Here is a 115,343-nt window from a genome sequence, read left to right on the forward strand (position 1 = left end):
AAAGCCTCGAAATGACGGATCGGCGAGGCGCTGCCCGTTCCCTCACCCCGACCCCTCTCCCGCGGGGAGAGGGGCTCGGTTCCTCCCTTCTCCCGCCAGGACCACGACCCCCTTTGCGGGGGAAGCGGCCCCGCAGGGGCGTCACCGAACTCTTGCAAAGACTTTTTGGGGTCTTTTATGTCGTGCGTCTCATCGATGTCGCGCGTCTTCCACAGGCGCGCTTGACTGATGAAGCAATCGCTGCCCGCACGCCATCGGCGAAGTACATCCAGGTTCAGCTGAACACGTGCGCCAGTCCACAACTGGCCACTTCGACAGCGGGTTTTGAGCGAGCGCATCGTACCGTTCCATGGAGCGATGCGTGCCTTTCATGCCATGGCGCTTAGACTTTTTTCCGATTCCGGCGATCGCGAGGGCATTCGCTGCCTGCTTCACGCGTCGCTCTCGGCCCCCTTTCACCCACCACGAGGCCTTCCCCATGAGCCAAGCCACTGGATACGCCGCCCAGGCATCCGATCAGCCGCTGACCCCCTTCACCTTCGAGCGCCGTGCGCTCGGTGCCAAGGATGTCAGCATCGAGATCCTCTACTGCGGCGTCTGCCACTCCGATCTGCATACCGCCCGCAACGAGTGGCACAACACTCAGTACCCATCGGTACCAGGCCATGAAATCGTCGGCCGCGTCACCGCGGTGGGCGACCAGGTCGGTAGCTTCAAGGTCGGCGACCTGGCCGGCGTCGGCTGCATGGTCGACAGCTGCCGGCACTGCTCCTCCTGCGCCGATGGCGAAGAGCAGTACTGCGAAAACGGCTTCGTCGGTACCTACAACGGCCCGATGTTCGGCGGCGAGAACACTTATGGCGGCTACTCCGACCATATCGTGGTCGACGAGAAGTACGTGCTGCACATCCGCCACGATGCCGACAAGCTGGCCGCGGTGGCGCCGCTGCTGTGCGCCGGCATCACCACCTATTCGCCGCTGAACCACTGGAAGGTGGGTCCTGGCAAGAAGGTCGGCATCGTCGGTCTGGGCGGCCTCGGCCACATGGGCGTGAAGATCGCCCACGCCATGGGCGCGCACGTGGTGCTGTTCACGACGTCGGCCGGCAAGCGCGAGGATGCGCTGCGTCTGGGCGCGAACGAGGTGGTGGTGTCGAAGAACGCCGAGGAGATGGCGGCGCATACCAACAGCTTCGATTTCATCCTCAACACCGTGGCGGCGCCGCACGATCTGGATGCCTTCCTGACCCTGCTCAAGCGCGATGGCACCATGACCCTGGTCGGCGCACCGGCCGAACCGCATCCGTCGCCGACGGTGTTCAACCTGATCATGAAGCGGCGCCAGCTGGCCGGCTCGCTGATCGGCGGCATCCGTGAGACTCAGGAAATGCTGGATTTCTGCGCCAAGCACGGCATCGTGTCCGACATCGAGACGATCGAGATGGCGCAGATCAACGAGGCCTACGAGCGCATGCTCAAGGGCGACGTGAAGTACCGCTTCGTCATCGACATGGCCAGCCTGGCACAGACCAAGCGAGCGGCCTGAGGCGGCGTCCGCGGTGGCGTTTCGCTACCGCGGCCACGTCACGCATCATGGCGAGACCTCGGAAGCCCGGGCAAGCATGCCCGGGCTTTTCTATTGGGGAGGGCGGGGCCGATATCGTCGTATGCGCCAGGGGCGGTGGATCCTCGTTTCCGGGGAACAGGTCGCAGGCATCCTTGGGCGCGGGAACGAAGCGCTGCAGGATCGAGACAGCCGACAGGCAGCGCAGCGGATGGCCGCAAGGCGAGCCACGCGCTCTGCAGGGTGGTGATGCTCCGCGAGGCGCGCGAATCCATCTTGTCGTGATTGAATACATCGTAAGAACGTCAGCCTGATTCGCCCCGCGCTGACGAAAGCCAGACAGACCGCGACTGCGTGTCGTGTCGCGCCAAGGCCGTCGGTATCCAGGCGACTGATGCGCGATCCACCGCTGTAGGAGCGGCTTCAGCCGCGACGGGCATTCCCGGTAACTCCTGTCGCGGCTGAAGCCGCTCCTACAGTTGCCAGGTGTCGTGATTCGAGGCGCCTCGAAGAGGCCCCCACAACAGCGCACCCGCAACGCGCTGTTGAACATGATCGGATGGAAGCCGGCACAGCGATGATGGCAACGCATGCCGTCGTGTTCCGCGCGCCCTATGCCGCCCGTCGCACGACCGACGCCCACAAACGACAACGGCGCCGAAGCGCCGTTGCCATGAAACTGGAGGGCGCAGCCGCCTACTTGGCGGCGGCAGGCGCCGCTGCCGGCAGCGACGTGGGCCGGCCCATCATCTTGTCGCGTGCGGCCTTGAACGGGTTGTCCGGATACCAGTTCGGCCAGCTGTCGCCGGCGGCCAGTTCCTTGCCGACCCCGTATACCGCCTGCAGGTCGTCCATCACGCCATCGAGCTTCCAGGTCGCCGGGTCGTACTCGTCGGCCGCCGTGTGATAACGCTTGGCGTAGTCCGCCGCGGCACGGCGTCCGGCCTCGATGCCGCCGTCGACCAAGTCCTCGCCGCCGTCGATGTACAGCGCGGGCACGCCGGCCTTGGCGAAGTTGAAGTGATCGGAGCGGAAGTAGAAGCCGCTCTGCGGCGCGTCTTCAGAGTGCAGCACGCGGCCTTGCGCGGCGGCGATGGGCTTGAGCAGGTCTTCCAGCTGCGAGTTGCCGAACCCGTTGACCACCAAATCCCTGGCGCGCCCGGCCACCGGCATCGCATCCAGGTTGATGACGCCGGCGATCTTGTTCAGCGGGAAGGTCGGATGCGCCACGTAGTACTTGGAACCGAGCAGTCCCGACTCTTCCAGGGTCACCGCCAGGAACACCACCGAGCGCTCGGGCTTGGGCTGCTGGTGCGCGAACGCCTCGGCGATTTCCAGGATGCCGGCCACGCCGGTGGCGTTGTCGACCGCGCCGTTGTAGATGTTGTCGCCCGGTTCGCCCTCGTGCTTGCCCAGGTGATCCCAGTGCGCCATGTACACCACCGCTTCGTCGGCGCGGCTGCTGCCGGGCAGCACGCCGACCACGTTGCGCGAGGTCTTCTCGGCGATGGTGCTCTTCAGGTCCACCGAGAGCTTGGCCTTCAGCGGGACCGGCTTGAAGCCGCGCTTGCTGGCGTCCTTGTAGGCCTGTGCCAGATCCAGGCCGGCGTCGGCGAACAGCTTCTTGGCCGCCTCGGCGGTGAGCCAGCCCTGCACCGGAATGCGCGGCTCCGGATCGTCCTTCGCCGGCAGGTCGTACTGCGCGCCGGACCAGGAGTTCTTGACCACGTCCCAGCCGTAGCTGGCGCCGGGCGTGTCGTGCACGATCAACGCGGCGGCGGCACCCTTGCTCGCGGCTTCCTCGAACTTGTAGGTCCAGCGCCCGTAGTAGGTCATGCGCTTGCCTTCGAACAGGCTGCCGTCGCCGGTGTGGAAGCCGGGGTCGTTGACGAACATCACCACCGTCTTGCCCTTCCAGTCCTGGCCGGCATAGTCGTTCCACTTCTGCTCCGGCGCGTCCACGCCGTAGCCGACGAAGACCATGTCGCTGCCATCGAGCTTGACCTCGGGCTGGCCGGTGCGCGTGCCCACCACCATGTCGGTGCCGAAGGCGAGCTGCCGTGCCGCGCCGTCGTGCGCGATGGTGAGCGTGGTGCCGGGCGCCGCGGTGGTCTCAGTCATCGCCACGTCCTGGAACCAGCTGTCGCCGTTGCCCGGCTGCAAGCCGATGCGTTGCATCTGGTCGCGGATGTAGGCCACGGTCTTGTCCTCGCCCGGCGTGCCGGGGCCGCGGCCTTCGAAAGCGTCGGAGGACAGCGTCTTGACCAGTTCGGCGAAGTCCGCCGGCGCGATCCCGGTGGAAAACGCATGCGCGGGCGCCGCAGCAGGCGCGGGCGCTGCGGTCGGTGGCGCGGCGTCGGCGGCCGGGGCGGGGGCTTCGCGCTTGCACGCGGTCAGCGCCGCCGCTGCGGCCAGGCACAGCACGAGCTTGCGGGACATGGGGGCTCCTGGTGGCGAGGGAACCCTGGATTCTATAGGCAAGCCGCGCGCACCCGGGTGCGCACGGCAACGCGGCTCAGTTGTTCGGCGCGGTGTCGCCGTCGAAGGGCAACGCGGTGGCCCCGGTGATCGGCCCGGTCTTGGCACTGCGGTGCACGTACAGGGTGACTTCGCGCTCGAAGCGCAGCGGGCCGTCGATCACCGCACGCGGGCCGACGATGACCCGCGGCTTGCGCGCCGGCTTGAACGACATGCTGAAGCTGGGCTTGTTGATCGAGATGCCGCCGCCGACATGCGAATCGTGGCCGACGGTGATGTCGCCGTTGACCGTCTCGATGCCCTTGTCCAGTTGCGTGGCGACCAGGCCGATGCTGCCGTTGACGCTCTCGATGCCGCCGCCGACGCGGCCGCCGCGGTCGACGAAGATGCCGCCGTTGACGGTTTCGATGGAACCGGCGACCTGCGCGCGCTCGCCGAGGGTGATGCCGCCGTTGACCGTGGACAGACCCTTGGTCTGCGCGCCGTCGGCGACCTTGACGCTGCCGTTGACCGTTTCCACGCTGCCTACCTGGGCGCCGGACTGGACGTTGATACTGCCGTTGACGGTTTCCAGATCCCCGTACTGCTTGCCGGCGTCGGCGGTGATGCTGCCGTTGACCTTGCTGATGCTCTCGCTCGCGAACGCCGGGCCGGCCAGGGCCAAGGCCAGCACAACCGCCAGATGCATGCGTTTCATCCCTCACCTCCCGGGCGCCGACGATGCGGCGGCAATCAATCGTGAGGCGATCACAACACGCTTCGCTACAATCCACACCTGCCTGAAGTCACTGGACCCCCGCTTGCCCGCAGCCGCGCCTGTCCCATCGCATTCCGCCGCGCCCTGCGCGGCCGAGCGGCGTGCGCCCGGCGACTGGCGCGGGCCGTTGCGCAGCCTGCTGGCGGCGGCGTGGCTGCTGACCGCGGGGATGGCCGCGGCGCAGAATCCGCGCGAGGCCGAGAAGCGCCTGGAGAAGGTGCGCGGCGAGCTGAAGAGCGTGGCCGAGGAACGGCGGCAACTGGAGGGCAAGCGCGGCGACGCCGCACGCCAGTTGCGCGAGGCCGACGAAAAAGTCGCCGCCACCGGCCGCAGCCTGGCGCAGACGCAGCAGGCGCTGCAGCGGCACCAGCAGACCCTGGCCGAGCTCGAACGCAAGCGCGATGGCCTGCGCAGCGGCCTGACCCGCCAGCGCGCCGAATTGGCGCAACTGTTGCGCGCGGCCTACGCCATCGGCGGCAATGCGCCGCTGAAGCTGTTGCTGGCGCAGGACCGCGTGGCCGACGCCAACCGCCTGCTGGCCTATCACCGCTACCTGCAGCGCGAGCGCGCGCAGCGCATCGCCACCTTGACCCACGAGTTGCAGGCGCTGGAACAGGTGCAGCGCGAGGTCGTCGAACAGAAGCAGCAACTGAGCGAAGCCCAGCGCCGCCAGCAGGAACAGGCGCAGGCCCTGCAGCGCGACCGCAAGCAGCGCGCCAGCGTGGTCTCGGAACTGGACCAGCGCTATCAGGACCGCAGCGAACGCGAGAAGGCGCTGGGCCAGGACGCCAAGGCGCTGGAAACCCTGCTCGCCAACCTGCGCGCCGCGGCGGCCCGTGCCGAAGCCGAGCGCCGTGCCGCGGCCAGGCGCGAAGCCGCCGAGCAGGCGGCGCAGGCCAAGGCCGCGGCGAAGGCCGGGCGTGGTGGTGGCAAGGTGCCACCCAAGGTGGTCGCTTCGGCGCCGCCGTTGAAGGTCGGCGGCCTGGGCTGGCCGCTGTCGGGCGACCTGATCGCGCGTTACGGCGGCCGGCTGCCCGACGGGCGCACCAGCAGCGGCGTGCTGATCGCCGCCCCCGCCGGCAGCACCGTCACCGCAGTCGCCGACGGCACCGTGGTGTTCTCCGACTGGATGACCGGCTACGGCATGATCCTGATCGTGGACCACGGCAACGGCTACATGAGCCTGTACGCGCACAACGACACCTTGCTGCGCGACGCCGGCGCCAAGGTCAAGCGCGGCGATGCGGTGGCCAAGGTCGGCAATTCCGGCGGCCAGGGCCGTCCGGCGCTGTACTTCGAACTGCGCCGCAATGGTCAGCCGGTGGATCCATCGTCGTGGCTGCAGCGCCGCTGAGCCACGCCAACGCGGTGCGTTCAACGCGAATTTAGCTCCGCTTCGCGCATAATCCGGACAACCGCGCCGTGCACGGTGCGGGTCTTCCCCAATCGGAGTGCTTCATGCGCGTAGTCCTGTCCGCAGCCCTGTTGCTCGCCCTGGCGCCGCTGCCGTCGATGGCGCAACGCGCCGAGACGCAGACGCCCACGGCCCCGGCGGCCAGCGCCGACGATCCCGATGCCACCGAATCGGCCAGCACCAAGGTGCCGCTGGACGAGATCCGCCGCTACGTCGCGGTCTACAACGCGGTGAAGGAAGCCTACGTCGATCCGGTCGACGACAAGAAGCTGATGCAGTCCGCGATCCGCGGTCTGCTGCTGGACCTGGATCCGCACAGCACCTATTTCAGCAAGGAAGACGCCGAGGCCTTCGACGAGCAGACCAGCGGCGCCTACGACGGCATCGGCGTGGAGCTGCTGCAGTTGCCGGACAATACCCTCAAGGTGGTGTCGCCGATCGACGACACGCCTGCCGCGCGCGCCGGCCTGCGCTCGGGCGACATCATCATCGCCATCGACGGCAAGCCGATCAGCGCGGTCAAGGCGATGGAGCCGCTGCGCGGCGAGTCGGGCAGCAAGGTCGTGCTGACCATCGCCCGCGACAAGGTCGACAAGCCGTTCGACGTGACCCTGACCCGGCAGACCATCCGCGTGGCCAGCGTGCGCAGCCGCATGCTCGAGCCGGGCTACGGCTACATCCGCATCAGCACCTTCCAGGCCGACACCGGCGCCGATTTCCACAAGCAGCTGCAGCAGTTGCAGGCGCAGGCCGGCGGCAAGCTGCGCGGGTTGGTGCTGGATCTGCGCAGCAACCCGGGCGGCCTGCTGACCGCCGCGGTGCAGGTGGCCGACGACGTGCTCGACAAGGGCACCATCGTCAGCACGCGTGGGCGCATCTCGGTCAGCGATTCCAAGTTCGACGCCACGCCCGGCGATCTGCTCAACGGCGCGCCGATGGTGGTGTTGGTGGACGCCGGTTCGGCCAGCGCCTCGGAAGTGCTGGCCGGCGCGCTGCGCGACAACAAGCGCGCGCGCATCGTCGGCAGCCGTACCTTCGGCAAGGGCTCGGTGCAGACCGTGCTGCCGCTGGACAACGGCGATTCGGTCAAGCTGACCACGGCGCGCTACTACACGCCGAGCGGCAAGTCGATCCAGGCCAGCGGCATCGTGCCCGACGTGGTGCTGCACCCGGAGGCGAGTGCGGACGACGCCGACAAGCCGGCCGCGATCGCCGACTACAGCGAAGCGACCCTGCCGGGCCATCTGCATGGCGACGACGAGGGCGCCGAGGGCTACACCGCCGGCGACGTGCTGCCGGGCGATGGCCCGATCGCGCAGGCGCTGGCCGAACTGAAGCAGCCCGGCGCCGTGGCGCGGGCCGCTGCGGCGGCCCCGGCCGGCAAGGGCAAGGCCAAGCCGGCGCACAAGCCGGCGGGCGCGGCGCCGAAGCAGGCCCCGGCAAAGCCGCCGGCAGCGGAACCGGCCAAGCCCGACGCGGCCAAGCCGGCAACGAATACGCCCGAACCGGCCCCGGCGTCCGGTTCCTGAGCCGGTCGCGGCGCGCCGTCGCCTAGCGCGCGGCGCGCCCGCTGGACGAAGGCGGTCTGCCGCTCAGCCGCGGGCGCTCAGCACCTCGGGATTGGCCAGCCGCTGCGGCGTGCCGGCGGCGAAGGCCAGCACGTTGTCGAAAGCCGTGCCGAAATACAGGTCGTAGCTGGCCTGCTCGACGTAGCCGATGTGCGGCGTCGCCAGCACGCGCGGATGCCGCAGCAGCGGATGCTGCGGGTCCAGCACCGGCTCCTGTTCGAAGACGTCCAGCGCTGCCTGTCCCGGGCGACCGGCGTCCAGCGCGGCCAGCAGCGCGCCCGGCGCAAGCAGTTCGGCGCGGCTGGTATTGACCAGCAACGCATCGGGTTTCATCCGCAGCAGGTCGTCCAGCCCGATCTGGTGCCGGGTGGCCGCGACCAGGCGGCGATGCAAGCTGAGGACATCGCTCTCGGCGAACAGCGCCTCGCGGCTGGCAGCGACCGCGAAGCCGTCGGCGCGCGCCTGCGCACAACTGTCCTCGCTGCCCCACACTTGCACCTGCATGCCGAAGGCACGGCCGTAGGCGGCGACGCGACGGCCGATCTTGCCGTAGCTCCAGATGCCCAGCGTCAGACCATCCAGGCTGCGGCCCAGCTGCGCATCGCCGGTGACCTGCCAGTGTCCGGCCAGCAGCGCATGGCGGTAGGCGGGCAAGCGCCGGCTGGCGGCCATCAGCAGCGCCCAGGTCAGCTCCGCCGGCGCCACCGGCGAACCGACACCTTCGGCCACGGCCACGCCGCGCGCGGTGCAGGCGGCTAGATCGATGTGCTCGCCGATCCGCCCGGTCTGGCTGATCAGGCGCAGCGTCGGCAGTTGCGCCAGCAGCGCGGCGTCGATGCGGGTGCGCTCGCGGATCAGCACCAGCGCCTCGGCCTCGGCGGCGCGTCGGAGGAAGGTCGCGCGGTCGGGCGCCAACGCGGTCAGCACCTGCACGCTGTGCGCCTGCAGGCGCGCGAAGCAGGGCAGGTGACGCACCGCATCCTGATAGTCGTCGGCGATCAGGATGCGCATGCGCTCAGCGCGGCTTGCCGGGCATCGGGAACGGCGTGACCACCTTTTCGCCGGTGGTCGCATCGCGGATCGCCGACGGCCCTTTCTTCTCCACCTCTTCGATGCGCACGATGCTCTGCATCGGCAGGTGCAGCGTCTTGGTGGCGCCGAACTCCTCGCGCAGGCGTTCCTCGGTGGGATCGATCACCAGCCCGTCGTGCACGTCGAACACCAGGGTGCCGATCTCGGTGAAGCCCCACAGGTGGCTGCTGCCGACGTGCTGGCAGTACAGCTCGTAGACCTTGCCGTGGTTGAGGAAGGTCACTTTGTACAGGTGCTTGAACATGCCCGCAGTATAAGGCGCGGCCGTCGCCGCACGCGGCTCAGAACCCCTTGCGCTTGCGCAGCCGCCGCGCGATCGCCGCGCGCACGTACAGCCCGTAGACCATGCCGAAGGCGAAGCCGGCCAGGTGCGCCGACCACGCCACCATGCCGAACGCCGGGCCGATGTAGGCGAACACCACCTGCAGCGCCGCCCAGGTGCCGATCAGCAGCGAGGCCGGGGCGCGCACGAACTCCAGGAACAGCCCCAGCGGCAGCACCACGCCGAGCTTGGCCCGCGGGAACAGCGCCAGATAGGTGCCGATCAGTGCCGAGACCGCGCCGCTGGCGCCGATGATGACCCGGTCCGGGGTGCCGATCGCGAACACCGCGGCTAGGTTGGAGATCGCCCCGCCGCCCAGGAACAGCAGCAGGAACCGCCACGGCCCCAGCACGCGCTCGGCCGGCAGGCCGAAGATCAGCAGGAACACCAGGTTGCCGAGCAGGTGCGACCAGTCGGCGTGCAGGAACAGCGCGGTGAACAGGCGCAGCACGCTGCCGTCCTGCACCGTGGCCAGCCAGTCGCGCGGGCTGCCGACCCCGGCCGAGAGCGCGCCCCAGTCCAGCCACAGGGTCGCGCGCGCCTCGTCGGGGCGGCTGATCGACCACAGGAAGGCCAGCCACATCGCCGCGAACAGCAGCGGGGTGGCCCAGCGCAGCGTGGTGCGTTCGCGGGAGGGGATGGAAACGAACATGCGAGGAAAGGGAAGCAGGAGACCGCCAGGGACGCCACGATAACGGCTTCATCCGGCTGAACGCACGCCGACTCCACACGAACCTGAACGTATCATGTCGTTATTGTTGAGTTAACGCGGAGGCGTATACTCGCATACGGCGTCGTATGTCGGGAGGGGACTCCGGCGCGCACTCCTGGGTCTTTTCGGCCCCGGCCTGCGCAGACGCGAACACAGACAATTCGTCTTCCGGAGAAAAACTAGCCATGCAAAACGCAACCCAGTTCGTCCGTTTCACCGCTCTGGCCGTCGGCATCGTCGGCGCGCTGGCCATGGGCCAGGCGCACGGCGCCGCGTTCCAGCTCAAGGAGAACAGCGCCAAGGGCCTGGGCCGCGCCTTTGCCGGCTCCGGCAGCGCCCCCGGCGACGCGTCCATCATTGCCAACAACCCGGCCGGCATGCGCCAGCTCGACGGCAAGGTGTTCCAGGCCGACGTCAGCGCCATCCAGTTCTCGGCCAAGTACCAGGGCGACGGCGGCACCTATGCCACCGGCGCGCCGATCTCGGGCGGCCGCGGTGGCGACGCCGGCATGATCGCGCCGGTCCCGGCCGTGTACTTCCACATGCCGTTCGGCGAAAACAACAACATGCACTTCGGCACCTCGCTGACCGTGCCGTTCGGCTTCAAGACCGAATACGACCGCGACTGGGTCGGCCGCTACAACGGCGTGAAGACCGAACTGCAGGCGATCGACCTGAACTTCGCCTTCTCCTACGACGTCAACCCGTACGTGTCGTTCGGCGCGTCGGTGTTCGCCGAGCGCCTGGACATCGATCTGACCAACGCCATCGACTTCGGCACCATCCTGGCCTCGCGCCGCGTGCCGGGCTTCGCGCCGGGCAGCGCCGACGGCTTCTCGCGCATCAAGGGCGACAACACCGAGGTCGGCTTCACCCTGGGCGGCCTGTTCAGCATCGACGAGAACACCCACATCGGCTTCAGCTACCGGTCGCAGGTCGAGCACAAGATCACCGGCGGCGACGCCGACTTCACCGTGCCGGGCAATGCCGCCACCGTGCTGGCCGTCGCCGCGCCGGGCACCTTCGTCGACACCAAGGGCCGCGCCACGGTCAAGCTGCCGGCCAGCGCCACCGCCAGCTTCACCCACAACATCAACGAGCAGTGGACGGTGATGGCCGACGTCACCCGCACCGCCTGGAGCAAGTTCGACAAGGTCACCGTCGACTTCGCCTCCAACCAGCCCGACAGCGTGCTGGACTTCTCGTATCGCGACACCACCTTCGTGTCGCTGGGCGCCGACTACCGCATGAGCGACACGCTGACCCTGCGTGGCGGCCTGGCCTACGACCAGACCCCGACCACCGACCGTCACCGCGACGTGCGCGTGCCGGATGCGAGCCGCAAGTGGGTCTCGCTGGGTCTGACCTGGAAGCCGTCCGAGCAGTCCGAGTACAGCTTCGGCTACACCCACCTGTTCACCAGCGATCCGAGCATCGCCACCACCAGCGCCACCGGCAACACCCTGGTCGGCGACTACGACGTGAGCGGCAACGTGCTGGCGGCTTCGGTCAACTACAAGTTCTGATCGCAGGCGCTTCACGGCTCACGAAAAAGCCCCGCTTCGGCGGGGCTTTTTTTGTGCCTGTCCGCGGCGTGCGGTGCGCGCCGCGGCAGGCCGGGCGGTCGGCGCAGGTTCCGGGGGGAATGCTGCGCCGAGATAGGCCGGTCAGTCGCCCAGGGTCAGCAGCGAGGCGTTGCCGCCGGCGGCGGTGGTGTTGACCGTCACCACCTTTTCGGTGGCGAAGCGCAGCAGGTAGTGCGGGCCGCCGGCCTTGGGGCCGGTGCCGGACAGGCCCTGGCCGCCGAACGGCTGCACGCCGACCACCGCGCCGATCTGGTTGCGGTTGACGTAGACGTTGCCCACCGCCACGCGCGAGGCGATGCGCTCGATGGTCTCGTCGATGCGCGAATGCACGCCCAGGGTCAGGCCGTAGCCGGTGGCGTTGATCTGGTCGATCACCGCATCGAGTTGGTCGGCCTTCCAGCGGATCACGTGCAGTACCGGGCCGAAGATCTCGCGCTGCAACTGCGCCAGCGACTGCAGCTCGTAGGCGCGCGGGGCGAAGAAGCTGCCGTGCGCGGTGGCGGCGTCGGTCGCGGCGACGGCGATGGCGCGCGCCTCGCGGTCCATGCGTGCGGCATGATCGGTGAGGATCTGCAGCGCGTCGGCATCGATCACCGGGCCGACGTCGGTGGACAGCAGGCCGGGATCGCCGACCTTCAGTTCGGCCATGGCGCCGGCCAGCATGGTCATCACCTTGTCGGCGATGTCGTCCTGCACGAACAGCACGCGCGCGGCCGAGCAGCGCTGGCCGGCGGAGATGAAGGCGCTGGAGATCGCGTCCTTGACCACCGCCTCGGGCAGCGACGAGGAATCGGCGATGAAGGCGTTCTGGCCGCCGGTCTCGGCGATCAGCACGCCGATGGCGGCATCGCGCGCGGCCAGCGCGCGGTTGATCGCGCGGGCGGTCTCGGTGGAGCCGGTGAAGGCGACGCCGGCCACGCGCGCGTCGCGGGTCAGTGCGGCGCCGACGGTGGCGCCGTCGCCGGGCAGGAACTGCACCACCGCCTCCGGCACGCCGGCTTCGTGCAGCAGCTTCACCGCGGCATGGCCGACCAGGTTGGTCTGCTCGGCCGGCTTGGCGATGACGCTGTTGCCGGCGGCCAGCGCCGCGGCGACCTGGCCGAGGAAGATGGCCAGCGGGAAGTTCCACGGGCTGATGCACACGAACACGCCGCGGCCGTGCAGCTGCAGCTCGTTGGATTCGCCGGTCGGCCCGGGCAGGCGCTCGGGGGCGCCGAACTGCGCGCGCGCCTGGCCGGCGTAGTAGCGCAGGAAGTCCACCGCCTCGCGCACTTCGGCCACGCCGTCGGGCAGGGTCTTGCCGGCTTCCTTGACGCACAGCGCCATGAACTCGGGCATGCGCGCTTCCAGCAGGTCGGCGGCGTGTTCGAGGATGGTGGCGCGGCTGGCGGCCGGGGTGCGGTTCCAGGCCGGATAGGCGGCTGCGGCATTGCTCAGTGCCTTCTCCACGGTGGCGGCATCGGCCGGCTTCCAGTGGCCGACGATCTGGCGGCGGTCGGCCGGGTTGGCGACCGGCAGCGCATCGCCGGCGATCACCGCGCCGGGCACCAGCGGCGCGGCGTGCCAGGGCTTGAGCGCGGTGTTGAGCTGGTCGGCCAGCGCGCGCAGATCGTTGTCGTTGGCGAGGTTGGCGCCCATGGAGTTCTTCCTGTTGTGGTTCTGGCTGCGCAGCAGATCGACCGGCAGCGGAATCTTCGGATGCGGGATGGAGGCGAATGCGGACACGGCCTCGACCGGGTCGCGGATCAGGTCTTCGATGGCCACGTCTTCGTCGGTGATGCGGTTGACGAAACTGGAGTTGGCGCCGTTCTCCAGCAGGCGCCGCACCAGGTACGGCAGCAGGTCCTCGTGTGAGCCCACCGGCGCGTACACGCGGCAGGGCACGCCGAGGCGGTCGGCGGGGATCACTTCGGCGTAGAGGTCGTCGCCCATGCCGTGCAGCTTCTGGTGCTCGTAGTCGCGGCCGCCGGCGATGGCCCGCACCGCGGCGATGGTCTGCGCGTTGTGGGTGGCGAACATCGGGTACAGCGCGTCGCTGTGCGCGAACAGGCGCTTGGCGCAGGCCAGGTAGGACACGTCGGTGTTCTGCTTGCGGGTGAACACCGGATAGCCCGGGTGACCCTCGACCTGCGCGCGCTTGATCTCCGCGTCCCAGTACGCGCCCTTGACCAGGCGCACCGGGATGCGGCGGCCGACGCGGCGCGCCAGGTCGGCGAGGAAATCGATCGTGTACGGGGTGCGCTTCTGGTACGCCTGCACCGCCAGGCCGTAGCCCTCCCAGCCGTCCAGCGAGGGATCGGAGAAGGTGGCCTCGATGATGTCCAGCGACAGTTCCAGGCGGTCGGCTTCTTCGGCATCGACCGTGTAGCCGATGCCGTAGGACTTGGCCAGCTGCGCCAGTTCCAGCACGCCCGGCACCAGCTCGGCCATCACCCGCGCGCGCTTGGCGTGCTCGTAGCGCGGGTACAGCGCCGAGAGCTTGATCGAGATGCTGGGCGCGGCGAACACCGCGTCCTTGCCGCCCTGCTGGCGCTGCGCGGCGAAATGCCTGCCGATGGCGTGGATCGCCTGGCGGTAGGCATCGAGGTAGCGCTGCGCGTCCTTCATGGTCAGCGCGCCTTCGCCGAGCATGTCGAACGAATAGCGGTAGTGGGCGTTGTCGCCCTTCTTCGAGCGGGTCAGCGCCTCGCCGATGGTCCGGCCCATCACGAACTGGTGGCCCATGATCTTCATCGCCTGGCGCACCGCCAGGCGGATCACCGGCTCGCCGACGCGGCCGATCAGGCGCTTGAACGCGCCGGACACGTCGGCCCGGGTGAGATCGTTGATCTGCACCAGCTTGCCGGTGAGCATCAGGCCCCAGGTCGAGGCATTGACGAGAATCGAGTCGCTCTCGCCCATGTGCTTCTTCCAGTCCGCATCGCCGAGCTTGTCGCGGATCAGCTTGTCGGCGGTGTCCTGGTCTGGGATGCGCAGCAGCGCTTCGGCCACGCACATCAGCAGCACGCCTTCCTCGCTGCCGAGGTCGTACTGGCGCATGAAGGCTTCGATCGCGCCCTGGTCCTGGGCGCGGGCGCGCACCCGGGTGACCAGGTCGGCGGCCAGCGCCTGCACCTTGGCCTGGTCGGCCGCGGGCAGGCGCGCCTGCTCGAGCAGTTCGCGCACGTGTTCGGCTTCGTCCTTGAGCCAGGCAGCGGTGATCGCCGCGCGCAGGGCCTGCGGCGCGGGCGGGAGTTCGGGGGACAGCAAGGGCGAAGGGGACGCGGACGGCATCGCCGGAACAGAGCCGGCGCCAGGCAGAGCGTTCATGCGGGAAAGGCCAGGGACAGAGCCCACCATTTTATGTCAGCGCCTGCACGCGCAGGGCGTCGCCGGCATCGTCGCGATGCCGGCGGCAGCGTCCAGGCTGAACGCGAATCTGGTTGCGCTGCAGCATTTTTTGTGGTGAACGCGCGCTTGCCGCCGCGCAGGCCCGGGGCTACCATCCAGGCGTGCTCGCGGCTCGGGGCGCGAGCGGTTCGGAAGCGCGGTTCGACATGATCGAAATGTTTCCGTTTTCTCCGGAGGGGTCGGGTACGCAGCTGCGGCTGCGACCGCCGCGGGCGTTGAATGCCCGGCAATTCGTTCTGTTGTTCGTCGCACTGGCCGGGGCGATGTGGGCCGTGGCTGGGCTGGGGTGGCTCGCCGGCAACGTGTTCGCGCCTGCGTTCGCTCTGTTGCACAGCATCGTGGTGGCGCTCGCGCTGCATTGGTCGTGGCGCGGCGGCGAGCGCGAAGAGGATATCCGGGTGGGTCCGGCCTGCGTGGAAGTGACCCGTCCGAATGCAGGAACGCCGGCGTTCCGGGCCCATCCGCATTGGGTGCGGTTGCGGATCGAAGGCGACGACAGGGTGGTGCTGGCATCCAGCGGCAAGCAGGTCCGGGTCGGCGAGTTCCTCGGCCCCGACGAACGCCGGCAACTGGCGCAGACCCTGGAAGGCTTGCTCGCGGCCGTGACCGGCCGCAACCGATGACGCTCCAAGGGGTCTAGGCAATGAAGCAACGCGGCGGGTGGGTGCAACAGGCGGTCAGGGGCGGGATGGCGTTGGCGGCGGCGATGGCCGCACCGCTGGCGTGGGCGCAGTCGGCCGATCCCAAGCCGTGGCAGCTCAACATGGGCAGGGGCGTCACCCAGAGCGCGCGCAACGCCTACGACGCGCACATGGTCGCGTTGTGGGTCTGCGTGGTCATCGGCGTGCTGGTGTTCGGCGCGATGGCCTATGCGATCTTCAAGTTCCGCAAGTCCAAGGGCGCGGTGCCGGCGCAGTTCAGCCACAACACCAAGGCCGAGATCGTGTGGACGGTGATCCCGGTGCTGATCCTGATCGTGATGGCGTGGCCCGCCACGGCCAAGCTCATCGCGATGTACGACACCCGCGATGCCGAGATGACGGTGAAGGTCACCGGCTACCAGTGGATGTGGCGCTACGAATACCTGGGCGAGAACGTGACGTTCACCAGCCGCCTGGCGCGCAGTTCCGATCGCCTGCGGCAGAGCGGTGCGGTGCCCACTGTCGAGCACGACCCGCACTACCTGCTGGACGTGGACAACCGGCTGGTGCTGCCGGTGAATACCAAGGTGCGTTTCGTCATCACCGCCGACGACGTCATCCACGCCTGGTGGGTGCCGGCACTTGGGTGGAAGCAGGACGCCATCCCCGGGATCATCAACGAGGCCTGGACCAGCATCGACACCCCCGGCGTGTACCGCGGCCAGTGCGCCGAACTGTGCGGCAAGGACCATGGCTTCATGCCGATCGTGGTCGAGGCAGTGAGCAAGCAGGACTTCCAGAAGTGGCTGGCATCGCGCAAGCCGGCGCCCGCCGCCGCGCCTGCGCCGGCCACGCCGACGGCGGCTCCGGCGGCCGCGCCGGCCACGGCCGCACCCGCTGCCGCGCCCGCCGATGCCCAGGCGCCGGCAGCGCCGCCGCAGGCGCGGCTGTCGCGTCCCCGTTCCGACTCGCACCCGTTCGTGCAAGCCGCCTGATCTCCAGCATTCCTTTCCTGAGGTAGCCGCCATGGCCCATTCGGCAGTCGATCACCACGACGAGCACGGGCATCAGCAGAGCTTCGTCGAGCGTTGGTTCTTCTCCACCAACCACAAGGACATCGGCACGCTGTACCTGCTTTTCAGCTTCACCATGTTCGTCATCGGTGCGGCGATGAGCGTGGTGATCCGCGCCGAACTGGCGCAGCCGGGCCTGCAGTTCGTCAAGCCCGAGTTCTTCAACCAGATGACCACCGTGCACGCGCTGGTGATGATCTTCGGCGGGGTGATGCCGGCCTTCGTCGGCCTGGCCAACTGGATGATCCCGCTGCAGATCGGCGCGCCGGACATGGCGCTGCCGCGCATGAACAACTGGTCGTTCTGGTTGCTGCCGGTGGCTTTCACCCTGCTGCTGCTGACCCTGTTCCTGCCCGGCGGCGCGCCGGCCGGTGGCTGGACCATGTACCCGCCGCTGATGCTGCAGGGCGGCTACAACGTCGCGTTCTCGGTGTTCGCCATCCACGTCGCCGGCATCAGCTCGATCATGGGCGCGATCAACATCATCGCCACCGTGCTGAACATGCGCGCGCCGGGCATCGACCTGCTGAAGATGCCGATCTTCTGCTGGGCCTGGCTGATCACCGCGTTCCTGCTGATCGCGGTGATGCCGGTGCTGGCCGGCGCGGTGACCATGCTGCTCACCGACAAGTTCTTCGGCACCTCGTTCTTCAATGCCGCCGGCGGCGGCGACCCGGTGATGTACCAGCACATCTTCTGGTTCTTCGGGCATCCCGAGGTCTACATCATGATCCTGCCGGCGTTCGGCGTGATCAGCGAAATCATCCCGACCTTCAGCCGCAAGCCGCTGTTCGGCTACCAGGCGATGGTCTACGCGATCGCGGCGATCGCGTTCCTGAGCTTCATCGTCTGGGCCCACCACATGTTCACCGTGGGTATGCCGCTGGGCGGCGAGATCTACTTCATGTTCGCCACCATGCTCATCTCCATCCCCACCGGGGTGAAGGTGTTCAACTGGGTCAGCACCATGTGGCAGGGCTCGATGACCTTCGAATCGCCGATGCTGTGGGCCATCGCCTTCGTCATCCTGTTCACCATCGGCGGTTTCTCCGGGCTGATGCTGGCGATCGTGCCGGCCGACTTCCAGTACCACGACACCTATTTCGTGGTCGCGCACTTCCACTACGTGCTGGTCACCGGCGCGGTGTTCGCGCTGATCGCGGCGGTGTACTACTGGTGGCCGAAGTGGACCGGGCGCATGTACAACGAGGCCTGGGCCAAGTTCCATTTCTGGTGGACGATGCTGTTCGTCAACCTGCTGTTCTTCCCGCAGCACTTCCTCGGCCTGGCCGGCATGCCGCGGCGCATCCCCGACTACAACGTGGTGTTCGCCGACTGGAACCTGGTCAGCTCGATCGGTGCGTTCGGCATGTTCGTCACCCCGTTCCTGATGGCCGGCATCCTGCTGGCGTCGCTGCGCAACGGCGCGCGCGCCGAAGCGCGCTCGTGGGAAGGCGCGCGCGGCCTGGAGTGGACGGTGCCGTCGCCGGCGCCGGCGCATACCTTCACCCTGCCGCCGGTGCTCAAGCCCGGCGACCTGGCCCACGACGACATCAGCCACTGATGACCGCGCAACCGCCGCTCGACGACCTGGTCCTGCGCCGCAAGCGTGCGGCGCGCACCGCGCTGGTGGTCGGCGCGGTGGCGCTGGCGATCTATGTCGGCTTCATCCTCACCGGGGTGCTGGGCCGATGAACGCGCCGGCGCCGCAGGTGCACAGCAGCGCCGGGCTGTTCAAGCTGGTCGGCGTGGCGCTGGCGGTGTTCCTGCTGACCTTCTCGCTGGTGCCGCTGTACCGCATCGCCTGCGAGAAGGTGTTCGGCGTGCGCCTGGAGCGCGGCCCGGGCGAAGGTCCGCAGGCCGGCAAGCCACTGGCGGGCAAGCGCACGGTCACGGTGCAGTTCGATGGCGGCGTGAACTCCAAGCTGCCGTGGTCGTTCCATCCGGAGCAGCTGACCATGCAGGTGGTGCCGGGCGAGCTCAACGAGGCGCTGTACTACGCGCACAACGATGGCGCGCACGCCATCGTCGGCAGCGCGGTGCCGTCGGTGGCGCCGGCGCGCGCCTCCGGCTACTTCACCAAGACCGAGTGCTTCTGCTTCACCGCGCAGACCCTGCAGGCCGGCGAGAAGCGCGACATGCCGGTGCGTTTCATCGTCGATCCGAATCTGCCGCGCGACATCACCACCATCACCCTGTCCTACACCTTCTACAAGAACGATGCGCTGAGCGCGGAACTGGGATCGCCGAAACTGGCCGGTTCCGCGCGCGCGGCTCCCTGACCCGACCGGAATGCCTGCCATGGCCCAGCCCAGCACCGACGCCACCGCCAACGCCTATTACGTGCCCAGCCAGAGCCGCTGGCCGTTCATCGGCTCGATCGCGATGTTCGTGACCATGATCGGCGTGGCCAGTTGGCTCAACGACGCGTCCTGGGGCAAGTGGACCTTCTTCACCGGCATCGCGATGCTGGTGGCGACGCTGTTCATGTGGTTCGGCGACGTGATCCGCGAATCGATCGCCGGGCACTACAACCGCCAGGTCGACGTGTCGTTCCGCATGGGGATGGTGTGGTTCATCTTCTCCGAGGTGATGTTCTTCGGCGCCTTCTTCGGCGCGCTGTTCTACACCCGCACCTTCATCCTGCCGTGGCTGGGCGGCGAGGGCGACGGGGTGATGACCAACGCGCTGCTGTGGGACGGCTACTCCGCTGCCTGGCCGACCAACGGCCCGGGCGGCATCGGCGGCCAGTTCCAGACGATTCCGGCGTGGGGCCTGCCGCTGATCAATACACTGATCCTGCTCAGCTCCGGCGTGACCCTGACCATCGCCCACCACGCGCTCAAGGCCGGCCACCGCACCCGGCTGATGGTGTTCCAGGCGCTGACCGTGGTGCTGGGGTGCACCTTCCTGTACTTCCAGGCCGAGGAGTACATGCATGCCTACAAGGAGCTCAACCTGACCCTGGGCTCGGGCATCTACGGCTCCACCTTCTTCATGCTCACCGGCTTCCACGGCGCGCACGTGCTGCTGGGCACGATCATGCTGCTGGTGATGCTGCTGCGGATCACGCGCGGGCACTTCAGCCGCGACAACCACTTCGCCTTCGAAGCGGCGGCGTGGTACTGGCACTTCGTCGACGTGGTGTGGCTGGCGCTGTTCCTGTTCGTCTATGTGCTTTGAGGGCGGGGATTGGGAAGTTGGGATTGGGGATTCGTTGGATCCCGCGCGTGCCCGCGTCCTCGGTGGTGGTGCTGTAGGAGCGGCTTCAGCCGCGACGCATTCCCGGTAACGGGTCGCGGCTGAAGCCGCTCCTACGAGGAACAGCGCACTTTGCGGATCTTGCGTGCACGGTCATACGCGCACGGCATGCTCATTCGAATCCCGAATCCCGAATCCCGAAAGCAACGTCTACCTCCCGAGCCCATGAGGCTTGATCACTCCCGTGTAGATGCCCAGGATCACCAGCAGGATCAGGCACACCGATAGGCCGATGCGCCAGGTCAATGCGTTCACCGTGCGCTTGCTCTGGCCGCGGTCCACCAACAGGTAATACAGGCCGGCGCCCAGGTTCCACAGGATGAGCAGCAGGAACGCGACGATCAGCAAGGTCTTCAGCGAGTCGTTCATGGGCGTCTCGGCGCATGGTGTGTCCGCATTATGACCCTCGCCGCTGCCTCGCGCGTGGGCGAGCGCCGGCGCATGCCGTTGTGGCTGGGCTGGAGCGTCGCGCTGGCGGTGGCGCTGGCCTTCTGCCTGCTTGGTCGCTGGCAGTTGCAGCGCATGCACGAGAAACAGGCGCTGCTGGCGCAGGCGGCGCATGTGCGCGATCGCCCGCAGACGCTGGCCGATGCGCTGCGTGCGAGCCCGCCCGGCCACTTGCGCTGGGTGCATGGCGCCGGCCGCTTCCTGCCCGGGCAGATCCTGCTCGACAACCAACTGCGGCAGGGTCGCAGCGGGGTGAAGGTGTACCAGCCGTTCCTGGCCGACGGCGTCGCGGCGCCGTTGCTGGTGGAGCTGGGCTGGTTGCCGCTGCCGGCCGACCGCGCGCTGCCGGAGCCGGCGCCGCTGCAGGGCCGCTACACGCTGGTCGGCCTGCTCGGGCCGGCGCCGTCGCATGGGCTGGCGCTGGGTCCGGCGCTGGTGGCGGCGCCCTCGCCGCAGCGCTGGTTGGCGATGCGCATCGAGCCGGCGGCGATCGGCGAGGCGCTCGGCCGCCGCGACATTTTGTCGCAGGTGCTGCGCCTGGATCCGGCCCTGCCGCTGGGCTATCCGCGCGACCTGGACCTGCTGCCGAACACGCTGCCGCCCGAGCGCCACTTGGGTTACGCGGTGCAATGGTTCGGCCTGGCGCTGGCGGTGCTGGTCACCGCGGCGCTGCTCAGCTGGCGCGCGCGCAGGGGACGGGGCGGGCGCTGAGCGCGCGCGCATGAGAAAATCCCCGGCATGAATGCTCCCACCCCGGCCCCGCGCCCGGCGGCCGCACGCGGCCGCTGGCCGCTGATCGTGTTGTTCGTCCTGTTCTTCGGCTCGATGCTGGTCGCCGGCGCGTTGCGCTTCTCCGGCTGGCAGCCGGCTGCCAGCCGCAACCATGGCGAGCTGCTGCAGCCGCCGGCCGACCTGCGCGCGCTGCAGCCACGGCTGGCCGACGGCCGCAGCTACGCCTGGGAACCGCAGCGGCGCCTGTGGCGCATCGCGCTGGCGCCGCCGGCGGACTGCGGCAGCGCCTGCGATGCGCTGGCGCGCGACCTGGACAAGGTCTGGCAACTGTTCGGCCACGACGCCGACCACGTGCAGATCCTGTGGATCGGCACGCCGCCGGCCGCCGCCCAGGCCCTGCCGCAGGTGCAGGCGCTGCGCGCGGACCCGGCGCTGCTGGCGGCGCTGCCGCGGGTGCGCGATGCGGCCGGAGTGCCGGTCTACGTCATCGATCCGAACGGTTTCGTGGTGCTGCGCTATGCCCCCGGGTTCGACCCGGCCGGGCTGCGCGCGGACCTGGCGAAACTGCTGAAACTCCTGTGAGCCGCTTCCTATGACCTTGTTCGCGCGCCCGGCGCTGTTCCGGCATTTCCACCGCATGGCCTGGCTGGCGGCGCTGTTCACCGCCAGCACCATCATGTTCGGTTCGTTCGTGCGCTTGTCCGATGCGGGCATGAGCTGCCCGGACTGGCCGACCTGCTACGGCCGCATCACCTGGCCGCAGACCAGTGCCGAGGCCGACACCCACGCCGCCAGCAAGATCCGGCCGCTGGAGACGCACAAGGCCTGGCGCGAGCAGATCCACCGCTTCCTGGCCGGTGCGCTGGGCGTGGAGGTGCTGGTGCTGTCGCTGCTGGCGGCGCGGCGGCGCCGGCTCGGCATCGCCCAGATCGTCACGGCGGCGGCGCTGGTGGCGCTGTCGATCCCGCTGTACATGTCCGGCTGGCCGGGGCTGGCGATGCTGGTGGCGGTCGGTGGCGAGGCGATCCTGCTGCTGGCGGCGCTGCGCTGGTCCAACGACGACCTGGCCCGCGCGGCGGTGCTGACCCTGTCGGTGGTGATCTTCCAGGCCTTGCTGGGCATGTGGACGGTGACCCTGCTGCTCAAGCCGATCGTGGTGATGGGGCACCTGCTGGGCGGCCTGCTGATGTTCTCGCTGCTGGTGTGGATGGCCTGGCGCGCCACCCACCTGCCAATCACCCTGGCCGATGCGCCGCGCCTGAAATGGCTGCTGCGCCTGGGCGTGGCGGTGCTGGTGCTGCAGATCGCGCTGGGCGGCTGGGTCAGCGCCAACTACGCGGCGCTGGCCTGCGGCGGCGGCAGCTGGTCGGCCGACAACTTCCCGCGCTGCGTCAGCCAGTGGTGGCCGCCGCACGATTTCCGCGAGGGCTTCACCCTGTGGCGCGGCATCGGCGTGGACTACGAAGGCGGCGTGCTCGATGGCGCGGCGCGCATCGCCATCCAGATGGCGCACCGGATGATGGCGATGGTGGTGGCGGCCTACCTGCTGTGGCTGAGCTGGCGCCTGAGCCGCACGCCGGGCATGCGCGGCTGGGCCGCGGCGCTGGCGCTGCTGCTGGTCGCGCAGGTGTGCCTGGGCATCCTCAACGTCAAGCTGGCGCTGCCCTTGCCGGTGGCGGTGCTGCACAACGCCGGCGCGGTGGCGCTGCTGTTCGTGCTGGTGTCGTTGCTGGCGCGATTGCGGGCACCGCAATGAGCGCGCGCGGCGTCCACTGGCGCGACTACTGGGACCTGACCAAGCCCAAGGTGGTGGCGTTGATCGTGTTCACCGCCCTGGTCGGCATGTGTCTGGCGATCCCGGGGCTGCCGACCTGGGCGCAGGTGCGCACCGGCTTGCTCGGTTTCTTCGGCATCTGGCTGGCGGCCTCGGCGGCGGCGGCGATCAACCAACTGCTGGACGCGCGCATCGACGCGCAGATGGCGCGCACCTCCTGGCGCCCGCTGGTGGTGGGCAAGGTGCTGCCGTGGCAGGTACTGGTCTTCGCGGCGCTGCTGACCGCGCTGTCGATGACCGTGCTGGTGGTGTGGGTCAACTGGATCACCGCGGTGCTGACCTTCGCCTCGCTGATCGGCTATGCGGTGATCTACACGGTGTTCCTCAAGCGCACCACGCCGCAGAACATCGTCATCGGCGGCCTGGCCGGCGCGGCGCCGCCGCTGCTGGGCTGGGCCGCGATCACCGGCATGCAGGGCCAGTGGGACTGGGCCTATGCCTCGCTGCTGGTGCTGATCATCTTCGTGTGGACGCCGCCGCACTTCTGGGCGCTGGCGATCTTCCGCCGCGCCGACTACGCCAAGGCCTCGATCCCGATGCTGCCGGTCACCCACGGCGTGGCGCATACCCGCCGGCAGATCCTGGTGTACACGGTGCTGCTGGTGGTGGTGACCCTGCTGCCGGTGGCGGTGGGCATGAGCGGGGTGTTCTACCTCGGCGGCACCCTGGTGCTGGACGCGGTGTTCCTCTGGTACGCCTGGCGCATGCTCGACCCGCCGGACGAGATGTTCTCGATGCGCATGTTCGGCTATTCCATCGTGTACCTGATGGCGCTGTTCGCGTTCCTGCTGGTCGATCACTGGATCGCCTGAACCGCCCGTTCAGTCTCCCGCTCAAGTGTTGCCGGCCGCGGTCGTTACCGGACGAACGACCAAAATCGGCAAAGCCGCGGAGACACGTATGTGGGGCAAGAGCAAGCAAGACGCGGCGAAGCTGCAGGCACTGATGGAGCGCCTGCGTGAGGCCGAGGCGGAGCGCGACCGCGCGCGTGCGCAGGCCGACAGCGCCCTCGCCAACCTGGACGAGATGCGCGTCCGTTTCGACCTGGTCACCAAGGCAACCACCGACGGCCTGTGGGAAATGAGCGTGATCGCCGGCGATCCGATCAACCCCGCCAATGAATTCTGGTGGTCCTCGCAGTTCCGCGCGATGCTGGGCTTCTCCTCCGAGCTCGACTTTCCCAACGTGCTGGACAGTTGGGCTTCGCGCCTGCATCCGGACGACAAGCAGGCCACGCTGGACGCGTTCGCCGCGCACCTGGGCGACCGCAGCGGCCAGACCCCGTACGACGTGGACTACCGCCTGCAGCTGAAGAACGGCCAGTACCGCTGGTTCCGCGCGATCGGCACCACGCAGCGCGATGCCCAGGGCACGCCCTTGCACGTGGCCGGCGCGCTCACCGACATCACCGAGCGGCGCGAGCGCGAGGCCTTCCTGGACATCGTGCTGACGCGCTTCGAGCTGGGCCAGGACATGCTCAACGACGGCCTGTGGGACATGAGCGTGATTGCCGGCGACCCGATCAATCCGTCCAACGAGTTCTGGTGGTCGCCGCAGTTCCGCTCGCTGCTGGGGTTCGCCTCCGAGGCCGAGTTCCCCAACGTGCTCGACAGCTGGTCCTCGCGTCTGCACCCGGAGGACGCGCAGTTCGCGCTCAACGCATTCGCCGCGCACCTCAACGACCGTACCGGCCGCACCGGCTTCGACATCGAATACCGCTTGCAGCTGAAGAATGGCGAGTACCGCTGGTTCCGCGCGCGCGGCCTGACCAAGCGCGCCGCCGACGGCACCCCGCTGCGCGCGGTCGGCGCCCTGCTGGACATCCATGCCGCGCGCCAGCTCGGCGAGGCCGCGCACACCCTGCAGACCGCGGCGGCGGAAATGGTCGACGACAACAGCGACCTGGCCCGGCGCACCGAGCAGCAGGCCGCGGCGCTGGAAGAGGCGGCCAGCTCGATGGAAGAGATCACCGGCACCGTGCAGCGCAACGTCGAGCACGTCGGCCATGCCAACCGCCTGGTGGACGGCGCCAGCGACGTCGCCCAGCGCGGCGGCGAGGTGGTGCGCGACGTGGTGCAGACCATGGCCGGCATCGAGAGCGCCTCGCGCAAGATCGCCGACATCATCAGCGTGATCGACGGCATCGCGTTCCAGACCAACATCCTCGCCCTGAACGCGGCGGTGGAAGCGGCGCGCGCCGGCGAGCAGGGCCGCGGCTTCGCCGTGGTCGCCACCGAAGTGCGCAGCCTGGCCCAGCGTTGCGCGGACGCGGCCAAGGAAGTGCGCGGCCTGATCGCCGGGTCCAGCGAGCAGGTCGATCGCGGCTCGGCGCTGGTCGCGCGCGCCGGCGCCACCATGGAAGAACTGCTCGGCTCGGTGCGCGAGGTGCAGCGCATCATGACCGACATCGCCGGCGCCAGCCGCGAGCAGAGCGCCGGTATCGGCCAGGTCAACCAGATCGTGGTGCAGATGGACACCGCCACGCAGCAGAACGCGGCGCTGGTCGAAAAGATGGCCGAGGCTGCGCGCGCGCTGGAAGGGCAGGCGCAGGGCCTGAATGCGCATACCGGCAGCGGCCGCCGCCCCGGCAGCCAGGGCGCCGGTCAGGCAGCGGCGCCGGTCCGCGTGGCGGCCTGATCGGAAACGGTCGAGCGCACGGCGCGCGCCATGGTGCGCCGCTGCGCGAGGCCTGCCTACGGTCCATCGTGCGGCGTAGGCAATCGCGCCGCGGCGCACAGGATCTCCAGCGAATGGCGGCCGTGCAGAGGACCAGCGGCGGCCGCCGGCGCGTTGCACGGGTCATCGCGCGTTACGCGCCGCGTGCCCTCATCCCAGCCAATGCTGGCAGCCGTCGCGCGCCTGGCTGCCGCAGCTTTGCTGCATCTTCTGCTGCAGCCGCGCCAGCACCGCGCGGCCGTCATGACCCTTGCTCCAGGCCTGCAGGGCCTTGGCCAGGGTATCGAAGCGCTGCCGGGTGCGCTGGTGATAGCCGTCGGGCTGGCCGGCCAATTCCCCAATCACTTGTCCGGCGGCTGCCTCGATCGCGGCCGCATTGTCCGGCTGCAGCCGGACCAGGCCGTCGACGTAGAGCACGCCCCACTGCACGCGGGTGGCGGGGCCTTGCGCGCTCTCGTAGGCCTTCTTCAGCCAGAACAGCGCCGTCTGCTTGTCGCCGCGCGCCTCGGCCAGGCTGGCCAGTTCCGGCATGTAGTAGTACGGGGTCTTGCTGCGCTGAAGCTCGGCCAGCAGCAGTTGTTCGGCGCCGGCGCTGTCGCCGGCCGCGTCGAGCAGGCCGGCGGCGGTGCTGATCGTGGACTGGCGTTCGTCGTCGGTCTTGGCGGCCTGCTCGGCCCATTGCACGCGCTGCTGCACCTTGGCGACCACCGCGGGCGGCAGCGGCGGCTGCGGCCCGTCGCCGGCCTCGGCCGGCTGGCCTTGCGCCAGGCGCGCCAGGGCGATGTCCGCAGCGGCGGTGTCCAGGCGATCGCTGATCGGCAGGCTGCCGTCGGCATAGACCTGGTCCAGTGCATGGGTCAGCGCGCTCGACAGTGCGCTGCGTTCGGCGGCGTCGCTGGCCGCGGCCTGCACCAGTTCGCGCGCCGCATAGGTCAGCGTGCTGCGATTGGCGCGCACCTCGGCCGGATCGGCCAGCACCGCCTGCAGCAGCGCGCGGTCGGCGGCGCGGTGCCTGGCGTCCACGGTGGCAGCCTTGGCCGGATCCTGCGCCGCCAACGCCTGCAGCGCGAAACGGCGCTGCAATGCCGGCTGCGGCGCGGCGGCGGCCAGCCGCGTGAGCACGTCGGCCGCCTCACCCGGCTTGACCAATTGCGCTGCATCCACGGCCCAGCCGTATTCGCCGAGCAGGGTCCAGTCGTCGGCGCCGAGCGTGGCCGGCGCCTTCAGCGCTTGCTGCAGCAACTGCGCCGAGGTGGTGGTGCGGGTCGCGGCGACACGTAGCGCCTCGGCCAGACGCTGCGTGTCGCTGTCGCCGGCCAGGCGGGTGATCTCGGTGCGGTCCGGGCGCAGCACGATGATGGTCGGATAGCCCTTGATGCCGAAGCGTTCGCCCCAGGCCTGGGCGCCTTCCGAATCGCCGTCCAGGTGCACCGCGACGAAGGCGCGGGTGCGGGCGATGAACGCCGGGTCCTTGAACAGCGTGGCCTTGAGCCGGTTGCAGGGTGGGCACCAAGCTGCGCCCCAGTACAGCAGCACCGGTTTGTCGTGTTCGCGCGCTTCGGCGAAGGCGTCGTCGACGTCGCCCTCGCGCCAGGCGATGCCGGCGCTGTCGGTGGCAGGTGCCGGCGTGGTGGCCTTGGGCGCGGCGGGCGTTGGCGGTTGCTGGCAGGCGCCCAGCGCCAGCAGCGTGGCCAGGCTGGCGGAGATCGTCGCGGAACGGCGCAACATGCGGCTCATGGGGGCACCGGGTGGGGAGGGGCGCACGGCGCCGGCCGTGCCGGCCATCTACTGTACGTAGCCCCTGCCGCGCTTGCACATGCCGGCTGTGCATCTGCATATGCCGCGATCACCGGTGCCGCGGAGGGCGGCTCGCCCGCGGTCGCACCGGCGCGATGGGCGGCCGACTGCTGTCTGCCGCTCGCTAGGGCATCGCTTCCGCCTTCGCACGCGCGTAGCGTTGCGCGATCACCGCGCAGACGATCAACTGGATCTGGTGGTAGATCATCACCGGCAGCACGATCGCGCCGAGGCTGCCGCTGGCGAACAGCACCTTGGCCATCGGCACGCCGGTAGCCAGGCTCTTCTTGGAGCCGCAGAACACGATCGGGATCTCGTCCTCACGCGAAAAGCCCAGGCGCCGCGCGCCGAAGGTGATCAGCGTCATCGCCAGCGCCAGCAGCAGGGCGCCGACCAGGGCGACGCCGAGCAGTGCCGGCAGCGGCGTCTTGCGCCACAGGCCTTCGACCACCGCGGCGCTGAACGCGGTGTACACCACCAGCAGGATGGTGCTCTGGTCGGTGTAGCGCAGCACCGCACGGCGGCGCTCGACCCAGCCGCCGATCCAGCGCTGCAGCAGGTGGCCGGCGACGAACGGCACCAGCAGTTGCAGCATGATCTTGCCCATCGCCTCCAGCGGGTTGGCCATGGCGCTTTGCGCACCGGCCAGCAGGCCCATCAGCAGCGGCGTCAGGAACACCCCGAGCAGGCTCGACAGCGAGGCGCTGCACACCGCCGCCGGCACGTTGCCGCCGGCCATCGAGGTGAAGGCGATCGACGACTGCACCGTGGACGGCAGCGCGCACAGGAACAGCACGCCGATGTACAGGTCCGGGGTCAGCAGCCAGTGCGACAGCGGCTTGAACAGCAGGCCCAGCAACGGGAACAGGATGAAGGTGGCGGCGAAGATGGTCAGGTGCAGGCGCCAGTGCAGCGCGCCGGCGACAATGGCCTCGCGCGAGAGCCGCGCGCCGTGCAGGAAGAACAGCGCGGCGATCGCCAGGTCGGTGACCACGTCCATCACCGACGCCGCGCGTCCCTGCACCGGCAGCAGCGAGGCGAGCAGCACCGTGCACAGCAGCGCCAGGGTGAACGGTTCGATGCGCAGGCGCGCGAGCCAGGACTTGATCATTGGGGGGCGGGCGGCGGGGAGTGTGCATTTTAGGAAGCATGGCGCCCGCACGCGAATCCGGACGCACGGCGTAGACAACTCGCAGACATCTTGCGGTGCTGGCGGTTTCGATCGAATGCGTGTCGCGGCGGCTTGCTAGATTGCCTCGGCCCGTCCGATTGGGGGAGCGCGTCGGGCACGATGCCGCGCCGCACGTGCGCCATCGACTCCCGCTCTCCGGGATCAGGAGCACGCACATGCAATACGATCAATATCAGACCGTGTTTGCGCTTTCGAGCTTGGCCAATTGGGTAGGGACGCGCACCGGCACTGCCCCTGCGCTGCAATCCGATTACCAGCGCATGTTGTTGGATACCCTGAAGTCGACGGCCGCGCAGCAGACGATCGGGGCCTGGGAATTGGTCTGGGGGCCGCAGGTGTGGCAGGGGCAACACTCCGATCTTTCGGACAACGCGATGTTCGTCGCCAAGTGCATGGACATGCCTGGCTTCTCCACCGCTGTCTATGTGGTGGCGATCTGCGCCACCAACCCGAAGTCCTCCTACGACTGGTTGGTCGAGGATTTCGACGTTGCGTCGGTGGTCGACTTCTCCACCTACGACCCCTTGGCCAGTGCCATGCCGACCAGGGCATCCAAGCCGATCCCGCAGGATGCCGCGGTGATCTCGATGGGTACCGCATTGGGCGTATGGCATCTGCTCAACATGGTGAGTCCGGGTACTGCGAAGGCGCCAAACACCACCTTGTGCAGCTTCCTGCAGAGCAATGCGAGCAACGATGCCACGGTGATCTTCGCCGGCCATAGCCTCGGTGGCGCGTTGTCGCCGACCACTGCGGCGTGGCTCAAGCAGGCAGGCAAGCTCGACGGATACAACGCGGTGTACTGCTATCCCACTGCAGGCGCAACGCCGGGCAACGCGGCGTTCTCCAGCCTCTGCACGCAGCTGTTGCCGGCCACGCCTGCCAACGGTTACCGGGCCTGGAACCGCGATATGTGGAATACCCTGGACGCGGTACCGCATGCGTGGGTCATTGCCATGCTTCGGCAGATCAAGACGCTCTACGGCAACACGCCCATCTCGGATGTCGATCTGGCGGTGAATGCGGCCATCGTGCAGGCCTGGGCATCGGGCGTCTCCTACACGCAGATTGCCAATCAGCCGTTGGCGGGAACGCCCAGCGGTAGTCCTCCGACCGACCTGAAGACCTTCCTGCAGCAGGTGGCGTTCCAGCACACGAAGGCCTACGAGGCGCTGATCGCGAACTGGCTGCAGCCGGTGTTTCCGCCCGGTGCCACGGCGCAGACGCAGCCGCTGGAGGCAGATGCGCTGCTCGATGCGCTGGTCGCGCGCATCCAAGCGAAGGGTGTGGAGTGGAAGAGGCTGGAGGCAGACGCGACGGCGGCGTTGGCACCGGCGCAAACGTCGGCATAGCCCGGACGAGGCGTGGTTGGAGGTGGCGGTCTGTCATGCGGATCGCCGCCTTTTCAGTGAACCCTGTACGGACTCAATGCAGCCCCGCGCGCGCCTTCAACAGTTCCCGCAACTCGTACTTGTCGGTGTCGTCCAGGCCTTGCGCGCGCTGCTTGGCCTGCAATTCGTCCAGGCGCTGCTGCAGCGTCTGCTTTTCCAGCTGCACGACCACGTCGTGCAGCTCCTGACGCCAGCTGGCGGTCTCGCCGGCGATCTCCTGCACCGCCAGCTTCTGCAGCGCGGCCAGTTCCTCGCGTTCGTGGAAGTGTTCGAGCAGGGCGCCGGTGGTGATTTCCGGGCGCGCATGCACGATCTGCAGCAACTCGATCATCAGCTCGATGCCCGGCAGGCGCAGGCCGGCGAACGGGTAGGGCGGCGGCAGGTCCAGCGCCAGCGACGGCGCCTGCAGCAGGCGCACGATCGCCTCGCGCACCAGGCTGCGCTTGTGTGCCGGGCGCGGCACGCGCGGCGGCGGCCTGCTCGTCGCGGCGCTGGCGGCCGCCGGTGCGGCGGCGCCGATGCCGGTGAGTTCGGCCAGGCGCTGGCGCATCAGGTCGCCGAAGGCGCCGTCGGGAATCTGCGCCAGCATCGGCCGCGCGCGTTCGGCCAGGCGTGCCTTGCCGTCGAGAGTGCCGAGGTTGATCTCGCGCGAGAGTTCGTCGAAGAAGAACTGCGACAGCGGCGTGGCCTGGACCAGCCGCGCATCGAAGGCCGCGGCGCCTTCCTTGCGCACGATGGTGTCCGGATCCTCGCCATCGGGCAGGAACAGGAAGAACGCCTGGCGGCCGTCCTTCATCCGCGGCAGCACCGATTCCAGCGCCTTCCAGCCGGCGCGGCGGCCGGCGGCGTCGCCGTCGAAGCAGAAGAACACGTCCGGCGCGTTGCGGAACAGCAGTTCGGCGTGGTCCGGCGTGGTCGCGGTGCCCAGCGTCGCCACCGCCTGGGTGACGCCGAACTGGAACAGCGAGACCACGTCCATGTAGCCCTCGACCACGATCAGCCGCTCGATCTTCTGGTTGGCCTGACGCACCTGCCATAGGCCGTACAGTTCGCGGCCCTTGTGGAACAGCGCGGTCTCCGGCGAGTTCAGGTACTTGGGGCCGTCGTCCTTGTCGAGCACGCGGCCGCCGAAGGCGATGACCCGGCCGCGGCGGTCGAAGATCGGGAACATCACCCGGTCGCGGAACTTGTCGTAGACGTGGCCGCGGTCGTTCTTGGAGAACAGCCCGGCGCGGTCCAGCAGCTTGAGCCGGCGCTCGTCGGTGCCCAGCGCATCCTTGAGCGCGCTGTAGCCGTCCGGGGCATAGCCGATCTGGAAGCGTGCGCGGTTCTCCGCATCCACGCCGCGGCCGTCCAGGTAGGCACGCGCCTTGTCGCTGCCGTCGAACTGGCGCTGGAAGAACTTGGCCGCCGCTTCCAGCGCCGAGTACAGGTCGCGGTGGTCGTCGCCGGCGGCCTGGGCGGCGCCGCGCTGCTGGGCGTCGCGCGGCACTTCCATGCCGGCGCGCTTGGCCAGTTCGTCGACCGCGTCGAGGAATTCGAGGCGGTCGTAGTTCATCAGGAAGCTGATCGCGGTGCCGTGCGCGCCGCAGCCGAAGCAGTGGTAGAACTGCTTGGTCGGGGACACCGTGAACGAGGCCGAGCGCTCGTCGTGGAACGGGCAGCGCGCCGCGTATTCCTTGCCCTGGCGCTTCAGCGGCACGCGCGTGCCGACCACCTCGACGATGTCGGTGCGGGCGAGCAGGTCGTCGATGAATGCGTCGGGGATGCGGGCCATCCGCATAGGATGCCACGCGCGTGCGCCGTCACGCTGGGCGCGCTGCCTGTGAGGTTCAGCGCCGTGCGGTCAGGACGTCGGCGGTGCCTGCGCGGCGTTGCGCGGGTCGATCCCGGCGGCGACGAGCTTGCTGTGCGAGCGCAGGCGCTCGTCGATCACCGCGGTGATCAGCGCGCCGACGAAGAACACCACGGTGGCGTAGTAGATCCACACCAGCAGGATCACCAGCGCGCCCATCGAGCCGTAGGCGCTGCCCGGCGCGGCGGTGGCGATGTACAGGCCGATCGCATAGCGCCCGGCCACGAACAGGCAGGCGGTGATGGCGCCGCCGATGATGGCCTGGCGCCATTGCACCCGGCGGTCGGGCAGGTAGTGGTAGAGCACGGCGAAGGCCAGCACGTAGATCGCCAGGGTCGAGACGTAGCCGACCGCGGGCAGCAGCGACGGCATCCGCGCGAACACCACCTGCAGCACGGTGGTCAGAATCATCGAGATCAGCAGCAGGAAGCCCAGCCCCAGCACCACGCCGAAGGAGAACACGCGCTTCTTCAGCCAGGCCATGATGCCGTCCAGGCGCTGCTTGTCGGTGCGGAAGATCAGGTTCAGCGCGTTCTGCAGCTGCGCGAACACCGCGGTCGCGCCGACGAACAGCAGCAGGGTGCTCCACAGCCCGGCCAGCGAGCCGATGTTGGGCTGGTTCTTGGCATTGTCGATCACCGTCTGCGCGACCTCGCGCGCGCCGTGTCCGGCCAGCTGCCCGATCTGCGCGATCAGCGCCTCCTGGGCCTGCGGGTACAGCGAGGCGGTGAGCCACAGCAGCAGCACCAGCAGCGGCGCCAGCGACAGCAGGGCGTAGAACGACAGCGAGGCCGACTGGGTCATCACGTCGATCTCGACGAAGCGCCGCACCAGCGCGGCCGGCAGGCTCTGCTGCAGGCGGGCGAGATGTTTGTGCAGGCGATCGGACGACAGGGGCAGGGACATGGGCGCGGGACCTTCGGCGCGCGGCGTCGCAACGCCGGTCCCGCACTGCGCGCTGAAGGAGGGCGCGGGCTTGCCGGGCGTTGTAGCAGCCCGGCATCGAAAGGCGGGTGAAGCCCGCCGCCCGCGCGCCCCTCGGGAGCGTCAGCCGGCCAGTTGCTGCTTGACCAGCACCGAGACCTGGCCCATGTCGGCCTTGCCGGCCAGCATCGGCTTGAGCACGCCCATCAGCTTGCCCATGTCGGCCGGGCTGGCGGCGCCGGTCTGCGCCATCGCCGCCTGGATCGCGGCGACGATCTCGGCCTCGCCCATCTTGCTCGGCAGGTAGCGCTCGATCACCACGATCTCCTCGCGCTCCACCTGGGCCAGATCGTCGCGGCCGGCGGCCTCGTACTGGCTCACCGAGTCCTTGCGCTGCTTGACCATCTTGTCCATCACCGCGATCACCGCGGCGTCGTCCATCTCCACGCGCTCGTCCACTTCCTTCTGCTTGATCGCGGCGTTGATCAGCCGGATCACGCCCAGGCTGTGCTTGTCGCCGGACTTCATCGCGGCCTTCATGTCGTCGGTGAGCTGCTGCTTGAGGGTCATGAGGGGCTCCACAGGGAAGAGAAAAGGGGGAAGGGCATTCTAGGCAAGCGCGCTGGCGCAGGCCGTGCGGCCGAGGCGGCACGCGGGTGCCGAGGGATCAGGGGACGGGGCCGATACTCCGCGAGGGCGGATCGCCTGGTCCAAGCAGGAGATGCACAAAAAGCCGGCGACGCTTGCGCGTGCCGGCTTCGTGGGCTTACCGTAGCGGGTGCCGAAACCGGCACATCCCGCTACCGCAGGCCGCGATCCTCAGTACAGACGCTGGCGCTTGGTGACGTCGCGCGAGGTGCGACGCAGCTGGCGCTTCACCGCGGCAGCGGCCTTGCGCTTGCGTTCCTGGGTCGGCTTTTCGTAGAACTCGCGCTTGCGGGTTTCGGCCAGCACGCCGGCCTTTTCGCAGGTGCGCTTGAAGCGACGGAGCGCAAACTCGAAGGGCTCGTTCTCGCGGACTTTAACGCTGGGCATGGAATCTCCGGGACACAATGGTGACCGGGTCAGGCCCGGCGAGCCGCACATTATAGCGACAGATTTCGCCGCTGCAAGCGCCGCGTTTGGCCTGCCGCCGATTCGGCCCCACAATGCATCCATGAACGTTCTCGGCATCGAATCCAGTTGCGACGAAACCGGCGTCGCCGTCTACGACACCACGCGCTCCGGCGCGGCCGCGCTGCGCGCGCACGCGCTGTACAGCCAGATCGCCCTGCACGCCGAGTACGGCGGGGTGGTGCCGGAGCTGGCCAGCCGCGACCACGTGCGCAAGTTGCTGCCGCTGATCCGCCAGACCCTGGCCGAGGCCGGCCTGCGGGTGCGCGACCTGGACGGGGTGGCCTACACCGCCGGGCCGGGCCTGGTCGGCGCGCTGCTGGTCGGTGCCGGCGTGGCCCGGGCCCTGGCCTGGGCGCTGGAGGTGCCGGCGATCGGCGTGCACCACATGGAAGGCCACCTGCTGGCGCCGCTGATGGAGGATCCGGACCCGGTGCACGGGGCGCCGGCGCCGCCGTTCGTGGCGCTGCTGGTGTCCGGCGGCCACACCCAGCTGATCGCGGTGGAGGCCATCGGCCGTTACCGCCTGCTCGGCGAGACCCTGGACGACGCCGCCGGCGAGGCCTTCGACAAGACCGCCAAGCTGATGGGGCTGCCATATCCGGGCGGCCCGCAACTGGCGGCACTGGCCACGCAGGGCACCTCGGGGCGGTTCCGCTTCGCCCGGCCGATGACCGACCGGCCCGGCCTGGACTTCAGCTTTTCCGGGCTCAAGACCCAGGTGCTGCTGGCCTGGCGCGACAGCGACCAGTCCGAGACGGTGCGCGCCGACATCGCCCGCGGCTTCGAGGATGCGGTGGTGGACACGCTGGCGATCAAGTGCGAGCGCGCGCTGGAGGCGGCCGGCAGCGACACCATCGTGGTCGCCGGCGGCGTCGGCGCCAATCTGCGCCTGCGCGCCAAGCTGCAGGCGACGGCGCAGGCGCGCGGCGGTCGTGCCTGCTTTCCGCGCCCGGCGCTGTGCACCGACAACGGCGCGATGATCGCCTTCGCCGGCGCCCTGCGCCTGCAGGCCGGATTGCACGATGCCGCAGCCGCGGTGCAGGTGACGCCGCGCTGGGACATGGCGACGTTGCCGCCGCTGGCGGCAGCGCGGGAGTCGGGAATGGAGAATCGGGAATCGTAAAAGCGGCTCACGTCCCGCTTTTGCCTTTGCTCTTACCATTCCCGAATCCCCATTCCCCAATCCCTGCTCCCAATGGATAAAGTCTTCATCGAAGGTCTGGAAATCGACGCGCTGATCGGCATCTACGATTGGGAGCGGCGGATCCGGCAGACGCTGCGCTTCGATCTGGAAATGGGCTTCGACAACCGCAAGCCCGCGGCCAGCGACGACATCGCCGATACGCTCAACTACAAGGCGGTGAGCAAGCGCCTGGTGGAACTGGTCGAGCAGTCCGGCTACGGGCTGGTGGAGACGCTGGCCGAGCGCTGCGCGGAAGCGGTGCTGCAAGAATTCGACGTGCGCTGGTTGCGGCTGAAGCTGAGCAAGCCGGGCGCGGTGCGCGGGGCGCAGGCGGTGGGGGTCATCATCGAGCGCAGCCGCGCATGAGTGTGCAGGCGTTGCTGCCGTTCGCCAGCGCCTCGTCGGCGCTGCCCGGCGCGGCGTTTTTCGCCGACCTGCAGCACACCCTGGCGCCGTATCCCTGGGCCTACGACGCGATGGTGATCGTGGCGCTGCTGCTGGTGGCGTGGCTGGCCAACTGGGTGACCAAGCGGATCCTGCTGCGCGGGCTGCGGCGGGCACTGCGTGCCACCGTGCTCAGCGACAAGGAAGTGAAGCTGAGCGTGATCCCGCGCCTGGCCAACGTGATCCCGGCGCTGGTGCTGTCGCTGGGCATCGGCGCGGTGCCGCATCTGCCGGCGGCGATGGTCAGCGTGGTGCGCAACGTCTGCGCCGCCTTCATCGTGCTGACCGTGGCACTGGCCTTGTCGCGCGTGCTGGACCTGCTCAACCACGTGTACGAGCGGCGCCCGGACGCGCACAACAAGCCGATCAAGGGCTACATGCAGTTGCTCAAGATCGTGCTGGGCGTGGTCGCGGCGGTGCTGATGGTGTCGGTGCTGGTGGACAAGTCGCCGGTGATCCTGCTGTCGGGCGTGGGCGCGATGATGGCGGTGCTGATCCTGGTGTTCCAGGACACCCTGCTGTCGCTGGTGGCCAGCGTCACCATCAGTTCCAACGACATGGTCCGCGTCGGCGACTGGATCGAGATGCCGCAGCAGAACGCCGACGGCGACGTGATCGACATCGCGCTGCATACGGTCAAGGTCCAGAACTGGGACAAGACCATCACCACCATCCCGACCAAGAAACTGATCAGCGACTCGTTCAAGAACTGGCGCGGGATGAGCGAGGCCGGCGGGCGCCGGATCAAGCGCGCGCTGTACCTGGACCAGCACAGCGTGCGCTTCCTCGACGCCGCCGAGATCGAGCAGATGCGGCAGTTGACCGTGCTGCGCGAGTACATCGACCGCAAGCGCACCGAGCTCGACGCCTGGAACGGCGCGCTGGCCGAGCGCGGGGTGGCGCCGATCAACGGCCGCCGGATCACCAACCTCGGCACCTTCCGCGCCTACGTCGAGCACTACCTGCGCGCCAGCCCGCACGTGCGCCAGGACATGACCCTGCTGGTGCGGCAACTGGAGCCGGGCGCCAACGGCCTGCCGCTGGAGGTGTACTGCTTCGCCAACGACACGCGCTGGGCGATGTACGAGCAGATCCAGGCGGACCTGTTCGACCACCTGCTGGCGATCCTGCCCAACTTCGACCTGCGCGTGTTCCAGGCCTCCAGCGACGCGATGTTCATGGACAGCGCGCGCATCCGCCGCGCCCCGGACACCGTCCCGCCGCCGGCGGCTTGACGGCCGTCACGACTGCGGGCATGTTGCGGGACAACATGCCGGCGCCGTTCGCCGCCGGCCCACAGCAACAAGGGGCGCGATGGACTGGAGCAAGTACCGCACGGCCACCTTCGACGAGCTGATCCAGTCCGATGGGCAGCCACGTCCGGCCGCGCGCCGGGTCATCGAGTACCTGTCCAGCCTCAGTGGACGCGAATTGTCCGAACGCCAGCTCGCCGCCGATGTCGCCGCGCGGGTCATGGGCATCACCTTCACCGTCTACTCCGACGGTCGCAACGTCGACCGCACCCTGCCGTTCGACCTGATCCCGCGGGTGATCCCGCTGCACGAGTGGCAGCGCACCGAGGCTGGGCTGAAGCAGCGCATGCGCGCGCTCAACCTGTTCATCGGTGACATCTACGGCGCCCAGCGCATCGTCAAGGACAAGGTGTTCCCGGCGATGCTGCTGGAGCACTCGGTCAACTTCCGCCCGCAGTGCGTGGGCATCGCCCCGGCACTGGGCGTGTGGGCGCACGTGTGCGGCTCGGACCTGGTGCGCGACGCCGACGGCACCCTGTACGCGCTGGAGGACAACCTGCGCATCCCCAGCGGCGTGTCGTACATGCTCGAGAACCGCATGGTCGCCAAGCGGGTGTTTCCGGAGCTGTTCGAGACCAGCGCGATCCTGCCGGTGGACGATTACCCGGCGCAGCTCTACGACACCCTGGCGGCGCTGTCGCCGCGCCCCGGCGACCAGCCGGTGATCGCGTTGCTGACCCCGGGCATCTTCAACAGCGCCTACTTCGAACACGCCTACCTGGCGCAGGCGATGGGCATCGAACTGGTCGAGGGCGACGACCTGTTCGTGGCCGACGACGACTGCACCTACATGCGCACCGTGTACGGGCCGCGCCGGGTCGACGTGATCTACCGCCGGGTCGACGACCTGTTCCTGGATCCGGAGGCGTTCCGCGCCGATTCGGTGCTGGGCGTGGCTGGGCTGATCCGCAGCTGGCGCGCCGGCAAGGTGGCGCTGGCCAATGCGCCGGGCGCCGGCGTGGCCGACGACAAGGTGGTGTTCGCCTACGTGCCGAAGATGATCCGCTACTACCTGGACGAGGAGCCGATCCTGCCCAACGTGCCCAGCTACCTGTGCCACGACGACAAGGACCGCCAGTACGTGCTCGAGCACCTGGACGAGCTGGTGGTGAAGCCGGCCAACGAGTCCGGCGGCTACGGCATGCTGATCGGCCCGCGCTCGACCACGCGCCAGCGCGAGCAGTTCCGCAAGCTGATCCTGGCCGACCCGCGCAACTACATGGCGCAGCCGACCCTGGGCCTGTCCACCGCGCCGATCGTGACCGAGGCCGGGCCGGCGCCGCGGCACCTGGACCTGCGCCCGTTCATCCTCTCCCGCGAGGACGTCTACGTGACCACCGGCGGGCTGACCCGGGTGGCGATGGAGGAGGGCTCGCTGGTGGTCAATTCCTCGCAGGGCGGCGGCGCCAAGGACACCTGGGTGGTGGACCTGGACGAGGAGCTGGACTGATGCTCTCGCGCGTCGCCGACAACCTCTACTGGTTCAGCCGCTACGTGCGCCGCGCCGAGACCACCGCGCGGCTGGTGGGAGTGGGCAGCCTGCTGCAACTGGACCTGCCGCGCTCGGTGCGTTTCGCCTGGCGGCCGATGATCGACACGGTAGGCGCCGGCGAGATCTTCGCGCTGTGGTTCCCCAATGCCGGCGACGACGTCGGCGATGCCGACGTGGTGCGCTTCCTGCTGCTGGACGAGCGCAACCCGTCCTCGCTGCGCAGCTCGGTGCGCTACGCCCGCGAACTGCTGCGCAGCATCCGCGACACGCTGCCGCAGGAGATCTGGGAAGCGGTCAACGACCTGCATCTGCACATCGACGCCAACGGCGAGCGCAGCGTCGGCCGCCGCTACCGCATGGAGTTCCTGGGCCACGTCACCGATGCCTGCCTGAAGGTGTCCGGGCTGTTGACCGCCAACGTCAGCCGCGACATCGGCTTCCAGTTCCTGCGCCTGGGCACGGCGATCGAGCAGGCCGACATGACCACGCGCATCATCGACGCCGGCGCCTCGGGCCTGATCACCCCGCGCCAGGCCGACGACCGCGAGGCCTACCAGGCCATGCAGTGGATGAGCGTGCTGCGTGCCCAGGCCGCCTACCAGATGTACCGCCGCCACGTGCGGCAGCGCGTCACCGGCGAGCAGGCGCTGCGTTTCCTGCTGCAGAACAACGACTTCCCGCGCAGCGTGCAGTTCTGCCTGGTGCGCGCCCAGCACATCCTGCCGACCATGCCGCCGCGGCCGCCGGTGGAGCGCGCACTGATGCGCATCAGCGGGCTGGTGCGCAATGCCGACCCGGCCTACCTGGCCGCGCACAACCCGGCCGGGTTCATGGACGAGATCCAGACCCACCTCGGCCACCTGCACAACGCCATCGCCGAGGCCTACTTCAGTTCCTGAGCCGCGCAGGGCGCCCCGGGCCCCGAGTCCGGCGGTCGCGGCGCGGCCCGTGTGAGGCGCGGCATAGTGGCCAGGGCGTCCTGTCGTTCCCCCTATGCGGCATCCGTCCGCAGGCGTATGGTGCGCGGCGGCCGGGGCGCACCCGGTTGGTAGACAGTTTTCTGAATAGGCGATTCCGGCGCCGGAACTTGCCCCATCGTCTGGCCGGAGAGCTAGAATTGGCGGCTATGTAAACGTTTTCTCAAAGGACCCCATGGCTTCGGATCGTATCGAATCGCTCATCGCCCGCATGACCGTCGAGGAGAAGGTCGGCCAGCTCGGCGTCTTCGCCGACATGGTGCGCCCGTTCGCCCCCGACGTGAATCCGGAAGCCAACGTCCGCAATGCCGACGAGGTGCTGCAGCAGGTGCGCGCCGGCCGGGTCGGCTCGCTGTTCAACGGCGTCGGCGCGGAGCTGGGGCGGCGCATCCAGCAGGTGGCGCTGGAGGAGAGCCGGCTGGGCATCCCGGTGATCCTGGCCGCGGACGTGATCCATGGCATGCGCACGGTGTTCCCGATCCCGCTGGGCGAGGCCGCCAGCTTCGAGCCGGAGCTGGCCGAGCGCACCGCGCGCGCCACCGCGGTCGAGGCCACCGCCGCCGGCATCCACTGGACCTACGCGCCGGCGGTGGACATCGCCCGCGACCAGCGCTGGGGCCGCGGCGCCGAGGGTGCCGGCGAGGACGTGGTGCTGGGCTGCGCCTTCGCCGCCGCACGCGTGCGCGGCTTCCAGGGGCCGGACCTGCGTGCCGACGACGCACTGCTGGCCACGCCCAAGCACTTCGCCGCCTACGGCGCGGTCGCCGCCGGCATGGAGTACGCCAGCGTCGATATCGCCCCGCAGACCCTGCGCGACGTGCACCTGCCGCCGTTCCAGGCCGCCCTCGGCGCCGGCGCGCTGAGCGTGATGACCTCCTTCAACGACATCAATGGCGTGCCGGCCAGCGCCAACCACGAACTGCTGACAGAGATCCTGCGCGGCGAATGGAAGTTCCCCGGCGTGGTGATCTCCGACTACACCGCCGACATGGAGCTGATCGCGCACGGCTATGCCGCCGACGAGCGCGACGCGACCAAGAAGGCGTTCCTGGCCGGCATGGACATGAGCATGCAGAGCGGCTTCTACGCCGCGCACCTGCCGTCGCTGGTGGAGGACGGCGAGGTGCCGATGGCGCTGCTGGATGCGTCGGTGCGCCGCGTGCTGGAACTGAAGGAAGCGATCGGCCTGCTGGACGATCCGTACCGCTCGCTGGACGCGGCGCGCGAGGCCGACCAGTCGCACATCGCCGCGCACGATGCGCTGGCGCGCGACGCGGCGCGGCGCTCGATCGTGCTGCTGAAGAACGACGGCCCGGTGCTGCCGCTGCGCAAGCAGGGGCAGAAGATCGCGCTGATCGGCCCGTTCGTGCAGGACCGCGACAACATCGAGGGCTGCTGGACCCTGTTCGGCGACAAGAGTCGCTACGTGACCCTGGAGGCCGGCGTGCGCTCCGCGCTGGACGACGCGCAGGCGCTGACCGTGGTGCCCGGCTGCGCGCTGGAAGCGCCGCTGGACGGCGGCATCGAGGCGGCGGTGGCCGCCGCGCGCGCCGCCGACGTGGTGGTGCTGGCGCTGGGCGAGCCGCAGCGCTACAGCGGCGAGGCGCAGTCGCGCACCCAGATCGTGCTGCCGCCGGCGCAGCAGGCGCTGGCCGAGGCGGTGGCCGCCACCGGCACGCCGCTGGTGGTGCTGCTGCGCAACGGCCGCGCGCTGGCCCTGCAGGGTGCGGTGCGCGACGCCGCGGCGATCGCGGTGACCTGGTACCTGGGCACGCAGACCGGCCCGGCGGTGGCCGACGTGCTGTTCGGCGACTACAACCCGTCCGCGCGCCTGCCGGTGAGCTTCCCGCTCGACGCCGGGCAGCAGCCGTACTTCTACAACCACCCGCGCACCGGCCGGCCGGAATTGCCGACGATGAGCGAGTTCAAGTCGCGCTGGCGCGAGGTGCCGAACGCGCCGCTGTATCCGTTCGGCCACGGTCTCGGCTACACCCAGTTCGCCTACGGCGTGCCGCAGCTCGACCGCACCCAGGTCGGTTGGGACGACACCCTGACCGTGACCACGCGCATCGACAACGTCGGCGAGCGCGAGGGCGAGGAAGTGGTGCAGCTGTACATCCACGACCGCGTCGCCAGCCGGGTGCGCCCGGTGCGCGAGCTGAAGGCGTTCCGCAAGGTGCGGCTGGCGGCGGGCGAGGGCATGGAGGTCAGCTTCACCCTCGACCGCCACGCGCTGGCCTTCACCGGCCGCGACGGACAGTGCACGGCCGAGCCGGGCATGTTCGACCTGTGGGTGTGCGCGTCCTCGGCCAGCGGCGAGCCCGTGGCCTTCGAACTGCTGCCGCAGGGCTGATTGCGGCGTCGCGGCGTAGCGGCAGCGCCTGCCGCCGCCGCAGCGACGTTCTTGAATAGGCGACGTGTCTACCGGACCCGTCGCCGTGACGTGACCGCGGCCACGCCCTGGCCGCGGCATGCTTGCCGTGCACGCGCGCTCTGCTAGGTTCGGGATTCGACCCCAACCGATAGGTGCACGTCATGCGTACTCCCCTGGGTTTGGCTTGCGCGCTGGCCATGGGCCTGGCGATGTCCGCGGCACACGCCGCGCCCGCCGACAAGGCGGCCGAGCGGCGCGGCGACTGGCCGTTCTCGGCGACGCCGGTCGCCACCTTCAACGAACCCTGGGCGATGAGCTTCCTGCCCGACGGCACCGCCCTGGTCAGCGAGAAGGGCGGCACGCTCAAACGCATCGATCCGGTCAGCGGCCACACCGGCACGGTCAGCGGCGTACCCACCGTGGCGTACGGCGGCCAGGGCGGCCTGGGCGATGTGCTGCCGCATCCGGGCTTCGCCAAGAACGGCTGGGTCTACCTGAGCTACGCCGAACCCGGCAGCGGCGATACCCGCGGTGGCGCGGTGATGCGCGCCAAGCTGACGCTGGACAGCAACGGCGGCGGCGCTCTGTCGCAGCAGCAGGTGATCTGGCGGCAGCAACCGAAGGTGTCCGGCAACGGCCACTTCGGCCACCGCCTGGCGTTCGGCCCGGACGGCAAGCTGTGGATCAGTTCCAGCGAGCGGCAGAAGTTCGACCCGGCGCAGGACATGAGCGGCAACCTGGGCAAGATCGTGCGCCTCAACGACGACGGCAGCGTGCCGGCCGACAACCCGTTCGCCAACCGCGGCGGCGTCGCCGCGCAGGTCTGGTCGCTCGGCCACCGCAATGTGCTCGGCCTGGCCTTCGACGCCAACGGCCGGCTGTGGGAGCACGAAATGGGCCCGGCCGGCGGCGACGAACTCAACCTGATCCAGCGCGGCGCCAACTACGGCTACCCGATCGTGTCCAATGGCGACCATTACGACGGCCGCCCGATCCCCGACCACAGCACGCGGCCGGAGTTCGCCGCGCCCAAGGTGAGCTGGACGCCGGTGATCTCGCCGGCCGGCTTCGTCATCTACAACGGCAGCCGCTTCCCGCAGTGGCGCGGCAACGGCTTCATCGGCGGCCTGTCCTCGCAGTCGCTGGTGCGGATCGAGTTCAATGGCGAAACCGCGCGCGAAGCGGCGCGCTACGACATGGGCAAGCGCATCCGCGAAGTGGAGCAGGGGCCGGACGGCGCGCTGTGGCTGCTGGAAGACGGCGCCGGCGGGCGCTTGCTGAAGCTGCAGCCGCTGGAGAGTTGAAGCACGCACCCGGCAGTGGCGGTTGTGCCGCTGCCGGGTGCGCGGCATGGGCGTACGCTTGGCGATGCGTCGGTTTCGTCGGGCGCGTCGTGCTGTTAGGAACAACGCCGTGCTGCCCTCGTAGGAGCGGCTTCAGCCGCGACGGGCTTTACCGAACAAGCGCGTCGCGGCTGAAGCCGCTCCTACGAACGGGCGAGGTGGCGCGTCCGCCTCAGTCGCCGTTGCCGGCCCGCTCCCAGGCGCGTCGCACCGCGTGGCGGGCCTTGCTCCAGCTCAGGGTCTGCGAGCCCTTGTTGTTGTCCCAGTCGCGGTGCAGTTCCGCTTCCACCTGCTCGTAGGCGCGGTTGAAGTCGCGGATGCGCGCCTCGTGGCCGGCGTGGTAGGCGGGCTCGTAGTCTTCAAAGCGCTCGCCTTCGCTGTAGTAGGGCTCGTCCGCGAAGCGATCGCGCCAGTACTGCGAGACGCTGCTGCGGTCCCCGTCGTTGGGGGCGCGGCCGGGAATCTGATACGGAACGCTCATCGTCGGTCTCCGTTGCTGTGAATACGCTCCACGCTAGTCAGGCGCTCGTTAACCCTGTCCCTGCGCGGCGTGATCGCGGTATGAAACATTCATGCCTTCTGGCAGGCTGCGCCCGCGTGCACGGTGGCTTACGATCCGCCGCTACATCCTCGCTTTCCGGCAGACCCCATGGCCGCCAACGGCATCGCCTTGCTGACCCCGTACCTGGCCACGGCCGGCGTCGGCTGGCTGTATTACCGGCGGATCCGCCGCTACTTCGGCCGCCAGCCCTGGCAACCGCGGCGCACCGCCGTGCGGCTCGGGTTCCTGCTGCTGGTCGCGGTCCTGCTGACCTGGCTGGCCGTGCAGTTGCCCGCCGTGCGCCTCGGCATGGCGCTGGGCGCGGTGGGCGGTGCCGCGCTGGGCGCCTTCGCCCTGCACCACACCCGGATCAAGGTACAGGACGGCGCGCGCTGGTACACGCCCAATCCCTGGATCGGCGCCGCACTGAGCGTGCTGTTGCTGGGGCGCCTGGCCTGGCGCTGGGCCAGCGGTGCCTTCTCCGGCGGCAGCGCGCAGACCCTGCAGAACGCCAGTCCGCTGACCATGAGCATCGCTGCGGCGTTGATCGCCTATGGGCTGGTGTACGCCGCCGGGCTGCTCGTGCGCATGCGGGCGTTGACGACCACCTGATCGCCGACGCGCGCCGGTTGCGACGCCATCGTGGTCGTCTTCATGCTGCGCAGACCATCGAGCGCAGCACCTCGCGCGCGAGATCGCGCGCAAGCCGATGTGGTGTTCGCTCCGTGGCGCCGCGTCAGTGCGCGGCCGCCGCCGCTTCGTACGGCAAGGCCGTGGTGCCGGCCGCGCGCAGCGGGGCGTCGGCGGCGTCCAGTTGTTCCGGCTCGCCTTCGATCACCACCAGGATGCGGCCGGCCTCGATTTCCTCTTCGAAGTTGCGCCGCACCGGGTCCGGCACGGTCGACCCGACCAGGGCCGAGGACCAGCTGCCGACCAGCGCGCCGGCAATGGCCATCACGCCGGCGCCGGCCAGGGTGATGCCCAGTGGCGGCACCGCGATCGCCGCCAGCCCGGCCAGCAGGCCCGCCGCGCCGCCACCCAGGGCGCCGCGCGCGGCGGCCGGCACGGTGTCGGTCTTGCCTTCCTTGCGGTCGTCGGGGATGGCTTCCAGTTCGATGTCGCCGCGTGCGACCAGCGACAGGTCGTCGTTGTCGACACCGGCGCTGCGCGCGGCCTGCAGCGCACGGGTGGCGGTGGGCAGATCCGGGGCACTGTAGACGCGGCGGCGTTTCATGGCGGGCGGCCCTTGCTGGCGGGCGTCCAGCCTCCGGGCGCTGGAGTTATCCGCGCGTGACCTGCGCGCAAGGCGGCGTGAAGGTGTTCAGGCCGCGTCCTTGCGCGGGAAGCGATAGAACAGCGCGCCCACCAGCAGCGCTACGCCTGCGGCGGCCAGGTTCTGCCAACTGGCACTGAGCAGCAGTGCCAGCGCCAGCAGCAGTGCCGCCAGCGGAATCAGTGGCCCCCCCGGCAGCCGCAGCGCACCGGGCCGGTCGCGGTAGCGCCGTGCCAGCACCAGCACCGCCGCGGCGGTGCCGATGTAGGCGAACAGGCGGGTGACCATCGACAGCAGGGCCAGCTGCACGAACGAGCCGGACAGGGCCAGCGCCAGCGACAGCACGCCCTGCAGCAGGATCGCCGCGGCCGGCGTGCGGAAGCGCGGATGCACCCGCGCCAGGAACGCCGGGCCATAGCCGTCCTTGGCCAGTGCGAACAGGAAGCGCGGCCCCAGCATCACCGTGTTGCTGGTGGTGCCGAGGATGGAGATGGTGGCGCCGACAGTGAGGATCAGCGCCAGCGCCTCGCCGCCGAAGCCGCTGGCGGCGTCGGCCAGCGGCGTCGCCGATTGCGCCACGTTGGGCAGCGTGCCCTGCGCCACCACCTGCACCGCGGCATAGATCAGGGTGACGGTGACGATCATGGTGATCAGCGCGAACGGCACGTCGCGGCGCGGATTGCGGTACTCGCCGGCGGCGGCCGGGATGTTCTCGAAACCGGCGTAGGCGAACAGCAGCAGCAAGGCCGCTTCGCCGAGGTTGCCGACATCGCGCGGGTCCGGGGTCTTGCCGGAGAACGCCCACGACCAGTCCACGTAGAACACGCCGATGGCCACGAACAGCAGCAGCGGCACCAGCTTGCCGATCACCAGCGCCACGCCGGTGCGCGCGGCCGACTTCACGCCGATCACGTTGATCGCGGTGAGCAGGCCGAGCGAGCCGACCACGATGCCCAGGCGTGCGCCGCCACCGGCCGCGGCCGGCCAGAAGCGCACCACCGCATCGGCCAGGCCGTTGCTCAGCGCCGCCGCCGAACTGATCCGGGTCAGCCAGATCATCCAGCCGATCTCGAAACCGGCGAAGCGGCCGAACGCCTCGCGCGCATATAGATAGCTGCCGCCGGGCTCGTCGAAGTAGCTGGCCGCCTGCGCGTAGCACAGCACCAGCAGGGCCACCGCCACGCCGGCCAGCAGCACCGCCCACAGGCTCAGCGGCCCGAGCAGGGCGGCGGTGGCCGCCGGCAGCAGGTAGATGCCGCTGCCGATCACGTCGTTGATCGACAGCCCGACGATCTGCCAGCGGCTGACCGCACGGACCAGCCCGGGTTGCGGCGCCTGGCTCACGGTGCCGGCCCCACGGCCGGCAGCGCCCAGTCGGCCTGCAGGCGCCGGTACGCATCGCGCGGCAGCAGCACGAACAGCGGCGCGGCCGACGGCCGCAGCCACGCCAGCAGCCCTTGCATGTCGGCCGGCTGCATCGCGGTGCAGCCGGCGGTGGGCGCGCCCGGCGCACGCCACAGGTGGGCGAAGATGCAGCTGCCGGCCCCCGGCGTGCCCTGCGCGTTGTGGTGGATGACGAAGCCCTCGCGGTAGCGCGTGTCGCCGTCGTGGCGCAGGTCCAGGCGCATCGGCTCGGTGGACCCGGCCACCGCGGCGCTGCCGACCTCCTTGGCATCGACGATGCGGTTGTACAGCGGCGAGGTGGGCACGTCGATGCAGTAGTTGCTCTCCTGCATCGCCTGGTAGGGCATGGCGCTGTCGATGCGCGGCGCATAGCCGAAGGCCTCGCCGATGGTGAACACCCCCGCTGGGCTGCGGCCGTCGCCTTCGCGTTTCTGCGGGCCGTCGTCTTGTGCCGGATGCAGGCCCAGGCCCCAGGCGCTGCCGTGGCGGCCGAGGCTCACGTCGAAGGCCTTGCCATGCGCACGCCACCCCTGCGCGTCGCGCTCGAACGCCTGCAGCTGCCCCTGCGGGCTGTCCCAGTCCGGCGCCAGCACCAGGATCAGCTGCTGCGCGCGCTGCAAGGCGGGCAAGGCGGCGCTGTCGGCGGCCATGCTCGGCGCGGCGATCAGGGTGCACAGCAGGGCCAGGCCGATGCGCCAGGCGCGGTGGTGACCGTTGTGCACTGACGCGGCAGGGGACCGATGGAGCAGGGGCATGGGCATCTCCGGTGGCGGCATGGGCGCGAGGGCGCGCCTTGGGTGCAAGGTAGCGCAGTTGCTAGGCGGATGGCGTGCGCTGGTGCCGCCATCTCGGCCGACTGCTCAACCGATGAAGTTGTTGACAGTGATGTGCGTGCTGACGACACATGGTCGGTGCGAGCAGTCTTGTCGTGTGATGCCCTGGTTCCGAAACCGGGCAAGACGATCCATGCCGTTGCCGTTGCCGTTGCCGTTGCTCCGGCTGTTGCTGTTGTTTTGGCTTTTGACTTACCGGGTTCCCTTCCGAAGCGGCGAACCAGGCGGGAAACACCCGAAGGGCGGCGCACAGGGATGTGCGCCGTCCGCGGCAGGGGCAGGATGCCCCTTCCGCGGATCCCGTCTGGTTCGCGGACCCGGAGCGCGCAGCGCGGAGGGCGCGTAGGCAGGGCGCGCTTTCTTTTGGTTACCTTTTCTTTGCGCGAGCAAAGAAAAGTAACTCGCCCGAAAGGGCGAAAGCCTTTAAAGCTTTTGCTGTTGCTACTGCTATTGATTGAAGTTGGTCTGTCGGACGAGAAAATCTGTAGGAGCGGCTTTAGCCGCGACAGCATCACCGAGTACGTCGGTCGCGGCTGAAGCCGCTCCTACAATCTAGCGGTCGCCGCTGAGCAGCAAGTGCAAGAGCAAAGCTTTCGCCTTGCGGCGAGTTACTTTTCTTTGCTTGTGCAAAGAAAAGTAACCAAAAGAAGCGCTTTACCACAGCCGAAGGCTGGTCAAGCACACCCTGCCTCGCGCCCTCCGCGCTGACGCGCTCCGGGTCCGCGTCCAGCCCGGGGATTCGCGGAAGGGGCATCCTGCCCCTGCCGCGAACGGCGCACGTCCATGTGCGCCGCCCCTTCGGGGTTTTTCCCCGGGCTGGCCGCCGCTTCGGAAGGGGACCCGGTAAGTCAAAAGCAACAGCAACAGCCGAAGCAACAGCAAATGCACTCCACGGCGGTGCGCTTGTGCGCAATGCGTGAGACGCAGCGGCCCTGCGCCGTCCTCCAGCCCGCATCCAATGACGCTAGCGATCCAATAGCGGCCGCGACACCGAATCGCGTGTGATCAAGCGGTGCGGCACCACGTGATTGACGCTGACGCGCTCCGCCCCGGCGGCCTGCCGGATCTCGCGTAACAGGAGGTCGATGGCGGCATCGGTCATGTCCGCCACCGGCTGATGGATGGTGGTCAGCTCCGGCCACACCATCGTCGATGCCGACGTGTCGTCGAACCCCACCACCGACAGATCCTCCGGCACCTTCAGGCGCCGGCGATGCGCCACCGACACCACCGCCGAAGCCATGTCGTCGTTGCTTGCGAAAATCGCGCTGGGGCGCGGCTGCAGCGCCAAGAGCCGCTCGGCCGCCTCCAATCCGGCGCGATAGGTGAAGTCGCCGGCCTGCACCAGTGCGGCGTCGTAGCCGATGCCCGCCTCCGCCAGGGCATCGCGGTAGCCCTGCCAGCGGTGCGCGCTGGCGGTCTGGTTCGGGTCGCCGGTGATGTAGCCGATGCGGGTGTGCCCGTGCGCGATCAGATGCGAGACCATGTCGTGGCTGGCGCGGCGGTCATCGATGCGCACGCAGGAGACCTTGTCGCTGAACCGGCTGGACGCGATGGCGACGACCGGAATCCCGGCCTCGACGAAAGCACCGACGATGGCCTTCGATTCGCATAGCGGCGGCGGCAGGATCACCCCCGCCACGCTGTTGCAGAGCGTCTGCGCGGCAGCGCGGCGTGCCCGCGGACCCAGGCCATCCCAGGTCGCGATCACCAGTTGCGCCGCTGCACGGGTGGACCCGCGCAGTGCCCCGACCAGCAGTTCGCGCAGATAGCTGGAGCTGGGATTGGTGTAGATCAACGCGATGCACAGGTGCTGCGCCGCGGCGAGGGCGCTGGCGGCCGGGTTGGGCCGGTAGTCCAGGGCGCGCACGCTGCGCATCACCCGCTCGCGGGTGCTCTCGCGCACGCCGGCATGGCCATGGGTGACGCGCGAGACGGTCATGGGCGAGACGCCGGCATGCGCCGCCACGTCGTCGATGGTGATGGTGCTCGCTTTTCGACGCAGCGTTTTGGGGGTGCTCTTCAAGGAATGCGTTCCTTTGTTGCGACGCATGATGACAAGCGATATCGGGGGTGCGTAGTCTGCGCCGTGACGTGATGATAGCGCTATCAATTAGCGGCAGTCGGGCTCGGGGGGAGCCTTTATCGCGCGTCGTCTGGCAATCCTGAAACGGAGTTTTGAGTCGCAGCGACCGCACAGCGCGCTGCGATGTTCGGCGTGGAAGACGGGCATCGCCCGTGCGTGCCTCTTTGGGGGAGGGGCGGTACATCCATCGATCGCATGTCAGAGGGGAGAGTCATGAGCGCTTCTATGTTTCGTCGTCTGCCAGTCCTGAGGGCTCGTCCATGAGCCGGGCGCTGGCGAAGTTCAAATCCAGGGCCATGTTCACGTTCGTCGGCGGCGTGCTGGTCATCAATCCCGCCTTCGCACAGGACGCGTCGACGCCGGCGCCGGCACCGCCCGCCCAGCAGCAGGCCCAGAGCAGCCCGACCCAACTGGACACCGTCCAGGTCACCGGCCTGCGCAACAGCCTCAGCCAGGCGATGGACATCAAGCGCGACGCCGCCGGCGTGGTGGATGCCATCAGTGCCGAGGACATCGGCAAGTTCCCGGACACCAACCTGGCCGAGTCCCTGCAGCGCATCACCGGCATCTCCATCGAGCGGCGCGATGGCGAAGGCGCGCAGGTCACCGCGCGCGGCTTCGGCCCGCAGTTCAACATGGTGACGCTCAACGGGCGGCAGATGCCGGGCGCCGATGCGTTCGGCGCCGCCGGGCAGGTCGCCATCGGCGGCGTCGACGGCGGCACCCGCGCCTTCAACTTCGCCCAGTTGGCCGCCGAGGCGATCAACGGCATCGAGGTCTACAAGACCAGCCAGGCCAACGTGCCCAGCGGCGGCATCGGCGCCACCATCAACATCCTGACCTCGCGTCCGTTCGACCATCAGGGCATCGTCGCCAGTGCCGGCGCCAAGGCGGTTTCGGACCGCAGCCAGCCGTTCGACAACGACCTGACCCCGGAACTGTCCGGCATCTTCAGCTACAGCAATCCGGACAAGACCTTCGGCGTCGGCGTCAGCGCGAGCTACCAGAAGCGCAAGGGCGGCTCGGTGCAGGCCACCGAGAACTACTGGAACGTGCAGCCGTGGACCGGCTCGATGCCCGGCAACCCGACCGTGGTCAACGCGCCGCAGATCGGTGCGCTGTACGCGCGCCCGAACGACCTGCGCTATGCGTTCTCCGAGTTCGAACGCGAGCGCGTCAACGGCCAGGCGGTGCTGCAGTTCGCGCCCACCGACAGCCTGACCCTGACCCTGGACTACACCTACTCGACCAACGAGATCACCGAGAATCGTGGCGAGCAGGGCATGTGGCTGCAGAACAGCAACTACACCGACGTGACCTTCGACACCAGCGGCGCGGTGGCCGTGCCGACCTACATCCGCGAAATCGCCGGCACCAAGGATTTCGGCCTCGAGCAGCAACGCAGCATGCAGAAGTACAAGCTGGGCTCGCTCGGCCTGAACGCGGTGTGGAACGTGACCGACCGGCTCAAGCTGAGCTTCGACGCGCACGACTCGAAGAACGAAAGCCGCCCCAACGATCCGCTGACCGGCGGCGGTTCTCTCTTCATGAGCATCGCCGGCACCAACAACTGCACCACCGGCCCGCACTGCGGCGGCTCCTGGGTGCAGGAGTTGAACTTCAACAACGGCCTGCCGATCGGCACCCAGGTGTGGTATCCGAGCGACGCCGCTGCCGCGGCCAACGTCAACGGCGTGGTCAACCCGGGCTTCGTGCCGGGCGAGATCGGCACGCAGGTGCTGCGCGTCAACTCGCAGAGCCAGATCAGCCAGATCAAGCAGGCGCGCGTGGACGGCGAGTGGAGCTTCGACCAGGGCCGCTTCCAGTTCGGCGTGGACAGCAGCAAGTCGACCACCCACCGCATCCAGGCCGCCGAGGCGTATTCCACCCTGGGCGACTGGGGCGTGGCCAATGTCGACCGCGATACCGCCGGCGGGCTGATGAACCTGATGCAGCCGGTCAACATCATCGGCCTGTTCGACGACTACGGCGGCACCAGTTGGCCCGCATGGCGGGGCGATGCCGGCCGGCTCGCGGAATGGGCAGCCGGCCAGTACGGCGTCGGCCTGGGCGTGAGCCCGCAGCGCGCCGCCGACAATTTCGTGGAGGAGAAGACCCGCTCGGCGTACTTCCAGGTGGAACTGGATGGCGAGTTGGCCGGTCGGCGTACCAATACGCGGTTGGGCGTGCGCTACGAAACCACCGACGTGGTCTCGACCTCGGTCATCGCCACCCCGGAAGCGATCGAGTGGCAGTCCAACAACGACTTCCGCGTGGTGCTGTCCAACGCGCAGCAACCCTTCAGCGAAAAGACCACCTACAGCTACATCCTGCCCAACCTCGATTTCAGCATCGACCTCACCGACACGCTGAAGGGCCGCGTCTCGTTCGGCAAGAGCATCGCGCGCGCGCCGATCGGCAACCTCTATGCCGGCCCCGGGGCGCAGCAGCCGTTCGGCTCGGTGCTGATCGACCCGTCCTCGCGGGCCAGCGGCACCGCGCAGAACCCGGCGCTGAAGCCGCTGGAGTCCGACAACCTCGACCTGGCGCTGGAGTGGTACTTCGCCGACGCGAGTTACCTGTCGGTGACCTACTGGAACAAGTCGGTCAACAACTTCATCGGCAACACCGTGGTGCAGGAGAATCTGTACGGCCTGCGCGATCCGACCTCCGGCCCGGACGCGAGGACGGCACTGGCCTTCCTCACCAGCGGTGCCTGTCTCGCCCAGGTCGGCCCGGCCAACGCAGCGGCCTGCTCGGCCAACGATACCTCGCTGTTCACCGCGCTGGCCCTGCTGCGCAACAATCCGGCCGGCCTGGCCGCCTACAACGGCACCGGCGCGCAGGTGCTGGCGACCGAAGCGGCCTACGATCTCTACGGCGAGGCCGACGACCCGCTGTACGAGTTCAACGTCAACCGCCCGATCAACCAGAACCAGGCCAAGCTGCACGGCTGGGAACTCGGCGGGCAGTACTTCTTCGGCGACACCGGGTTCGGCGTCCTCGCCAACTACACCATCGTCAAGGGCGACGTGGGCTACGACAACGGCGGCGATCCGGGCATCGACCAGTTCGCGCTCACCGGCCTGAGCGACACCGCCAATGCGGTGCTGATGTACGAGAAGTACGGCTGGTCGGTACGCCTGGCCTGGAACTGGCGCGACCAGTACCTGATCCTGGCCAACCAGGGCACCAGCCGCAATCCGTACTATGTGGAACCCTACGAACAGTGGGACCTCAGCGTGAACTACACGTTGAACGACAACTGGTCGTTCGGCCTGGAAGCGATCAACCTGACCGGCGAGGACGTGCGCTGGCGCTCGCGTACCTCGCAGATGATCGTGAAGCTGGCCGACCAGAGTCCGCGCTACATGCTGGGCGTTCGCTACAGGTTCTGAAGAAGGCGAGGAGCTTCTCTTCGCGTGTCGCCACGGACGCCGTCGCTGTCGCGGCGGCGCTCCGTGCCAGGCTGCAACCGGGAGTGCGCAACACGATGCCGCGTTACGAAATGCTCAACAACATCGCGCACCGCGACCTGCGCGTGGCCACCGACTTCGGGCCGGAGTTCGGCGACGCGGTGGGCATGGTGCCGGCCTATCCGAGCGAGTTCGCCGAGCTGCAGCGGGAATATCCGCTCTTCCTGCGCAAGGATCCGGCGACCGGCGCGTGGCAGTCGGTGGTGTTGCTGGGGTTCGAGCAGCACGAGAACCTGTTCCTGCAGGAGCGGCGCTGGGCGGCCTCGTATCTGCCCGGGGCTGCCGCCAAGGGGCCGTTCCTGATCGGCTTCCAGGAGCAGCGGATCGATGGCGTGCTCACCCAGGAGGCGGTTTTGCACGTGGACATGGAGCATCCGCGGGTGACCGCGATGCAGGGCGAGCCGGTGTTCTTGCCGCAAGGGGGTAACACCGCCTATCTCGACCACATCACCACGGTGCTGCGCGGCATCCACGAGGGCCATGCCTTCGGCGCGGAGATGTTCGCCGCGCTCGATGCGCACGGACTGATCCAGCCGGTGACGCTGGACGTGCAAGTCGATGCGCAGCATCGGGTCGGCGTCAGCGGCCTGCACGCGATCGACCGTGAGCGCCTGTCTCAGTTGGATGGCACCGCGCTGGCCGCGCTCAACCGCGCCGGCTATCTCGAAGGGGCGTTCCTGATGCTGGCGTCGCTGCACAACATGCGGCGGCTGATCGCCGAAAAGCAGCGACGCTTGCGATTGCAGGATGCCGCCGTCGCGGCGGGCAGGAACTGACCATGCCGGACGGCGGGGCCATGCGGACACTGGAGGGCGTGCAGCCCACCGCGCTGCCAGTGCAGGACCTGGTGGCGGCCGGGGAGCCGGTGGTGTTGCGCGGCATCGCGCGCGACTGGGGGCTGGTCCAGGCCGGCTTGCGCTCCACGCAGGAGGCCCTGGCCTACCTGCGTGGTTTCGATGCGGGTGTGCCGGTTCCGTATTCCTTCGGCGAACCCGGGATCGAGGGGCGTCCGTTCTACAACGCCGATTTCACCCAGTTGAATGTCGAGGTCCGGCGTGGACCGCTCACGCAGGTGCTGGACGCGATCGCCGCCACCTTCGAGGATCCGCGGCCGCCCACCTACTATGTCGCGTCGCTGCCGATCGAGCGGGCGCTGCCGGGGTTCGCGCAGGCCAACGACGCCGGTCTGGCCGGTCAGGGCATCGATGCGCTGGCGAGCATCTGGATCGGCAACCGGGTGACGGCGTCCTGCCATTTCGACACGCCGGACAACCTGGCCTGCTGTGCCGTGGGCCGGCGCCGCTTCACCCTGTTTCCGCCGGAGCAGATCGACAACCTGTATCCGGGACCGCTGGACCCCACGCCGGGCGGGCAGGTGGTCAGCGTGGTGGACTTTGACCGCCCCGACTTCGCGCGGTATCCGCGCTTCCGCGATGCCCTGGCCAGCGCGCAGCACGTCGAGCTGGAGCCGGGCGATGCGCTGTTCATCCCGAGCATGTGGTGGCACCACGTGCGCAGCCTTGAGCCGTTCAACGTGCTGGTGAACTACTGGTGGCGCAGCGCGCCGGCGTTCCTGCCCTCGCCGCTGCCTGCGCTGCAGCACGCGATGTGGGCGCTGCGCGATCTGCCGGCGCGCGAGAAACAGGCGTGGGCGCAGATCTTCGATTACTACGTGTTCGGTCCGGGCGAACGCGCAGCGCAGCACCTGCCCGAGGCCGCGCGCGGCGAACTGGCGCCGTTCGACGAAACGCGTGCGCGCCGCGTGCGCGCGCAGTTGCTGGCGCGGCTCAACCGCTGATGGGAGCATCGCCTTGAACCTGGCCACCACACCAGACGGACGCATCCGCAAGGTCGTCATCGCCGGCGGCGGCACCGCCGGCTGGCTGGCAGGCTGCGCGCTGGCGCACCAGTTCCGCGATCGTTTGGACATCACCCTGGTGGAGTCCGAGCAGATCGGCACCGTGGGCGTGGGCGAGTCGACCGTGCCGCCGATCCGCATGTTCCACCGCTTCCTGCAGATCGACGAGCAGGAGTTCCTGCGCGCGGTGGCCGGCACCTTCAAGCTCTCGATTTCCTTCGAGCACTGGCGTCGCCCCGGCGATCGCTTCATCCATCCGTTCGGCACCATCGGGCAGGGCACCTGGGCCACACCGTTCCATCATTTCTGGCTGGACAGCCTGCGCCGCGGCATGCCGTCGGACCTGGGCGATTACTGCCTGGAAAGCGTGGCCTCGCGTGCGGACCGGTTCTCGCTGGAGACGCAGCCGCAGGTCAACTACGCCTATCACTTCGACGCCGCGCTGTACGCGAAGTTCCTGCGCAAGAAGGCCGAAGGCTATGGCCTGCGCCGGGTGGAAGGGCAGATCCGCGAGGTTCGGCAACATGCGCATGACGGCGCCATCGCGTCGCTGCTGCTGGACGACGGGCAGGTCATCGAGGGCGACCTGTTCATCGACTGCACCGGCTTCCGTGGCCTGCTGACCGAGCAGACCCTGCACACCGGCTACGAAGACTGGCGCGACTGGTTGCCCAGCGATCGCGCCGTGGCGGTGCAGACCGAGGCGGTCGCGCCGCCGGTGCCGTATACCCGTGCCATCGCGCACGAGGCCGGGTGGCGCTGGCATATCGCGCTCCAGCACCGGGTCGGGTGCGGGCTGGTGTTCTCCAGCCGCCACATGTCCGACGACGAGGCGCACGCCAAGCTGCTGCGCGACGTCGACGGTCCGCCGCTGCGCGACCCGTGGCTGGTGCCGTTTCGCAGCGGGCGCAGGTTGCAGGCCTGGAACAAGAACGTGGTGGCGCTGGGCCTGGCCAGTGGCTTCATCGAGCCGCTGGAATCGACCAGCATCCACCTGACCATCAGCGCCGTGGTGCGCCTGATCCAGCTGTTTCCGAGCGACGGCATCAGTCCGGCGTCGGTGGAGCTGTACAACACGGTCAGCCGCCAGGAGATGGAGCACGTGCGCGACTTCATCATCCTGCATTACCACGCCACCCAGCGCGACGAGCCGATGTGGAAGGCATGCCGCGAGATGGCGCTGCCCGAGTCGCTGGCGATCCGGCTGCGCGCCTGGCGCGAACGTGCGCACGCCTGGCAGGACCCCGGCGAGCTGTTCCGCGTGGATTCCTGGACCAGCGTGTTGATGGGCCAGGGAGTCCAGCCCGGGCCGCCGCATCCGCTGGCCGCCGCCATCGGCGATGCGGATCTGCGCACGCTGCTGACGCGGATCCGGCAGCCGCTGCAGCAGGCCCGCGCGGCGATGCCCTCGCAGGCGGAGTTCATCGAGCGCTATTGCAAGGCGGCGCCGGACGTGTGGCAGCGGAGCGTTTCCCTGGCGTAGCGGGACGCACGCCGTCATCCAAAAATGGTAGCGCTAACTTAGGGCGGGTACGAAGTGGAAGACATGCAACTGGTGGCCGGAATCGATGCGGGAACGCAAAGCCTGAAGGTCGTGGTCTACGACCCGGTCGGGCGCAGCGTCGTGGCCAGCAGCACCGCGCCGCTGGAGTTGGAGGCCGCCGCCGACGGCAGTCGCGAACAGCGGCCGGCCGACTGGGTCGTCGCCATGCAGGCCTGCTTCCGGGCGATCGATCCTTCGCTGCGGTCGCGCCTCGGCGCGCTGGCGGTCTCGGGCCAGCAGCACGGCTTCGTTCCGGTCGATGCGGCAGGCGAGGTGCTGGCACCGGCCAAGCTGTGGTGCGACACCAGCACCTCGGCCGAGTGCGTGCAGATCATGGACGCAGTCGGCGGCACGGCGCGCACCATCGCACTGGCGGGCAATCCGATCCTCACCGGCTACACCGCGTCCAAGCTGCCGTGGACCAAGACCCACCGGCCCGAGGCCTATGCGCGCCTCGCCACCATTCTGCTGCCGCACGACTACCTCAACTTCGTGCTCACCGGCCAGCGCTTCTGCGAATACGGCGACGCCTCGGGCACGGGCTGGCTGGACGTGCGCACGCGCACCTGGTCGACCGAGCTGCTGCGCGCCACCGATCCGCAGCGCGATCTGGCGGAGTGCCTGCCGCGCCTGGCCGCACCCGATGCCCTGTTCGACATCGACCCGGCCGCGGCCAGCCTGCTCGGCGTGCCGGCGACGCTGAAGGTCGCCGTCGGCGGCGGCGACAACATGATGGCGGCCATCGGCACCGGCTGCGTCGTGCCCGGTCGCCTGGCGATGAGCCTGGGCACCTCGGGCACCTTGTTCGCCTATTCCGACACGCCGGTGGTCGACCCGGACGGCGCGTGGGCCGCGTTCTGCTCCTCCACCGGCGGCTGGCTGCCGCTGATCTGCACGATGAACTGCACCGTGGCGACCGAGCAGGTCGCCGCCGCGTTCGGTTTCAGCACCCGCGACGGCGATGCGCACCTGCACGCCACCGCGCCCGGTGCCGATGGACTGGTGATGCTGCCGTTCCTCAATGGCGAGCGCACGCCGGACCTGCCGCTGGGCAAGGGCGTGCTGGCGGGCTTGGACACCACCAACATGACCCCGGCCCATCTCTATCGCGCGGCGATGGAAGGGGCGACGTACAGCCTGAAGTACGGCTTCGACGCGTTCGTGCGTGCCGGCATGCACTTCGAGCGCATCGTGCTGACCGGCGGCGGCAGCAACAGCGGCGCGTGGCGGCAACTGGTGGCCGATGTGTTCGGCCTGCCGGTGGACGTGCCCACGCAGCCGGAAGGCGCGGCGTTCGGTGCGGCCTTGCAGGCGCTGTGGGCCGTGGGCCTGGCACGCGGCGATGCCGCCTCCATCGCCGACATCGCGCAGCGGCATGTGGCGGTGGATCCGCAGCTGTCGGCCCGCCCGGATCCGGCGCGCACCCAGGCCTACGCCGCGGCCTATGCGCGTTTCCTGCGTCATCTCGACGCCCTGACGCCGCTGTTGCGCGGCTGACCTTCCGTTTCGCACCCCTCCCACCACGACAGGACCACGCACATGCACACCCAACCCTTCATCGGCGCCAAGGAATACTTCCCCGGCATCGGCCGCATCCCCTTCGAAGGCCGCGGCTCGGACAATCCATTGGCCTTCAAGGTCTATGACGCCAACAAGGTCGTCGGCGGCAAGACCATGCAGGAACATCTGCGCTTCGCGGTCTGCTACTGGCACACCTTCTGCAACGCCGGGCAGGATCCGTTCGGCCCGGGCACGCGCCACTTCCCCTGGGAGGTCGGCGCGCCGATGGCCAGCGCCGAGGCCAAAGTGGATGCGGCGTTCGAGTTCTTCACCAAGCTCGGCGTGCCGTACTGGTGCTTCCACGACATCGACCTGGCGCCGGACGCCGACGATGCCGGGCAGTACGAAAAGAACCTCAAGCACATGGTCGGCCTGGCCAAGGCGCGCCAGGACGCGACCGGGATGAAGCTGCTGTGGGGCACGGCCAATCTGTTCTCGCATCCGCGCTACATGAACGGTGCCGCGACCAATCCCGATTTCGCCGTGGTGGCGCGCGCCGCGGTGCAGGTGAAGGCGGCGCTGGAGGCGACGGTGGAACTGGGCGGCGAGCATTACGTGTTCTGGGGCGGCCGCGAAGGCTACGCCTCGCTGGTCAACACGCAGATGAAGCGCGAGCTCGAGCACTTCGCGCGCTTCCTCACCATGGCGCGCGACTACGGCCGCAGCATCGGCCTGAAGGGCAACTTCCTGATCGAGCCCAAGCCGATGGAGCCGATGAAGCACCAGTACGACTTCGACAGCGCGACGGTGGCGGGCTTCCTGAAGGCGCACGGCCTGGACAAGGATTTCAAGCTCAACATCGAGGCCAACCACGCCACGCTCTCCGGCCACACCTTCGAACACGACCTGCAGGTCGCGGCCGACCATGGCCTGCTCGGCAGCATCGACGCCAACCGCGGCAATGCGCAGAACGGCTGGGATACCGACCAGTTCCCCACCGACCTGTACGACACCGTCGGCGCCATGCTGGTGGTGCTGCGCCAGGGCGGGCTGGAGGGCGGCCTGAACTTCGACGCCAAGGTGCGCCGCGAATCGACCGACCTGGAGGATCTGTTCATCGCCCACATCGGCGGCATGGACGCCTTCGCCCGCGGATTGGAAGTGGCCCATGCGCTGCTCAACGAGTCGCCCTGGGAACAGTGGCGCCAGGAGCGCTACGCCAGCTTCGACAGCGGCGCCGGTCAGGAATTCGCGCGTGGCGCGCTCGGCCTCGCCGAGCTGGCGGGGCTGGGCGCGAAGGCCGGCGAGCCGCAGCAGATCAGCGGCCGGCAGGAGCGCTACGAGAACCTGATCAACCAGTACCTGCTGCGCTGAGCGCGGCGGCAAGGAGAGCGCCGTGACCGACACCCATTCCGCACGCCATACCGGCGCACTGCTGGCCGCACTCCTGCTCGCGCTTGCCGTGTGCGAGGGCGGCGTCCAGGCCGCGGCGCCCGCCCGCGCGGAGGCCAGCGCCTGGCCCAACGTGACCTGGCCGCTGCCCGAGGATCCCGCGCTGGAGAAGCGCCTCACCGACCTGATCGCCACCATGACGGTGGAGGAGAAGGTCGGCCAGCTGGTGCAGGGCGACATCGGCAGCCTCACACCGGAGGACGTACGCAAGTATCGATTGGGGTCGATCCTGGCCGGCGGCAACTCCGATCCCGGCGGCCGCTACGATGCTGCGCCGGCCGAATGGCTGGCGCTGGCCGATGCGTTCTATGCGGCGTCGATGGATACGTCGCAGGGCGGCAAGGCGATTCCGGTGCTGTTCGGCATCGATGCGGTGCACGGGCAGAGCAACATCGTCGGCGCCACGCTGTTCCCGCACAACATCGGCCTGGGTGCGACCCGCAACCCGGCGCTGCTGCGCCGCATCGGCGAAATCACCGCGCTGGAGACCCGTGCCACCGGCATGGAGTGGACCTTCGCGCCGACCGTGGCGGTGCCGCAGGACGACCGCTGGGGGCGGACCTACGAGGGCTATTCGGAGTCGCCCGAGGTGGTGGCCAGCTATGCCGGTGCGATGGTCGAGGGACTGCAGGGCAAGGTCGGAACACCGGCGTTTCTCGATGGCCGCCACGTGATCGCCTCGGTCAAGCACTTCCTGGGCGATGGCGGCACCACCGACGGCCGGGACCAGGGCGACACCAAAATCGACGAAGCCGAGCTGGTACGCATCCACGCCGCCGGCTATCCCCCGGCGATCGCCGCGGGCGCGCAGACCGCGATGGCCTCGTTCAACAGCGTCAACGGCGAAAAGATGCATGGCCACAAGGCGTACCTGACCGATGCGCTGAAGGGCCGCATGCACTTCGGCGGTTTCGTGGTCGGCGACTGGAACGGCCACGGACAGGTCAAGGGCTGCACGCCCACCGACTGCCCGGCCACCATCAATGCCGGCCTGGACATGGCCATGGCCTCGGACAGTTGGAAGGGCTTCTACACCACCACGCTGGCGGCGGCCAGGAACGGCACCATCTCCCCGCAGCGCCTGGACGATGCGGTGCGCCGGATCCTGCGGGTCAAGATGCGGCTGGGCCTGTTCGAGGCGGGCAAGCCGTCGGCGCGCGCGGTCGGTGGCCAGTTCGCGCTGATCGGTGCGCCGGCGCATCGCGCAGTGGCGCGGCAGGCGGTGCGCGAGTCGCTGGTGCTGCTGAAGAACCAGGGTGGCGTGCTGCCGCTGTCGCCGAAGCAGCGCATCCTGGTGGCCGGCGACGGCGCCAACGACGTCGGCAAGCAAGCCGGCGGCTGGACGCTGAACTGGCAGGGCACCGGCACCACCCGCAAGGACTTCCCGAACGCGGACACCATCTACGAGGGCCTCGCGCAGCAGGCCAAGGCCGCCGGCGGCGAGGCCGTGCTTTCGGTCGACGGCAAGTACACGACGAAGCCGGACGTGGCCGTTGTGGTGTTCGGAGAAAACCCGTATGCGGAGTTCCAGGGCGATCGGCCGACCCTGGCCTACAAGCCGGGCGACGACACCGACCTGGCGTTGATCAAGCGGCTCAAGGCCGACGGCATTCCCGTGGTCGCGGTGTTCCTCAGCGGACGCCCGCTGTGGGTCAACCGCGAACTCAATGCCGCCGATGCCTTCGTGGCGGCGTGGCTGCCGGGCTCGGAAGGCGCCGGTATCGCCGACGTGCTGTTGCGCAGCCCGCAGGGCGGCGTGCAGCACGACTTCAAGGGCAAGCTGAGCTTCAGCTGGCCGCGCACGGCCACGCAATACGCCAACAACGTGGGGCAGAAGCACTACGACCCGCTGTTCGCCTTCGGCTACGGCCTGCGCTATGCCGACAACGGCGATCTTGCCAAGCTCTCGGAGGTGTCCGGCCTCACCGGCAACGAAGGCGCGGCCGGGGTGTTCTTCGCCCGCGGTGCGGCCGGCCCGGGCATGGCCTTGCGCCTGGAAGGCAGCACCGGGCAGGGCGTAACCGTCACCCGCGTGCCGGAATCGCTCGACGGCGCGCTGTTGAAAGTCACCGGCGTGGATCACCTGGCGCAGGAAGATGGCCGCCGCCTCGCCTGGTCGGGCCGGCGCGAAGCGGTGGTTGCGCTGCAGTCGCATACGCCGCTGGACCTGCAGCGCGAGAGCAACGGCGACCTGATGCTGGTGACCACGCTGCGGGTGGACACCGCACCGCAGGGCCAGGCGTGGCTGACGGTCGGCTGCGGCAGCGGCTGCACGGCGCGGGTGGCGATCGGGCCGACGCTGGCAGCCCTGCCGGTGGGCCAATGGACGCGCGTGGGCGTGCCGCTCAAGTGCCTGGCGGCGGCCGGCGCGGATCTGGGCAAGCTCGATCGCCCCTGGGCGGTGGCGACGGCGGGCACGATGACGCTCTCGGTGTCGCGGGTCGCGCTCGGTGCGTTGAACGAAGCGGAGACGACCGTCGCATGCCCGAGCGCGTGAGCCCGCGTCCTGCGCTAGCGCCCCTTGGGTGGACTGGCGACCGAACCGCGCAGCACCAGCCGGTGCGGAACCACGTGGTCGCTGGACACGCGCGCGTCGTCGCGCTTGTGGCGGATGCTGCGCAGCAGGATGTCGATGGCGGCATCGGCCATCGAGGCGATCGGTTGATGGATGGTGGTGAGTTCCGGCCACACGGTGGTGGCGGCCGAGGTATCGTCGAAGCCCACCACCGACAGGTCGCGCGGCACCTCCAGGCCGCGCCGGTGCGCGACCGAGATCGCCGCCGCGCCCATGTCGTCGTTGCTGGCGAAGATCGCGGTCGGCGGCCGCCGCTGCGACAGCAGTTTCTCGGTGGCGGCCAGCCCGGATCGATAGGTGTAGTCCCCCTGTTGGACCAGGCCGGGTTCGACCTGCAGCCCGGCCTCCTGCAGGGCGGTGACGAAGCCCTCGTAGCGCCGCGCGCTGGCACTGAGGTCCTGGCGGCCGCGGATGAAGCCGATGCGCCGGTGGCCCTGTCGGATCAGGTGCTCGGCCATCTCCTTGCCCGCATGGAAGTCGTCGATGCGCACGCAGGAGATCGCGTCGCTGAGCCGCCCAGCGGCGATCGCGACCACCGGGATGCCGGCCTTGACCAGCTCGGTCACCGCCGCCTGCGACTCGCACAAGGGCGGCGGCAGGATGACGCCGTCCACGCGCCCGCCCAGGGCCCGCGCGGCCTTGCGCTCGGCGTCGGGGTCCAGGTCCTCCCAGTAGTGGATGACCAACTGGATGGCGGCGTTGGAGGCGACGCGCAGCAAGCCGACCAGCAGCTCGCGCAGGTAGGCGCCGCTGGGGTTGGTGTAGATCAGGGCGATGCGCGTGTGCTGCGCGGCGGCCAGCGAACTGGCGGCCAGGTTGGGCGTATAGCCCAGCTCGCGCACCGCGCGCAGCACGCGCTCGCGGGTGGCATCGCGCACCTTGCCCTGATTGATCGCGCGCGAGACGGTCATCGGCGAGACCCCGGCCAGGGCGGCGACCTCGTCGATCGTCACCCCGCTGGTCTTGCGGCGGACCGCTTTCTTCGGCTTGTCCAAAACGCGTTCCCTTTGCTCTTCTTGACGCTGCCGCGCCGCGGGCACGCCGTCAGCTTACAAGGTTTGCTGGCGGCGCTTGGGCGCCGTATCCATGTCATTCGGTGTCACCGGATGGCGTGCGTTGCCATAGCACTGATGGTCTGCGCGGGCAGCGTGCGCGCGGAAAATGGCGCGGCGCTGTGGATGCGTTACGTGCCCTCGCAAGGCACCGCGCGCGCGGCGGACGCGCGCGTGCGGCTGGACGAGGTCGTGGCGCCGGAGCGGACGCCGATGCAGCGCGTGGCGCGCGACGAACTGGTGCGTGGCTTCACCGGCCTGCTGGGGCGCGCGCCGGCGATGCGGGCCGCGGCGACCGGCGACCACGCCGTGGTGCTGGGCACGCCGCAGTCGACGCCAGCGCTTGCGCCGTTCCGCGAGGAGATCGCGGCGCTGGGCGAGGAGGGCTATCTGCTCAAGCGCGCCCGCATCGATGGGCATGCGGTGTTGCTGGTGGTCGCGCGCCGGGACATCGGCGTGCTGTATGGGGTGTTCCATCTGCTGCGGCTGGTGCAGACCGGCGCGTCGCTGGACGCGCTGGAGGTGCGCGAGTCGCCACGGATCCAACTGCGCGTGCTCGACCATTGGGACGACCTGGACGGCCATGTCGAGCGCGGCTATGCGGGCCGCTCGTTGTGGGACTGGCAGAGCCTGCCGGAGTGGCGCGACCCGCGTTACACCGACTACGCGCGCGCCAATGCCTCGATCGGCATCAACGGCACGGTGCTGAACAACGTCAACGCCAACGCGCAGAGCCTGGCGCCGGCCTACCTCGACAAGGCCGCGGCGCTGGCGGACGTGTTCCGGCCCTACGGCATCCGCGTGTACCTGAGCGCGCGCTTCAGCGCGCCCATCGAGCTGGGCGGGCTGAAGACCGCCGATCCGCACGACCCGGCCGTGCAGCGCTGGTGGCGCGACAAGGCCGACGAGATCTACGCGCGCATTCCGGATTTCGGCGGCTTCCTGGTCAAGGCCAATTCGGAAGGGCAGCCCGGCCCGCAGGACTATGGCCGTTCGCATGCCGACGGCGCCAACCTGCTGGCCGATGCGCTGGCGCCGCACGGCGGCGTGGTGATGTGGCGGGCCTTCGTCTACGCCCACGACGTGCCGGTGGATCGCGCCATGCAGGCGTACACCGAGTTCGTCGGCCTGGACGGCGCCTTCCGCCCGAACGTGATCGTGCAGGTCAAGAACGGGCCCATCGACTTCCAGCCGCGCGAGCCCTTCCATCCGCTGTTCGGCGCCATGCCGCGCACGCCGCTGATGCTGGAGTTGCAGATCACCAAGGAGTATCTCGGCTTCGCCACGCACCTGGTGTACCTGGGGCCGCTGTACGAGGACGTGCTGCAGGCCGACACCCACGCCCGCGGCGCGGGCTCCACGGTGGCGGACGTGGTGGATGGATCGCTGGAAGGCCACGCCCTGACCGGCATCGCCGGCGTCGCCAACATCGGCAACGACCGCACCTGGAGCGGCTCGCACTTCGACCAGGCCAACTGGTATGCGTTCGGCCGTCTCGCCTGGAATCCGCACCAATCCGCCCGCGCCATCGCCGCGGAATGGACGGCGATGACGTTCTCGCCGGCGCCCGAGGTGGTGCAGCCCATCGTCGGGATGATGATGGGCTCGCGCGAGGCGGCGGTGAACTACATGACCCCGCTGGGCCTGCACCACCTGATGGCGCGCGGCCACCACTACGGCCCCGGCCCCTGGGTGGACGGCGGCCCGCGCGCGGACTGGACGTCGGTGTACTACCACCGTGCCGACCGCGATGGCATCGGTTTCGATCGCACTGCGCGCGGCAGCAATGCGGTGAGCCAGTACGCGCCCGAGGTGGCGGCCGTGTATGGCGACCTGGCGCGGGTGCCCGAGCCGTTGCTGTTGTGGTTCCACCATGTGCCGTGGGACCACCGCATGGCCTCCGGAAGGCCATTGTGGGACGAACTAGTCGGGCGCTATACGCAGGGCGTGCGCCAGGTGCAGGCCATGCAGGCCACCTGGGACGGCCTGCGCGGCAAGGTGGATGCCGAGCGGCATGCGCAGGTGGCGGCCTTCCTGCGCATCCAGCTGCGCGAGGCGCAGTGGTGGCGCGATGCCAGCGTGGCGTACTTCCAGTCGGTGAGCGGGCGGCCATTGCCTGCAGGCGAAACCGCGCCGCCGCACCCGCTGGCCTGGTACCAGGCCCTGCAGTTTCCCTCCGCACCCGGAGATGGACGATGAAACCGACAACGTGGAGCGGCCGGCTGCTGGCGATGGCCTTGGCGTGCTGCGCAATCCCCTGCATGGCGCAGCACGGGGCACCGCCGCTGTTGCACCCGCTGTTCCAGGATCACGCCGTGCTGCAGCGCGACCGGCCGATGCCGGTCTGGGGGCACGCCGCGCCGGGTGCCACGGTGTCGGTGACCTTCGCCCGGCAGTCGGTCAGCGCACGCGCCGATGCCGACGGCCGCTGGCGCGCCACGCTCAAGCCCATCGCCGCCGGTGGACCTTACGACATGACGGTGCGCGCGGGACAGGAGCGCCAGGTCGTGCGCGATGTGCTGATCGGCGATGTCTGGCTGTGCTCAGGGCAATCGAACATGGAGCTGCCGGTGTGGCGCGCGCTGGATGCGAGCCGCGAACTGGCCGCGGCCACGCAGCCGAGCATCCGCCTGTTCGCCGTGCCCAAGGCCGCGGCGGTCACGCCGCAGGAGGCGTTCGCGGCTGCGGTCGCGTGGCAGCCCGCATCGCCGCAGACGGTGCGGGAATTTTCCGCCGCCTGCTTCTACTTCGCGCGCGAACTGCAGAAGACGGTCAAGGTGCCGATGGGGCTGATCCAGGCGGCCTGGGGTGGTGCGCGGATCGAGGCCTGGACCAGCGCCGACGCCCTGCGTGCGCAGGGCGGCATGGACGCGGCGCTGGACGTGCTGGCGCTGTACGCCACCGACCCCGTGGCCGCGAGCGCGCGCTGGGGCCGACACTGGCAGCAGTGGTGGGGCACACGCGCCGGCGCCAAGCCGGGCGATACGCCATGGCAACCCGGCGCTGACCGCACCGGATGGCAGGATGCACCGGCGGCGCTCGGGGCATGGGAGCGCTGGGGCGTGCCGGCGCTGGCCGACTACAACGGCATGGTCTGGTACCGCACGCAGGTCACCCTCACCGCCGCGCAGGCGGCGCAAGGCGCTCGGCTGGTGCTGGGGCCGGTCGACGAGACGGACATGACCTGGGTGAACGGGGTGGCCGTGGGCAGCCAGAACGCGCCGAGCGATCCGCGCCGGTATGCGCTTGCGCCCGGCCTGTTGAAGGCAGGCCGCAATACGGTGGTCGTCAATGTGCTGGACACCTACGGCGAGGGCGGGCTGGCAGGCCCCGCGAGCGCCCAGGCCGTGGAGCTGGAGGACGGCACGCGGATCGGGCTGGACGCGCCCTGGCAGTACCGCGTCGCGCCCGATCCGCAGTCACCGCCGCTGGCGCCGTGGCATGCGGCCTCCGGCATGTCGACGCTGTACAACGGCATGATCGCGCCGCTCGGGGCGTACGGCCTGCGCGGAATGCTGTGGTACCAGGGCGAATCCAACACCGGCGACGGTGCGGCCTACGCGACGCGGCTGCGTGGCTTGCGCGATGACTGGCGCCGGCAGTTCGGCGCAACGCTGCCGTTGCTGGTAGTGCAGTTGGCCGGCTACGGTCGTCCGCCGCAGGCGCCGACGGAGAGCGGCTGGGCGCAGGTGCGCGAGGCGCAGCGGCGCGTGGCGGCAGAAGATCCGCACAGCGGGCTCGCAGTGGCCATCGACATCGGCGATGCCTACGACATCCATCCGCCGAACAAGCAGGAACTGGGGCGACGCCTGGCACAGGCGGCACGCCATGTGGTCTATGGCGAACGCGCGCTGGCCCCGTCCGGTCCGACGCCACGCGCGGCATCGCGCACGCAGGGCACGGTGCGGATCGCGTTCGACGACGTCGTCGGGACGCTGGTTACGACCGGTGCGAACGGTCCCATCGGCTTCGAACTCTGCGATACGCAGGCGCAGCACTGTACGTATGCAGACACCGCCCTGGACGGGCGCACCGTGGTCCTGCGCAGCCCGCAGGCCGCAACCGCCACGCGCATCCGCTACTGCTGGGCCGACGGCCCGGTCTGCACGCTGGGCGACAGCTCCGGCGCGCCGGCGGGGCCGTTCGAACTCTCCCTTCCTGCAGAGGTTCCCTGATGCGTGCGCTGCTTGCCATGGCCTTCCTGCTGCTGTCCGCGGCGCTGCAGCCGCTGCGGGCCGCGCCCGCGCCGCCGGTCTACTTCGACTGGTTCGACTACGCCGGGCGCGACGCGGCCTTCGAGGCGCCGCTGCCCGCCGGGCATTACCGCAACCCGATCCTGGCCGGCTTCCATGCCGACCCCAGCATCGTCCGCGCGAACGGGCGGTTCTACCTCGTCAATTCCAGCTTCACCTACTTCCCCGGCATCCCAGTGTTCGAGAGCGCCGACCTGGTGCACTGGACGCAGATCGGCAACGTGATCGACCGGCCGACGCAGCTGGACTTCGACGGCCTGAGCGTGTCGCGCGGCATCTTCGCACCGGCCATCGCCTACCACGACGGCGTGTTCTACGTGGTCACCACCGCCGTGGACAGCGGCGGCAACTTCATCGCCACCGCGCGCGATCCCGCCGGCCCCTGGTCGGACCCGCACTGGCTGCCGGGCATCGGCGGCATCGACCCGTCCTTGTTCTTCGATGAAGACGGCCGCGTCTACCTGCTCAACAACGACGTGCCGCCCGGCCCGGCGCGCTACGACGGCCACCGCGCGATCTGGATGCAGCAACTCGACCTGGCGACCTTCACCCCGGTAGGGCCGCGCAAGGTGCTGATCGATGGCGGTGTGGAGCCGGCGAAGAACCCGATCTGGATCGAGGGGCCGCACCTGTATCGACGCGACGGCTGGTACTACCTCTCCGACGCCGAGGGCGGCACCGGGCCGCAGCACTCGCAGGTGGTGCTGCGCAGCCGCGACGTGTGGGGGCCTTACCTGCCGTACGCGGGCAATCCCATCCTCACCCAGCGCGACCTGCCCGACGCTCGGCCGCTGCCCATCGCCAATGCCGGGCATGCGGATCTGGTGGAGGGGCCGGACGGCTCGTGGTGGGCGGTGTTCCTGGCCAGCCGCACCTACGACGTGCGCCACTACAACACCGGGCGCGAGACTTATCTGCTGCCGGTGCAGTGGCGCGACGGCTGGCCGGTGATCCTGCCGGCCGGGCAGGCCATCCCGTATGCGGTCAAGGCGCCGTCGTGGATGCAGGGCGCGGCGTCGCAGGCGCCGTCCACCGGCAACTTCGCCGAGCGCGACGACTTCGACGCACCGACGCTCGGCCGCGGCTGGTTGCGCGTGCGCGTGCCCAAGCAGGACTGGGCGGATCTGCGTACGCGTCCGGGCAGCCTGGCCGTGCATCCGCTGCCGGAGAACCTGGACACCTTGCGCAATCCCGCGTTCCTGGGGCGCCGCCAGCAACACCTGCGGTTCGAGGCCAGCACCGCACTGACGCGGCCGGCGACGGGCGTGGCGGCGGGGCTTGCGGCGTTCCAGAACGAGGACTGGTGGTACTTCCTCGGCGTGCGCCGTGTGGGCGGCGGTCGCGTGGAGGTGTTCCTCGAAGCGCGCGAAGGCAAGGGCGCGATCAGGACCATCGCGACCCGCGAGGTGGACGCGCCCGGCGCGCTGCGCCTGAAGATCACGGGCGACAACGGCACGTATGCGTTCGCGTTCGACACCAGCGCGGGGCAAGGCTGGCAGACCCTCGCCGACGACGTCGACGGGACGGTGTTGAGTACCGATCGCGCAGGCGGCTTCGTGGGCGCCCTGCTCGGTCCTTTCGCGCGCGACGAGCGCACCTCCAGGAGCAAATGATGACGCGCAGCCCCTCCCTTCCGACCGGTCGCCGTGGCCGCCTGTTCCGTGCGCTGGCCCTTTGCGCCGCCGCCACGCTGGCCAGCGCCGTCCACGCCGAGGACAGCAAGCCGTGGCAAGACACCTCGGCCAGCTTCGAGGACCGGGCGGCCGCGCTGGTCGCGCAGATGACCCTGGAGGAGAAAGCGGCACAGATGCAGAACGCCGCGCCGGCGATCGAACGCCTGGGCGTGCCGGCCTACGACTGGTGGAACGAGGCGCTGCACGGCGTGGCGCGGGCCGGGCAAGCCACCGTGTTTCCGCAGGCCATCGGCCTGGCCGCCACCTTCGACGTGCCGTTGATGGGGCAGGTGGCCACCACCATCAGCGACGAGGCGCGCGCCAAGCACCACCAGTTCCTCCGCGAGGGCGCGCACGGCCGTTATCAGGGGCTGACCTTCTGGTCGCCGAACATCAACATCTTCCGCGACCCGCGCTGGGGCCGCGGCCAGGAAACCTACGGCGAGGATCCCTACCTCACCGCGCGCATGGGGGTGGCCTTCGTGCACGGACTGCAGGGCGACGATCCGGTGTACCGCAAGCTCGACGCCACCGCCAAGCACTTCGCCGTGCACAGCGGCCCGGAGGCCGACCGCCACCACTTCGATGCGCGTCCCAGCAAGCGCGACCTCTACGACACCTACCTGCCGGCGTTCGAGGCGCTGGTGAAGGAGGGGCAGGTGGACGCGGTGATGGGGGCCTACAACCGGGTGTACGGCGAGTCCGCCAGCGCCAGCCGGTTCCTGTTGCGCGACGCGCTGCGCCGCGACTGGGGCTTCAAGGGGTATGTGGTGTCGGACTGCTGGGCCATCGTCGACATCTGGAAGCATCACCACCTCGCGCCCAGCCGCGAGGCGGCCTCCGCGCTGGCGGTCAAGAACGGCACCGAACTGGAGTGCGGCCAGGAGTACGCCACGCTGCCGGCGGCAGTGCGCCAGGGGCTGATCGGCGAAGCGGAGATCGACGACGCGGTGACACGCCTGTTCACCGCGCGGATGCGGCTGGGCATGTTCGATCCGCCCGAACGCGTGCGCTGGGCGCGGATCCCCGCCTCGGTGAACCAGGCGCCCGCGCACGATACGCTGGCTCTGCAGGCCGCGCAGGAATCGCTGGTGCTGCTGAAGAACGACGGCGTGCTGCCGCTGTCGCGCGAGCTCAAGCGCATTGCCGTGGTCGGCCCGACCGCCGACGACACCATGGCCCTGCTCGGCAACTACTTCGGCACCCCGGCGGCGCCGGTCACCCTCCTGCAAGGCATCCGCGATGCGGCCAAGGGCATCGAGGTGCGCTATGCGCGCGGCGTGGATCTGGTCGAAGGGCGCGACGATCCGAGCGCCACGCCGCTGATCGAGCCGACGTATCTGCGGCCCTCGGCGGACTCGCCGGAACGCGGCCTGCGCGGCGAATACTTCCGCACGCCCGATCTGTCGGGCACGCCGGCGCTGGTCCGCACCGATGCCCAGATCGGCTTCCGCTGGGACCGCGGTTCGCCGACGGACAACCTGCTGGCCCGTGGCGAAGCGGGACCGGGGCAGGGCATTCCCAACGATCATTTCAGCATCCGCTGGAGCGGCCAGCTGCTGCCGCCGGTCTCGGGCCGCTACCGGATCGAGGCGGCCGCCGACGACGGCTTCCGTCTCTACGTGGACGGCAAGCTGGTGCTGGACCACTGGACCGACAGCGACCGCATGCGCGCCGACGGCGTGGACCTGGACCTGCAGGCGGGCCGCGCCTATGCGGTGAAGCTGGAGTACTACGACGCCGAGCGCGACGCCGGTGTGCGCCTGGGTTGGCGCATGCCCGGCGCCAAGCCGCCGTTCGAGGAGGCGCTCGATGCCGCGCGCAACGCGGACGTGGTGGTGTTCGTCGGCGGCCTGACCGGCGACGTCGAGGGCGAAGAGATGAAAGTCGACTATCCGGGCTTCGCCGGCGGCGACCGCACCGACCTGCGCCTGCCCGCGCCGCAGCGCACTCTGCTGGAAGCGCTGCACGCCACTGGCAAGCCGGTGGTGATGGTGCTGACCGGCGGCTCGGCAATGGCGGTGGAATGGGCGCAGGCGCATCTGCCGGCGATCCTGATGAGCTGGTATCCGGGGCAGCGCGGCGGCACCGCCGTGGGCCAGGCGCTGTTCGGCGAGGTCAATCCCGCGGGGCGCCTGCCGGTGACGTTCTACCGGGCGGACCAGGCGCTGCCGGCGTTCGACGATTACGCGATGGAAGGCCGCACCTACCGCTACTTCCGCGGCACGCCGCTGTATCCGTTCGGCCACGGGCTGTCGTATACGCGGTTCGACTACGCCAAGCTGCGCCTGGACGCGCCGCGTATCGCCGACGATGGACGCCTCACGGTGCAGGTGGAGGTGGCCAACACCGGCAAGCGCGCCGGCGACGAAGTCGCGCAGTTGTACGTGCGGCGGCTGGCAGCCGCGCCCGGCGATGCGCAGCAGGCGCTGCGTGGCTTCCAGCGTGTGCACCTCGCCCCTGGCGAGCGGCGGACCCTGACCTTCGAACTGGACGCGCAACAGGCGCTGCGTCAGTACGACGATGCGCGCGGCGCCTATGTCGTGCCGGCGGGGAGCTACGAAGTGCGGATCGGCGGTTCCAGCGCCGATGCCCGCGTGCGCGGGCGCTTCACCGTGGAGGCGCGCCGTGACTGAGCCCCGCAGTGCGGAGACCCCCGTGCACGTGCTGACGGTGCGGGAAAAGCTGGGCTACAGCCTGGGCGACCTGGCGGCGAACCTGATCTTCCAGACGCTGATCACCTACCTGGCGTTCTTCTACACCGACGTGTACCGATTGCCGGCGGCCACGGCGGCGACGATCATCTTCGTGATCGGCCTGCTGGGCGCGTTCGTGTTCACCCCGCTGATCGGCATCGCCGCCGACCGCACGGCAAGCCGCTGGGGCAAGTTCCGGCCCTGGATCCTGTGGACGGCGATTCCGTTCGGCGCGCTGTCGCTGCTGGCCTTCAGTACTCCGGACCTGGGCGCGCGCGGCAAGGTGCTGTACGCCCTCACCACCTATGGCCTGCTGATGCTGGTGTACGCGGCCAACAACCTGCCGTACTCGGCGCTCAGCGGGGTGCTGACCGGCAACATGGCCCAGCGCAACAGCCTCTCGGCCTACCGCTTCGTGGCGGTGATGATCGCGCAATTCATCATCCAGGTGCTGCTGTTGCCGCTGGTGCTGATCCTGGGCGACGGCGACAACGTGCGCGGTTTCGAGCGCCTGATGACGGTGTTCGCGGTGGTGGGCACGCTGTTCTTCCTGATCACCTTCGCCACCACCCGCGAGCGCATCGTGCCGGCCAAGGAACAGAGCGCCGGCGTGCTGCAGGATCTGTCCGACCTGCTGCACAACCGGCCATGGAAGGTGATGCTGGCGCTGACGGTGCTGGTCTTCGTCAACCTGGCGCTGAAGGGCGGCACCTATATCTACTATTTCCAGTATTACCTGAGCGAGGCGGCGCTGGCGGGGTTTCTCGACGCCTCCGGCTTCAATGGCTTCATCGGCGGAGTCAATGCGCTGCTCGCCGGATGGGGCCTGTCCGGCTTCACTTGGCCGCAGGATCCGGCGACCTCGGCATTCAGCCTGTTCAATGCCTGCGGCATCCTGTGCATGATCCTGGGCATCGGTTTCTCCCGGCGCCTGGCCGACCGCTTCGGCAAGCGCGATGCCTTCGGCGGCGCGCTGCTGGCCTCCACCGTGTTCCTGCTGGCGTTCTACGTGTTTCCGCCCACGGCGATCGGCGTGGCCTTCGGCGCCTTCATGCTGCACGGCTTCTGCTACGGCATCACCATCCCCTTGCTGTGGGCGATGATCGCCGACGTCGCCGACTACTCCGAATGGAAGAACCATCGCCGCGCCACCGCGATCATCTTCTCGGCGATGCTGTGCGGGCTGAAGATCGGGCTCAGCATCGGCGGCGCGCTGGTCGCCGGCATCCTCGCGCACCACGGCTACCAGGCGGGCGCGCCGCAGCAGCCGCAGGATGTGGTGAACGGCATCCGCCTGACCGTGAGCGTCTATAGCGCCCTCCCGTTCCTGGTCGCGGTGGCGCTGCTGTTCTTCTATCGGATCGACAAACGCATGGAACGTCGCATCGAACACGACCTGCAGGCGCGTCGGCAGGGGGCCGACCCGAGTGAACGCAGCGACCTGGACCATCTCGCGGCGCACGCCATCGCGCAGCCGCTGGTCACCCACATTTACACGGCCGATCCATCGGCGCACGTATTCGAGGGACGCCTGTACATCTATCCGTCCCACGACATCGACAGCGGCGCGCCGTTCGACGACGACGGCGGTCACTTCGGCATGGAGGACTACCACGTGCTGCGCATGGACACGCCCGACGGCGCCGCCACCGACTGCGGCGTGGCCCTGCACGTGCGCGACGTGCCCTGGGCCAGCCGGCAGATGTGGGCGCCGGATGCGGCGACCCGCGACGGCCGCTATTACCTGTACTTCCCGGCCAAGGACGCGCAGGGCCTGTTCCGCATCGGCGTGGCGGTGGCCGACCGCCCGGAGGGCCCGTTCGCCGCCGAGCCCGAGCCGATCGCGGGAACCTATTCGATCGACCCTGCCGTGTTCGAGGACGACGACGGCGCGCACTACCTCTGCTTCGGCGGCATCTGGGGCGGCCAGCTGCAGAAATATCGCGACGACCGCTTCGATGCGGCGAACGCCGAGCCTGTCGGCGACGAACCGGCGCTGGGGCCGCGGATCGCCAGGCTGGACCCCGACATGACGCAGCTGGCGGAGCGCACACGCGAAATCGTCATCCTCGACGAACACGGCCAACCGTTGCGCGCCGACGACCGCGCGCGCCGCTTCTTCGAGGGGCCGTGGCTGCACAAGGACCAGGGCCGCTACTACCTGTCCTACTCCACTGGCAACACGCACCTGCTGTGCTACGCCATCGGCGACAGCCCGTATGGACCGTTCACCTATCGCGGCGTGCTGCTCAAGCCGGTGGTGGGCTGGACCACGCACCACTCCATCTGCAGGTTTGAAGGCCGGTGGTACCTGTTCTATCACGATGCCCTGTTGTCCGGCGGCGTGACCCACCTGCGCTCGGTCAAGTGCACGCCGCTGCACATCGAGGCGGATGGCAGCATCCGCACGGTCGATCCCTATGGCGGATGAGAGGCCGCTGCCCAGGGACTGCACACGCGCTGGCCGTGGCAAGGCGGTCGCCAGTCCCTTGTAGGAGCGGCTTCAGCCGCGACAGGCCTTCACGGTAACGCCTGTCGCGGCTGAAGCCGCTCCTACGCGTGCATTGTCGATCGTGATTGAAGACCTGCTCCAGTCACGGACGGAAGCTGGAGAATCGGCCTTCGTGTCCGCCAGCGCAGCCAGGTGCCGCTCTTCGCCGCATGGCGCAGCGCGCCTGGCGCCACGCGCGGCGCAGCACCACCCCTACACCGACCGCGGCAACAACTCCAACCCCTGGATCTCGCGAATCCCCAACCCAGGCGCTTCGCCAATCCGGATCTGCGCTTCGTCGAACTGCACCCCGCCCACCACCGGGTCGAAGGCTCCCAGCGATGGTCCGTCCAGGTCGACCTTGGTGATGACGTCCGCGCGCGCCACCGCCAGGTGTGCCGCCGCCGCGACGCCGATGCTCGATTCGAGCATGCAGCCGATCATGCACGGCACCCCGTACACCGCGGCGATGTCGGCGATGCGCAGCGCGTTGGACAGGCCGCCGGCTTTGATCAGTTTGATGTTGACGATGTCCGCCGCGCGCCGCTGCAGCAGCGCGATCGCCTGCGCCGGCGAGAACACGCTCTCGTCGGCCATCACCGGGGTCTGCACGCGCTCGGTCACGTACTGCAGGCCATCGACGTCGCCGGCCTTGACCGGCTGTTCCAGCAGTTCCAGGGTCACCCCGGCCCGCTCCAGCGCGTGCATCGCCTGCACCGCCTGCTTCGGCGTCCAGCCCTGGTTGGCGTCCAGCCGCAGCTGCGCGCGATCGCCGACCGCGGCATGGATCGCCTTGACCCGTGCGATGTCCTCGGCGAGATCGGTGCCGATCTTGATCTTCAGCGCCACGAACCCGCGCGCCAGTGCCGACAGCGCATCGGCCACCATCGTGTCCACTGCATTCACGCTGATGGTGAGGTCGGTGGTCAGCTGCGGCGTGCCACCGCCAAGCAGCCGGTACAGCGGCGCACCATGCTGCTGCGCCCACAGGTCGTGCACGGCGATCTCCAGCGCCGCCTTGGCGCTGCTGTTGTGTTCCAGCGCGCCCTGGATCAGGCCGCGCAGGCGCTGCAGGTCGGCGATGTCCTCGCCGATCAGGCGCGGCGCCAGGCAGCGTTCGATCGCCGCGATGATCGATCCGTGGGTGTCGCCGGTGATTGGCGGGGTGGCCGGTGCGCTGCCATGGCCGATCCGGCCATCGCCGGTGTGGACCATGACCACCACGTCCTCGATCGCCTGCACGGTGCGCAGCGCGGTCTTGAACGGGGTCTTCAGCGGCACGCGCAGCATGCCCAGGCGGATCTCGGTGATCTTCATTCGGTGGTCGGTGCGCGCAGGCGCTGGATGCGGGTGATGCGGTCGATGAACGGCGTGCCGTCGCCGAGCAGCAGCGGCTCCAGCGGGGTCACCGACACGCCGTTGAGGCGCACGCGCTGCAACCGGCCAGCGGCGTCGCGGTAGCTGGCGCCGGCCACGTCGTGGATCACCCAGGTCTGGCCATCCTCGTGGCCGATCACCAGCATCACGTGGCCGGGGATGTAGACCAGGTCGCCGACGCGCAGTCGCGCCAGCGCCTGCCTGCGCTGAAGCAGCGGGTCGCTGGCGGTGTAGGACACCGACGCCAGTGCCGGACTGCGCGCCTGGTCGCCGGTGTTGCGCGGCAGCTCGATGCCGAGGCTGCGGTGGAGGTCGACCACGAAGCCGCTGCAGTCGCGCGCGTCGTAGCTGTTGCCCCAGCCATAGCGCTCGCCGAGGAACTTGAAGGCCTGCTGCAGCAGCATCTGCGGCGTGGCCGGCAGCGGCGCCTCGGCGACGTCGGCGCTGCGCGGCACCAGTGCGGGCGCCAGTTGCAGCCGTCCGTCGCGGTCGCGCAGCGGCAGTTGCACCACGTAGGCGGCCAGCGGCGACTGGCCGTTGACCGCCTGCTGCGGCGGCCAGTCGCGCAGCAGCGGCAGCGCGCTGCCCATGTCCAGCGCCACCTGCGAGGCCGCCGGCAGCTCCGGGGTGAACACGGTGGCCGCGCGCGCACCGGTGACCAGCAGCCGCGGCGTACGTTGCGCGTACGCCAGTACGCCGGCGCGGTCGCTCTCGGCGATGCGGTCGCGGGCGATCCAGGCGGCATAGTTGTTGGCCAGCACGAACAGCCACTGCCCATCGGCGCTGGCATGCAGGATTGCCACCGGGCTGCCCGGATACAGCGCCGATTCCTGGAAGCGGTCGATGTCGCGATCGTCGCGGTCGCTGAACACACGGTCGGCGGTCGGGAAGCGCCGCAGGTCGGCGCGTTGCACCACCAATGCATAGCGCGGCTGCACCTGCGCCGGCAGCGCGTCCAGCGCCAGCGCGCGCTGCAGCGCCTGCAGACGCGCGGCATCGAGTGCGGCGCCCTGGGCGTCGTAGAGCGTGCGCGTCGGCGGTGCCGACAACGCCAGGATCTGCGTGCGCACCTGCGCGCCGGGAACTTGCGCCGGCAGTGCGGCCAGGTCGTGCATCGACGGATCGTCGCGCAGCAGCCGGGCATTGAACGCGGCGCGCTGCGACGCCTGCAGCAACGGCGGCGATGCCGCCGGCAGCCGTGCGATCCAGTGCGCGGCCTGCAACTGCGCCGGCTGTGCCTGCAGCGGCATGGCGTCGGTGGCGCGTGCTGGTGCGATGCCGCCGCTCGCCGCCACGGCGAGCAACAGGCACAGGCCGCGCATCTTGATCATGGCATCCCGCTGTCTGGAAAGAAGGCCGGCGCGTGCTGCGCGCCGACGCCAGGATCTTCGATTCCCGGTTTTTTCCTGTCAAGGCGCTGCGTTGACAGGTTTTGCAAGCGCGTGTTACATCCGACTGCACAGGGGAAGCGTGGCGATGGCGCCGGGGAACGTGCAGGCACCGCACGGCAGCGCCGCGTCCGCTCGGCAAGATGCAGGACCCGCAACACGATGGCCGCGTGCCGCGCACGTGCCATTGCCGTGTGCGTGGACGCCAGGGACAGGCGCTCGTCGGTAGCCGCGCCCGCGGCGTTCGCGCCATCCACCCGCGCCATGCAGGAGAGCCGCGTGCCCATGCGAATCGTTCGTCGTCCTTCTCCCTTGCGACTCGTACGCGTGGCGCTGGCCGCGCTGACGACGCTGGCCGCGGCCTCGCCGGCAGCGGCCGCGGCGCAGGAACAGGCGGCGACGCCGCGCGATCTCGATGCGGTGCTGGTGACCGGCTCGCGCATCGCCCGCGCACAGGTCGAAGGCCCGGCACCCGTCACCGTCATCACCGCCGAGGACATCCGCAAGCAGGGCTTCGCCACGGTGTGGGAATCACTGGGCACGCTGACCCAGTTCAGCGGCAGCACCTTCAACGAGAGCGACCAGACCGGCAGCTCACCCAACGGCCAGTACCTCAACCTGCGCGGGCTCGGGCCGGGCTACCAGCTGATCCTGCTCAATGGCAAGCGCATGGCCGACTATCCGCAGCCCTACGGCGCCAACGGCACCGCAGTCAGCCTGGGCAGCATTCCGGCGGCGGCGGTGGAGCGCATCGAGGTGATGAGCGGCGGCGCCTCGGCCATCTATGGCTCCGACGCGGTGGCCGGCGTGGTCAACATCATCACCAAGCGCGATTTCCAGGGCGACAGCCTGCGCGTGCGCGCCGGCACCACCACCCGCGGCGGCGGCGATACCGGGCAACTGCAGTGGACCGGCGGGCGCCGCGGCGACGGCTGGAGTTTTACCTACGCCTTCGAGCGGCTGGATCGCGAACCCATCGTCGCCCGCCAGCGCGGCTTCATGGATTCCTACGACGACCATCCGGACAACAAGGCCGACCCCGGCTCGCCCAACGTGTCCATCTCCGGCGTGTACCTGCGCCGCGGCAACACCTATCTGTGGCCGCAGGCGGGCACGCTGTCGACCTCGCCGCAGGCGCTGGCCGCGGCCTGCGCCGCGACCAATCCGGCGTTCCGTCCCTACCGCACCAGCGACAGCCTGGCCGCGCCCAACCGCTGCGGCGCGTTCGACTACTACGCCGGGCGCTCGGTGCAAAACGGCTATGGCAAGACCTCGGCCTACCTGGCCGGCGATGCCGAGCTCGGCCACGACGTCGTCGCCTACGCGCAACTGCTGGCCAACCGTTCGCAGGACAAGAGCTCCAGCCAGACCCACTACTACATCGGCGAGGGCGCGTTCACCGCCTACGATCCGGACCTGGGGCTGGTCACCGCGCAGCGCATCTTCCTGCCGGACGAGGTCGGCGGCATCAAGACCATCGACTACGACGAGCGCAGCTGGAACCTCAACGCCGGCGTGCGCGGCAAGGCCCTCGACGGGCGGTTCGACTGGGATGCCAGCGTGTCGCTGTCGCGCTACGACATCACCACGCGGCGCCCGCGCTTCCTCACCAATGCGGTGCGCGATTACTACTTCGGGCCCGTGCTGGGCTATCGGCCGGACGGCACCGAAAGCCGCCGCGTGCGCCCGGACCGGCTGTTCGCGCCCGGCAGCCCGGCGCTGTATCAGCAGCTCACCACCGAAGTGGTCAGCCGCGGCGAATCGGCCACCGACCAGGCCCAGTTCGTGGTCAGCGGCGACCTGTTCGCGGTGCCGGCGGGCATGGTGCAGATCGCCACCGTGCTGGAAGCGGCACGCCAGACCTACGACCTGCAGCCGGATCCACGCACCACCGTCGACTACGTCGGCAGCGAGCGCATCTACAACCTCACCCAGACCCCGGGCGGCGGCCCGCGCAAGCGCTATGCCGCCGGCCTGGAACTGCGCGTGCCGATTGCCAGCCGGCTCAGCGCCACCCTGGCCGCGCGTTACGACGCCTACGACGACATCACCGCGGTCGATGGCGCGGCCACCTGGCAGGCCGGGCTGGAGTGGCGTCCGTTCGACACGCTGTTGCTGCGCGGCAGCCATGCCACCAGCTTCCGCGCGCCGGACCTGCTGTGGATCTACGCCGGCACCAGCGCCAACAATCCCACCGTGGTCGACGAGTACCTGTGCCGCCGCGACGGCCTGGATCCGCTGTCGGCGGCCTGCGCGAGCGCGCACGAGTACCAGACGTTCTCCACCCAGGCTTCCAATCCGCTGCTGCGCGAAGAGACTGGCAAGTCGACCACGTTCGGCGTGGTCTGGGATGCGCTGCCGGCACTGTCGCTGAGCCTGGATTACTACCGCATGGAACTGAAGGGCCGGGTCGAAGCCGTCTCCAGCGAAACCCTGCTGGAGAACAACGCCAACTGCCTGCTCGGCCGCGACCGCGCCGGCGCCGCGGTGGACACTGCCTCGGCGGCCTGCCGGTTCTACCTGGACGCGGTCACGCGCAGCCCCGGCACCGACCTGACCAGCGAAGGCCAGATCACCGCGTTCAAGACCTTCCCTATCAACCAGTCGCTGATGCGCACCGACGGCATCGACGCCAGCCTGCGCTACGACCTCGACCTCGGCGCCTGGGGCACGCTCGGCCTGCAGGGTGGCCTGACCCGCGTGCTGCGGATGGAGGTGGCGCAGTTCGCCGGCGCGCAGCCGGTGGACGTGATGAACGACGTCGACTACCTGGCGTTCCGCACGCGCAGCAACTGGCGCGCGAACTGGAGCCGCGGCGACTGGTCGGCCAGCGTGTACGGCTACCGCTACGGCTCGCGGCCCGACTACGCCGAGCGCGGCCGGGTCGCGCCCTACCTGGTGTGGAACGTCGACCTCGCCAAGCAGATCACCGACAAGGCCACCGTCGGCCTGAGCGTGCTCAACGTGTTCGACGCGCTGCATCCGCGCGACGACACCTACACCACCTGGCCGTACTTCCCGCGGGTGTACAGCGCGATCGGCCGGCAGTGGTCCGTCAACTTCAACTACCGCTTCTGAGCGCGCGTGGCCGTCGACGCGCGTTTGCACGCCGCCGCCGCGCCGATTGCGTACGCTTGTGCGACCCCGACCAGGAAGTGTCCATGACCCGCGTTCCCGTGCCGTCCCTGTCCGCCGCGTGCCGGCTGCTGCTCCTGGGGACGCTGGCCTTGCTCGGGGCCTGCGCGCACGCGCCGCAGCGCAATCCGCTCGCCACCTGGGTGCCGTCGCCCAACTACGACACGCGCCGGCCGATCCTGATCGTCATCCACTACACCGACCAGCACTCGGTGCAGCAGAGCCTGGACACGCTGCGCTCGCACAACAGCAAGGGCAAGGTCAGCGCGCACTACCTGATCGGCCGCGACGGCACGCGCTACCAACTGGTCGCCGACCAGGACCGCGCCTGGCATGGCGGCGCCGGGCGCTGGGGCACCATCACCGACATCAACTCCGCCTCGATCGGCATCGAGCTGGACAACGACGGCAAGACCCCGTTCGCGCCGCAACAGATCGCGAGCCTGCTGGTGCTGCTCGAAGACCTGTGCACACGCCTGCGCATCCCGCGCACCCAGGTGGTCGGGCACGAGGACTTCGCGCCCTCGCGCAAGGTCGACCCGGGCCCGCTGTTCCCGTGGAAGCAACTGGCCGAGGCCGGCTTCGGCCGCTGGCCGGCCGCCGACACGCCGCCGGCCCCGCCCGGCTTCGATCCGTGGCAGGCGCTGGCGCTGATCGGCTATCCGGTCGACGACCGCGCCGCGACCTTGCGTGCCTTCCACCACCACTACCGCGGCAACGACGCCACCGACTTCGACGCCGAAGACCTGCGCATCCTGTACGCGTTGACCCAGCCGCTGCTGGCGCGGCCGCAGCCGGTCCCGGCGATGGAGCCGGACGCGCCCTGAGCCGGCGCGCCGCGGCGCCAGCGTCGGTCTTGGCGGCGTGCACGCCTGTCACTTGGCGCCGCCGCGGTTCTTGGTAGCATCGCGCGCCAACAGACTCCAAAGGACGCAGTGCGATGAGGCGAGGAACCACGGCCCTGTGGGCGGCCACCTTCCTGCTGTTGGGTGGGTGCAAGGACAAGACTGCCGACGCGCCGGCCACGCAGACCCCGGCGACGGCAAGCGCGGCCGCGCCCGCAGCGCCCGCCGACGCGACCGCCGCGGCACAGCCGGCCGCCGCCGAGGTGCCGGCGCCGGGCCAGGTGCTGGCCGACATCTACGGCACCAAGGGCGACGGCTCGGCGTCCTACGCCATTGACAACGGCGCAGTGGCCAGCTTCTGGTACGGCGACCGCTTCGACCTCGGCGGCAAGCAGTATTACACCGGGTTCGCCAATGCCACCGGCGGCAAGTACGAGAAGCCCGGCGACCAGGCCGGCGACCAGGACATGTCCGACCCGGCAGCCACCGTCAGCATCAGCCAGGCCACCTACGTGCTCGATAGCGCCGGCGGCACGCCGACCTGGACCCTGTTCCATGCGCAGCGCTGGGCCGGCGATTTCGGCTCCGACGGCAAGGCCGACACCCTGGACGAACAGCGCAAGCCGCAGAGCACCACCACCAAGGACGGCCACCTGCTGCTGGCGCTGCCGACCACGCGCTTCGCCGACGGCATCACCAGTGCCGGCTTCGCGATCTTCACCTTCGACCCGAACAAGAACGACCTGGGCGACTACAAGGGTTGGGTCTACCTGGGCACGGTCGCCGCCGGCGAGGACAACAGCGCCGCCTGCGACGACCAGGGCACCATGAAGTGCGCCACCAGCACCGGCACGCTGAGCTTCGTGCCGCCGACCAGCGGCAACGTGCCGTCGCTGCGGATCGCCCTGCAGGGCACGGCGGTGGACGGACCGGGCAAGGTCCGCACGCTGGGCCCGGCCGACGCCGTCACCTACACCTACGACCCCGCCAAGCAGCAGTACACGCCGCCGCTGGACCGCTGACGGACGGCGCGCGGGCGGCGCGGGCGCGCGTCGCCGCGGTGGTGTCGGGCGTGGGACCTGGTTTAAGATGCGCCCCACGGGGCCTGATGATCAGGCGAGTCATTCGCGAGCGGCATGGGATGCTGCACTCGCCCGAAATGCCGGCGTGGATTGCCGGCGTGCGGTTCGCCATGCGCGACCGCCATCACCGCCCCTGCTCGGGGCCGCAGTGCACGTCACCGTCGTTCCGTCCGCAACCGCGCCCGCGGGGAGTCTTCGTGCTCCGCGTCAGGCGTCGCGTCCGCCTCGTGCGCCGCCTGCGTCAGGGCGGACACGGCGGCGGGCGCATCGGAATGTGCAGGTGGGTTCTTCCGGCTTCTTCACCGAATACAGGATGTTCTGGACATGTCGAACGACAACAAGCGCGCCGCCGCTCCCGAAGTGCCACCCGATGCGGGCAGCGTGCTGTACCTGATCTATGGCTGGGACGGCGATGGCGCCGTGTCCTACGAGATCGACAACGGCGCGGTGGTGAATTTCTGGGGCGGCCAGCATGTCGAACTGGACGGCAAGCACTACTACACCGGTTTCAGCTATGCCACGCCGGGCCGGTACGGCATCGACGATGCCGAAACTTTTCCGAACCCGGGCGAGGGCGTCTCGCTCGGCGCCGCCACCTTCCTGCTGACCACGCCCGGCGGCGAGCGGCCGTGGATGGTGCTGCACGCGCAGCGCTACGTCGGCAGCTTCGGCGCCTATGCGCGTGCCGATGCGTTCGACACCACGCGTGCGCCGCAGCAGCATGCACTGGGCGACGGCCGGTTGCTGCTGGCCCTGCCCACCACGCGCTTCGGCAACGGCATCACCGAGGCCGGCTTCGCGCTGTTCGTGTTCGACCCGAACCGGCATGACCTCGGCGATTACCGCAGCTGGCTCTACTGCGGCACGGTGGCGGCCGGCGAAGACAACGAAGCGGCCAGCGACCCGGACGGCGTGGTGCCGCACGTGTCCAGCACCGGCACCCTGGAATTCCAGACGGTCCCCGGCCAGCGCATGCCGGCGCTGCGGGTGGCGCTGCACGGCACCGCGATCGCCGCTCCTGGCCGCGCGCGCCTGCTCGATGCCGGCGACGTGCTGCAGTACGCCTTCGACCCGGACAGCGGCCAGTACCAGCCCGCGCCCGATGCATGACCCCACGGCGCGCGGCGGCGCGCCGGTGGACGCAGCACCCGATGTTCCGCAGTACGCAATCGTTCTGTTGACCGCGCACTAACAAGCTCACGGACGAGCTCGGTTGACCCAGGCGGCCGCGATGGCCGTACCTCAACCTCAAGGAGTTACACGAGATGGCACGCGATACCACCAAGGCAGAGAATCTCGACATCATCGAGCGGGAAGCCAGGCAGCGGCAGATTCCGGTCGACGATTTCATGCGCTTCGCCTACATCGAAACCGGCGGCCGCTTCGACGAGCAGGCCAGTCGCGGTCCCAACAGCGCCAAGGGCCTGTTCCAGTTCACCCCCGGCGCCGCCAGCGCCTACGGCATCCGCGGCCGCGAACTCGACGCGGTGGCCAACACCGATGCCGCTGCGCGCATGTACCAGGACAACCGCAACAGCCTGACCCGCCAGCACGAACGCGACGGCCGCCCCTACCTGTCCGGCAGCGCGCAGCCCGACGGCCTGGACATGTACATGGCGCACCAGCAGGGCGCCGGCGGCTACCGCTCGATCCAGGCCGCCATCGCCACCGGCCACTTCGAGCTGAAGGGCACCCGCGCCAACATCCTCAACAACGTTCCCGGCGAAAAGGACGCGCAGGGCGCGCGCCAGTTCCAGGCCTACACCGGCACCTCGCTGGCCGACTTCAAGACACTGTCCGACCAGGACATGGCCAAGGCCTTCGTGAAGTACTGGGACGCCAAATACGACCACATCGCGATCCCGGAAAAGGGCATCAAGCCGCTCGCCGAGGGCCAGGCCGCGCCGGCGCGCACGCCGACCCACGCAGGCGGCAGGCAGGGCGGCCACGACGGCATCGCGCTGACCGCCGCCTACGACCTGGGCGTCAAGCACGACGACGTGAAGTACGCGATCAACGTCAAGAGCAGCAAGTACTACCACCCCGGCGTGGACGGCAAGCATCTGTCGCAGGGCTACATCGACTGCTCCGGCTGGGTGACCGAGCTGCAGAACGCGACGATGAACGAGATCAACCGCAAGGTCGGGCGCGACGTGTTCACCCAGAAGGACATGTTGGCGCAGGGCATGGTCGGCTCCGGCGAGATCGTCAAGAAGGCCTTCGACAGCTCCGGCGTGCTGCTGCAGGGCAAGGACGTGTTCAAGCCCGGCGCGCTGAAGGAAGGCATGGTCATCGGCGTGGACTCGGGCAAGACCGCGCACGAGCACTGGAAGGGCATCGACCACATCATGATGGTCGTGCGCGATCCCAAGAGCGGCGAACTGCTGGTCAGCCAGTCCACCGGCAGCAAGGGCGTCAACACCATGCCGCTGGACGACTACCTGGCCACGCACCAGAACGCCAAGCTGTTCGCTTCCGATCCGCTGGCCAAGGGCCGCGACCTGCTGCAGGACCGCCAGCAGAGCCAGGCGCAGACGCAGGGGGCGCAGGAGCCGCGCACGGCGCTGAAGCCGGGCGAGCAGGGCGCCGACGTCAAGGCGATGCAGCAGCGCCTGATCGAACTGGGCATCAAGGACGACCAGGGCAAGCTGCTCAGCGGTACCGGCTATTACGGCGATCGCACCAAGGAAGTGGTCGCCAACCTGCAACGCGAGAAGGGCCTGGCGGCGACCGGCATCGCCGACAAGGCCACGCTGGAGGCGATCGCCAAGCAGCCGGCGCCGGCCAAGGCCGACGCGGCGGCGCTGGCCGACAACCCACTGTACAAGCAGGCCATGGACCACCTGCAGAAGCAGGGACCCAACGGCGGCTTCAAGAGCGCCGAGGAGATGCAGCGCGCCGCGGGCCAGGTCGCGTTCGAGGCCAAGGTCAGCGGCATGAATCGCATCGACGACCTGGTGCTCAGCGGCGACCGCCGCGGCCTGATCGCGGTGCAGCGCAATCCGGAGAATCCGCACGACGTCAATCGTGCCTACGTGGACAGGCAGCAGGCCGCGGCGGTGCCGCTGGAGCGCAGCCAGCAGCAACTGGCCGCCGAAACCCAGCGGCAGGCGCAGGAGCAGCCGCAGCAGCCGGACCCGCAGCGCGAAAAGGCCCAGGCGCCGCGCTGATCGGTGCTTCTGGCCACGGCCGTCGTCGCGCATGTCGCGCGGCGGTGGTCGTGCGTGGCGATGGCGGCGGCCATTGCCACGCATGCGTCGGCGCGACATTGCCCAACGCCGGCCAAACATCATCACCCGCCATCGCGGCGCGCGATGGACAGCGTGCGCCACGATCGATTAGAACCTCGCCTTTCCGCTCGCGCAAACGACAAGGACGCAACCCGACCATGGCCATCGCCAAGGCTTTCCACCACTCTTCCCTGCTGCTGTTGTGCGTGGCCACCGCCGCCTGCAGCGCGCCGTCTTCCACGCCCAGTCAGGCGCAGGCGCCGGCCGCTCCAGCGGCGGACCCCGCGACTGCGGCGGCTCCCGCGGCCACCCACGAGGCCGGCACCCAGGCCGACGCGGGTGCCGCCACGCCGGCCGCGACGCCGGCGGCGCCCAGCCCTTCCCCCGCTTCAGGAGATTCCCCCGTGCTGCGACCGTCCTACGACACCTGCATCACCGCCGCCGGCGGCGCCACCCCGGCGATGCTGGATTGCATTTCCGACGAACACGCCTACCAGGACCAGCGCCTCAACACCGCCTACAAGGCGGCGATGGCCAAGCTCGGCGAGGCCGAGCAGCACGCGCTGCGCGAGCGGCAGCGCAAGTGGATCGCCGAACGCGACGAGAAGTGCGTCGCCGATCCGGACGGCGGCCAGGCCGAGCGCGTGGATGCGGCCGAATGCCGCCTGGAAATGACCGCACGCCGCGCCGACGAACTCGAAGCGCACTGATTTCACCCTCTGTATTGAACCCCGACGCGCGGCGCCTTCCACGCCGCGCGTCCTGCCAAGGAGAACGCGATGAGCGACAAGGATTGGGAACTGGGCCAGACCTCCAAGCACTACGAGACCGGCGGCCGCGGCGCGTCGACCGTGTCCTCCGGCGTCGACGACCCGGGCGGCGTGTCCTACGGCTCGTATCAGATGACCTCGCAGACCACCACCCGCGAGGGCAAGGTCATCAACGGCGGCACCGTCGCCGCCTTCGTCAAGGACAGCAAGTACAGCGACGACTTCGCCGGCCTCAAGCCGGGCTCGGACGCCTTCAGCGCCAAGTGGAAGGAGTTGGCCAAGACCGACCCCAGCTTCGGCCAGGAACAGCACGACTACATCAAGCGCACGCACTTCGACAAACTGGTCGACCGGCTCAAGGACAAGGGCCTGGACCTGTCCGACCGCGGCCCGGCAGTGCAGGACGCGATGTGGAGCACCGCGGTCCAGTACGGCCCCGGCAGCGACAAGAAGCCGGGCGGCTCCGGCGTGTTCCTGCGCGCCATGGAGGAGAAGTTCGGCAAGCAGGCCGACCTGTCCAAGATCTCCGACAAGGAGATTGTCAGCGCGGTGCAGGACTACAAGGCCGAGCACGTCAAGGAGCTGTTCCCGCGCGTGCACAAGCAGAAGACCCTGGATTCGCTGCAGAACCGTGCCGAGAACGAGAAGGCCGACCTGCTCAAGCTGGCCGACCTCGGCAAGACCGTCGCCAAGCCCGGCGAGCAACGCGACGGGCACACGGCGCCGAAGCCGCAGGACGGCCATCGCGAGCCGGCCGCGCACGGCGGCGTGCTGGCGCGCAATGCGCAGGGCGAGGCGGTGAAGGGCCTGCAGGAGAAGCTGGCCACGCTCGGCTACCTGGAGGCCAAGGATGCGATCGGCACCTACGGCCCCAAGACCGAAGCGGCGGTGGAGAAGTTCCAGCAGGACCAGCACCTGAAGGGCGTGGACGGCAAGGCCGGCCCGGAGACGCTGGCGGCGATCGAGCGCAGCGTGCAGCGGCAGCAGGGCGTGGAGCAGTTGCGGCGCGACAATCCGTTGTTCGACCAGGCGGTCGCGCAGCTGGAAAAGCAAGGGCGCAACGGTGGCTACGGCGACCGCGAGTCCATGCAGCGTGCGGCCGGGCAATTGGCGTTCGAAGCCAAGGTCAGCGGCATGTCGCGCATCGACGACCTGGTCGCCAGCACCGATGGCCGCGGCATGATCGCGGTACAGCGCAATCCGGAAAACGCGCACGACGTGCACCGCGCCTACGTCGATCGCCAGCAGGCGGCGACCGTGCCGCTGGAGCAGAGCCAGCAGCAGCTGGCGGCCGAAACCCAGCGCCAAGCGCAGGAGCGGCAGGTGCAGGACCAGCAGCGCACCCAGACCCAGGCGCAGACGCCGGGGCGTTGATGCGCACTGCGCAGGGCGGTCATCGGCACGCGCCGCTGCCCGCCCTCATTGCGAAGTGGCATTGCGCATCACGGGAGCGCGGCAGGACAGCGGCAACGGCCATGGCCTATGCTGCGCAGATGCCGCATGACCGCCGCTCACGCCACCACCATTCCTCGCGCCCCTGGCGCCGGCATGGCGCGCTGCGCGCGCTGGGCCTGACGCTCGCGTTCGCCGTCGCGCCCGCCACGTTCGCTGCGGAACCGATCACCTCGCCGGCGACCACGCCGGAGCAGGCGGGACTGGTGGACGTGCATGCGCTGGCGCCGGAGATCGCGATGGACATCCGCTACGCCGGCCACGACAACTTCACCGGTCGCCCGGTGCCGGGCTACGACGCGCCCAAATGCTATCTGCTGGCGCCGGCCGCGCAGGCCCTGGCGCAGGTGCAGCGCGACCTGCAGGCCAAGGGCTACCGCCTGCAGGTGTTCGACTGCTACCGGCCGCAGCGGTCGGTGCGTGCCTTCGTCGCCTGGGCGCGCGATCCGCAGGACCAGGTGGCCAAGGCGCGCTACTACCCGAAGCTCGACAAGAGCGTGTTGCTCGGCGACTACATCGCCGAGCACTCCGGCCACAGCCGCGGCGCCACCGTCGACCTGGGCTTGCTGGACTGCCGCCAGGGCGCCTGCCGCGCGCTGGACATGGGCACCGGCTTCGACTTCTTCGACGCCAGCGCGCACACCGACACGCCGGCCATCGACGCCACGCAGCGTGCGCACCGTCGGCAGCTGTTGAAGGCGATGGCCGCGCGCGGCTTCGTCAACTATCCGATGGAATGGTGGCACTTCACCTTCCAGCCCGAGCCCAGCCCCGGCGTCGCCTTCGACGTGCCGGTGCGCTAGCGGCGCCTCATCTTCGCTACGGACCCCTCCATGACCGGCACGCACCAGTTCGTCGACCTGCAATGCCCTTACTGCGGCGAATGGATCGACGTCGCGCTGGATCCGTCGGTGGACGTGCAGCAATACGTCGAGGACTGCCAGGTCTGCTGCAAGCCGATGTTGATCACGGTGCGCTGGGACGAGGACGGCGCGCCGGTGGTGAGCGCGATCGCCGAAAACGCCAGTTGAGCCGCGCGTCGGCGCGCCGTGCCGCACGCCGATGCGCGACACCCTCTAGACTTGTGCCCTTGCCGACCGAGGACACCCGATGAACCTGCCGCTGCACTTCGGCCTGCTGGGCTCGCTGGAAGCCGGGCTGATCGCATTGGCGGTCGGCTTCCTGGTCTATGCGCTGTGGCAATGGTTGGGCCGGCGATGGGGCTGGTCCGAGGGCCAGCAGCTGGGCGGCGCGTGCCTGATCGCGGTGGCGGTGTCGGCCGGCATCGACTGCTGGAACCTGTTCTACACCAGCATCGTGCGCCTGGAGTCGCCGTTGTACGCGCGCATCGCCCTGGCCAGCATCCACGACCCGGACGAACTGGGCTCGCGGGTGGTGCTGGAAGTGGCCGGCGCGCTCGCTGGCGTGGCGCTGGCCTGGGTTGCATTCAGGGGACGTTCAAGCGAAAACGCCGGCGACGGCGGTCACGAAACACGCTGAAACAGACGTTTTCTTTCTGCAATCCAAACGTCTCGAATGGACGCCTTACCGCACGCTGACGAAGCCCTAACCATTGCGGTAGCGCGCCGTGCGGGCGCCGTGGTTAACGATCCGTTTGGCGGCGATTTTCGACAGGGAATGGATTCAGTCTGAGACCGGCACGGTAGCGCCGTGTCCGGAATCGACCGGACATGCCACACCGAGAGAGCCAAGGAGAATCCACCCATGAACATTCGCACCCGCACCCCGCTGATCGGTACCGCCGCCCTCCTCGCCGCCGCGCTGGCCCTGCCGGCGTTTGCCCAGGACGCGCAGCAGGCCGATGCCGCCGCGCAGGCGCAGACGCAGTCGTCCACCAGCGCCACCGGCCAGAGTGGGCAGGCCGGCGCGGCCTCGGGCGGCGGCCAGACCTGGGCCGATGTGGACGCCGACAAGGACGGCGCCATCAGCAAGCAGGAGGCGCAGGTCAATGCCGGCCTCAGCCAGATCTTCGCCCAGGCCGATGCCGACCATAACGGCAAGCTGACCCCGGACGAGTACAAGGCCTACGTCGCCAAGCAGCAGGGCGGCGCGGCGACCGGCAGCGACAGCAACGGCGGCCAGTAACGGGAGCGGTCCCGGCACGGCGGTCGCGCGGCGATGAGGACGCGCACCGCCTTGCCGGAACCGGACTCCAGCGCATCACCGCGAGCGTCTTTCCATCAACGCTCCACCACGACGGCGGCCATGGGCCGCCGTCGTGCGTTTGCGCGGTGGGGCAGGGGAGGTGTCTGCGGGTCGGAGGCCGCTGCTATGCTTGGCGGATGATGCCGACGCCGACTGCCTTGCGTGCTTCCCCCATCGCCCTGGTCGGTTTCGACGGCGACGACACCCTGTGGAAGAGCGAGGACTACTACCGCGACGCCGAGGCCGCGTTCGAAGCCATCCTCGGCCAGTACCTGGACCTGCACGACGCCCGCACCCTGCAGCACCTGCTGACGGTGGAGCGGCGCAACCTGGCGGTGTTCGGCTACGGCGCGAAGGGCATGACCCTGTCGATGATCGAGGCGGCGATCGAGCTGACCGATGCGCGGATCTCCGCGCGCGACATCGGGCGCATCGTCGAGATCGGGCGCAGCACGTTGCAGCACCCAGTGGAGGTGATCGCCGGCGTGCGCGAGGCGGTGGCGACGATCGCCGCCGAGTTCGAGATCGTGCTGATCACCAAGGGCGACCTGTTCCACCAGGAAGCCAAGATCGCGCAGTCCGGCCTGGGCGACCTGTTCCCGCGCATCGAAATCGTGTCCGAGAAAGACCCGAAGACCTACGCCAAGGTGCTGTCCGAGTTCGGCATCGGCGCCGAGCGCTTCGTGATGATCGGCAACTCGCTGCGGTCGGACGTGGAGCCGGTGATCGCGCTCGGCGGCTGGGGCATCCATACGCCATACACCACCACCTGGGCGCACGAGGCCGAGCACGGGCTGTCGGCCGACGAACCGCGCCTGCGCGAAGTCGCCGCGGCCGCGGACTGGCCGCAGGCGGTGGCGGATCTCAACCGGCATGCGGCGAGCCTGCAGCGGGGCTGAGTGGATCCCTCGCCCAGCGGCGTTGGCATCATCGGCCGCTGGCCTTGTGGCGTAGGAGCGGCTTCAGCCGCGACACCGCCGAGGCCTCGGTGTGCATACCTGCCGGCTTGCCGCGCTGACAGCGCCCCCTGCCTCCGGCAGAATCGACGCATGCCTCTGCGTCCGTCTCCTGCCGGTCTGTTCCTGTGCGCCGCCCTGCTGGCGGCCGGCCCGGCCATGGCGCAGGGGGCGGCGGCGCCCGCGCGCGCCCCTGCCTCTGACAGCGGGGAGACGGCACCGGTCGAGGTGCCCGGCACCGACGATGCCTGGATCGACCGTCAGTTGCTCGACATCGACCGCTACGCCGCGCGCTATCCCGACAGCTTTCTCGACGAGATCGCGCGCTATGCGCAGATGCCGCACGGTTATGCCGAGGTCCTGCTGCACGATCGGCGCTGGCCGCCGCGCGATGTCTATGTCGCGGCGTTCCTGGCCAAGGCGGCGGGGCGACCCTACCGCGAGGTGGTGCGCGCACGCACGGCCGCCGGTGTCGCTGCCGGCTGGGCGACGGTGGCGAGCGACATGGACGCGCCGCCCGGTTCGCTGGCCTATCGTGCGCTGCGCCATGCCATCGTCGCCAGCTACGACCACTGGGATCGCCCGATCGTGCTGGACGCACTGTTGCGCCGGCAATTGGGCGACCGCGCCGCACGCGATCGCGCCGCGGCGCAGCCGCAGGACGGATCCGCGCGCACGCAATAAGCGCGGAGGAGCACAACGACACAGAGCGGCCGCCTGCACGTTCGCCCATGTCGTTGCGCGAACGTCCCGTTGTCCTGCACGGCATGCATGCACCGTTATGCATCAACGTCAGCGCATACCTAGCCCCTCACCCCCCGGGAGAGGGGTTGGGGCGAGGGTCGGGGCGCGCAGCGCCTCACGCAGTTTGGGTGCACGAGGCTGCGCCCGGACCCGCATCCGCCCCTGCGGGGCACCTTCTCCCGGCGGGAGAAGGAGACAGCGGTGCAGGCCACGTCCGTGCCGCACCGATACGCGCCGCGGGTTCATCCACACTGGCCGCGCCGCCGCCGCGGCGCGAGAATAGGCGTTCTGCCGGTCCTGCCGCCGGCGCCACCGCCGCTCCGGACCGCCCGATGACCAACGCCTTCGTTTCGCCCGACGCTATCCGCAGCCTGTTTGCGCAGGCCATGTCCGACATGTACCGCACCGAGGTGCCGTTGTACGGCACGCTGATGGAGCTGGTGGCGCAGGTCAATGCGCAGACCCTGGCCGCGGACCCGGCGTTGGAGGCGCAACTGCAGCGCAACGACGAACGCGCGCGGCTGGACCAGGAGCGGCATGGCGCGATCCGCGTCGGCACTGCCGAGGAACTGGCCACCCTGCGCCGCCTGTTCGCGGTGATGGGCATGGCGCCGGTGGGGTATTACGACCTGTCGGTGGCCGGCGTGCCGGTGCACTCCACCGCGTTCCGCCCGCTGGATGCCGCGGCGCTGGCGCGCAACCCGTTCCGCGTGTTCACTTCGCTGCTGCGGATGGAGCTGATCGAGGACCCAGCGCTGCGCGAGCAGGCCGCGCAGATCCTCGCCAAGCGGCGCATCTTCACCGACGGCGCCCTCGCGTTGATCGCGCAATGCGAACGCGACGGCGGCCTGGTCGACGCGGATGCGCAGCGTTTCGTTGCCGAGGCGCTGGAGACCTTCCGCTGGCACAGCGACGCCACCGTGAGCCTGCCGACCTACCGTGCGCTGAGCGAGGCGCACAAGCTGATCGCCGACGTGGTCAGCTTCCACGGCCCGCACATCAACCACCTGACCCCGCGCACCCTGGACATCGACGCGGCGCAGGCGGAAATGCTGCGCCGGGGCATCGACGCCAAGGCGGTGATCGAAGGCCCGCCGCGCCGCGCCTGCCCGATCCTGCTGCGCCAGACCAGCTTCAAGGCGCTGGAGGAAACCGTGCGTTTCCCGGCGGGCGCGGACAGCGCCGAGGCCGGTACCCACACCGCGCGGTTCGGCGAGATCGAACAGCGTGGCCTGGCCCTGACGCCGAAGGGTCGCGCGCTGTACGACGCGCTGCTGGAGCGCGCGCGCGCGGCCGAGGGCAGCGCCGGTGCCGACTACGCCACGCGCCTGCATGCCGTGTTCGCCGATTTCCCCGACGACTACGCCACCCTGCGCCGCGAGGGCCTGGGCTATTTCCGCTATGCGCTGACCGACGCCGGTCGCGCCGCCGGCGCCGCCGCCCTGGCCGGCAAGCCGGCCGAAGCATTGATCGCCGACGGTCTGGCCAGCGCCGACCCGATCGTCTACGAGGATTTCCTGCCGGTCAGCGCTGCGGGCATCTTCCAGTCCAACCTCGGCGGCGGCGAACAGCGCGCCTACGCCGCGCACGCCAACCGCGCCGCATTCGAGCAGGCGCTGGGCGCGCCGGTGCACGACGAATTCGCCATCTACGCCGGCATCGAGCGCGATTCGCTGCAGGCGCTGGCGGGTTGAAGGCATGGCCGGCGCGCCGGTTGGCGTGCCATGGCGATCGGCAGGAAAGCGCGCAGCGGTTGGCTTGCCGCGGGCCTGCTGCTGTCGTAGGAGCGGCTTCAGCCGCGACAGGCGTTCATGGGAAGGCCCGTCGCGGCTGAAGCCGCTCCTACAAGAACACGATCAGTGTGAGGGTGCATTGTGGGAGGGACTTCAGGCCCGGCGGCTTCCGAAGACAACAACGCTGCTCACACCGTCGCGTCGCGGCTGAAGCCGCTCCTACGAGTGCACGATGGGCATGGTGCTGCACTGTGGGAGGGACTTCAGTCCCGACGGTGTCCGAAGACAGCAATGCTCACACCCCCGCGCGTCGCGGCCGCAGTGGCTTACAAGGAATACGCGCGAGGCGCTGCACCGCCCGATGCCGCTCGACACCAGCCCCGCGCCTGCCTGCGCGACCTGGGGCGCGCAGGCCGATCGACCGCGGCTTACCCCGCGTAGCGCGCCTTCAACATCGCATACGCCGAACGCAGCGCCAGCGCTTCGCCACCCGCCGGGCGGCCGGGGCGGTCGCTGTCGTTCCAGGCGTACACGTCCAGGTGCGCCCAGACCTGCCTGGCCGGCACGAAGCGCTCCAGGTAAAGCGCCGCGGTCACCGCGCCGGCCATGCGCGAGCCGGCGTTGGCCAGGTCGGCGACCGAGCTGGTCAGGTAGCGCAGGTACGGGCGCCACAGCGGCATGCGCCAGACCGGGTCACGAGTGCGCTCGCCGGCGGCGATCCAGGCCTGCGCCAGCGTGTCGTCGTTGCTGAACAGTGCCGGCAGGTCCGGGCCCAGGGCGATGCGCGCGGCGCCGGTCAGGGTGGCGAAATCCAGGATTGCGTCCGGGCGCTGCTCGCCGGCATAGGCCAGCGCATCGCACAGCACCAGGCGGCCTTCGGCGTCGGTGTTGTCGATCTCCACGCTGGTGCCCTGGCGGGTGGCGATGACCTCGCCGGGGCGGAACGCGTTCGGGCCGACGGAGTTTTCCACCGCCGGCAGCAGCACGGTCAGCCGCAGCGGCAGCCGCTGCGCCATCACCAGCCCGGCCAGCGCCAGGGCGTGCGCGGCGCCGCCCATGTCCTTCTTCATGTTGCGCATGCCGTCGGCCGGCTTCAGGTCCAGGCCGCCGGTGTCGAAACATACGCCCTTGCCGACCAGGGCCACTTGCGGATGCGCCTCCTCGCCCCAGCGCAGCACCAGCAGCCGCGGCGCGCGGTGCGAGGCGCGGCCGACCGCGTGGATCGCCGGGAAGTTCTGCGCCAGCAGCGCGTCGCCGACGATGCTCTCGAACTGCGCACCGTGTTCCTGCGCGATCGCGCGCGCGGCGTCTTCCAGTTGCTCCGGCCCCATGTGCTCGGTCGGCGTGTTGACCCAGTCGCGCACGCGCAGGCTGGCGGCGATCAGGTCGCGCACTTCCGCCTGCGGCGTGGCCAGCAACTGCGCCGGCAGCCGCGCCGGTTGCTTGTAGCGGGCGAAGCGGTAGCTGCCCAGGCCCCAACCCAGGTGCAGCGCCGCAAGCGTGTCGGCGTCCAGCGCCGTCTCCACCCGCCAGGTGCTGCCGGCCGGCAGCGCGTACGGCGCATGCGCATAGGCATACGCATCGCCGCGATCGCCGACGCCCAGCACCGCGGCGGCCACGCCGTCGGCGCCCGGCAGCAGCAGCACGCTGCCCGGTGCGGCCACGAATTGCTGGGCGTCCATCCACGCCGCCCAGGCCGGCGCTTGCGCCGCGCGCCATTCGGCCAGGTGGTCGCGGTCCAGCACGTACAGCGGCAGCGCGTGGGACGAGGCGTCGGTGAAGCCGGTCGGCAGGGACATCAGCGGATCCTTGGAAGAGGGAGGTGGCCGGCGGGCCAGCGCGCGAGGGTCATGCGCGCGCGACGGCCGGCTGGGTCGCGTCCAGCCAGTCGGCCAGGCCGGTGAGGGTGTCGAAATGCAGGTCGGGCGGGGTCGGCGGATGCCAAGCCTGCGCATCGCGGTTGATCCAGCAGCCGCGCAGGCCGGCCTGCATCGCGCCGACCACGTCGATCTCGATGTGGTCGCCCACGTGCAGCACCTGCGCGCAGGGCAGGCCCAGGCGCGCGCAGGCGGCGCGGAAGATGCCCGGGTCCGGCTTGGCCGCGCCGTGCTCGCGGGCACTGAGCTGGAAGGCGAAATGCTGGTCCAGGCCGATCGTGGCCAGGTCGGCGTTGCCGTTGCTCAACGCCACCACCGGCACGCGCGCGGCGATGCGCTCCAACGCGGCGATGCTGTCCGGATAGCACTCCACCTGGTTGCGCGCGGCATGGAACACCGCATAGGCCGGTTCCAGCAGCGCGGCGTCGGCGCCGCTCTCGTGCAGCGCGCGGCGCAGCGTCAAGCGGCGCAGTTCGCTGAGGTCGTGATGCAGGTGCGGATGCGCGGCGAACACGTCTTCGCGCAGCTGCCGCATCGCCGCGACCGGGAAGCGTGCGGCGGTGGCCGGGCTGTGCTGCAGCAGCCAGTCGTGCAGCACCTGCTCGATGCGCGCGCCGATCGGCGCGAACGGCCACAGCGTGTCGTCCAGATCCAGCGTGATCGCGCGGACGGGGAAGGAGGGCATGGAAGTCACCGGCGCATTTTACGCCAAGCGCCACCGCCGTCGCGGGCCGCATCCGATAGACAGCACGCCGTGGCGCTTTCGACGCCCAATCCCGAATCCCCGCCTCACTCCAGCAGCCGTGCCCAGCGCTGCATGCCCTCCACCCGCGCCAGCACCATCTTGATGCACACCAGCAGCGGCACCGCCAGCAGCAGGCCGATCATGCCCCACAGCCAGCCGAACAGCATCAGCGCCAGGATCAGCATCAGCGGCGAGATCGCCATGCGCCGGCCGAGCACGATCGGCGTCACTACCTGGCCCTCGAGCGTGTGCAGGGCCAGGTACAGGGTCGCCGGCAGCGCCGCGCTCAGCGGGTCGCGGAAGGCGACGAACCCCATCAGCAGCATCAGCACCGCGCCGATCAGCGGCCCCACGTACGGCGCGAAGTTCAGCAGCGCCACCACCGTGCCCCACAGCAACGCTTCCTGCGGCGGGATCTTCAGCAGGATCAGGATGCCAGCGAAGATCAGGCCGACCAGCGTGTTGATCACGGTGATGGTCAGGACGTAGCGCGAGACCTCGCGTTCGATCGAGCGCAGGATCTCGGTGGTGAACTTCTGTTGCTGGCGGTTGGGCAGCAAGGCGATCGCATGGCGCTGCAGGTTCTCGCCGAACACCATGAAGAAGAACGTCAGCAGCACCACCGCCAGCACCGAGGCGGCCAGCCGCGGGGTCCGCACCAGCGCCTTGTACGGGTCGTCCATCTGCGTGCGGATCACCTGCACGCGGCGACCGCTCTCGCCGCCGGCGGCGCGGGCGAAGTTCTCCGCGGCCTGGTTGGCCTGCTGCATCGGCTTGGTCAGGTCGCGCACCTGGGTGGCGAGGTGGCGCAGCTGCGCCGGCGCCTGCTGCGCCCATTCGGCGGCGGGGCCGGCCAACTGCACGGTCAGGGTCGTCGCCACCGCCATGCCGGACAGCAGCACCAGCAGCGCGGCCAGGAAGCGCGGCAGGTACAGCCGTTGCAGCACGCGCAGGATCGGGTTGCCGACCAGGGCGAAGAAGGCCGAGAGCAGGATCGGCAGGATCACGTCCTGTGCCGCCCACAGCGTGTAGCAGACCGCCAGCGTCGCCAGCACCACCAGCGAGACCGGTCCGCGCGGGCGCGGCGCGGGCGGCGGCGGCAGGGCGTCGTGCGGCGCGTCGTCGGCGACGGCCGCGGGATCGGAAACTGTACTCATCGGACCTGCGAGACGGTGGCCGCGGCGCGCGCCGCAGTGCACGCGCCGGACGGCGTCGAAAAGGAAGCGAAGTGTAGGCCGATCGTGGCCGGGGCGGTATCAAGACCGCGTGGCCGCCGCGTGCGCGCGGCGTTGCGCCGACGGTCGCCCGGCACTGCGTGCAATCCGGCGGCGCCGCAATGGAACCGGATGTGCGGCGCCATCGTAGGAGCGGCTTCAGCCGCGACGGGCTTTACCGGGAACGCCCATCGCGGCTGAAGCCGCTCCTACACTGCGCTCCGTGTGCGTGCCGGAGGCGGCCTAGCGCTCGGACAGGTCGGTCGCCGCTTCCGCCGCGGCCGGGTGCCCGGGACGCGAGGCCATCGGCGGCCAGGGGCGCGGGCCGGCAGCAGGGGCGGCGGCGGGCTGCGCTGCGGGCGGAGTGCTGGCGTCCTCGGCCGCGTCCTGCGCGGTATCCGCCGCCTCCTCGGCATTGTCGGAGGCGCGCTCGGCGTTGTCCGAGGCGCTCTTGGCGGTGGTGGCGTTGATCAGGCTGGAGACCGCGCTGAGCATCTGCAGCCAGCGTGCGCCGCCGAGCTTGCCGACCACGGCCGCCGGTTCGGCGCGCCCGACCAGGAAGCCGGTGCCGAGGCCAACGATCACGATCCGCCACGGCGTCCAGCCTTCGCGCCAGACCTGCTGCAGGGTCGTCCAGTGCGTGCGCACCTGCTCCTGGCGCCCTTCCAGCACCGATTCGGCGCGGGCGATGCGGTGCTGCAATTGCCGCAGGGTCATGGCGTGGCCTCGCGCTTGGCGACGTCTTCGTCGCTGTCCTCGTCATCGCCACCGATGCCCAGCTTGGCCAGCTGGCGGCGGGTGGCGTCGAGCTTGCTCATGTCGAAGTAGCGCAACGCCTGCCAGGCACCGAGCGCGGTGACCACCAGGCTGAAGGCGGCCGTCGCCGAGATCGACGCCAGCCACGACCAGCCCATGCGCTGCAGCAAGGCGATCATCGCGCCCATCAGCAGCATCCAGGCCGAGGCGCCGAACGCCACCGACACGGTCAGCCATACCAGGGCCCGCGCCAACGCGGCGCGGGCCAGGGCCAGATCCGCGGCCACCAGCTTGCGCAGCGCGCGGCCGGTATCCAGGGTGGCGGTGAGTCCTTCGCGGCCGGCGGTGCCGAGCGCGCGGAAGGATTCCTCCAGCGACGGTGCGGCCGCGGCGTCTGCCGCGGCACCGTCGGCGCGGGCCTGCTCCTCGCTCACGTGCGGCTTACTTGTCGCCGCCGCTGCGCGCCAGCTTGGCGATGATCCAGCCGGTGGCGAAGGCCACGCCGAACGACGCCAGCGGACGCTCGCGGATCAGTTCGGCAGCGCTGTCGATCAGGTCGCGGCCCTTGTCCAGCAGCACGTCCACCTGCTCCTTCGCCGCCGCGCCGCCGAATTCGGCCGCGGCCAAGCCGGACAGGGCGCTGTCGGACAGCTCGGCCTTGACGTTGGCCTTGCCCAGCTTCAGTTCTTCGCCGGCGGCACCGGCAGCGCCCTTGATCGCATCACCGGCGTAGCTGGCCGCGGACTTCAGGTGCGCGCCGGCCTCGCTCAGGTTGTCCTTGAGGTTTTCGGTATTGGTCGGGCTGGCATTCATGGGCATGTCTCCTCTGGGGTTTGGGGGCCTGCCGTCCGCCGATGCGGACGCTGCGCAGAACGGGGCGACACCAATACCATCGGCGGGGTGTACGGGGTGTTAGCTCGTCGCCGCGGGCGATGCGCCATAGTGTCGGAGCTCGCCGGCGAATGGCCAAGAGCGGCCAGCAAAACGACTCGCAGCCACCGTCGGCGCGGACGTGCTCGGAACCGGCAGGCACCACGCGTGCACGGCGGTTACTTCGCGCCGGCCGCACCCCAACTGGCGGCGGCTCGCGACGTCTTGTCAGCCATCCCAAAAGCCCTGGAGGACCTGTCATGCACGCATACGGCAACCGGAGCGGCCACGCCGGGGTGGTCGCCTACGACAGCGGTCCGGACTGGATCGTGCTGCGCTTCGCCGATGGCGCCACCTACCGTTACGACCGCCATCATCCCGGCCTGCTCCACGTGCTGGAGATGCAGCGCCTGGCCGCGGCCGGGCGCGGCCTCACCACCTATCTCAACCAGCACGTGCGCGACGACTACGCCGCGCGCCTGGACTGAGGGCGTCGCCTCACTGCATGACCAGGTCGGCCTGCGCGCCGCCGCGCACCACGCGCAGCACCAACTGCGCCGGCTTGCGCGCGAAGTTGGCGCGGTAGCTGGCCAGGTCGGCGAACTCGCCGACCGAGGCGGCCACCACGATGTCGCCGCCGGCCAGGCCGTTGCGCGCCGCGCGGCTGCCGCGCGCCACGTTGCCGATCAGTACGCCGGAGATGCCGGACTGGCGCAGCGATTCGGGCAGGTCGGTGAAGGTGGCGCCACTCAGCCGCGGGTCCAGCGACTCGCCGCTGACCGCGCGGGGCTGTTCCTTGAGCGCGACCTTGAGTTGCAGCGGCTTGCCGTCGCGGCGCACGTCCAGGGTCACCGTGCTGCCTACCGGCTGCAGGCCCTCGTAGTTGTGCAGCGCCTCGGCGCTGTCCAGCCGCTCGCCGTTGGCGCCGACGACCACGTCGCCCGGCTGCAGCCCGGCGGCCGCGGCCGACGAGCCGGCCAGCACCCGCGTCACCAGCGCCCCGCGCGGCGCCGACAGGCCCAGGCCCTGCGCCATCTGCGTGGTCAGGTTCTGCGTCTCGATGCCGAAGGTGCCGCGGATCATCACCCCGTTGTTCTTGATCAACTGGTCGACCACCGCGCGCGCCAGGTTCGACGGGATCGCCAGGCCCAGGCCGATGTTGCCGGCCATGCTGCCCTGCGGATTGAAGCTGGCGGTGTTGATGCCGACCAGTTCGCCGCGCAGGTCCACCAGCGCGCCGCCGGAGTTGCCCGGGTTGATCGAGGCGTCGGTCTGGATGAAGTTCTGGTAGCCCAGGCCGCGGATGCCGTTGCGGCCCATCGCCGAGACGATGCCGGAGGTGACGGTCTGGGTGAAGCCGAACGGGTTGCCGATGGCGGCGACGAAATCGCCCACGCGCAGCTTGTCGCTGTCGCCCAGGCGGATCTCGGTGAGGTTGTCGGCCTTGATGCGGATCAGCGCGATGTCGGTGTCCGCGTCCGAGCCCATGAACTCGGCCTTGAAGCTGCGCCCGTCGGCCAGGGTCACCTGCACGTCGTCTGCGTTCTCCACCACGTGGTGGTTGGTGAGCACGTAGCCGTTCTTGGCATCGATGATCACGCCCGAGCCCAGCGACTCGTTGATGCGCTCCTGCGGAATGTCCGGGAACAGGCGGCGCAGGATCGGGTCGTTGAAGAACGGATTGCGTACCCGTACCACCTGCTTGGTGTTGATGCTCACCACCGCCGGCATCACCTTCTGCAGCATCGGCGCCAGCGACGGCAGCGGCTCGCCGGCCACCGAGGACGGCAGCCGCGCGGCGCCGGACAGCGGCGGTGCCGCCGCCACCGGCGCGGCCTCGGCGCGGTTGTCCAGTTGCGCGTTGATCGCGGTGGCGGCGAAACCGCCGAAGGCAGCGGCGGCGGTCAGGGTCAGCAGCGTAGGCAGCGGTCGCATGGGTGGTTTTCCGGGGACGCGGGAGACGTGGGGCAGATGGGCGCGCGTGCGCGTAAATCAAGATGAACGCGCGGCGTTTAACCGCCAGTGAAAGCGCGCCGATGCCACTTGCGTAAGGCCGTGTACGCGCCCCGTGCGCGCCGCATCTCGATGGCGTGCAATGGGCGTGCGGCGCCGTTGACAGTCGGCCTGCCCGGGGTTAGCGTTCACGCGTGCCGCAGCCACAACATGTAGCGGTAGCGCATCGGTGCGGCACTAGACATAGGGTTTTCTTCACCAGGGATTTACATCCGGGGGCGTGCTCGGCGGTGCATGACGGGACGGTGACAGGGAAGGTCGCGGATTCGGGAATTTCGATCGGTCGAGGGCAGCCGCCGCGTGCGCTGCCGCGGCCGTCTCTGCCGTGCAGCGCAAGTGCGATATAGACAAGACACACGGCGGATGACCACCCATCCGCCCCATCGGGACAGGTTCGAGGAGAACACAGCAGAATGAGTACGGTGCGCCTGGAAGTCGTCCAGACCGGATCCAAGCACGACCCCATCCCGATGCAGCCGGCGTCGCAGGACATCTGGGACAAGAAGTATCGGCTCAAGACCAAGCAGGGCGAACCGCTGGATGCCGACATCGACGGCACCTACCTGCGCGTGGCCCGTGCGCTGGCCGACGCAGAGGCGACCGAGGAGCAGCGCGCCTACTGGTTCGAGCGCTTCGCCTGGGCGCTGCGCCGCGGCGCGATCCCGGCCGGGCGCATCACCTCCAACGCCGGCGCGCAGGAACACAAGCCGGCCACCAGCACGATCAACTGCACCGTGTCGGGCACCATCACCGACTCGATGGACGGCATCCTGGAGAAGGTCCACGAGGCCGGGCTGACCCTCAAGGCCGGCTGCGGCATCGGCTACGAGTTCAGCACGCTGCGCCCGCGCGGCGCGTTCGTGGCCGGCGCCGGCGCCTACACCTCCGGGCCGATGTCGTTCATGGATATCTTCGACAAGATGTGCTTCACCGTGTCCTCGGCCGGCGGCCGCCGCGGCGCGCAGATGGGCACCTTCGACGTATCCCATCCGGACGTGAAGGACTTCATCCGCGCCAAGCGCGAGGACGGGCGCCTGCGCCAGTTCAACCTGTCGCTGCTGATCACCGACGGCTTCATGCAGGCGGTGGAGCAGGACGCCGACTGGCCGCTGGTGTTCCCGGTCAACCGCAAGGAAGAGGCCGACATCGACCTGGCCGACGCCAGCGCCGTGGTGTGGCGCGACTGGCCCACGCACCAGGACTACATCGTGCGCGACGACGGCCTGGTCGCGTGCAAGGTGTACGGGCACATCCGCGCCCGCCACCTGTGGGACATGATCATGGTCTCCACCTACGACTACGCCGAGCCGGGCTTCATCCTGATCGACCGCGTCAACGAAATGAACAACAACTGGTGGTGCGAGAACATCCGCGCGACCAATCCTTGCGTGACCGCCGATACCTGGGTGCAGACCGCCGAGGGGCCGCGTCAGGTCGCCGATCTGCTGGGAACGCAGTTCCTGGCGCGGGTCGATGGCGGCGACCATGCCACCGGTGCGGAGGGTTTCTTCAAGACCGCGCACAAGCAGGTGGTACGACTGCAGACGCAGGAGGGTTACGCGCTGCGCCTGACCGCAGACCACCGCGTGCGGCGCGTGGTGCGCCAGACCCGTTGGTCGCTGGACACCCAATGGTGCCAGGCGGACCAACTGGTCGCAGGCGACCGGGTGCTGCTCAACAATCACCGTGCCGGTGCGGAGTGGGGCGGCGCGCGCAGCTATGAGGAAGGTTTCCTGCTCGGCATGCTGGTGGGCGACGGCACGCTCAAGCAGGAGGCCGCCGTGTTGTCTGTCTGGTCGCAGGCCGCCGCCGTCAATGCGGCGCCGCTGGCACCGGTGGCGCTGATGGAAGAAGCCCTGCGCTGCGCGCGCAGCCTGCCGCACCGTGCCGACTTCGCCGGCTGGAGCGAGGTGCGCGAGCGTGGCGAGTACCGCCTGAAGTCGGCCGCGTTGCGCGATCTGGCCCTGGAGCTGGGCCTGCGTCCGGGCGACAAGGCGATCACGCCGGCCGTCGAGAAGACCTCCAGCGACTTCCACCGCGGCTTCCTGCGTGGCCTGTTCGACACCGACGGCTCGGTGCAGGGCAGTCAGGAGAAGGGCGTCAGCGTGCGCCTGGCACAGTCCGACCTGGCACGGCTGGAGGCAGCGCAGCGCATGCTGTTGCGGCTGGGCATCGCCTCGCACATCTACCGCGACCGGCGGCCCGCCGGCACGGCATTGCTCCCCGACGGGCACGGCGGCACGCGTGCCTATCCCACCAAGGCGCAGCACGAACTGGTCGTCAGCGGCGACAACCTCGACGCCTTCGCCCAACGGGTGGGCTTTGCCGACACCGCCAAGGCCAACCGCCTCAAGGCGCTGCTGTCCGGCTACCGTCGCCAGTTGAACCGCGAGCGCTTCGTGGCGACCGTGCAGTCGGTGGCCGCCGATGGCATCGAAGACGTCTACGACGTGCAGGTCCCTGGCATCAACACCTTCGACGGCAACGGTCTGCACGCCCACAATTGCGGCGAGCAACCGTTGCCGCCCTACGGCGCCTGCCTGCTCGGCTCGATCAACCTCACCACCTTCGTGCGCGACCCGTTCACCGAGCGCGCCCGCTTCGACTGGGAGGAATACAAGGACGTGGTGCGGGTGTTCACCCGCATGCTCGACAACGTGGTCGAGGTCAACGGCCTGCCGCTGCAGCAGCAGCGCGACGAGATCATGCGCAAGCGTCGCCACGGCATGGGCTTCCTCGGCCTGGGGTCGACCATGACCATGCTGCGGATGAAGTACGGCAGCGCCGAGTCCTGCGAGTTCACCGAGGCCATCGCCCGCGAGATGGCCGTGGCCGGCTGGGAGACCGCGCTGTCGCTGGCCAAGGAAAAGGGCCCGGCGCCGATCATGCAGGAGACCTTCGAGGTCACCGCGGCGATGCTGCGGCAGCGCCCGGAGATGGCCCGCGACGGCTGGCGCGTCGGTGAGCGCATCGAAGGCCGGCTGCTGCACGCCAAGTACAGCCGCTACATGCAGCGCATCGCCGAGGTGGCGCCGGCGCTGGTCGAGGAGCTGGCCGAGGTGGGCGCGCGCTTCACCCACCACAGCTCCATCGCCCCCACCGGCACCATTTCGCTGAGCCTGGCCAACAACGCCTCCAACGGCATCGAGCCGAGCTTCGCCCATCACTACAGCCGCAACGTGATCCGCGAAGGCAAGAAGAGCAAGGAGAAGGTGGACGTGTTCTCCTTCGAGCTGCTGGCCTATCGCCACCTGGTCAACGCCAAGGCGATGCCGTTCGCCGAGGACGCCGCCGCGCGCCTGCCGGACTACTTCATCGCCGCCGACGACATCCACCCCAAGGAACACGTGGACGTGCAGGCCGCCGCGCAGAAGTGGGTGGACAGCTCCATCTCCAAGACCGCCAACGTCCCCACCGACTATCCCTACGAGCAGTTCAAGGACATCTACCGCTACGCCCACCAGCAGGGGCTGAAGGGCTGCACCACGTTCCGCTTCAACCCGGCCGCCTTCCAGGGCGTGCTGGTCAAGGAGGCGGACCTGGAGAACACCACCTACCGCTTCGAGCTGGAAGACGGCAGCGTGGTCGAGGTCAAGGGCAACGAGCAGATCGAATATGACGGCGAGATGCACACCGCCGCCAACCTGTTCGATGCGCTGAAAGAAGGGTATTACGGCAAGTTCTGATGCCGTCCCGTCTCCCCTCCGCGCCGGCGGAGGGGAGGGCGGCGGCGGGAGTCCCGGAGCGCGGCGTGCCGCGCTTCCCCAACGCTTCCCCACCGTCCGCCGCCTGTCGCCGTTTCCGGCTCCCCGCTTCGCTGCAATCGGTATAGCATCGCCCGCGTTACATAAACACTGACACCCTGAGGAGGGTTTTATGAGCACTGGGAATGGAGTCACGGCGACGCTGACGCAGGTCGCCGAGAACGTGAAAGAAACCGCCACCAACGTGGGCGAGACCATCGCCGCCACCGCCAGCGAGGCCGTCGCCAGCGTCAAGCAGACCGCTGAAAACGTGCAGAAGCGCGTGCAGGACCAGGTCGCCAAGACCCGCAAGGTGGTGAAGCAGGCCGAGAAGGCCGTCGCCAAACGCGCCGAGAAGGCCGGCAAGGCCGTCAAGAAGACCGTCGCCAGCGCGCGCAAGAAGCTGGAAGCGGCCAAGGCCAGCGCCCAGGCCGAAGCGGCCTCGCTGAGCAAGGGCGGCAAGAAGACCGCCAAGAAGGCGGCTGCGAAGAAGGCGCCGGCGAAGAAGGCCGCCGCCAAGAAGGCCCCGGCCAAGAAAGTGACCGCCAAGAAGGCCGCGCCGAAGAATGCGGTCAAGAAGGTCGCCGCCAAGAAGGCCGTGACCAAGAAGTCGGTGGTCGCCAAGAAGAGCGCGGTGAAGAAGAGCGTGGGCGCGCGCAAGGCCGTGGCCAAGAAGGCCGTGGGCAAGGCCGCCAAGGCGGTCAAGAAGAGCACCGCCAAGGTCGCCAAGAAGAGCGCCGCGGTGAAGAAGACCACCGTGCGCAAGGCCGCCGGCAAGAAGGCCGCGGCCACCCGCGCCAAGAAGTAAGCCGTCCCGTTGCACCCTCTCTCCCGCACGCGGGAGAGAGGCCGGGCCTACGCCCGTCCCGATCCGCATTCCAGGAACGCACGCCTCATGGCCATCAAGATCGACCAGAAAATCAAGGGCTACGCCGTCGTCACCCCCGAGGACAAGGCGCGCGACGCCGCCGCCGCGGTGCCCGCCTCGTCGATCGACCGTGCCACCGCCGAGGCCGAAGCGCCGGCCGACAACATCATCCACATGCACGAGCGCATCGAGCGCCCGGACGTGCTGATCGGCAGCACCTACAAGATCAAGTCGCCGTTGGTGGAACACGCCATGTACGTGACCCTCAACGACATCGTGCTCAACGCCGGCACCGAACACGAACTGCGCCGCCCGTTCGAAATCTTCGTCAACTCCAAGTCCATGGAACACTTCCAGTGGATCGTGGCGCTGACCCGCATCATGTCCGCCGTGTTCCGCAAGGGCGGCGACGTCACCTTCCTGGTCGACGAAATGAAGGCCGTGTTCGACCCCAAGGGCGGCTACTTCAAGGCCGGCGGCGTGTACATGCCGTCGCTGGTCGCCGAACTGGGCAGCATCGTCGAAGAACACATGAAGTCGATCGGCCTGCTGCACGACCCGGAGATGAGCGATCACCAGCGCGCGCTGATCGCCGAAAAACGCAAGCAGTACGAAGAGCGCTCAAAAAAAAACAGTGAAGTGAGCAAGGCGGTTCCTGCTCCTGCGGGAGAAGGTGCCCGCAGGGCGGATGAGGGTACGGTGTCCGCCGACTCCACCGCCGACCACGAAGAAGACATCGCCGTCACCGGCGACGGCGCCAGCTTCCCGCCCTCGGCCACGATGTGCCACAAGTGCAACACCAAGGCGCTGGTGATCATGGACGGGTGTGCTACTTGTTTGAATTGTGGGTATTCGAAGTGCGGGTGAGCCCAATTTAAGGAAAGGAACTTTGTAATGGACCTCGAAGACAAAAATAAAGATGGAATTGATATTGTTGGGACTTCTTCTAAGCTGGGGAAAAATAAGAAAAAGACAAGAAGGAGTAATAAAGCCAAGGCTGAGCCTGTTCTTAATGCCCCAGCTGTAGATAATTTGCTCATTCTTTGTGAAGAGGTCACCCGGGCAACTCCAGAAGGAGCAAGGAGATTTATTGAGCCTGCTCCAGGTGTGCTTGCTCGTGCAAAATCGAGGCAGCACAATATAATATTTGGCCGCCGCGGTTCCGGCAAGTCGAGCTTACTAAGAAAGGCGGTCGCAGATTTAACTGTGGACAGAAGGCCCATATCTTTTGTCGACATGGAGACTTTTAAGGGCCACACTTATCCGGATGTCTTGATTAGCGTTTTAATCAAGAGTCTCCAAGAGTTTAAATCCTGGCTTGAGGTTGCTGCGACCACCCCGGCATCTAAAACAAGTTTTTGGAAGAGACTTTTCGGCGTGATTCCAAGTCGGCCTGCATTTAATAAGGCTGAAACGCAAAAAATTCATGCAGAGCTTTCAGGTGTGATTAAGGATCTGGAGGACCAGCTCCGCCTGCCAGAAACTATGCAAATAAAAGGGAGAAAAGCGCTGTCTTCCGAAAGTGATAAGAGGTCTGAACTTAAATCAGGCATCTCTCTTTCGGCCGTTTCTTTGAGCGGGGACGCTTCTTCCTCCAACAAGGAGACAGAGCAGGATGAAGTTGAAGCCACATATACTTCGCATAAGATAGAATATCTTCACCAGAACATATTGAGGTTCCAAGCTTTTTTTAGAGCCCTGGCAAATCTTTCAGATGGCCCTGCTTTCTTGGTGCTTGATGATCTTTACCACATTCGCCGAACTGATCAGGCGAAAGTTGTGGATTATTTCCATAGGGTAGGTAAGGGAAATGATCTCTGGTTAAAAATTGGCACGATTAAACATCGAAGCGAATGGTATCAACATTCTGATCCGCCAATAGGGATGAAGCTTGGCGATGATGCTAAGGAGATAAATCTGGATGTCTCTTTGGAGAAGTTCGAGACGCTAAAAGAATTTCTAAAGAAAGTGATCGGCAACTTATGCGTCGAAGCGGGATTGCCTTCGTTTAGAGATTTAATAAATCCTACCGCAATAGATCGTCTTATTATTGCGTCGGGTGGTGTCACGCGAGACTTTATTGGGATTCTTTCTGGCTCAATTGCTCAAGCTCGAGACAGGCCAGCTAGTGATCATCGGGGGCCAAAAGTTGGAGCTGAGGACGTTAACCTTGCTTCGGGAGACTATGACACTGTAAAGAGAGAAGAATTTAAACTTGATACTGCAGAGGATCGGGAGGCTCTGGAGCAAGCCTTTGTGAGGCTTGTTGACTTCTGTACGCAAAAATCGAAGTGCAATGTGTTTCTTCTTTCTCAAAAACTCACAGGCGAAGATAGGGATGCGATTGATCAATTGATTGATCTGCGGCTTATTCATTCTGTGAAATCCCGAGTCACCCTAAAGCGTGGTGCATCTGGTGAAATATTTGAAGCTTACATGCTTGACCTTAGTCAGTATACTGCTGCGCGAAAGGTTCATCAGTTTGAAATGGTAGAGCTTGGAAATGCCGGCAACGATGAAGCAATTCGCAAGGACTCATTGATATATCCTCCCCGCAGAAACTTTGTTGTGCGAGCAAAGTCAAAGGCGAAAATGGAGAATAAGCAGCATGACTTGTTCGACGGTCGAAACTAGCTAATTTGATTTTTCTTTAGATGACGTCACTCCGTGGATAATCTACGGGTGATGGTTAGTGGCGCGAGCGTCAGGGTGGATTTGTATGCCTGCCTCCATTCGTGGTGCTGTTGGGCATAGATGAATCATCGCCACCGCCACTTGTGCACAGGGACAGCACGTGTGCACAGGAATAGGAAGCCAATATGGACTATTGCATCGCCACTTTTGATGCGCTTGAAGCGCTATACGGCCAACCCGTCGAGCGCGCGCTACGCAAACAAATCGACCATCTGAACGCCGACTACCAGGCGTTCGTACACGCGTCGCCGTTCGTCGTGTTGGCTTCGGCCGGAGACGAAGGACTGGACTGCTCACCCCGCGGCGATGCGCCGGGATTCGTGCAGGTGCTGGATGCGCGCACGCTGGCGTTGCCGGATCGGCCGGGCAACAACCGCATCGATACGCTGCGCAATCTGCTGCAGGATCCGCGCCTGTCGCTGTTGTTCCTGATTCCCGGCATCGGCGAAACCTTGCGCGTGAACGGCCATGCCGAGATCCGCGTCGATCCGGACCTGTTGGCGCGGTTTGCGGTCGGCGAGCGCTTGCCGCGCAGCGTGATCGTGGTGCACATCGAGGCGGTGTACTTCCACTGCGCCAGGGCGATCGTGCGCTCGCAGCTATGGGATCCGACGCGGCACCTGCCGCGCGATCGTCTGCCCAGTCCCGGCACCATGCTCGCGCACCTGACCGACGACGCGTTCGACGCCGACGCCTATGACCGGGAATTGCCGCAGCGTACGCGCGATACGCTGTACTAGCACGTCTGGGTGAACGGGCGAGGCGTGCGCGGCGCCTTGTCCAGGGTGATCTGCGTGTCGTCCGGTGATGCGGCCACCGGTCCCGGGTCAGCCGCCTCTGCTACGGTGCGCCGCTGGCAGACGTCCATGTCGCTCGACCCGCAGGGCGCCTGCCAGTCGGTGACTGCGGCCGCGTTGCCTGAACGGTCCGCCATCGGCGGCGCCAGCATGTTGGCTGGAGCCGCGCCGCCGCTGTTCAACGCGGTCGCTGCCGTAGACAGCTCGCTTCCTGAACACGCGGGTGCTTTCGCCGCTGTACATCACGCTTTACAGTCGAACGACAAGGACGTGTCGCCCGCTGGATAGCGTGGGGAACGTCCGGGGTTCCCCCGTTGCTCGATCGGGTCGGTCACGGCTCGGCGCCGTGTGCGGCGCGAGCCGCGTGGGCCGCAACGCTTTCGGGGGAGAAGCGGGATGTCGTCGAGCGAGGATGCGTCGGAATCTCATCCGCTGTTCGAGCTGTTGTCGGGTGAGATCAGCGACCGCGAGCTGCGCCGCTGCCTGCGCGTGGTGCGCCAGCACCTGGGCATGGACGTGGCATTCCTGTCGCGCTTCCGCGCGACCGATCGCGTGCTCGATCACGTGGACGGTCCGCCCGGGTGTCCGATCCACGAAGGCCAGGTCCTGCCGTTGGCCGACGGCTACTGCATGGGCGTGGTGCGAGGCGAGTTGCCGCAACTCATTCCGGATACTTCCCTGGTGCCGGCCGCGCAATGCATCCCGGCGACCTTCTCGATCCCGATCGGCGCGCACATGAGCGTACCGATCCAGGTCGGTGGCCGGGTGTACGGCACGCTGTGCTGTTTCAGCTTCCTGCCCAGGCACGGCCTGGGCGAGCGCGACATCGGCATGCTGCGCGCATTCGCCGAGATTCTCGCCCTGCGCTTGCATGAAGTGGAGGCGCACAAGCTGGAGCGGCAGGCGATGATCGACGAGATCGACGGCGCCTTGGCGGCGGGCGCGCCGCGCATCGTGTTCCAGCCGTTGTTCGCGCTGGACGGCATGCGCCTGCATGGGTTCGAGTGCCTGTCGCGTTTCGACATCGCCCCGCAGCGTGGCCCCGACAAGTGGTTCCAGCAGGCCGAGCTGGCCGGCGTCGGCATGCGCCTGGAACTGCACGTGGTGGCCAAGACGCTGGCTTATCTGCGCCAGTTTCCCCCGACGTTCCGGCTCAATCTCAACCTGTCGCCGGAACTGCTGACGTCCGAAGCGCTGGCGGTGCTGCTGGGGGACGACATCGACGTCGCGCGCCTGACCCTGGAGATCACCGAGCACGCCATTGTGCGCAACTACCTGGAGCTGGCCGATGCGCTGTCGCCGCTGCGCGCGCGCGGCGCACGCCTGGCGGTGGACGACGCCGGCGCCGGCTACGCCAGCATGCGCCACATCCTGCGGCTGCAGCCGGACGTGATCAAGCTCGACATGAGCATCACCCACTGCATCGACAGCGACCGCAAGTGCCGCGCGCTGGCCAAGGGGCTGACCAACTTCGCGCACGAGATCGGCTCGCACGTGGTGGCCGAGGGCGTGGAGACGGCCGAGGAACTGGAGACCCTGCGCGCGCTCGACGTCGATTTCGTGCAGGGCTATTTCCTGTCGCGGCCGCTGCCCGAGCAGGAAGCGCTGGCCATGGCGCAGGCCGAAGGGGCGTGAGCGGGCGACGCGCGCCGGCGCGTCACTGGCCTGCGGCGACCGTTTACTACGGCACCTCGCGGCCCAGGTCATCCAGATAGTGCAGGCCGCCGCGACCTTGGGCGGCGCCGACGGTGCCGAGCAGGGGCGGGATGCTGTCGTCGATGGGCAGGCGCGCCTGCGGCCCGCCGATGTCGATCCGCACCAGCCGGGCGCCATGAGCAGCAGGGTCCGGGCGCTGTCGCGCCGGCGGGCGGCGAAGCTGCGCATCGGCATGTTCAGCGCCGCCTTGCCGCTGCGGTAGAACGCGTACCAGCCGTTGCGGTGGTTGGCGTCCTGGCGCAGCGGCGCCAGAACGTTCGCATCGGCATCCGCCGCCACGTCGTGGTCCAGGCCGCTGTCCCAGGCGCGGCCGCCGTGCACAGACCCTCGCTGCGCGGGTGCGACATCGGCACTGGTCCGCCGCCGCGGCGATGGCGCACACTTGCCGGCTCTGATCGAAGGCAGGAACACACGATGGTACGGCGATACGGATGGAGCGCGATGCTGGTGTGGCTGGTGACGTTCGGCGCGGCGGCAGCCGGTCCCACGCCCGGCGAATACAGCACCAAGGAAGGCTGGGGCAGCATGCGGGTCACCGAGAAGGGCGGGGTGCGCCAGTTCGACCTGTTGTCGGTCGGCGCCAATGGCCATACCTGCTCGCTGTCGGGCACGCTGCAGGGCGACAAGGCCGAGGTGAACGACGCCGGCGACGTGCCCTGCAAGCTCGCCTTCAAGCCGGTGCCGGGCGGGTTCGACGTGGCCGCATTGACCCAGGAAAGCTGCCGCGACTACTGCGGCATGCGCGCCAGTTTCGAGGGCGACTACCTGCAGCTGCCGGCCGGCTGCACCGCCGCGGCCAGCAGCCGGCGGCGCGAGGCCTATCTGCAGGACTATCGCGGCAAGCGCTATGACAAGGCGCTGGCCGGCATGCTGGCGTTCGAAGGCGAGTGCGGCGGCTTCCTCAACTGGCTCGATCGCGACCGCTTCGCCAACGACCGTGCCATCACCCTGCTGCGCCTGGGTCGGCCGCAAGAGTGCCTGGCGGTGCTGGACGGCACCATGGCCGGTCGCAGCCACGACGAAGCCTCGTTCCAGGCGGAACTGGAAAAGCAGAGCACCATGCTGCCGCCCACCGACTGGGACGCCTACCTGCCCATCGCCAAGTCCACCTGGTTCAACCGCAAGCTGTGCGAGGCGGCCAAGGACTGAGCAGGCGCCTGCGCCAGGCGCGTGGCAGGACGCGCTGCGAGGGCGCCGCCTGCGTGCGGCGCCGTGCAGCAGGGCCGGCGCGAGAGGCGATGCGATGGCGCTGCTGCGCCTGCGATCGACGGCGGCGCGCGCGTGCAACGGCCGCCGATGCGATCGCGCCCGCCCGCGATGCGTCGCTGGCGATAAGACTTGTGGCTGCGCCGGTTGCCGTCGCCGCGGGCGCCTGCGCATACTTCGGGCGACCGATGGCGCGTTGGACGCTTTGGAGCAAGGATGATCGATCGACTGCGACGCCTGTTGTCCCGCACCCCGCCCCGCGGGGCCGATGCCGCCCCCGATGCCGCAGGCTCGGAGGCCGCACCCGACGCGCAACCGGGCCGCACACTGCAGCAGTTGTTGCTGCAGGTGCTGCAGCGCGAGGGCCATGTGGCGACCTTGCACGAGGACGGCGTCGTACTCGGCAATGGGCTGCACCTGCTCACCGAACTGGTGGACCTGGCCGAGCTGCGTAGCGGCGTGCGCACGGCCAGTTGCATCCGCGTGCATCACCGCAGCCTGTTCCCCGAGGGGATCGTCGAGTTCCAGCATTCCATCGGCGAGGACACCGAGGCGAGCCTGGCCTCGGGCTTCACCACCTGGGCGCGCACCGATCTGGTGGCGCTGTCGGAGGCGGTGAGCGCTCCCGCCGAGGCCCGCTGCATGACCTTGCAGATGGAGTTTCCTGCCGAGGCCGGGGCGCAGGCCTCGGTGCGGCGCACGGTGGTGCTGGGGCCGGTGGCGCATATGAACGGCGATGCGGCCCGGGCCGCGGCGGGCGACGACACCGAACACGCGTTCTGCCCGTGCTGCCTGTTCACCAACAGCCTGGATGCCTTGATGCCGCTGCTGCAGCGGGATCAGCGCATGCTCGGGATCCGCCTGTTCGCCTCGCGCGATGCCGACGGCGAGGTCGCGGCCGATTGCCGGGTCAACGGCGAGGACTTTCCCGACGGCGTGGCCTGCCTGCGCCGCTACGCCGAGACCTGGCCGGCGCTGGGTGCCTTGGAGTTCCGCAAGCAGTACGCGGTGGTGCGCCTGCCGGAGCCGGTGGTGCCGGACGCCATGCACTGACGCGCCAGTGGGCGTTGCCCGGGCGCGCGCCCGTTCTTGTGTCGCCCGGTCTAGGCCGCAGCCGCGTCCGCCGGCGCGGCAGGCAGTGCCGAGGCCACGATGCCGTGCAACTGCGCGGCCAGCGCCTTGCGGTCGCTGCCCGGTGCGACCGCAATCGGTGCGTGGAAGGTCACCCTGACCACCGCACCGGACAGGCGCAGGAAGTGCGCGACGTGCGCGCCGGCCTGCATCTCGCCATAGAAGGCATACGCATCGCGATCGCCGCCCTGGGCCAGCGGCTGCCCGTCGACGCTGCGCACCTCCAGCGTGAACGGCTGCAGCGTCCAGTGCCGCGCGCCGGGGGCGGCACTGAGGAACAGCGAGAACAGGCTGGACTTGAACGGCGCCACCCGTTCGCCGGAGGAGGTGGTGCCTTCGGCGAACAGCACCACATCGTGATCCGGGCGCAGTTGCGCGGCGACCGCGGCCGCCACGGCGGCGGCATCCTGGCGGCGCCGGCTGATGAACACGGTCTGCGCCAACGCGCCGATATGGCGCATGCCCGGCCAGCGCTCCATGTCGTTCTTGGCGATGAAGCGTGCGCGCAGCAGACTGCCCAGCACCACGATGTCGAAGTGGGAGATGTGGTTGCCGACGAACAGCGTGCCGCCGGCGTCGCGCGGCACGCCCACCACCTCGACACGGATGCCCAGGGCGCGCCGCAGGCAGCCGAACCACAGCCGCGGCAGCACGAACGCGCCGCGGCCGCGGGTAAGGCGCATCAACAGCCACTGCGGCGGGATCAACAGCACGCTGGCGACCAGGCAGATGGCCACGCGAACGACGGTACGCAGGCGGCCGACGAGGGGGGCTGCGGCGGGGCGGGGCGAAGCGGCGTCGGGCATGGGCGATGGCGGCTGGGGAGACGGTCGGCGCGCGCGCTGGCGTGGCCGCGGCGATGGTAGCCGAGGCTTGCGTCTTCGGCATCACGCCGCCGCCTTGTCCATGGCGTGTCGCGTGAGCGCGTCAGGCGTCACGCCGGTTCCGCCTTCCCGATCCCGATGCCGTGCCTGCGCTCACGTCGCGCCTTTGCAGGTGTGTCAGGCCCATGCCGCACCGGGGAACTGCATCTTCCGCAGATCAGCCAGCGCCCGATGGGCGTGGCGGTAACGCTTGCGCATTGTGGCAGCGTCCGCCACGGCGCCGTTCGCCGTGGAGACCATCCCGACCACTTCCAAGGAGCACGTCCATGCATCGTCCGATTTCCTATGCCCTGCTCGCCGCGCTGCTGGCGTCCACCCAGGCGCAGGCGCAAAAGGCGCCGCCCGCCTGCAGTGCGCTGCCGACCTACGTTCGCGATGCCGCACGCGACATGGCGTACTGCATCACCATGGCCAACCCGATCGCCGCCTGCGGTTCCACCCAGGTGGACGTGCAGGTGTTCGGCAACGCCGAAGGGCGCCTGCCGAAAGCCGGCAAGGGACAGACCTACTACGAAGGCAAGGCGCGGCGCGATCCGGGCGGCGCGGCCGGCACCTATCGCCTGGTGTTCCTGGTCATCGACGGCAAGGCCAAGTCGACGATCGCGCAGCGCTATTACTCGGCCGACCACTACACCACGTTCTGCGCGGTGCAGTGAGGGGGTTCGGCTGGCGCCGTCCACCTCTGGTCGGTGCCAGCCGATGCGATGCGCCAGCGCGGTGCGTGAGCATCAGGAGCGTCGCGTTAGGTAGGCGGCTGTGGTGCTTCCGCCCCCACGGATGCGTGACACCGAGGGGCGCGGTCGTTCGTGGCGGCTGCAACAGGTCTCTAAACAGCACGGCGAGGCGCACGCGTAGGAGCGCCTTCAGCCGCGACGAGGCGTTACCGGGGCAGCCGGTCGCGGCTGAAGCCGCTCCTACAAGAACAACGTGGGTCTCGCCGAGGCGCAGCAAGGGCGAACGGCGATGCGACGCGGAGCCTGGCTACGCCGCGATGGCGATTGCAGCGTCAGTGCGTGCTATCGGCCTGCTTGCAATCCTCAGCTTGCGAGGTAGCAAACGACGTCAGGACCCACGCACCTTCAGGGCGTGCCTCGACGCCGTAGCGCCACGACTGGCGCACGTTGTCTGAGCAACTGGTAATGGCGATGCTGTCGCTGGTCGCGCCGTTGGCCGGCAGTGGCACGGGCGCGGGAAGCCGCTCGCTGGCGGGCGGCAGCGCTCGCGCGTAGCTCAGGACGATGGGACCGAGCTGGTCGAGACTGCCCATGCGCGCGCCGTCGCTGCGCGTACGGTGCTGCGCCAGCCAGTCGCGCACCTGCCGCCACTCGGGCGTGCCTGCGGCGTAGGTGTTGGTGCTGGACACGCGCAGGCTGTCCGGCGTATTCGGCGCGGCGCAGGCCGCCAGCGACGGCAAGGCAAGCAGCAGCGGGATCATGATGCAGCGCGCATGCCGGGGGCGCATCTGTCCGTTTCCGACCGCACCATCGCTACGCCTGTGCATCCGTCCGCTCCCTGCTGGTTGCCGATGCCGCGACGATAGCACCATCGGCGGCCACGTCCGCCGGCGTGTCGCCGCCAAGCCGCCCGCCGTGCCCGCGCTCAGCGTTTGCCGGGGCGATCGGCCAGCGAGGCCTGCAAGGCGGTGGCCAATGCGGCGTCGCCGCTGACCAGGGCGCTCCAGCGCAGTTCCAGGCCCTTGCGTCGGCCCTTCTCGGTGAGCTTCAGGCCGTCCGGGTCCACGGTCAGGGTGTAGTGCACGCCGTCGATCTCCAGTTCGCGGCGCAAGGGTTTGTCGAGCGGGGTCATGCGGCGGCTCCCGTTTTCACGATGCGTCGAGGGTAGCGGAGCCAAGGTGACGGCTGGTTCTGCAGGCGCGCCGGATGAAGACGCTCAAGATCGCCACCTACAACGTCAACGGCATCCGCAGCCGCTTGCCGCAGCTGCTGCAGTGGTTGCAGCGCGAGGCGCCGGACATCGTCGGGCTGCAGGAACTCAAGAGCGTGGATGCGGGTTTCCCGCTGGCCGAGTTGCATGCCGCCGGCTATGGCGCGGTGTGGATGGGGCAGTCGAGCTGGAATGGCGTGGCGCTGCTGGCCAAGGGCTGCGATCCCATCGAGAGCCGGCGCGGCCTGCCCGGCGACCCGCGCGACACCCAGAGCCGCTACATCGAGGCGATGGCGCACGGCGTGCTGGTCGGCTGCCTGTACCTGCCCAACGGCAATCCGCGCCCAGGACCGAAGTTCGACTACAAGCTGGACTGGTTCGCGCGCCTGCAGCGGCATGCGCAGCACCTGGTG

94 protein-coding genes, 1 other RNA gene and 1 pseudogene (1 of these 96 running past the window's edge) are annotated in these 115,343 nt (G+C 69.1%); 64 read left to right on the forward strand and 32 right to left on the reverse strand.

Going from position 1 to position 115,343, the window contains the following annotated elements; translation table 11 throughout:
- Positions 1-478 precede the first annotated feature (478 nt).
- The gene (locus FHR56_RS11615) at positions 479-1,546 is read left to right on the forward strand and encodes an NAD(P)-dependent alcohol dehydrogenase (RefSeq protein ID WP_160945727.1); all 1,068 of its coding nucleotides are present in this window, start codon (positions 479-481) and stop codon (positions 1,544-1,546) included.
- Between the two features lie 714 nt (positions 1,547-2,260).
- Here FHR56_RS11615 and FHR56_RS11620 read toward each other — a convergent pair.
- Both FHR56_RS11620 and FHR56_RS11625 read right to left on the reverse strand, forming a co-directional pair.
- The gene (locus FHR56_RS11620; protein ID WP_160945726.1) at positions 2,261-4,003 is read right to left on the reverse strand and encodes a M28 family metallopeptidase; all 1,743 of its coding nucleotides are present in this window, start codon (positions 4,001-4,003) and stop codon (positions 2,261-2,263) included.
- Between the two features lie 76 nt (positions 4,004-4,079).
- Entirely contained in the window at positions 4,080-4,739 is a 660-nt protein-coding gene (locus FHR56_RS11625) for a hypothetical protein (protein ID WP_160945725.1), read from the reverse strand.
- 229 nt (positions 4,740-4,968) lie between these two features.
- Between FHR56_RS11625 and FHR56_RS11630 the strand changes: the two genes are divergently transcribed.
- Both FHR56_RS11630 and FHR56_RS11635 read left to right on the forward strand, forming a co-directional pair.
- Positions 4,969-6,153 carry a peptidoglycan DD-metalloendopeptidase family protein gene (locus FHR56_RS11630; protein WP_160945760.1) on the forward strand — a complete coding sequence of 395 codons (1,185 nt, stop codon included), beginning with the start codon at positions 4,969-4,971 and terminating at the stop codon, positions 6,151-6,153.
- Positions 6,154-6,257: 104 nt separating this feature from the next.
- The gene (locus FHR56_RS11635) at positions 6,258-7,742 is read left to right on the forward strand and encodes a S41 family peptidase (protein ID WP_160945724.1); all 1,485 of its coding nucleotides are present in this window, start codon (positions 6,258-6,260) and stop codon (positions 7,740-7,742) included.
- A gap of 63 nt (positions 7,743-7,805) precedes the next feature.
- Here FHR56_RS11635 and FHR56_RS11640 read toward each other — a convergent pair whose 3' ends face one another.
- From FHR56_RS11640 to FHR56_RS11650, 3 genes are read right to left on the reverse strand one after another with little or no spacing between them, the layout of a single operon-like run.
- The gene (locus FHR56_RS11640; RefSeq protein ID WP_160945723.1) at positions 7,806-8,792 is read right to left on the reverse strand and encodes a D-2-hydroxyacid dehydrogenase family protein; all 987 of its coding nucleotides are present in this window, start codon (positions 8,790-8,792) and stop codon (positions 7,806-7,808) included.
- 4 nt (positions 8,793-8,796) lie between these two features.
- A complete protein-coding gene (locus tag FHR56_RS11645; RefSeq protein ID WP_160945722.1) occupies positions 8,797-9,117 on the reverse strand; it encodes a DUF1820 family protein in 321 nt (106 codons plus the stop codon).
- Positions 9,118-9,154: 37 nt separating this feature from the next.
- Positions 9,155-9,847 (reverse strand): rhomboid family intramembrane serine protease, encoded by a 693-nt coding sequence (locus tag FHR56_RS11650; RefSeq protein WP_010340917.1) that lies wholly within the window; start codon positions 9,845-9,847, stop codon positions 9,155-9,157.
- A gap of 245 nt (positions 9,848-10,092) precedes the next feature.
- On the opposite strand from FHR56_RS11650, the gene FHR56_RS11655 reads away from it, so the two are divergent.
- Positions 10,093-11,433 (forward strand): outer membrane protein transport protein, encoded by a 1,341-nt coding sequence (locus FHR56_RS11655; protein ID WP_019797063.1) that lies wholly within the window; start codon positions 10,093-10,095, stop codon positions 11,431-11,433.
- A gap of 141 nt (positions 11,434-11,574) precedes the next feature.
- Here FHR56_RS11655 and putA read toward each other — a convergent pair whose 3' ends face one another.
- Positions 11,575-14,766 (reverse strand): bifunctional proline dehydrogenase/L-glutamate gamma-semialdehyde dehydrogenase PutA, encoded by a 3,192-nt coding sequence (putA, locus tag FHR56_RS11660; RefSeq protein WP_160945759.1) that lies wholly within the window; start codon positions 14,764-14,766, stop codon positions 11,575-11,577.
- Positions 14,767-15,029: 263 nt separating this feature from the next.
- Here putA and FHR56_RS11665 point away from each other — a divergent pair, with 263 nt between their 5' ends.
- The 6 genes from FHR56_RS11665 to FHR56_RS11685 are packed head-to-tail and all read left to right on the forward strand — an operon-like array spanning position 15,030 to position 19,780.
- A complete protein-coding gene (locus FHR56_RS11665) occupies positions 15,030-15,506 on the forward strand; it encodes a DUF2244 domain-containing protein (RefSeq protein ID WP_019796200.1) in 477 nt (158 codons plus the stop codon).
- Between the two features lie 20 nt (positions 15,507-15,526).
- On the forward strand, positions 15,527-16,519 hold the full coding sequence (gene coxB, locus FHR56_RS11670; protein WP_160945721.1) for a cytochrome c oxidase subunit II: 993 nt from the start codon (positions 15,527-15,529) through the stop codon (positions 16,517-16,519).
- 31 nt (positions 16,520-16,550) lie between these two features.
- Entirely contained in the window at positions 16,551-18,161 is a 1,611-nt protein-coding gene (gene ctaD, locus FHR56_RS11675; RefSeq protein ID WP_153753398.1) for a cytochrome c oxidase subunit I, read from the forward strand.
- Positions 18,161-18,292, forward strand: coding sequence for a hypothetical protein (locus FHR56_RS20610; RefSeq protein WP_255421423.1), 132 nt, complete (start codon positions 18,161-18,163; stop codon positions 18,290-18,292). Before ctaD ends, FHR56_RS20610 begins: the two co-directional genes overlap by 1 nt.
- Positions 18,289-18,879: a cytochrome c oxidase assembly protein gene (locus tag FHR56_RS11680; RefSeq protein WP_160945720.1), complete on the forward strand. Its 591-nt coding sequence runs from the start codon at positions 18,289-18,291 to the stop codon at positions 18,877-18,879. Before FHR56_RS20610 ends, FHR56_RS11680 begins: the two co-directional genes overlap by 4 nt.
- A 19-nt stretch (positions 18,880-18,898) precedes the next feature.
- On the forward strand, positions 18,899-19,780 hold the full coding sequence (locus FHR56_RS11685; RefSeq protein ID WP_160945719.1) for a cytochrome c oxidase subunit 3: 882 nt from the start codon (positions 18,899-18,901) through the stop codon (positions 19,778-19,780).
- A gap of 228 nt (positions 19,781-20,008) precedes the next feature.
- Here the strand turns inward: FHR56_RS11685 and FHR56_RS11690 are convergent, their stop codons facing one another.
- A complete protein-coding gene (locus tag FHR56_RS11690) occupies positions 20,009-20,227 on the reverse strand; it encodes a twin transmembrane helix small protein (RefSeq protein ID WP_010341612.1) in 219 nt (72 codons plus the stop codon).
- Positions 20,228-20,257: 30 nt separating this feature from the next.
- Between FHR56_RS11690 and FHR56_RS11695 the strand changes: the two genes are divergently transcribed.
- The 5 genes from FHR56_RS11695 to FHR56_RS11715 all read left to right on the forward strand — a co-directional run bounded on the left by FHR56_RS11695 (position 20,258) and on the right by FHR56_RS11715 (position 25,508).
- Positions 20,258-21,016: an SURF1 family protein gene (locus FHR56_RS11695; protein ID WP_160945718.1), complete on the forward strand. Its 759-nt coding sequence runs from the start codon at positions 20,258-20,260 to the stop codon at positions 21,014-21,016.
- 27 nt (positions 21,017-21,043) lie between these two features.
- Positions 21,044-21,619: a hypothetical protein gene (locus tag FHR56_RS11700; protein WP_160945717.1), complete on the forward strand. Its 576-nt coding sequence runs from the start codon at positions 21,044-21,046 to the stop codon at positions 21,617-21,619.
- Between the two features lie 10 nt (positions 21,620-21,629).
- Entirely contained in the window at positions 21,630-22,793 is a 1,164-nt protein-coding gene (locus FHR56_RS11705) for a COX15/CtaA family protein (protein WP_017914359.1), read from the forward strand.
- Positions 22,790-23,683: a heme o synthase gene (gene cyoE / locus FHR56_RS11710; protein WP_160945716.1), complete on the forward strand. Its 894-nt coding sequence runs from the start codon at positions 22,790-22,792 to the stop codon at positions 23,681-23,683. The genes FHR56_RS11705 and cyoE overlap by 4 nt, the downstream gene beginning before the upstream one ends.
- An 88-nt stretch (positions 23,684-23,771) precedes the next feature.
- Positions 23,772-25,508 carry a PAS domain-containing methyl-accepting chemotaxis protein gene (locus FHR56_RS11715; RefSeq protein WP_160945715.1) on the forward strand — a complete coding sequence of 579 codons (1,737 nt, stop codon included), beginning with the start codon at positions 23,772-23,774 and terminating at the stop codon, positions 25,506-25,508.
- 189 nt (positions 25,509-25,697) lie between these two features.
- On the opposite strand, the gene FHR56_RS11720 is transcribed toward FHR56_RS11715, so the two are convergent.
- Both FHR56_RS11720 and FHR56_RS11725 read right to left on the reverse strand, forming a co-directional pair.
- Complete coding sequence (locus FHR56_RS11720) at positions 25,698-27,284, reverse strand: thioredoxin family protein (protein WP_160945714.1); 1,587 nt, start codon at positions 27,282-27,284, stop codon at positions 25,698-25,700.
- 184 nt (positions 27,285-27,468) lie between these two features.
- Positions 27,469-28,455 carry a bile acid:sodium symporter family protein gene (locus FHR56_RS11725; protein WP_184502627.1) on the reverse strand — a complete coding sequence of 329 codons (987 nt, stop codon included), beginning with the start codon at positions 28,453-28,455 and terminating at the stop codon, positions 27,469-27,471.
- Positions 28,456-28,691: 236 nt separating this feature from the next.
- On the opposite strand from FHR56_RS11725, the gene FHR56_RS11730 reads away from it, so the two are divergent.
- Entirely contained in the window at positions 28,692-29,888 is a 1,197-nt protein-coding gene (locus tag FHR56_RS11730) for a lipase family protein (protein WP_160945713.1), read from the forward strand.
- A 73-nt stretch (positions 29,889-29,961) separates the two neighbouring features.
- Here FHR56_RS11730 and dnaG read toward each other — a convergent pair whose 3' ends face one another.
- The 4 genes from dnaG to rpsU form a co-directional block, all read right to left on the reverse strand.
- Positions 29,962-31,704, reverse strand: coding sequence for a DNA primase (gene dnaG, locus FHR56_RS11735; RefSeq protein WP_160945712.1), 1,743 nt, complete (start codon positions 31,702-31,704; stop codon positions 29,962-29,964).
- A 69-nt stretch (positions 31,705-31,773) separates the two neighbouring features.
- The gene (locus FHR56_RS11740) at positions 31,774-32,688 is read right to left on the reverse strand and encodes a YihY/virulence factor BrkB family protein (RefSeq protein WP_160945711.1); all 915 of its coding nucleotides are present in this window, start codon (positions 32,686-32,688) and stop codon (positions 31,774-31,776) included.
- 141 nt (positions 32,689-32,829) lie between these two features.
- On the reverse strand, positions 32,830-33,276 hold the full coding sequence (locus FHR56_RS11745) for a GatB/YqeY domain-containing protein (protein WP_160945710.1): 447 nt from the start codon (positions 33,274-33,276) through the stop codon (positions 32,830-32,832).
- Between the two features lie 249 nt (positions 33,277-33,525).
- Positions 33,526-33,741 (reverse strand): 30S ribosomal protein S21, encoded by a 216-nt coding sequence (rpsU, locus tag FHR56_RS11750; protein ID WP_003465342.1) that lies wholly within the window; start codon positions 33,739-33,741, stop codon positions 33,526-33,528.
- Positions 33,742-33,862: 121 nt separating this feature from the next.
- Between rpsU and tsaD the strand changes: the two genes are divergently transcribed.
- From tsaD to FHR56_RS11785, 7 genes are all read left to right on the forward strand, one after another.
- Positions 33,863-34,945 (forward strand): tRNA (adenosine(37)-N6)-threonylcarbamoyltransferase complex transferase subunit TsaD, encoded by a 1,083-nt coding sequence (gene tsaD / locus FHR56_RS11755; RefSeq protein WP_160945709.1) that lies wholly within the window; start codon positions 33,863-33,865, stop codon positions 34,943-34,945.
- A gap of 72 nt (positions 34,946-35,017) precedes the next feature.
- A complete protein-coding gene (folB, locus tag FHR56_RS11760; protein WP_160945708.1) occupies positions 35,018-35,371 on the forward strand; it encodes a dihydroneopterin aldolase in 354 nt (117 codons plus the stop codon).
- Positions 35,368-36,684, forward strand: coding sequence for a mechanosensitive ion channel domain-containing protein (locus tag FHR56_RS11765; RefSeq protein ID WP_160945707.1), 1,317 nt, complete (start codon positions 35,368-35,370; stop codon positions 36,682-36,684). The genes folB and FHR56_RS11765 overlap by 4 nt, the downstream gene beginning before the upstream one ends.
- A gap of 79 nt (positions 36,685-36,763) precedes the next feature.
- On the forward strand, positions 36,764-38,212 hold the full coding sequence (locus FHR56_RS11770; RefSeq protein WP_160945706.1) for a circularly permuted type 2 ATP-grasp protein: 1,449 nt from the start codon (positions 36,764-36,766) through the stop codon (positions 38,210-38,212).
- On the forward strand, positions 38,212-39,153 hold the full coding sequence (locus FHR56_RS11775; RefSeq protein WP_160945705.1) for an alpha-E domain-containing protein: 942 nt from the start codon (positions 38,212-38,214) through the stop codon (positions 39,151-39,153). The genes FHR56_RS11770 and FHR56_RS11775 overlap by 1 nt, the downstream gene beginning before the upstream one ends.
- A 253-nt stretch (positions 39,154-39,406) precedes the next feature.
- Complete coding sequence (locus FHR56_RS11780) at positions 39,407-41,584, forward strand: glycoside hydrolase family 3 N-terminal domain-containing protein (RefSeq protein WP_160945704.1); 2,178 nt, start codon at positions 39,407-39,409, stop codon at positions 41,582-41,584.
- Positions 41,585-41,766: 182 nt separating this feature from the next.
- Positions 41,767-42,909 (forward strand): PQQ-dependent sugar dehydrogenase, encoded by a 1,143-nt coding sequence (locus FHR56_RS11785; protein WP_184502628.1) that lies wholly within the window; start codon positions 41,767-41,769, stop codon positions 42,907-42,909.
- Between the two features lie 211 nt (positions 42,910-43,120).
- Here the strand turns inward: FHR56_RS11785 and FHR56_RS11790 are convergent, their stop codons facing one another.
- Positions 43,121-43,429, reverse strand: a complete 309-nt coding sequence (locus tag FHR56_RS11790; protein ID WP_160945703.1) for a hypothetical protein — start codon at positions 43,427-43,429, stop codon at positions 43,121-43,123.
- A gap of 168 nt (positions 43,430-43,597) precedes the next feature.
- Here FHR56_RS11790 and FHR56_RS11795 point away from each other — a divergent pair, with 168 nt between their 5' ends.
- Entirely contained in the window at positions 43,598-44,101 is a 504-nt protein-coding gene (locus FHR56_RS11795; RefSeq protein ID WP_160945702.1) for a hypothetical protein, read from the forward strand.
- 124 nt (positions 44,102-44,225) lie between these two features.
- On the opposite strand, the gene FHR56_RS11800 is transcribed toward FHR56_RS11795, so the two are convergent.
- From FHR56_RS11800 to FHR56_RS11815, 4 genes are all read right to left on the reverse strand, one after another.
- The gene (locus FHR56_RS11800) at positions 44,226-44,723 is read right to left on the reverse strand and encodes a hypothetical protein (protein ID WP_160945701.1); all 498 of its coding nucleotides are present in this window, start codon (positions 44,721-44,723) and stop codon (positions 44,226-44,228) included.
- 87 nt (positions 44,724-44,810) lie between these two features.
- Positions 44,811-46,106: an APC family permease gene (locus FHR56_RS11805; protein ID WP_160945700.1), complete on the reverse strand. Its 1,296-nt coding sequence runs from the start codon at positions 46,104-46,106 to the stop codon at positions 44,811-44,813.
- On the reverse strand, positions 46,103-46,816 hold the full coding sequence (locus tag FHR56_RS11810; protein ID WP_184502673.1) for a L,D-transpeptidase family protein: 714 nt from the start codon (positions 46,814-46,816) through the stop codon (positions 46,103-46,105). The genes FHR56_RS11805 and FHR56_RS11810 overlap by 4 nt, the downstream gene beginning before the upstream one ends.
- Before the next feature lie 1,147 nt (positions 46,817-47,963).
- Entirely contained in the window at positions 47,964-48,941 is a 978-nt protein-coding gene (locus tag FHR56_RS11815; protein WP_237473046.1) for a LacI family DNA-binding transcriptional regulator, read from the reverse strand.
- A 404-nt stretch (positions 48,942-49,345) separates the two neighbouring features.
- On the opposite strand from FHR56_RS11815, the gene FHR56_RS11820 reads away from it, so the two are divergent.
- From FHR56_RS11820 to FHR56_RS11850, 7 genes are all read left to right on the forward strand, one after another.
- On the forward strand, positions 49,346-52,483 hold the full coding sequence (locus tag FHR56_RS11820) for a TonB-dependent receptor (protein WP_160945697.1): 3,138 nt from the start codon (positions 49,346-49,348) through the stop codon (positions 52,481-52,483).
- Between the two features lie 95 nt (positions 52,484-52,578).
- Positions 52,579-53,337 (forward strand): SapC family protein, encoded by a 759-nt coding sequence (locus tag FHR56_RS11825; RefSeq protein WP_184502629.1) that lies wholly within the window; start codon positions 52,579-52,581, stop codon positions 53,335-53,337.
- 2 nt (positions 53,338-53,339) lie between these two features.
- Positions 53,340-54,359: a cupin-like domain-containing protein gene (locus FHR56_RS11830; RefSeq protein WP_160945695.1), complete on the forward strand. Its 1,020-nt coding sequence runs from the start codon at positions 53,340-53,342 to the stop codon at positions 54,357-54,359.
- Positions 54,360-54,372: 13 nt separating this feature from the next.
- Positions 54,373-55,902, forward strand: coding sequence for a tryptophan halogenase family protein (locus tag FHR56_RS11835; RefSeq protein ID WP_160945694.1), 1,530 nt, complete (start codon positions 54,373-54,375; stop codon positions 55,900-55,902).
- A 63-nt stretch (positions 55,903-55,965) separates the two neighbouring features.
- Positions 55,966-57,459, forward strand: a complete 1,494-nt coding sequence (gene xylB / locus FHR56_RS11840; protein ID WP_160945693.1) for a xylulokinase — start codon at positions 55,966-55,968, stop codon at positions 57,457-57,459.
- Positions 57,460-57,501: 42 nt separating this feature from the next.
- Entirely contained in the window at positions 57,502-58,836 is a 1,335-nt protein-coding gene (gene xylA, locus FHR56_RS11845; RefSeq protein WP_160945692.1) for a xylose isomerase, read from the forward strand.
- Between the two features lie 22 nt (positions 58,837-58,858).
- Positions 58,859-61,411: an exo 1,3/1,4-beta-D-glucan glucohydrolase gene (locus FHR56_RS11850; protein ID WP_160945691.1), complete on the forward strand. Its 2,553-nt coding sequence runs from the start codon at positions 58,859-58,861 to the stop codon at positions 61,409-61,411.
- A gap of 14 nt (positions 61,412-61,425) precedes the next feature.
- On the opposite strand, the gene FHR56_RS11855 is transcribed toward FHR56_RS11850, so the two are convergent.
- Positions 61,426-62,484 (reverse strand): LacI family DNA-binding transcriptional regulator, encoded by a 1,059-nt coding sequence (locus tag FHR56_RS11855; protein WP_160945690.1) that lies wholly within the window; start codon positions 62,482-62,484, stop codon positions 61,426-61,428.
- Between the two features lie 111 nt (positions 62,485-62,595).
- On the opposite strand from FHR56_RS11855, the gene FHR56_RS11860 reads away from it, so the two are divergent.
- The 6 genes and pseudogenes from FHR56_RS11860 (at position 62,596) to FHR56_RS20620 (ending at position 73,594) form a co-directional block, all read left to right on the forward strand.
- Positions 62,596-64,740 (forward strand): alpha-glucuronidase family glycosyl hydrolase, encoded by a 2,145-nt coding sequence (locus FHR56_RS11860; protein WP_160945689.1) that lies wholly within the window; start codon positions 62,596-62,598, stop codon positions 64,738-64,740.
- Complete coding sequence (locus tag FHR56_RS11865; protein WP_160945688.1) at positions 64,737-66,716, forward strand: sialate O-acetylesterase; 1,980 nt, start codon at positions 64,737-64,739, stop codon at positions 66,714-66,716. The genes FHR56_RS11860 and FHR56_RS11865 overlap by 4 nt, the downstream gene beginning before the upstream one ends.
- Positions 66,716-68,407 carry a glycoside hydrolase family 43 protein gene (locus tag FHR56_RS11870; RefSeq protein WP_160945687.1) on the forward strand — a complete coding sequence of 564 codons (1,692 nt, stop codon included), beginning with the start codon at positions 66,716-66,718 and terminating at the stop codon, positions 68,405-68,407. The genes FHR56_RS11865 and FHR56_RS11870 overlap by 1 nt, the downstream gene beginning before the upstream one ends.
- On the forward strand, positions 68,407-71,103 hold the full coding sequence (locus FHR56_RS11875) for a glycoside hydrolase family 3 protein (protein WP_237473028.1): 2,697 nt from the start codon (positions 68,407-68,409) through the stop codon (positions 71,101-71,103). The genes FHR56_RS11870 and FHR56_RS11875 overlap by 1 nt, the downstream gene beginning before the upstream one ends.
- A gap of 22 nt (positions 71,104-71,125) precedes the next feature.
- A pseudogene (locus FHR56_RS20615) lies at positions 71,126-72,592 on the forward strand (MFS transporter); the annotation flags it as partial.
- 36 nt (positions 72,593-72,628) lie between these two features.
- Positions 72,629-73,594, forward strand: coding sequence for a glycoside hydrolase family 43 protein (locus FHR56_RS20620; RefSeq protein WP_345776738.1), 966 nt, complete (start codon positions 72,629-72,631; stop codon positions 73,592-73,594).
- Between the two features lie 273 nt (positions 73,595-73,867).
- On the opposite strand, the gene FHR56_RS11885 is transcribed toward FHR56_RS20620, so the two are convergent.
- Positions 73,868-74,971, reverse strand: a complete 1,104-nt coding sequence (locus FHR56_RS11885) for a dipeptide epimerase (RefSeq protein ID WP_160945685.1) — start codon at positions 74,969-74,971, stop codon at positions 73,868-73,870.
- The gene (locus FHR56_RS11890) at positions 74,968-76,362 is read right to left on the reverse strand and encodes an SH3 domain-containing protein (protein WP_160945684.1); all 1,395 of its coding nucleotides are present in this window, start codon (positions 76,360-76,362) and stop codon (positions 74,968-74,970) included. The genes FHR56_RS11885 and FHR56_RS11890 overlap by 4 nt, the downstream gene beginning before the upstream one ends.
- 342 nt (positions 76,363-76,704) lie before the next feature.
- On the opposite strand from FHR56_RS11890, the gene FHR56_RS11895 reads away from it, so the two are divergent.
- The 14 genes from FHR56_RS11895 (at position 76,705) to FHR56_RS11960 (ending at position 92,493) form a co-directional block, all read left to right on the forward strand.
- Positions 76,705-79,497, forward strand: a complete 2,793-nt coding sequence (locus FHR56_RS11895) for a TonB-dependent receptor (protein ID WP_160945683.1) — start codon at positions 76,705-76,707, stop codon at positions 79,495-79,497.
- Between the two features lie 83 nt (positions 79,498-79,580).
- Entirely contained in the window at positions 79,581-80,381 is an 801-nt protein-coding gene (locus FHR56_RS11900) for an N-acetylmuramoyl-L-alanine amidase (protein WP_160945682.1), read from the forward strand.
- A gap of 113 nt (positions 80,382-80,494) precedes the next feature.
- Entirely contained in the window at positions 80,495-81,421 is a 927-nt protein-coding gene (locus FHR56_RS11905) for a hypothetical protein (protein WP_160945681.1), read from the forward strand.
- Positions 81,422-81,805: 384 nt separating this feature from the next.
- Complete coding sequence (locus FHR56_RS11910; RefSeq protein WP_160945680.1) at positions 81,806-82,591, forward strand: hypothetical protein; 786 nt, start codon at positions 81,806-81,808, stop codon at positions 82,589-82,591.
- A gap of 155 nt (positions 82,592-82,746) precedes the next feature.
- Positions 82,747-84,651, forward strand: a complete 1,905-nt coding sequence (locus tag FHR56_RS11915) for a peptidoglycan-binding protein (protein WP_160945679.1) — start codon at positions 82,747-82,749, stop codon at positions 84,649-84,651.
- A 218-nt stretch (positions 84,652-84,869) separates the two neighbouring features.
- Positions 84,870-85,421: a lysozyme inhibitor LprI family protein gene (locus FHR56_RS20625; RefSeq protein WP_237473027.1), complete on the forward strand. Its 552-nt coding sequence runs from the start codon at positions 84,870-84,872 to the stop codon at positions 85,419-85,421.
- Positions 85,422-85,490: 69 nt separating this feature from the next.
- Complete coding sequence (locus FHR56_RS11925; protein WP_160945678.1) at positions 85,491-86,855, forward strand: peptidoglycan-binding protein; 1,365 nt, start codon at positions 85,491-85,493, stop codon at positions 86,853-86,855.
- Between the two features lie 191 nt (positions 86,856-87,046).
- A complete protein-coding gene (locus FHR56_RS11930; protein ID WP_160945755.1) occupies positions 87,047-87,736 on the forward strand; it encodes a M15 family metallopeptidase in 690 nt (229 codons plus the stop codon).
- A 30-nt stretch (positions 87,737-87,766) separates the two neighbouring features.
- Positions 87,767-87,964, forward strand: a complete 198-nt coding sequence (locus FHR56_RS11935) for a CPXCG motif-containing cysteine-rich protein (protein ID WP_160945677.1) — start codon at positions 87,767-87,769, stop codon at positions 87,962-87,964.
- 79 nt (positions 87,965-88,043) lie between these two features.
- On the forward strand, positions 88,044-88,433 hold the full coding sequence (locus tag FHR56_RS11940) for a hypothetical protein (RefSeq protein ID WP_160945676.1): 390 nt from the start codon (positions 88,044-88,046) through the stop codon (positions 88,431-88,433).
- Between the two features lie 225 nt (positions 88,434-88,658).
- On the forward strand, positions 88,659-89,039 hold the full coding sequence (locus FHR56_RS11945; protein ID WP_160945675.1) for an EF-hand domain-containing protein: 381 nt from the start codon (positions 88,659-88,661) through the stop codon (positions 89,037-89,039).
- Between the two features lie 200 nt (positions 89,040-89,239).
- Positions 89,240-89,998, forward strand: coding sequence for an HAD family hydrolase (locus FHR56_RS11950; RefSeq protein WP_160945674.1), 759 nt, complete (start codon positions 89,240-89,242; stop codon positions 89,996-89,998).
- A 150-nt stretch (positions 89,999-90,148) separates the two neighbouring features.
- Positions 90,149-90,739 carry a hypothetical protein gene (locus tag FHR56_RS11955; RefSeq protein ID WP_202406803.1) on the forward strand — a complete coding sequence of 197 codons (591 nt, stop codon included), beginning with the start codon at positions 90,149-90,151 and terminating at the stop codon, positions 90,737-90,739.
- Positions 90,740-91,131: 392 nt separating this feature from the next.
- Positions 91,132-92,493 (forward strand): VOC family protein, encoded by a 1,362-nt coding sequence (locus tag FHR56_RS11960; protein ID WP_160945673.1) that lies wholly within the window; start codon positions 91,132-91,134, stop codon positions 92,491-92,493.
- A gap of 467 nt (positions 92,494-92,960) precedes the next feature.
- On the opposite strand, the gene FHR56_RS11965 is transcribed toward FHR56_RS11960, so the two are convergent.
- The 6 genes from FHR56_RS11965 to FHR56_RS11990 form a co-directional block, all read right to left on the reverse strand.
- Entirely contained in the window at positions 92,961-94,331 is a 1,371-nt protein-coding gene (locus FHR56_RS11965) for a leucyl aminopeptidase family protein (protein ID WP_160945672.1), read from the reverse strand.
- A gap of 49 nt (positions 94,332-94,380) precedes the next feature.
- Entirely contained in the window at positions 94,381-95,094 is a 714-nt protein-coding gene (locus FHR56_RS11970) for an HAD family hydrolase (protein ID WP_160945671.1), read from the reverse strand.
- A gap of 104 nt (positions 95,095-95,198) precedes the next feature.
- On the reverse strand, positions 95,199-96,311 hold the full coding sequence (locus FHR56_RS11975) for an AI-2E family transporter (protein WP_160945670.1): 1,113 nt from the start codon (positions 96,309-96,311) through the stop codon (positions 95,199-95,201).
- A 300-nt stretch (positions 96,312-96,611) separates the two neighbouring features.
- Positions 96,612-97,085 (reverse strand): hypothetical protein, encoded by a 474-nt coding sequence (locus FHR56_RS11980; RefSeq protein WP_160945669.1) that lies wholly within the window; start codon positions 97,083-97,085, stop codon positions 96,612-96,614.
- Entirely contained in the window at positions 97,082-97,558 is a 477-nt protein-coding gene (locus FHR56_RS11985) for a phage holin family protein (RefSeq protein ID WP_160945668.1), read from the reverse strand. Before FHR56_RS11985 ends, FHR56_RS11980 begins: the two co-directional genes overlap by 4 nt.
- A 7-nt stretch (positions 97,559-97,565) precedes the next feature.
- Positions 97,566-97,937, reverse strand: a complete 372-nt coding sequence (locus FHR56_RS11990; RefSeq protein ID WP_010340149.1) for a hypothetical protein — start codon at positions 97,935-97,937, stop codon at positions 97,566-97,568.
- 214 nt (positions 97,938-98,151) lie between these two features.
- Here FHR56_RS11990 and FHR56_RS11995 point away from each other — a divergent pair.
- Both FHR56_RS11995 and FHR56_RS12000 read left to right on the forward strand, forming a co-directional pair.
- A non-coding RNA gene (locus FHR56_RS11995) (sX9 sRNA) lies at positions 98,152-98,228 on the forward strand.
- A gap of 26 nt (positions 98,229-98,254) precedes the next feature.
- On the forward strand, positions 98,255-98,482 hold the full coding sequence (locus FHR56_RS12000; protein ID WP_160945667.1) for a hypothetical protein: 228 nt from the start codon (positions 98,255-98,257) through the stop codon (positions 98,480-98,482).
- A 10-nt stretch (positions 98,483-98,492) separates the two neighbouring features.
- On the opposite strand, the gene FHR56_RS12005 is transcribed toward FHR56_RS12000, so the two are convergent.
- Complete coding sequence (locus tag FHR56_RS12005) at positions 98,493-99,929, reverse strand: Do family serine endopeptidase (RefSeq protein ID WP_160945666.1); 1,437 nt, start codon at positions 99,927-99,929, stop codon at positions 98,493-98,495.
- A 491-nt stretch (positions 99,930-100,420) separates the two neighbouring features.
- On the opposite strand from FHR56_RS12005, the gene FHR56_RS12010 reads away from it, so the two are divergent.
- From FHR56_RS12010 to FHR56_RS12040, 7 genes are all read left to right on the forward strand, one after another.
- Entirely contained in the window at positions 100,421-103,693 is a 3,273-nt protein-coding gene (locus FHR56_RS12010) for an LAGLIDADG family homing endonuclease (RefSeq protein ID WP_160945665.1), read from the forward strand.
- A 190-nt stretch (positions 103,694-103,883) separates the two neighbouring features.
- Positions 103,884-104,558: a hypothetical protein gene (locus tag FHR56_RS12015; RefSeq protein ID WP_160945664.1), complete on the forward strand. Its 675-nt coding sequence runs from the start codon at positions 103,884-103,886 to the stop codon at positions 104,556-104,558.
- 87 nt (positions 104,559-104,645) lie between these two features.
- Entirely contained in the window at positions 104,646-105,485 is an 840-nt protein-coding gene (locus tag FHR56_RS12020; RefSeq protein WP_160945663.1) for an NrdJb, read from the forward strand.
- A gap of 27 nt (positions 105,486-105,512) precedes the next feature.
- On the forward strand, positions 105,513-107,252 hold the full coding sequence (locus FHR56_RS12025) for a hypothetical protein (protein ID WP_160945662.1): 1,740 nt from the start codon (positions 105,513-105,515) through the stop codon (positions 107,250-107,252).
- A gap of 185 nt (positions 107,253-107,437) precedes the next feature.
- Positions 107,438-108,052 carry a pyridoxamine 5'-phosphate oxidase family protein gene (locus FHR56_RS12030; protein WP_160945661.1) on the forward strand — a complete coding sequence of 205 codons (615 nt, stop codon included), beginning with the start codon at positions 107,438-107,440 and terminating at the stop codon, positions 108,050-108,052.
- Between the two features lie 126 nt (positions 108,053-108,178).
- Complete coding sequence (locus FHR56_RS12035) at positions 108,179-108,397, forward strand: hypothetical protein (RefSeq protein ID WP_160945660.1); 219 nt, start codon at positions 108,179-108,181, stop codon at positions 108,395-108,397.
- Between the two features lie 108 nt (positions 108,398-108,505).
- Positions 108,506-109,744, forward strand: coding sequence for an EAL domain-containing protein (locus FHR56_RS12040; protein ID WP_160945659.1), 1,239 nt, complete (start codon positions 108,506-108,508; stop codon positions 109,742-109,744).
- A gap of 46 nt (positions 109,745-109,790) precedes the next feature.
- Here FHR56_RS12040 and FHR56_RS20630 read toward each other — a convergent pair whose 3' ends face one another.
- On the reverse strand, positions 109,791-109,928 hold the full coding sequence (locus tag FHR56_RS20630) for a hypothetical protein (RefSeq protein ID WP_237473026.1): 138 nt from the start codon (positions 109,926-109,928) through the stop codon (positions 109,791-109,793).
- Positions 109,929-110,239: 311 nt separating this feature from the next.
- On the opposite strand from FHR56_RS20630, the gene FHR56_RS12050 reads away from it, so the two are divergent.
- Both FHR56_RS12050 and FHR56_RS12055 read left to right on the forward strand, forming a co-directional pair.
- On the forward strand, positions 110,240-110,974 hold the full coding sequence (locus tag FHR56_RS12050) for a hypothetical protein (RefSeq protein ID WP_184502630.1): 735 nt from the start codon (positions 110,240-110,242) through the stop codon (positions 110,972-110,974).
- 273 nt (positions 110,975-111,247) lie between these two features.
- Positions 111,248-112,084 (forward strand): DUF6348 family protein, encoded by an 837-nt coding sequence (locus FHR56_RS12055; RefSeq protein WP_160945657.1) that lies wholly within the window; start codon positions 111,248-111,250, stop codon positions 112,082-112,084.
- A 50-nt stretch (positions 112,085-112,134) separates the two neighbouring features.
- On the opposite strand, the gene FHR56_RS12060 is transcribed toward FHR56_RS12055, so the two are convergent.
- On the reverse strand, positions 112,135-112,917 hold the full coding sequence (locus FHR56_RS12060; RefSeq protein ID WP_160945753.1) for a lysophospholipid acyltransferase family protein: 783 nt from the start codon (positions 112,915-112,917) through the stop codon (positions 112,135-112,137).
- Positions 112,918-113,312: 395 nt separating this feature from the next.
- Here FHR56_RS12060 and FHR56_RS12065 point away from each other — a divergent pair, with 395 nt between their 5' ends.
- Complete coding sequence (locus tag FHR56_RS12065; protein ID WP_160945656.1) at positions 113,313-113,702, forward strand: ribonuclease domain-containing protein; 390 nt, start codon at positions 113,313-113,315, stop codon at positions 113,700-113,702.
- A gap of 350 nt (positions 113,703-114,052) precedes the next feature.
- Here the strand turns inward: FHR56_RS12065 and FHR56_RS12070 are convergent, their stop codons facing one another.
- Complete coding sequence (locus FHR56_RS12070; protein WP_160945655.1) at positions 114,053-114,481, reverse strand: hypothetical protein; 429 nt, start codon at positions 114,479-114,481, stop codon at positions 114,053-114,055.
- Positions 114,482-114,645: 164 nt separating this feature from the next.
- Complete coding sequence (locus FHR56_RS12075) at positions 114,646-114,852, reverse strand: hypothetical protein (RefSeq protein WP_160945654.1); 207 nt, start codon at positions 114,850-114,852, stop codon at positions 114,646-114,648.
- A 74-nt stretch (positions 114,853-114,926) separates the two neighbouring features.
- On the opposite strand from FHR56_RS12075, the gene FHR56_RS12080 reads away from it, so the two are divergent.
- A protein-coding gene (locus FHR56_RS12080; protein ID WP_160945653.1) for an exodeoxyribonuclease III crosses the window boundary here: on the forward strand, positions 114,927-115,343 show its 5' end (the start). The gene runs 732 nt beyond the window's last position; only the first 417 of its 1,149 coding nucleotides appear in the window; it begins with the start codon at positions 114,927-114,929; its stop codon lies off the right edge, out of view.

The sequence above is a fragment of the Xanthomonas sp. F10 genome (genome assembly GCF_014206815.1).
GTDB classification, from domain to species: Bacteria; Pseudomonadota; Gammaproteobacteria; order Xanthomonadales; family Xanthomonadaceae; genus Xanthomonas_A; species Xanthomonas_A indica.

Coding starts and splice junctions, on each gene's coding strand:
- FHR56_RS11775 (WP_160945705.1), top strand. CDS start 38,212: ATGCTCTCGCGCGTCGCCGACAACCTCTACTGGTTCAGCCGCTACGTG.
- FHR56_RS12005 (WP_160945666.1), bottom strand. CDS start 99,929: ATGCGACCGCTGCCTACGCTGCTGACCCTGACCGCCGCCGCTGCCTTC.
- FHR56_RS11980 (WP_160945669.1), bottom strand. CDS start 97,085: ATGACCCTGCGGCAATTGCAGCACCGCATCGCCCGCGCCGAATCGGTG.
- FHR56_RS11890 (WP_160945684.1), bottom strand. CDS start 76,362: ATGATCAAGATGCGCGGCCTGTGCCTGTTGCTCGCCGTGGCGGCGAGC.
- FHR56_RS11895 (WP_160945683.1), top strand. CDS start 76,705: ATGCGAATCGTTCGTCGTCCTTCTCCCTTGCGACTCGTACGCGTGGCG.
- FHR56_RS11885 (WP_160945685.1), bottom strand. CDS start 74,971: ATGAAGATCACCGAGATCCGCCTGGGCATGCTGCGCGTGCCGCTGAAG.
- FHR56_RS20610 (WP_255421423.1), top strand. CDS start 18,161: ATGACCGCGCAACCGCCGCTCGACGACCTGGTCCTGCGCCGCAAGCGT.
- FHR56_RS11680 (WP_160945720.1), top strand. CDS start 18,289: ATGAACGCGCCGGCGCCGCAGGTGCACAGCAGCGCCGGGCTGTTCAAG.
- FHR56_RS12000 (WP_160945667.1), top strand. CDS start 98,255: ATGCACGCATACGGCAACCGGAGCGGCCACGCCGGGGTGGTCGCCTAC.
- cyoE (WP_160945716.1), top strand. CDS start 22,790: ATGAGCGCGCGCGGCGTCCACTGGCGCGACTACTGGGACCTGACCAAG.
- FHR56_RS11615 (WP_160945727.1), top strand. CDS start 479: ATGAGCCAAGCCACTGGATACGCCGCCCAGGCATCCGATCAGCCGCTG.
- FHR56_RS20625 (WP_237473027.1), top strand. CDS start 84,870: ATGGCCATCGCCAAGGCTTTCCACCACTCTTCCCTGCTGCTGTTGTGC.
- FHR56_RS12040 (WP_160945659.1), top strand. CDS start 108,506: ATGTCGTCGAGCGAGGATGCGTCGGAATCTCATCCGCTGTTCGAGCTG.
- FHR56_RS11940 (WP_160945676.1), top strand. CDS start 88,044: ATGAACCTGCCGCTGCACTTCGGCCTGCTGGGCTCGCTGGAAGCCGGG.
- FHR56_RS11875 (WP_237473028.1), top strand. CDS start 68,407: ATGACGCGCAGCCCCTCCCTTCCGACCGGTCGCCGTGGCCGCCTGTTC.
- FHR56_RS11695 (WP_160945718.1), top strand. CDS start 20,258: ATGACCCTCGCCGCTGCCTCGCGCGTGGGCGAGCGCCGGCGCATGCCG.
- FHR56_RS11780 (WP_160945704.1), top strand. CDS start 39,407: ATGGCTTCGGATCGTATCGAATCGCTCATCGCCCGCATGACCGTCGAG.
- xylA (WP_160945692.1), top strand. CDS start 57,502: ATGCACACCCAACCCTTCATCGGCGCCAAGGAATACTTCCCCGGCATC.
- FHR56_RS11830 (WP_160945695.1), top strand. CDS start 53,340: ATGCCGGACGGCGGGGCCATGCGGACACTGGAGGGCGTGCAGCCCACC.
- FHR56_RS11715 (WP_160945715.1), top strand. CDS start 23,772: ATGTGGGGCAAGAGCAAGCAAGACGCGGCGAAGCTGCAGGCACTGATG.
- FHR56_RS12050 (WP_184502630.1), top strand. CDS start 110,240: ATGGTACGGCGATACGGATGGAGCGCGATGCTGGTGTGGCTGGTGACG.
- FHR56_RS11870 (WP_160945687.1), top strand. CDS start 66,716: ATGCGTGCGCTGCTTGCCATGGCCTTCCTGCTGCTGTCCGCGGCGCTG.
- FHR56_RS11730 (WP_160945713.1), top strand. CDS start 28,692: ATGCAATACGATCAATATCAGACCGTGTTTGCGCTTTCGAGCTTGGCC.
- ctaD (WP_153753398.1), top strand. CDS start 16,551: ATGGCCCATTCGGCAGTCGATCACCACGACGAGCACGGGCATCAGCAG.
- FHR56_RS11975 (WP_160945670.1), bottom strand. CDS start 96,311: ATGAGTACAGTTTCCGATCCCGCGGCCGTCGCCGACGACGCGCCGCAC.
- FHR56_RS11950 (WP_160945674.1), top strand. CDS start 89,240: ATGCCGACGCCGACTGCCTTGCGTGCTTCCCCCATCGCCCTGGTCGGT.
- FHR56_RS11745 (WP_160945710.1), bottom strand. CDS start 33,276: ATGACCCTCAAGCAGCAGCTCACCGACGACATGAAGGCCGCGATGAAG.
- coxB (WP_160945721.1), top strand. CDS start 15,527: ATGAAGCAACGCGGCGGGTGGGTGCAACAGGCGGTCAGGGGCGGGATG.
- FHR56_RS11635 (WP_160945724.1), top strand. CDS start 6,258: ATGCGCGTAGTCCTGTCCGCAGCCCTGTTGCTCGCCCTGGCGCCGCTG.
- FHR56_RS11645 (WP_160945722.1), bottom strand. CDS start 9,117: ATGTTCAAGCACCTGTACAAAGTGACCTTCCTCAACCACGGCAAGGTC.
- FHR56_RS11945 (WP_160945675.1), top strand. CDS start 88,659: ATGAACATTCGCACCCGCACCCCGCTGATCGGTACCGCCGCCCTCCTC.
- FHR56_RS11910 (WP_160945680.1), top strand. CDS start 81,806: ATGTCGAACGACAACAAGCGCGCCGCCGCTCCCGAAGTGCCACCCGAT.
- xylB (WP_160945693.1), top strand. CDS start 55,966: ATGCAACTGGTGGCCGGAATCGATGCGGGAACGCAAAGCCTGAAGGTC.
- FHR56_RS11785 (WP_184502628.1), top strand. CDS start 41,767: ATGCGTACTCCCCTGGGTTTGGCTTGCGCGCTGGCCATGGGCCTGGCG.
- FHR56_RS12015 (WP_160945664.1), top strand. CDS start 103,884: ATGAGCACTGGGAATGGAGTCACGGCGACGCTGACGCAGGTCGCCGAG.
- FHR56_RS11800 (WP_160945701.1), bottom strand. CDS start 44,723: ATGAAACGCCGCCGCGTCTACAGTGCCCCGGATCTGCCCACCGCCACC.
- FHR56_RS11935 (WP_160945677.1), top strand. CDS start 87,767: ATGACCGGCACGCACCAGTTCGTCGACCTGCAATGCCCTTACTGCGGC.
- FHR56_RS11790 (WP_160945703.1), bottom strand. CDS start 43,429: ATGAGCGTTCCGTATCAGATTCCCGGCCGCGCCCCCAACGACGGGGAC.
- FHR56_RS11665 (WP_019796200.1), top strand. CDS start 15,030: ATGATCGAAATGTTTCCGTTTTCTCCGGAGGGGTCGGGTACGCAGCTG.
- FHR56_RS11905 (WP_160945681.1), top strand. CDS start 80,495: ATGAGGCGAGGAACCACGGCCCTGTGGGCGGCCACCTTCCTGCTGTTG.
- FHR56_RS11990 (WP_010340149.1), bottom strand. CDS start 97,937: ATGAATGCCAGCCCGACCAATACCGAAAACCTCAAGGACAACCTGAGC.
- FHR56_RS11865 (WP_160945688.1), top strand. CDS start 64,737: ATGAAACCGACAACGTGGAGCGGCCGGCTGCTGGCGATGGCCTTGGCG.
- FHR56_RS11700 (WP_160945717.1), top strand. CDS start 21,044: ATGAATGCTCCCACCCCGGCCCCGCGCCCGGCGGCCGCACGCGGCCGC.
- dnaG (WP_160945712.1), bottom strand. CDS start 31,704: ATGGCCCGCATCCCCGACGCATTCATCGACGACCTGCTCGCCCGCACC.
- FHR56_RS12035 (WP_160945660.1), top strand. CDS start 108,179: ATGTCGCTCGACCCGCAGGGCGCCTGCCAGTCGGTGACTGCGGCCGCG.
- FHR56_RS11690 (WP_010341612.1), bottom strand. CDS start 20,227: ATGAACGACTCGCTGAAGACCTTGCTGATCGTCGCGTTCCTGCTGCTC.
- FHR56_RS11960 (WP_160945673.1), top strand. CDS start 91,132: ATGACCAACGCCTTCGTTTCGCCCGACGCTATCCGCAGCCTGTTTGCG.
- FHR56_RS12075 (WP_160945654.1), bottom strand. CDS start 114,852: ATGACCCCGCTCGACAAACCCTTGCGCCGCGAACTGGAGATCGACGGC.
- FHR56_RS11815 (WP_237473046.1), bottom strand. CDS start 48,941: ATGACCGTCTCGCGCGTCACCCATGGCCATGCCGGCGTGCGCGAGAGC.
- FHR56_RS11825 (WP_184502629.1), top strand. CDS start 52,579: ATGCCGCGTTACGAAATGCTCAACAACATCGCGCACCGCGACCTGCGC.
- FHR56_RS12010 (WP_160945665.1), top strand. CDS start 100,421: ATGAGTACGGTGCGCCTGGAAGTCGTCCAGACCGGATCCAAGCACGAC.
- FHR56_RS11915 (WP_160945679.1), top strand. CDS start 82,747: ATGGCACGCGATACCACCAAGGCAGAGAATCTCGACATCATCGAGCGG.
- FHR56_RS12020 (WP_160945663.1), top strand. CDS start 104,646: ATGGCCATCAAGATCGACCAGAAAATCAAGGGCTACGCCGTCGTCACC.
- FHR56_RS11720 (WP_160945714.1), bottom strand. CDS start 27,284: ATGAGCCGCATGTTGCGCCGTTCCGCGACGATCTCCGCCAGCCTGGCC.
- FHR56_RS11685 (WP_160945719.1), top strand. CDS start 18,899: ATGGCCCAGCCCAGCACCGACGCCACCGCCAACGCCTATTACGTGCCC.
- FHR56_RS11640 (WP_160945723.1), bottom strand. CDS start 8,792: ATGCGCATCCTGATCGCCGACGACTATCAGGATGCGGTGCGTCACCTG.
- FHR56_RS12030 (WP_160945661.1), top strand. CDS start 107,438: ATGGACTATTGCATCGCCACTTTTGATGCGCTTGAAGCGCTATACGGC.
- FHR56_RS11625 (WP_160945725.1), bottom strand. CDS start 4,739: ATGAAACGCATGCATCTGGCGGTTGTGCTGGCCTTGGCCCTGGCCGGC.
- FHR56_RS11810 (WP_184502673.1), bottom strand. CDS start 46,816: ATGGCCGCCGACAGCGCCGCCTTGCCCGCCTTGCAGCGCGCGCAGCAG.
- FHR56_RS11630 (WP_160945760.1), top strand. CDS start 4,969: ATGGCCGCGGCGCAGAATCCGCGCGAGGCCGAGAAGCGCCTGGAGAAG.
- tsaD (WP_160945709.1), top strand. CDS start 33,863: ATGAACGTTCTCGGCATCGAATCCAGTTGCGACGAAACCGGCGTCGCC.
- FHR56_RS11955 (WP_202406803.1), top strand. CDS start 90,149: ATGCCTCTGCGTCCGTCTCCTGCCGGTCTGTTCCTGTGCGCCGCCCTG.
- FHR56_RS11740 (WP_160945711.1), bottom strand. CDS start 32,688: ATGTCCCTGCCCCTGTCGTCCGATCGCCTGCACAAACATCTCGCCCGC.
- FHR56_RS11650 (WP_010340917.1), bottom strand. CDS start 9,847: ATGTTCGTTTCCATCCCCTCCCGCGAACGCACCACGCTGCGCTGGGCC.
- FHR56_RS12025 (WP_160945662.1), top strand. CDS start 105,513: ATGGACCTCGAAGACAAAAATAAAGATGGAATTGATATTGTTGGGACT.
- FHR56_RS11765 (WP_160945707.1), top strand. CDS start 35,368: ATGAGTGTGCAGGCGTTGCTGCCGTTCGCCAGCGCCTCGTCGGCGCTG.
- FHR56_RS11655 (WP_019797063.1), top strand. CDS start 10,093: ATGCAAAACGCAACCCAGTTCGTCCGTTTCACCGCTCTGGCCGTCGGC.
- FHR56_RS11965 (WP_160945672.1), bottom strand. CDS start 94,331: ATGTCCCTGCCGACCGGCTTCACCGACGCCTCGTCCCACGCGCTGCCG.
- FHR56_RS11925 (WP_160945678.1), top strand. CDS start 85,491: ATGAGCGACAAGGATTGGGAACTGGGCCAGACCTCCAAGCACTACGAG.
- FHR56_RS11900 (WP_160945682.1), top strand. CDS start 79,581: ATGACCCGCGTTCCCGTGCCGTCCCTGTCCGCCGCGTGCCGGCTGCTG.
- FHR56_RS11970 (WP_160945671.1), bottom strand. CDS start 95,094: ATGCCCTCCTTCCCCGTCCGCGCGATCACGCTGGATCTGGACGACACG.
- FHR56_RS11705 (WP_017914359.1), top strand. CDS start 21,630: ATGACCTTGTTCGCGCGCCCGGCGCTGTTCCGGCATTTCCACCGCATG.
- FHR56_RS12055 (WP_160945657.1), top strand. CDS start 111,248: ATGATCGATCGACTGCGACGCCTGTTGTCCCGCACCCCGCCCCGCGGG.
- folB (WP_160945708.1), top strand. CDS start 35,018: ATGGATAAAGTCTTCATCGAAGGTCTGGAAATCGACGCGCTGATCGGC.
- FHR56_RS12065 (WP_160945656.1), top strand. CDS start 113,313: ATGCATCGTCCGATTTCCTATGCCCTGCTCGCCGCGCTGCTGGCGTCC.
- putA (WP_160945759.1), bottom strand. CDS start 14,766: ATGCCGTCCGCGTCCCCTTCGCCCTTGCTGTCCCCCGAACTCCCGCCC.
- FHR56_RS11795 (WP_160945702.1), top strand. CDS start 43,598: ATGGCCGCCAACGGCATCGCCTTGCTGACCCCGTACCTGGCCACGGCC.
- FHR56_RS11860 (WP_160945689.1), top strand. CDS start 62,596: ATGGCGTGCGTTGCCATAGCACTGATGGTCTGCGCGGGCAGCGTGCGC.
- FHR56_RS11770 (WP_160945706.1), top strand. CDS start 36,764: ATGGACTGGAGCAAGTACCGCACGGCCACCTTCGACGAGCTGATCCAG.
- FHR56_RS11620 (WP_160945726.1), bottom strand. CDS start 4,003: ATGTCCCGCAAGCTCGTGCTGTGCCTGGCCGCAGCGGCGGCGCTGACC.
- FHR56_RS11820 (WP_160945697.1), top strand. CDS start 49,346: ATGAGCCGGGCGCTGGCGAAGTTCAAATCCAGGGCCATGTTCACGTTC.
- FHR56_RS12070 (WP_160945655.1), bottom strand. CDS start 114,481: ATGATCCCGCTGCTGCTTGCCTTGCCGTCGCTGGCGGCCTGCGCCGCG.
- rpsU (WP_003465342.1), bottom strand. CDS start 33,741: ATGCCCAGCGTTAAAGTCCGCGAGAACGAGCCCTTCGAGTTTGCGCTC.
- FHR56_RS11725 (WP_184502627.1), bottom strand. CDS start 28,455: ATGATCAAGTCCTGGCTCGCGCGCCTGCGCATCGAACCGTTCACCCTG.